The sequence below is a fragment of the Streptomyces sp. NPDC017095 genome (assembly GCF_044332325.1).
Lineage (GTDB): Bacteria > Actinomycetota > Actinomycetes > Streptomycetales > Streptomycetaceae > Streptomyces.
This window is the reverse complement of the sequence record NZ_JBIROU010000015.1, coordinates 115,344-221,022: the sequence shown is the minus strand read 5'-3', so window position 1 is coordinate 221,022 and position 105,679 is coordinate 115,344. Positions and strand designations below refer to the sequence as shown.

The window sequence follows — 105,679 nt, the reverse complement described above, 5'->3', positions numbered from 1 at the left end:
CGTACAGGGCGCGTTCGCGTTCCACCAGCAGCGGCATCGGATCGGATGCGGTGACCAGCTCCCGCAGCGGATGACGGGCCAGCACCGCCTCCACCTCCGGCGACAGGGCGGCCCGGAGCCGGTGGTGGACCGACAGCGTGTCGTCGCCGAGGGCGTGCGCGGCGGCCAGGACCAGCTCGCGTCCGGACCCCTTGGGCACTCCGGCGGCGGCCCGCGCGTACAGCTCCGCGCCCTCCTCCAGCACCAGCCCGGTGTCGATCCCGGCCGGCACCTTCACGGACGCGGTGTGCCGCCAGGTCGCCAGTGGATGGCTCCACGCCTCCACCCGGAAGGTCCAGCGGCCCGTCACGTCCGGGGTGACCTCCGCTCCCCAGCGGTCGCTTCCCGGGGACAGCTCCCGCATCGGCGTCCAGGGGCCGCGGCGGCCCAGGGGGTCGCGCAGGACCACGTTCGCGCCCACGGCGTCGTGCCCTTCGCGGAACACGGTGGCCGTCACCTCGAAGGTCTCCCCGGCCACCGCTTTCGCCGGGCGCCTGCCGCACTCCACGGCCGGCCGGACGTCACGTACCGGTACACGGCCGATGGCCGGGGTCCTGCGCATGTATCTCACCTCCGCCGTGCGCGGAGCCGGGCGCCCGGCCCGGCTGCGCGATCCGATGACCGGGACCGGCGCGCGCCGGTCCCGGAAGGAACGCCTTGTACGGTGCCAGGTCAGGGGCTTGGCGCCGTGGAACGCCGCTCCGGTGACGGCGCTCTTCTCGCCGTCCGGCGCGGCTGCGGCCGTCCGTCCTGCTCCCGCAGGTAGGTGACCGGGTTCGTGCGGAGATAGCGCTCTGCCGCGTCCGCCGCCTCGCGGGCACAGCGTTCGCCCATCAGTACGCACAGCGTGTACCCCGAGTCCTCGAAGGTGGCCCGGACCGTGCGGTCGTACGGCGAGGCGAGCATCACGCGCTCCCACGCCCGGTAACGCCGCAGCTGCCGGGCCACTTCGGCCTTGGCGGGTAGCAGCATGGCCCTCTTCACCTTCCACGCTCTCGACTGGGCGCGTTCCCGACGGTCGGGTGGTGGCCGCGCACGGGGAGGCACGGCACCGTTACGGCGATCGAGGCTTTCACTTATGGTGCACGCGCGGCGACGCAGCGTCTTGTTGGATCTTCAACGAGTGAGGGTGTCGGTGGCTCGTGTTGCACGAATGGCGTAGTGCCCGCACCGTGGAGATGACTCTGAAGCGATCAACGCTCACGCTGTGTGTCCGGGATCCCTTCCGGACGGGCGAGGGGAGCGAGAGCTTCGCCGGTGAGGAGCAAGCGACGATGAAGACCGCAGTGCCCTGTTACTACCACCTCGACGTGGAAGTCAGCCCCGCACGGGTGGGACAGGTCAGCCGCATCCTGGCCGCTCACCTGCGCTACTGGGACCTCGAGGACCTGGTGCAGCCCGTCCGCCGCGGCGCCGAACTGCTGCTGCGGGCGATCGACGCCCACGCGAGGGACAAGCGCACCTCCATCGAGATGTGGTGGAACGGCCAGCACCTCATCACCGCCCTGGGCGGCGCCGACCCGGATCTGCGCCCGGACCAGGACCTGCGGTCCTGCCTGGCGGACATCGCCGCCATGAGCGACGGCTGGGGCTGCTGCGCCCCCACCACCGGCAGCAAGATCATCTGGTTCTCGCAGCGCGCCCGGGCCGGCCAGCGCGTCCCGCTGGTGCCCCTCGCCCCCGCGCCCACGCTGCGCACCGGCCTGAGGGTGCCGCGCGCCGAGCCGGTCACCGCGCCGGCCGCGCACGCGCCCGCCGGCGACGGCGCCCTGGAGGGCAGCCGGTGACCGCCCGCAAGCGCCGCCAGAAGGTGCCTGTCTGGAGCGGGCAGCCCTATCCGCTGGGCGCCGTGTTCGACGGCCAGGGCACCAACTTCGCCGTGTTCAGCGAGGTCGCCGAGCGCGTCGAACTGATCCTCGTGGACGACGCCGGCACCGAGACGCCCGTCCCGCTGCAGGAGGTCGACGGCTTCGTCTGGCACGCCTATCTGCCCGGCGTCGGCCCGGGCCGGCGCTACGGCTACCGGGTGCACGGCCCCTGGCAGCCCTCGCTCGGCCACCGCTGCAACCCGGCGAAGCTGCTGCTCGACCCGTACGCCCGCGCCGTGGACGGCCAGATCGACAACCACCCCTCGCTGTACGAGCGCGCCCCGGACGGCCCCGACCCATCCGACAGCGCCGGCCACTCCATGCTGGGCGTGGTCACCGACCCGTTCTTCGACTGGGGCGACGACCGCCCGCCCAGGACGCCGTACGCCGACTCGGTCATCTACGAGACGCACGTCCGCGGCCTCACCCGCACCCACCCCGAGGTCCCCGAGCGCCTCCGCGGCACCTACGCCGGCCTCGCGCACCCGGCCGTCACCGAGCACCTCACCTCGCTCGGCGTGACCGCGGTGGAGCTGATGCCGGTGCACCAGTTCGTCCAGGACGGCGTCCTCCAGGACCGCGGGCTGGCCAACTACTGGGGCTACAACACCATCGGCTTCTTCGCCCCGCACAACGCCTACGCCGCCTTCGGCACCCGGGGCCAGCAGGTCGACGAGTTCAAGGCCATGGTGAAGGCGCTGCACGCGGCCGGCCTGGAAGTCATCCTGGACGTGGTCTACAACCACACCGCCGAGGGCAACGAGCTGGGCCCCACGCTCTCCTTCCGGGGCATCGACAACGCCTCCTACTACCGGCTGGTCGACGGCGACTGGGCGCACTACTACGACACCACCGGCACCGGCAACAGCCTGCTGATGCGGCACCCCTACGTGCTCCAGCTGATCATGGACTCGCTGCGGTACTGGGTGACCGAGATGCACGTCGACGGCTTCCGCTTCGACCTCGCGGCCACCCTGGCCCGGCAGTTCCACGAGGTGGACCGGCTCTCGGCGTTCTTCGACCTGATCCAGCAGGACCCGGTGATCAGCCGGGTGAAGCTGATCGCCGAGCCGTGGGACGTGGGCGAGGGCGGCTACCAGGTGGGCAACTTCCCGCCGCTGTGGTCGGAGTGGAACGGCAAGTACCGGGACGCCGTACGGGACTTCTGGCGGGCCGAGCCCGGTTCGCTCGGCGAGTTCGCCTCCCGGCTCACCGGCTCCTCCGACATCTACCAGCACAGCCGGCGCCGGCCGCGCGCGAGCGTCAACTTCGTCACCGCGCACGACGGTTTCACGCTGCGCGACCTCGTGTCGTACAACGACAAGCACAACGAGGCCAACGGCGAGGACAACCGGGACGGCGAGAGCCACAACCGGTCCTGGAACTGCGGGGCCGAAGGTGACACCGAGGACCCGGCCGTCCTGGAACTGCGCGGCCGCCAGCAGCGCAACCTGCTGGCCACCCTGCTGCTCTCGCAGGGCATCCCGATGCTCTGCCACGGTGACGAACTCGGCCGCACCCAGCGCGGCAACAACAACGCCTACTGCCAGGACAGCGAGATCTCCTGGGTGGACTGGGAGACGACCGAGGAGCAGCGCGCGCTCACCGGCTTCACCCGGCGCCTGATCGCCCTGCGCGCCGCGCACCCGGTGCTGCGCCGGCGCCGCTTCTTCCGCGGCGAGACCCCGACCAACGCCCGGCAGCCGCTGCCCGACCTGGTGTGGCTGCGGCCCGACGCCCGCGAGATGACCGACCGGGACTGGCAGCGCGACGACGCCCACTCGGTCGGCGCGTTCCTCAACGGCGACGCCATCGCCGAACGCGACCCCCACGGCCGCCGCATGGTCGACGACTCCTTCCTGCTCCTCGTCAACGGCTACTGGGAGCCGGTCGTCTTCCGCCTGCCCGACGAGTCCTTCGGCGAACGCTGGACCGCGCTGATCGACACCGCCGACCCGGAGGGCGTCCCGGACGAACGCGAACGGAAGGCGGGCACCCGGCTGCGCGTGGAGGCACGCGGTCTTGTCCTGCTGTCCCGCCCCTCCCGCGCCGCGGGCTGACCGGCGCCGGAGCGGGACCTGCTCCGGCCCGCCGCCGGCTCAGTGCGGGCGGGTGCTGCGCGCCGTCACCGTGAACTGCGCGCCGTCGGCGTCCCGCAGGATCGCCTCGTTCTCGTCCTCGCGCAGCACGCTGCCGCCGTGCTTCTCCGCCGCGCGGGCGCAGCCCGGCACGTCGGCCACCGTGAAGTGGATCTGCCAGTGCGGACGCACCGACGGGTCCGGCGCGGCCCCCACCGCGCCCGAGTCGATGTGCGCCACCACGTCGCCCTCGCTGCGCAGCAGCACCTCGTCGCCGTCGTACTCCACCTCGCAGCAGCCCGGCAGCCCGCTCGCCCAGTCCAGGATCTCGCCGTAGAACATCGCCGCGTCGAAGGCGTCCCGGGTGTGCAGCCGGACGAAGGTCGGGGCGGCCCGCCGCCACGCCTCCCAGTTGGTGACCAGTTCGCCCTGCCAGATCCCGAACGTGGCACCGTCCCGGTCGGCGAGCAGCGCCGCCCGGCCGGGCGGGAAGGACAGCGGCCCGACCGCGGCCGTGCCCCCGCGCTCCCGGGCCCGGGACACGGCCAGGTCGGCGTCCGGCACCGCGAAGTACGGCGTCCAGGCGACCGCCATCTGCCACATGGAGGCGACGGCGGCGATCCCGGCGACCGGCACCCCGTCCACCAGGGCGATCCGGAAGTGCTCGCCCAGTTTGGCGCCGCGCCAGCGCCAGCCCAGGACGGCCGTGTAGAAGTCCTGGGTGGCCTGGAGGTCGCGGCTGGTCAGGCTCACCCAGCAGGGCGCTCCGAAGACGGAGTGGGTGGAGACGACGTCTTTTCTGCGGGGTCCGCCGCCGGCGGGGCTGTCGTGGTTCATGGCAGTCGCGTCCTGCTCTCGGGGCCGGGCGGCCACCGGTATGACACCAGTGTCCGGCCGGACCGGGTGGGAATGCCTGTCGGGTACCCCGGGTGGCAGGGGGGCAGGCCCCTGCGCACGATGGAGGGATGGGAGAGAGCGAGCCGGACCGGATCGCCGCGTTGCAGGCGGAGGTCGACCAGATGAAGGAAGCCCTGGCCTCGCACGCGGTCGTGGACCAGGCGATCGGGATGGTGGTGGCCCTCGGCCGGGTCGCCCCGGACCAGGGCTGGCAGATCCTCAAGGAGGTCTCCCAGCACACCAACGTCAAGCTGCGCCACGTCGCGGAGCTGATCCTGGTCTGGGGGCGGCGCGGCGACATCCCGCCGGACATCCGGGCCGCGCTGGAGGACGCCCTGGACCGGTACGGTCCCGCGCAGGTGCCCGGGACCGAGGGCCGGTAGGGCGGAGCACGGCGGCACGGCTCAGCGGATCTCCGCGAGCAGTTCCGCGCGCAGCCGGTCGAAGCAGCCGCTGAGCAGCCGCGAGACGTGCATCTGGGAGATGCCGAGCTGCTCGGCGATCCGGCTCTGCGTCATGCCGCCGAAGAACCGCAGGTAGAGGATGGTGCGCTCGCGTTCGGGCAGCGCCTCCAGACACGGCCGGACCGCGGCACGGTCGACCACGAGGTCGAAGCCCGGGTCCGAGGTGCCCAGCGAGTCCCCGAGGGCGTAGCCGTCCGTGCCGGCCACCTCCGCGTCCAGGGACAGCGCGGAGAAGCACTCCAGTGCCTCCATGCCGGTGCGCACCTCGTCCTCGCCGAGCCGGGTGTACGCGGCGATCTCGGCGACGGTGGGCGCCCGGCCGGACGTGGTCTGCGCCAGGTCCTTCACGGCGGCGCGCACCCGGTTGCGCAGGTCCTGCACCCGGCGGGGCACGTGCAGGGTCCACATGTGGTCCCGGAAGTGGCGCTTGATCTCGCCGGTGATGGTGGGCACCGCGTACGCCTCGAAGGCCCGGCCGCGCTCGGGATCGTAGTGGTCGACGGCCTTGACCAGGCCCAGCGCGGCGACCTGGTACAGGTCCTCCAAGGCCTCGCCACGGCCGCGGAACCGCACCGCGATCCGCTCGGCCATGGGCAGCCAGAGCCGGACCAGCTCGTCCCTCAGCGCCTGGCGCTCGGGGCCGTCGGGCAGGAGGGCGAGCCGTGCGAAGGCCTCGCCGGTGTCCGGGGCGTCGTCGTGGGGATGGGGCTTCGTGCTGCCAGTGACACGCATCGCGCGCACCTCTCTCGGCAGGTGCTGGATGGACAGACACCGCGGGAGGTGCGCTCGGACCATGGAGAGGACACCGGGGCGTCGGCCATGCCGCCTCCCACGGGACGTGCCTCCTGTCCGAAGCACTTGTTCTGCCCATTCCCGTTACCAGGCATTTCAAAACACATACTGACAAACGGGACGAATGGTCGACGGTCTCGGGAGCCGGCCGCCGACGTGATGTGCGGCACGCCCGCCCATCCGCCTGGAACGTGCCACGGACAAGTTCTCGCTGGGCAGCGCTTGATCGTCGATCAGGGAGGGTGAATTCCCAGGCCACAGCGCATTCCGCGCATTTGACAGTGCGCTCGGGCCACCGATAGACAGCAGCTCTCGAAGGTCGAGAGGGGCACTGTGTACGAGCCGAACCTGGTCGGGGACTGGCAGGAGTACGACGAGCATGCCGGTCTGCGGGTCCGCGTCCACCGCCTGGAGGCCGCCGAGCCGCCGCGCGGACGCGACGACGCCGCCGCCGGGCTGACGTATTTCAGTGTCCGGGTGACCGTCGAGAACCGCGGCGCGCGGCACTACGGCATCCACCTGGAGGACGGCCAGGTCGACGTCCGCGTCGGCCCGGACGGCGAGGGCGCCTTCATCGACTGGCGCAACTCCCAGTTCATCGAGGGCTTCGACGTCTACCCGCTGCGCCGGGCCACCGCCGTGCTCTACGCCGCCGCGCCCGAGGCGGCGCTCAGTCACGTGGACGTACAGGTGCAGCTGCGGGTGGACGAGGAGTGGTCCGACCGGCGGCTGTGGACGGGGGGCGCCGGGACCCCGGGGTCCGCCCCGGCCACAGCTCCCGCGGGCACCGCCCAGTGCGGCCTGGCCCACCAGGTTGCCGCCTTCCTGCGGGAGCAGACGGAGCCCGGCTCCGCCTGATCCGGACCGGGCCCGGTGCCGCCGCACGGCCCCGGGCCGGCGGGGCACGCCGTACGCGGCTCAGTGCGGGATGCCGTCGATGATCTCCCGCGCGCCCTGCCGCAGCAGCGCGACCGCCACCGAGGTGCCGAGCGTGGCCGGGTCCAGCCGGCCCGCCCACTCGTGGGCGTTCAGCCGCGTCTTGCCGTCCGGCGTGAAGACACAGGCCCGCAGCGACAGTTCACCGCCGCGGTCCACGCGCGCGTACCCGGAGATCGGGCTGTTGCAGTGGCCTTGCAGCACATGCAGGAACATCCGCTCGGCCGTCGCCTCCCGGTGGGTGTCCGGGTCGCCGAGCCCGCTGACCGCGTCGATCAGGTCGGCGTCGTCCTGACGGCACTGCAAAGCGAGGATGCCCGCGCCGATCGGCGGCATCATCGTCTCCGGCGACAGCACCTCGCTGATCACGTCGGTGCGGCCGATCCGCTCCAGACCGGACACCGCGAGCAGCAGCGCGTCCGCCTCGCCCGCGGCCAGCTTCTCCAGCCGCCGGTTGGCGTTGCCGCGGAACGGCACGCACACCAGGTGCGGATGGGTCGCGGCCAACTGGGCGATCCGGCGGACGGAGGAGGTGCCGATCCGGGTGCCGGCGGGCAGCTCGTCCAGGGTCAGCCCGCCCGGATGCACCAGCGCGTCCCGGATGTCGTCCCGCTTCAGGAACGCGGCGAACACCGTCCCGGCGGGCAGCGGCCGGTCGGCGGGCACGTCCTTCACACAGTGCACCGCGAGGTCCGCCGCACCGGACAGCAGGGCCGCGTCGACCTCCTTGGTGAACGCGCCCTTGCCCTCGACCTCGGACAGATCGCCCAGCCACTTGTCACCGGTGGTCTTCACCGGCACGACCTCGGTCCGCACCCCCGGGTGCAGCACGGCCAGCTCGGCGCGGACCCGCTCGACCTGGGCCAGGGCCATGGGGGAGTCGCGGGAGACGATGCGGATCAGTTCCGGTACAGACATGGGGACACGATAGACCCTGCGACCGGTGCGGTTCCGGTCCGTCCGGACGCACCGGCCGCCGCCCTCACCGCGGTTCGTCCGGCAGGTCCGCCGCGGACTCCTCCGGGGCGAGGTCCGGCCGGCTCCGCAGCCAGGACGGCTGGCGCAGCATGCCGTGCCGGGTCCGGGTGCTGTAGCTGACCTCGCCCACCAGCCGGGGCACCACCCAGTGCGCCCGGGGGACGCGGGGCACCGGGTCGAACGGGCACCGGTCGCTCGCCGTGTCCCGCAGCAGCTCCGCCAGCCGGGCCCGTTCGGCCTCGCTCCATCCGGTGCCCACCCCGCCGACGTACCGCAGCCGGCCCGCCGCGTCCCGCTGGCCGACCAGCACCGCTCCGGGCAGTCCGGCCAGCCGGCCCTTCCCCGGCAGCCAGCCGCCGACGAGCACGTCCTCGGCGCGCATGTTCCGGATCTTGATCCAGGCGCGGGAGCGGACCCCGGGCTCGTACACCGAGTCCAGCCGCTTGCACACCAGGCCCTCCAGCCCGTGCTCCCGGGTGGCGTTGAGCGCCTCGGCGCCGTGTCCGGTCACCGCGCCGGGCGTCGACCAGTACGGCCCGGCCAGGCCCAGCTCCTCCAGCCGGGCCCGCCGCCGCGCGTACGGCAGCCTGACCAGCGGCTCGGCCAGGTACGGCACGTCGAACAGCACCAGGTGCACCGGCACCACGGCGGCCCGGCGCGCCGCCCGCGCGGGAGCGTGCGCGAGCCCCATCCGGCTCTGCAGCAGCTGGAAGTCGGCCCGGCCCCGCTCGTCCAGGGCCAGCACCTCGCCGTCCAGCACGGCGGGCGCGGAACCCAGGGCCGTGCCCAGCGCGCCCAGCTCCGGATAGGCCGCGGTGATGTCCTCGCCGGACCGGGCGCGCAGCAGCAGGCTGCCGTCGCCGGGCAGATAGACCATCACCCGCTGGCCGTCCTGCTTCGTCTCGTACGCCCACCGCCGGTCCTGGGCGGCGGTCGGCAGGCTGCCGGGGGTGGCGAGCATCGGCGGGATGAGCGGCAGGGTCACGGCGGTCACGGCAGAAGGTCTCGACCGGCCCCGGCGCGCTCACGCGCCTTTCCGCCCCGGTTCGCCTGAACGGGTTCCGCGCCACGGGCGGGCGCGGGGCGGCCCGGCGGCCCCTGGTGGCGGCCCGTACCGTCAGGGGCCCGGCGGCCTGACCCAGCCCAGCGACCGTTCGACGGCCCGCTGCCAGTCGTCGTACTCCGCCTCCCGCCGCTCCGGGTCCATGGCGGGCAGCCACTGCGCGGCCCGGTGCCAGTTGCGGCGCAGCACCTCCAGACCGGGCCAGTAGCCGGCGGCGAGCCCGGCCGCGTAGGCGGCGCCGAGCGAGACCGTCTCAGCGACCATGGGCCGCACCACGGGCACGTCCAGCACGTCGGCCACGAACTGCATGAGCAGGTTGTTCGCCGTCATGCCGCCGTCCACCTTCAGCTCGCGCAGCGGGACGGCGGAGTCGGCGTTCATGGCGTCGACGACCTCCCGGGTCTGCCAGCCGGTGGCCTCCAGCACGGCCCGCGCCAGATGTCCCTTGGTGATGTACGAGGTGAGGCCGACGACGACCCCGCGCGCGTCGCTGCGCCAGCGGGGCGCGAACAGGCCCGAGAAGGCGGGGACGATGTAGCAGCCGCCGTTGTCCTCCACCGTCCGCGCCAGCGTCTCGATCTCCGGTGCGCTGCTGATCAGGCCCAGCCGGTCGCGGAACCACTGGACGAGCGAGCCGGTGACCGCGATCGACCCCTCCAGCGCGTAGGCGGGCGGCTCGTCGCCGATCTTGTAGGCGACGGTGGTGAGCAGTCCGTGCCGGGAGCGCACGACGTCGCCGCCGGTGTGGAGCAGCAGGAAGCTGCCCGTGCCGTAGGTGCACTTGGCCTCGCCGGGGGAGAAGCAGGTCTGGCCGAAGAGGGCGGCCTGCTGGTCGCCGAGGGCCGCCGTGATGGCGACGCCTGGCAGCAGCGCGCTCGCCTCGCCGTACCGCTCGGCGGAGGGCCGGATCTCGGGCAGCATCGCTCGGGGCACGCCGAAGAAGTCCAGCAGCTCGTCGTCCCAGGCGAGCGTGTGGATGTTCATCAGCATGGTGCGGCTGGCGTTGGTGGCGTCGGTGAGGTGCAGACCGCCGTCGGCGCCTCCGGTGAGGTTCCAGATCAGCCAGCTCTCCATCGTCCCGAACAGCACCTCGCCCTCCTTGGCGCGCTGCTCGACGCCCTTGACGTGGTCGAACAGCCACCGCAGCCGCAGCGCCGAGAAATAGGTCGAGGGCGGCAGGGCGCAGCGGTGCAGGAAGAACGCCTCCCCGGGGCGCCGGCGCAACTCCTCGACCAGCGGTTCCGTACGGGTGTCCTGCCAGACGATGGCCCGGCCCAGCGGGGCGCCGGTCCGCCGGTCCCAGAGCACCGTCGTCTCGCGCTGGTTGGCCAGCCCGATCGCGGCGACCCGCTCCGGCTCGATCCCGGCCGCGGCCAGCGCCTCGGGCATGACACGGCGCAGGTTCTGCCAGATCTCCACGGCGTCGTGCTCGACCCACCCGGGCCGCGGGAAGTGCTGCTGGTGCTCGCGCTGCGCCACCGAGACCAGCCGCCCACGGTGGTCGAACAGGATGCACCGGGTGGAGTTGGTGCCCTGGTCGACGGCCATCACATACCGTTCCACCATGATCGGTTCTGCCTTCCGACGGATCGAGGGGCGGTGGGCCCGGGCTACCAGCGGGCGGCGCCCAGATCCCTGGAGATCGCCCGCGCGGCCTCACGGAGCAGGCTGAGCAGAGCGGGCCGGGGCCGGCACCGGGCGTCGCAGATCCGCTCGACCGGGCCCGACAGCCCGAGGGCGCCCACGACGAGACCGCCGTGCCCCCGGATCGGTACGGCGAGCCCGGCCTCGCCCATGTTCATCTCCTGGATCTCGGCGGCCCATCCGGTCTCCCGCACGGTGGCGAGCGCCCGGGCGAGCCGGTCCGGATCGACCAGGGTGTGCGGTGTGTACGCCTCCAGTCCGCGTTCCCCGTCCGGCCCGGGCGTGGCGGTCCCGAAGGCCAGCAGCACCTTGCCGAGCGAGGAGGCGTGCAGGGGCAGCAGCGCGCCCACCTCCAGGGTCTGGAAGGTGTCGTCCGGCCGGAACACATGGTGGACGACGAGGACCCTGCCCTCCAGGGGCGTCCCCAGGCGCACCGCCTCCCCGCTGCGGGCGGCCAGGGCGTCGGCCCAGTTCAGGGAGCGTGACCGCAGCTCGTTAACGTCCAGATAGCTGGTGCCCAGGTGCAGCAGGGCGGCCCCGAGCTGGTACTTCCCGGTGGCCGCGTCCTGCTCCACGAAGTCCACGTGCTGGAGGGTGCGCAGGATGCCGTGGGCGGTGCCCTTCGCCAGTCCGAGCGAGGCCGCGACCTCACCGAGCCCCAGCCGGCGGGGCCCGCCGGCGAGCAGCCGCAGGATCGCCGCCGCCCGTTCGATCGACTGGACCGGGCCGGCCATGAAGCGAGCCTATTACCGCCGTGGACGGTTCGCCCCACGGGACGGAGGGACGGCCGGGCAGCCGGTGCGTTCGGTAATGCCGACCTCTGTTCATTGACCCGGCCCGATATGTCTCCCTAACGTGCTTTGAGGCCCGGAAGACGCCGAGACAGCGCGCGAGACCGGCAGCAGATCGGGAGAGAACATGGTGGCACAGCTCAATACCCTGCTTCGGGGGGCACGGGAACATGTGTGTCCGGTGCCGCCCGTCGCCGGTGCGGTCTCCGCCGTACGCCGGCGGGTGGCGGCGCTCCTGGCCGACTGGAGCGTGTCTCCGGAACTGGTCGAGGACTCCCTGCTCGTGGTGTCGGAGCTGGTCACCAACGCGATCGTGCACGCCCGGCCCCCGGCCGAACTCCGGGTGTCCTGGGTGTACGGCGACCACGCGCCCACGCTGCGGGTCGAGGTGACCGACGCGGGGCCCGACTTCGCGGCGGGGCAGTCCCTCGTCGGCGTCGACCCGGACGAGCACGGCCGGGGCGAGGCGATCGTCCGTGCCCTGGCGACCCGCCACGGCATACGGGTTCAGCCCGAGCGGGTCACCCGCTGGGCGGAACTCGCCGCGGCCTGAGGCGCGGTCCCGGAGGACAAGGGCACGGAGACCGGTTCCCGCACCGGCTCGCGGCGGAGCAGCAGCAGGGCGGCGTCGTCGTGCAGCCGGCCGCCCACATGGGCCAGCAGCTCGTCGTGGAGCGCGCCGAGCGTACGCGCCGGCTCCTCGCACACATGGCGGTGCACTCGCTCGGCCAGCGGATAGAAGGCGCCCGTGCGGTCGCGGGCCTCGATGACGCCGTCCGTGTAGAGCAGCAGTTGCTCTCCCGGTGCCAGCGGCAGCCGCCGCAGGTCCGGTACCTGACCCGTCAGGGCGCGCAGGCCCAGGGGCGGCGCGGGACGCTCCGGCTCCACCGCCGTGACCTCGTGTGCGGCGGAGAGCAGCAGCGGCGGCGCGTGCCCGCAGTTGACGATCTCCAGCTCCCCCGGCCGGGGACAGCCGACCACCACGGCGGTGACGAAGTCGTCCGGGCCGAGGTTGCGGGACAGGCTCCGCTCGATCCGGTCCACCACGGTCGGCAGGTCCGGCTCGTCGTGCGCGGCCTCGCGGAACACCCCGAGCACGAGCGCGGCGGTCCCCACGGCCGGGAGCCCCTTGCCGCGCACGTCCCCGACGATCAGCCGGATGCCGTGCGGGGTGGGCACCAGGGCGTACAGATCCCCGCCGATCCTGGCCTCCGCCGCGGCGGCGCTGTAGCGGACGGCCACCTGGAAGGGGCCGACGGTCTCCGGGACGGGCTGGAGCAGCGCCTGCTGGGCGGCCTCGGCGACCGAGCGGACGGCCGCGAGCACCCGTTCCCGGCGGTGGCGCAGCGCGCTGGCCAGGACACTCGCCGCGGTGACGGCCGGCAGCGCGCACAGGACGGCCGCCACCGCGTGCGCGGACATCCCGTGCCCGGCGCCCAGGGCGACGCCCGTCACCGCGGCGAGGAGACCGGCGCCGAGGACGCCGCGCGGGCCGTTGGTGGTGGCCGCCAGCGCGGGCCCGGCGGCCAGCAGCGGCAGCCAGACCGCTCCCGTGCCGCCCGCGAGGTCGACCAGGACGACGGCGGCGATGACGACGGCCGGCAGCAGGGGCCGTCCCGTGGCCGGCTGCCCCGCGGTACGCCGGCGGCCCGGTGCGACGGCGTCCGCCACCCGTTCCCCGAACCGCCGCGTCGGCGTGGGGTCACCGTCAACGTGTCCGACCTGGCTCATACCCTCAAGCAAACGGGCCGGGGGCGGCCGGCCACAAGAAGCCGATTTTCAGATAGTGAACGAGCGGCTGCGGGGCACGCGGACGGCAGTGGGGGAAGCGGCTCCGGAGCACGTGAACGGTCGCGTGGGGAGCGGCCCGCGGGGCATGTGAGCGGTCGCGTGGGGAGCGGCCCGCTGGGCGCGTGAACGGTCGCGTGCTGCACGGCTCCGGGTCATGGTGTGAGCGACAGGCCCCGGGTCACGCGGCTCGCGATCGGGAGCAGCCGGGCCCGCAGTTGCTGGAGCCGGTCCTTGCGGTCCACCGGCAGCGAGATGCCGAGCGAGCCGGGCGTGTTCCCGCGGTAGACGGGCACGGCGACGCACACGGTGCCGAGCGCGTACTCCTCCAGGTCCGTGACGGCCGGTGCCAGGGGCGGGGCGTCGAGCCTGCGCAGCAGCTCCGGGAGGCTGGTGACCGTCCGCGGGGTGAGATCGGCGAGGTGGTGCCGGGTCAGGTACTCCTCGCGGGCGCCCTCGTCCAGCTCGCGCAGCACGGTCTTGCCGAGCGCGGTGGCGTGTCCCGCGTCCTCGAAACCCACCCAGAGATCGACCCGTGGCGTCCGCGGGCCGTCCACGATCTCGGCGATCCTGATCTCGCCGTCCTCGTAGAACGTGAGGTAGGCGGCGGTGGACAGCTCGTCCCGCAGGGCGGCCAGCGCCGGGCGCACCCGGCTGAGCAGCGTCTGCGGGAGGCCCGCCGCGTGCAGGGAGACCAGCCGGTCGCCCAGCACGAAGCCGCCGTCGTCCAGTTTCCGCACGTATCCGTCGTGCAGCAGGGTGCGCAGCAGGTGGTAGGCGGTGGCCAGCGGCAGCCCCGTCTCGCGCGCCAGCTGCTTGGCCGGCGCACCGTTCTCGTGCGCGCCCACCGCCTCCAGCAGGCGGAGCGCCCGCTGCACGGACGTGATGAGGGTGGGGCCTTCCCGAGCGGCCATAGCACCAGGCTGCCGTGGGCACCGGACGGGGGCAAGGCCGGACGGGGGCAGGGCCGGACGGGGGCAGGGCCGGACGGGGGCAGGGCCGCCCCGGCGCCTCGGCCCTGCCCCCGTCGCCCGGTCCGGTGATCCGCCCGGTTCCGGTGATCCGGCCAGTGATCCAGGCCCTCCGCCCGTCGCCCCGCGCCCCTACCGTCCAGTAATATCCGGCGGCAGGCCACCAGAGGAGGAACCGTGTCCCGGTCCGAACGCTCGCCCCTGCTGCTCGCCGGTCTGCTGGCCGTCGCCGGGGTCGCCCACTTCGCCGTACCCCGGCAGTTCGACGCGATCGTCCCGGAACAGCTGCCGGGACCGCCCCGGGCCTGGACCTACGGCAGCGGAGCCGTCGAGCTGGCCCTGGCCGCCGGGATCGCGGCGCCCCGCACCCGCGCGACGGCCGCGAAGGCGGCGGCCGCCTTCTTCGTCGGCGTGTTCCCGGCGAACGTCCAGATGGCCGTGGACTGGCGGCACCGGCCGGCCCCGCTCAGGTCGGCCGCCCTGGCCCGGCTGCCCCTCCAGGTGCCCCTGGTGCTCTGGGCGCGCTCGGTGTCCCGCCGCGCGAAGGCGCGGCCGTGACCCGGCCCCTGGCCGTCGGCGACCGGGCCGAGGACTTCGCCCTGCCCGACGAGACCGGCACCATCCGCCGGCTCACCGGGTTCCTGGCCGACGGCCCCGTCGTCCTGTTCTTCTACCCCGCCGCCCTCACCCCCGGCTGCACCGCCGAGGCCTGCCACTTCCGGGACCTCGCCGCGGAGTTCGCCGCCGCCGGCGCCCGGCCCGTGGGCATCAGCGGGGACCCCGTGGACAAGCAGCAGGAGTTCGCCGGCCGGCACCGCCTCGGCATGCCGCTGCTCTCCGACACCGACGGCACGGTCCGCGAGCGGTTCGGCGTCAGACGCGGCTTCGCCCTGGCCCCGACCAGGCGCGTCACCTTCGTGATCGCCGAGGACCGCACCGTCCTGGAGATCGTCCGCAGCGAACTGCGCATGAACACCCACGCCGACCGGGCCCTCGCCGCGCTGCGCGCCCGCCGGGCGTGAGGCGCGGGGCCCGCCGCTTGATGCGGCGGGCCAATCGGAACATGCTGGTGCATATGGAGTCTGTCGCCGCCGTGGCGGTCGTCGACACACTGGGCCGGGTGACCGGGTGGAGCGAGGGCGCACGGCTGCTCACCGGCCGTCCGGCCGCCGAGGTCGTGGGCCGGCCGGCGGCGGACCTGCTCGCGGACGGCCTGCCCGGCGGCGTACAGGCCGCCGGCTCCGCGACCGTCGCCCTGCGCCACCGCGACGGCCACCGGATCGAGCTGGCCGTCACCGCCTGCCCGCTCGCCGGCCCCGCCGGCGCACCCGCCGGCTATGTCGTCACGGCCGGCCCGTCCGGCCGCGCCTGGGCCGCCGACGCCTTCGAACAGGCCTCCATGTCCATGTCGGTCTTCGACCTCCAGCAACGCTACCTGCGCGTCAACGACGCCGCCTGCAAGGTGCTGGGCGTCCGCGAGACGGAGCTGACCGGCCGGTTCTTCCCGGACACCGTCGAGGACGTCGAGGACAACCGGGGCTTCCTGCGCCACCTCCGCCAGGTCGCCCGGACCGCCCGGCCCGTGCGCTACGAGAGCTTCGCCGGTGCGCCCGCCCTGAACCGGGAGCACCTGTGGAGCATCGAGATGTGGCCGCTGCGCGCCGGCGACGGCGCCCCGACGGCGGTCGCCATGGCCGCCTTCGACAACACCGAGCAGTACTGGGCCCGGCGCCGCCTCGCCCTGCTGAACAAGGCCGGCGCCGGCATCGGCACCACCCTGGACGTCGTACGCACCGCCGAGGAGTTCATCGAGACCCTCGTACCTGGCTACGCCGACTTCGCCAGCGTCGACCTGCTCGACTGGGTGCTCGGCGCCGAGGAGCCGCCGGACCTCCCGGACGGCGGCGTCGAGGTGCGCCGCGTCGCCCACGGCTCCACCCGGCCCGGAAACCCCGGGGCGGCCCTCGGGCTCGGCGACACCGAGGTCTACGACCCGGACTCCCCGCCCGCCCGCGCCCTGCACGAGGGCCGGGCCGTGCTCTGCCAGGCCGGCGAACCGGAGTTCGTCCGGTGGCTCGCCGGCCGCGACACCCTCGCCCCCGGGGGAAGCCGCCACCGGCGGGGCGTCCACTCCCTGCTCGCGGTGCCGCTCCGGGCCCGCGGCACCACCCTGGGCGTCGCGGTCTGCGTCCGCCTGGCCCACCCGGACGCCTACGGCCCGGACGACGCCGTCTTCGTGGCCGAACTCGCCAGCCGGGCCGCCGTCTGCCTCGACAACGCCCGCCGCTTCGCCCGCGAACGCTCCACCGCCCTCGCCCTCCAGCACAGCCTGCTCCCGCGCGGCCTGCCCGGACAGGCGGCGGTCGAGGTGGCCCACCGCTATCTGCCGTGCGGCTCGCTGGCCGGCGTCGGCGGCGACTGGTTCGACGTCATCCCGCTCTCCGGCGGCCGGGTCGCCCTGGTCGTGGGCGACGTCGTGGGCCACGGCATCCAGTCCTCGGCCACCATGGGCCGGCTGCGGACCGCCGTGCGCACCCTCGCCGACGTCGACCTGCCGCCGGACGAACTCCTCACCCACCTCGACGACCTGGTCACCCACCTGGCCGGCGACGGCAGCGGCGCGGAGGTCGCCGAACTCGGCGCGACCTGCGTGTACGCCGTCTACGACCCCGTCTCGCGGCGGCTGTCGCTGGCCTCCGCCGGCCATCCGGGCCCGGTCGTCATCCTGCCCGGCGCCGCCGCCCGGTTCCTGCCCGTGACCGCCGGGCCGCCGCTGGGCGTCGGCGGGCTGCCGTTCGAGGCGACGGAGCGGGAACTGCCCGAGGGCTCCGTCGTCGCGCTCTTCACCGACGGTCTGACCGACTACCGCGGCCGGGACCCGCACCACCGCGACGACGCCCTGCTCAAGGCCTTCGACGTGCCCGCCGGCACCCTCGAAGCCCGCTGCGACGAGGTCCTGAAGGCCGTCCTGTCCGACCAGCCCTGCGACGACGTGGCGCTGCTGCTCGCCCGCACCCGGGCCCTCGGCGCCGACCGCGTCGCCACCTGGGACGTCCCGCCGGACCCCGCGCGGGTCGCGGTCGTCCGGCAGGCGGCCACCGAGCAGTTGGCCGCCTGGGGGCTGGCGGAGACCGCGTTCGTCACCGAACTCGTCGTCAGCGAACTCGTCACCAACGCCATCCGCTACGGCGAACCGCCCGTCCAGCTCCGTCTGATCCGTGACCGGGCCCTCATCTGCGAGGTGTCCGACGCCAGTTCCACCTCACCGCACCTGCGCCGGGCGCAGGTCTACGACGAGGGCGGCCGGGGCCTGCTGCTCGTCGCCCAGCTCACCCGGCGCTGGGGCAGCCGGCAGACCAGCGCGGGCAAGACCATCTGGGCCGAACAGCCGCTGCCCGGCGCCTGATCACTCGAACGGGCACCCCGGGTTCGGCGCGTCCTCGGCGAACGGGGACCCGTGCGGCAGCACGTACAGCGCCTCCAGGACGAGCGGTGTGCCGCCCAGGTTGCGGCCGATGTGGACGTAGCCGGGGCCGTCCGGCTCCTGGATCGACGTGCCGGCGCCGTACACCCCGTCCGGGCGGCAGGTGGAGTCGAAGTGGCTGAGGGTGCCCTGCCGTACGACGGCGCGCACCGGACCGTCGTGGTAGTGCCAGCCGGTGCTCTGGCCGGGCGGGACGGTGACCTCCCGCAGGATGTAGTCGGTGCCGCCGACGGTGGTCCGGGCCAGGACGCGGCCCGAGACGCCGGGTCCCGCCGGCGTCGCCCCGGCGGAGCCGCAGGCCAGGAGGGCGGTGGCGGTCACCACGCCGGTGACGACGGTGCGGAGTGCGGTGCGCATGCGGACCTCCGGGGACGCGGGCGGATACCGCCGCGACCCTAGAGGACCGGCGTGTGCGCCGGAGGCGGAATCCGCTGATCCGGATGCGTGGGGGCAGGGGGCCGCGCCACGGCGTCACCGGCGGCCGGGGCCGGCGGCGACCTGGGCCAGCGTGCGCCCGGTGCGCACCGAGCGGGCCCGCCGGGGATCGGCGTGCCCCGCCCGGCCGGCCGCGCCGGTCCCTTGCGCACCAGCAGCCAGGCCTCGTCCTCGTCCGGGCCGCTCCGGAAGCGGGTGAGGGCGTACGCGCCGCGCAGCTTGCTGCCGTGCAGCCGGAAGGTGGCGTGCCCCTGCTCCAGGGACCGCGCGAAGTCCACCGGGCGGCCCCGGCGGTCGTGGCTGAGCGGCTCGTACGTCCCCCGGTCCCGCCGGCTCAGCCCGCGGCACTGCCCGGCCCGGCCGCCGGGGAGCCGTGCCCCGGGCTCACCCGGGCGGGTGTCACCCGGCGGGCCGCCAGCCCAGCGCCGGACCCAGCTTCGTCGCCATGTCCGTCAAAATCTGCACGTAGTCCTCGTGTTCGAAGGCGAACGGCAGCGCGAACGCCACCTCGTCCACCTCGCGGAAGGCGGCGTGCGCGTGCAGCCGTCCGGCCAGTTCCGCCGACGTGCCCACCAGGTCCGGCGCGAACAGCAGCCGGGCCGGGCCCTGCGGAGCGGTCGTGCGGGGCAGCCGGTCGGCCGCGTACCGCGCGTACTTGGCGCGCTGGGCCGGGCTCGCGGAGTCGGTCGGGATCACCACCAGTCCCTGCGATACCCGGGCCGCCTCCCCGTCCGGATGGCGGGCCCGGAACTCCCGGATGTGGGACGCCTGGATCGCGGCGAAGTCCGGCGGTCCGTCCGCGCCGTCACCGTCCTCCACCTTGACCACGCTGCTGGTCAGGAAGTTCATGCCGTGCTCACCCGCCCAGCGCGCCGACCGCAGGCTGCCGCCGCCGTACCACAGCCGCCGGCCGAGCCCGGGGGAGTGCGGCTGCACGACGTCGGAGAAGACCTCGAACCCCCGCGCCCCGCTGAAGCCGGTGGCGGGCTTGCCGCGCACCAGGTCCAGCAGCCGCCGTACCCGCTCGAAGCCGAAGTCCTCGGCGTCGGCCGTGTCCGGGTAGAGCGCGTCCTTGACCTGTTCGTAGTGCATCGGCGGTCCCACGCTGACGCCCGGGTTCAGCCGGCCGCCGGACAGCACGTCGACGGTCGCCCAGTCCTCGGCGAGCCGCAGCGGGTTCTCCCAGCCCCGCGGGGTCACCGCGGTGCCCAGCTGGATGCGGCGGGTGCGCTGCGAGGCGGCGGCCAGGACGGCGACCGGTGAGGAGATGCCGTACTGCAGATGCCGGTGCCGGACCCAGGCGCTGTCGAAGCCCAGCCTCTCGCCCAGTTCGATGATCTCCAGCGTGGTCTCGTGGCCCCGCGCCGGGTCCGCCGCGTCGAACAGGCCGATGGTCAGGAAACCCAGCTTGCGCAGGGGACGGGAGACGGACGGCACGGGTCCTCCAGCGATCGGGTGTCGGCTCCGTCCCGATTCTCGCAGCCGAGTGTGACAACCGTGTGATCGGATACGGCGGGATCGTGCCGCGAGGGCCGCCGGGAAGCGGCGGCCGGCGGCGCCGCGCGTCAGCGGCCCAGGATGCGGCGCACCAGGTCCGGGGTCCACTCGACGTACTCGATCTCCGCTCCGTCGGCGTGGCGGGCGTAGAGGAACCGGCCCGTCGGGCCCGGGGTCAGGGGAGTGGTGACGGTGGCGCCGGCGGACCGCAGGGCCGTCTCCAGGGCGTCGAGGTCGTCGACCACCACCGTGGCGGAGGCGTGCGCGTACGTGGCGCGTTCCGCGGCCGGGCCCGCGATGACCAGGAAGTCGCCGATGGCGGCCAGTTCGACGGCGTGGAACCGCAGCCGCAGATCCGGCTCGCGGCCGGTGAGCCGCCGCAGCAGCGGCAGCGCGCGGTCGAGGTCGTCGCTCCACAGGCGCGCGTAGGTCTTCAGGATGTTCACGAGCAGGTCTCCCTTGTGTTCGGCGGTGCCTCGGAAACCGTAGGCGCATCACGTCTGACCTGGAAGAACGCACTTTTCGGTGACTGGGGAACCTTATGGAAACCGGCCCCGGCCGCCCGCCGTCGCGGCGATAGGGAAAACCCTCGATTGACCAGCCCTTGGGTGACATGGCTCGGTCAATGCTGTCATCCTCCCTGCGCACGCTGATCCACCCCACCGGTTCTCGGATCACGCGGCCCCGCACAGCTCAGCTCATCCGGGCAGCAGACCCCTCTGCCCGTCTGTCACCGGCCGCCGACCCGCGGCCGCAGCAGGAGGAGTACGAGTGAGACCCCACAGACCCCTTCCCCACAAGCGCGCCACGGTCGGCGCCGCCCTGCTCTCCACCGCGGCGTTCCTCGCCGTCGGCCTCCAGGCGGTCCCGGCGACCGCCGCGCCGGCCACTGCCCACCCCAGCCCGCTGCGCACCGGCGGTCTGGAGGCCAGGCTCAGCCCGGCCCAGCACCAGGCGCTGATCAAGAGCGCCCGGCAGCAGACCGCCGGCACGGCCCGCACCCTGGGTCTCGGCGCGCAGGAGAAGCTGGTCGTCAAGGACGTCGTGAAGGACAACGACGGCACCCTGCACACGCGGTACGAGCGGACGTACGCCGGTCTGCCCGTCCTCGGCGGCGACCTTGTCGTGCACACCCCGCCGGCCTCGCTGGCCAAGGGGACCGTGAGCACCACCTTCAACAGCAAGCGCACCATCAAGGTGGCCTCCACCACGGCGACCGTGAGCAAGGCCGCCGCCGCGACCAAGGCGCTCAAGGCCGCCAAGGCGCTGCACTCCGCGAAGTCCACCACGGACAGCGCCCGCAAGGTGATCTGGGCCGGGAACGGCACGCCGAAGCTGGCCTGGGAGACGGTGATCGGCGGCTTCCAGGACGACGGCACGCCCAGCAAGCTGCACGTCGTCACCGACGCCACCACCGGCAAGGAGCTGTACCGGTTCCAGGGCATCCAGACCGGCACCGGCAACACCCAGTACAGCGGCACCGTCAGCCTGAACACCACGCTGTCGGGTTCGACGTACCAGCTCACCGACGGCACGCGCGGCGGTCACAAGACGTACAACCTCAACCGGGCCACCTCCGGCACCGGCACCCTGCTGACCGACGCGGACGACGTCTGGGGTGACGGCACCGGCTCCAACACCCAGACCGCGGGCGCCGACGCCGCCTACGGCGCGCAGGAGACGTGGGACTTCTACAAGAACACCTTCGGGCGCAGCGGCATCCGCAACGACGGCGTCGCCGCCTACAGCCGCGTCCACTACAGCAGCGGGTACGTCAACGCGTTCTGGGACGACAGCTGCTTCTGCATGACCTACGGCGACGGCAGCGGCAACACCCACGCCCTGACCTCGCTGGACGTGGCCGGCCACGAGATGAGCCACGGCGTCACCTCCAACACCGCGGGCCTGGAGTACAGCGGCGAGTCGGGCGGCCTGAACGAGGCCACCTCCGACATCTTCGGCACCGGTGTGGAGTTCTACGCCAACAACTCCTCCGACGTCGGTGACTATCTCATCGGCGAGAAGATCGACATCAACGGCGACGGCTCCCCGCTGCGCTACATGGACAAGCCGAGCAAGGACGGCGGCTCCAAGGACAGCTGGTACTCCGGCCTCGGCGGTCTGGACGTCCACTACTCGTCCGGCCCCGCTAACCACATGTTCTACCTGCTGTCCGAGGGCAGCGGCACCAAGGTCATCAACGGCGTGACGTACAACAGCCCGACCTCCGACGGCGTCGCCGTCGCCGGGATCGGCCGCGACGCCGCGCTGAAGATCTGGTACAAGGCGCTGACGACGTACATGACGTCCAGCACCAACTACGCCGGCGCCCGCACCGCCGCGCTGAACGCCGCCGCCGCGCTGTACGGCACCAACTCCACGCAGTACGCCGGAGTGGGCAACGCCTTCGCGGGCATCGCCGTCGGCAGCCACATCAACCCGCCGAGCAGCGGCGTGACGGTCACCAACCCGGGCAGCCAGTCCGCGACCGTCGGCACCGCGGTCAGCCTCCAGATCCAGGCCAGCAGCACCAACAGCGGCGCGCTGACCTACAGCGCCACCGGCCTGCCGACCGGTCTGTCGGTCAACGGCTCCACCGGCCTGATCTCCGGCACGCCCACCGCGGCGGGCACCTACAACACCACCGTCACGGTGAAGGACTCCACCGGCGCGACCGGCACCGCCACCTTCGCCTGGACGGTCGGCACCACCGGCGGCGGCTGCTCCGCGACGCAGCTGCTGAGCAACCCCGGCTTCGAGTCCGGCGCCACCGGCTGGACCTCGTCCAGCGGCGTCATCACCACCGACACCGGTGAGGCGTCCCACGGCGGCACCTACAAGGCGTGGCTCAACGGCTACGGCTCCACCCACACCGACACCCTGTCGCAGTCGGTGACGATCCCCGCGGGCTGCAAGGCGACCCTGACCTTCTACCTGCACATCGACACCGCGGAGACCGGCAGCACCGTGTACGACACGCTGACGGTGACCGCCGGTTCGAAGACCCTCGCCAGCTACTCGAACGCCAACGCGGCCTCCGGCTACAGCCAGAAGACCTTCGACCTGTCCTCGCTGGCGGGTTCCACGGTCACGCTGAAGTTCAACGGCGTGGAGGACGCCTCCCTGCAGACCAGCTTCGTCGTGGACGACACCGCCCTGACGACCGGCTGACCCGGCACCCGCCGACCAGCGGTCCCGCATCCCGTGCGCCGGGGTGCGGGACCGTGGCGTGTCAGCTCATCGGGTCGAGCGTCAGGTACGCCTGCTGCGGGCTGCCGTCGTGCACCAGCGACTCCTGGTTGCCGACGTCGTCGAAGGCGAACGCGTACGCCTTCCCGTCGGCCATCTGCTCGTGGACCGCGCGCGCGTACTGGTTGGTCACCGCGTCCTGGTAGAAGCCGGCCGTCGTGGTGTCCGGCTGGTTGGAGTTGACCAGCAGGGTCGACCGGTTGAAACCGGCGCACAGCGTGCGGGAGATGGGCCCGCGGACGGCGTCGTTCGGCGCGTCCAGCAGCTTGTGGCAGCCGAAGACGCTGGACGCGTCCGGCTTCTGGAAGCTGGTGACGACCGCGCCGGCGGAGTTGGTGAAGTTCATGACGTTGCCCGAGACCCGACCGTAGTACTTGGTGCCCGGCTGGTCCGCGAACGGCGTGACGGTGAGCGTCGACGTCGTGTACTTCTGCCAGACCCGGTTGACGTAGTCGTCCAGCACGTTCGACGGCAGGGCCCCGGTCTCCACGCCGTACAGCGGGGACAGCGCGCGCAGCACGGTGCCGTCGGAGCGGGTCTGCACCAGGCCCGCCCAGCCGCCCGGCCGGCCGCGCAGCGCGCTGAAGAACCCGTTCCAGCCGCCGGACTTCAGGTGCCCGGTGGTGCCGACGCTGCCGTCGGCCCGCTGCACCCCGACCGCGTACGGCGCGGAGAACATGTCCACCTGCGTGCTGTTGAGCCACAGCCCGGAGTCGTTGAGCGTGTACTCCGACCAGTTGAAGAGGATGTCCCGGTTGGGGTCGGAGGGATTCTGCACGGCCGGCTGCACCAGGCCGCCGGTGGTGAGCCGGAAGTCCAGCTTCCGGCCGTAGGAGAAGTAGATCCGGCCGGAGAACTTCGGGATGCGGATCGTCTTGGACTGGCCGGCGGCCGGGCCGGGTATCGCCGCGTCCGGCGCGGGAGTCGGCGGGTTGCCGCCGGCCGGCCAGGCGTGGAAGGCGCCGCTCTCGTCGGCCCAGCCCTGGCGTCCCGAGGACAGCTGGGTGCCGAGGTCGTAGACGTAGACCGGCTCGGAGCGGCCCGAGTTGTTGGTGATCTTCAGGGGGATGGTGTCGGGGACGGCGGCGTCGGCCCGGCCCGGCGCGCCGAGCGCGAGCAGTCCGCCGAGCAGCGCCGTGGCGGCGGCCAGGGGCAGCGCGCCCCGGGTGAGTGTGTGCGGCAACTCTCCACCTCCGTGTGGGGTCGGGGTCGTACGGAGTTGGTCCGTACCTGTTGAGAGCGCTCTCAGATTTGCCTCCGGGACGGGTGCATGTCAATGGTGCGGACAGGAATCGGCACGGCTGGGGCTGGGGCTGGGGCTGGGGCTGGGGCTGGGGCTGGGGGGCCGGGTCCGATCCGGGGCCGGGTCTGGTCCGGGGTCTGGTCCGGGGCCGGGCTTGGTCCGGGTTCGGGTCCGGGTCCGGCGCCCGCCGGTCGGCGGGCGCCGGCGCTCCAGTGTCAGAACGTGCGCTGGAGCAAGTCGAGGAGCGCGGTCCAGTGGCGCTCCGCGGCCTGCCGGTCGTAGGCCGGGGTGTCCTCCTGGGTGTAGCCGTGCCCGGCCCCGGCGTAGACCTCGCAGGTGTGCCGCACGCCGGCGTCGGACAGCGCCTCCTCGAAGCGGGCGATCTGCTCCGCGGGCAGCGACGGGTCGGCGTCGGCGTGCCCGAAGTACAGCTCCGCGGTGATGCGCGGGGCCTCCCGGTGCGGGCTGTCCGGGGCGTCGGTGGCCAGGGCCCCGCCGTGGAAGCCGGCCGCCGCCGCGACGCGGTCCGGGTAGGCGCCCGCGGTCCACAGCGCCAGCCGGGCGCCCATGCAGTATCCGGTCAGCGCGACCGGGCCGTCGGCCACCAGCGGGCTGTCGGCGAGCCAGTCCAGATAGGCGCCCGCGTCCCGCTTGGCCAGCTCCGGGGTGAGCCCGGCCAGCATCGGGCCCAGCCGCTCCCAGATGGTCGGGTCGGCGCCCGGGTCGATGAACTCGGGCAGGTCCACGACCGGGGCCGGGCCCAGCCGGTAGAACACGTTCGGCAGCAGCACGGTGTAGCCGGCCGCGGCCAGCCGGTCGGCCATCGCCTTCAAGTGCGGCCGCGGGCCGTAGGCGTCCTGGTAGAACAGCACGCCCGGGCGCGGACGGCCGTCGGCGGGGCGGACGAGATAGGCGTCGGCGACGCCGTCCCCGGTCGGGATCTCGATGTCGTTTCCCTGGACCTCGGTCATGGTGGGCAGGTCCTCCCTCGGCGGAACGGGCGCCGGGAGCCGACGGCCCCCGGCGCCATGACGGCCACCATGCTGTCACGCAAGATCGACGCCGTGCCCGTGGTGTGCCGCCCTCACTCGAAGCGGCTCGGGTCTCCCGCGCCCCGCCGGACGATCTCCGCCTCGCCGCCGGAGAAGTCGACCACCGTCGTCGGCTCGGTGCCGCACTCGCCGGAATCGACCACCGCGTCCACCACGTGGTCGAGCCGGTCCTTGATCTCCCAGCCCTGGGTGAGCGGCTCCGCCTCGTCCGGCAGCAGCAGCGTGCTGGACAGCAGCGGCTCGCCCAGCTCCGCCAGCAGCGCCTGGGTGACCACATGGTCGGGGATGCGCACGCCCACGGTCTTCTTCTTCGGGTGCAGCAGCTTGCGCGGCACCTCGCGGGTGGCCGGGAGGATGAAGGTGTAGCTGCCGGGCGTGGACGCCTTCACGGCCCGGAAGACGTCGTTGTCCACCCGGACGAACTGGCCGAGCTGCGCGAAGTCCCGGCACATCAGGGTGAAGTGGTGCCGGTCGTCCAGCCGGCGGATAGCGCGGATCCGGTCCATGCCGTCCCGGCTGCCCAGCCGGCAGCCGAGCGCGTAACAGGAGTCGGTCGGATATGCGATGAGTGCTTCCGAGCGCACCGCGTCAGCGATCTGTGCGATGCTGCGCGGCTGCGGGTTGTCGGGGTGCACGTCGAAGTACTTCGCCACCCGTCGAGCTTATGCCGTCCCGGAGGCCGCTCGCGCACCCGCCCGCCCCGTGCCGCGGAAGCCGGGCCGGATACCTATGAGGCCATACCTGTTTGACGTGGGTATGGAGTCATACCTATCCTGGGGTCATGCCCGGATCCAGTGCTCCCCAGCGGAACGTCGACAGCGTCGCCTCGGCGCTCGCCGGCGCCCTGCCCGCGCTGCACCGGGCCCTGGACCGGCGGGTCGCCCGCGACTTCGCCCACCCCAAGCCGCCCGAGGGACACCTCGGCCTGCTGCGGTACGTCGCCGAGCACGAGGGCGCCACGGTCCGGGAGGCCGCCGGCGCCCTGCTGATGAAGCCCAACAACGTCAGCGCGCTGGTCTCCCAGCTCGCCGGGCAAGGCCTGCTGGAACGCCGGCCCGACAGCGCCGACCGGCGGGTCGTACGGCTGCACCTCATGCCCGTCGCCCGACGGCGCCTCGCCGAGGTGCACGCGCTCCAGGTCTCCCACCTCACCGAGGCCCTGCTGTCGCTGACCGAGGGCGAGCTGGACGCGCTCGGCTCCGCCCTGGGCGCGCTGGAGTCGCTGACGCGCGGGCTGCGCCCGGCCGGGGACTGACCCCGCCGCACTGACCCCGCCGCCCGTACGCCCTGCGCGCCCTGCCGTCCGGGACGCCCGGGCGCGCCCGGTCATGTCGGCACGTCCGCCCATCCGGGCATGCACATGGGTATATCCGGCTATTCGCGCAGGTCCGGCCGTGCGGGTGCGCCCGCCTCCTCCCACCTTCCGCATCCTTTTCCCACCCCGTACCAGACGAGGCTTCGCCATGCCGTCCACCTCCGTGGATCACTCCGCCGCGCCCGCGTCCCCCGCGGTGCCGGCCACCGCCGCCGCCCGGCGGCGCGCCAACCCCTGGCTCACCCTCAGCGCCGTCGCCTTCGGCCTGTTCATGGTGCAGCTCGACGGCTCCGTCGTCGCGATCGCCAACCCCGCGATCGGCCGCGAACTGCACGCTTCCACCGCCCAGTTGCAGTGGGTGACCAACGCCTACCTGCTGGCCCTGGCCGCCACCCTGATCCTCGGCGGCAAGCTGGGCGACCGGTTCGGCCGGCGCACCTTCTACCTCGCCGGTGTCGCCGGGTTCGCGCTGTCCTCCGTCGCCATCGGCCTGTCCGGGTCCATCACGGGCGTCGTCGCCTTCCGCGCGCTCCAGGGGATCTTCGGCGGCCTGCTGATGCCCAACACCCTCGGTCTGCTGCGGGCGGTGTTCCCGCCCCGCAAGTTCGGCATGGCCGTCGGCATCTGGGCGATGGTCTCGGCCGTGTCCACCGCCCTGGGCCCGATCGTCGGCGGCCTGCTGGTGGAGAACGTCAGCTGGGAGTCCGTCTTCTACATCAACCTGCCCATCGGCGTCCTCGCCTGTGCCTTCAGCGCGTTCGTGCTGCCCCGGTCCAGCAACTCGGACGGACGGCACCGGTTCGACATCACCGGCGTGGTCCTGCTGGCGCTGGGCCTGCTGAGCGTCGTCTTCGGCGTCGTCAAGGGCGAGACCTGGGGCTGGACGTCCGCCGGCACCTGGGGCGCGATCCTCGCCGGCCTGCTGCTGCTCGCCCTGTTCGGCCGCCACGAGACCCGCGTGGAGCATCCGCTGCTGCCGATGCGGCTCTTCCGCAGCCGCGCGCTGACGATCGGTACGGTCATCACCGCCCTGAACTTCTTCGTCATGCTGGGCGCGATCTTCTTCATCATGCTCTACCTGCAGAACGTGCGCGGCCTGACGCCGGTCCAGGCGGGCGTGCGCACCCTGCCGCTGAGCCTCGCCTCGCTCGTCGCCTCCCCGCTCGGCGCCGCCCTGACCGCGCGGTTCGGCGCCCGCCTCTGCATGCCGCTCGGGATGCTGCTCCAGGGCGGGGCCTGCTTCGCCCTGCTGTCCTGGTCCGGCGACTCCTCGTACGCCACCATGTGGCCGCCGTTCGTCGCGCTCGGGCTCGGCGTCGGCATGGTGCTCTCCGCCTCGTCCGACGCGATCGTCGGCAACGCGCCGGTACGGGACGGTGGCGTGGCGGGCGGTCTGCAGGCCACCACGCTCCAGATCGGCGGCGCCCTCGGCACGTCGGTGCTGGTCTCCGTCATCAGCGCCCGCGTCGGCGCCACCCTGCGCGGCGAACTGACCGGCGCGGGCGTCCCGCAGGCGCTGGCCGGGAAGCTGGCCGAGGCGAAGGACGCGGTGGCCATGGGGGTCGCGCCGGTGTCCCCGGCCATGCCGGACACGCTCCGGGCGGCCGTGGCCGAGGGCAGCTCCCGGGCCTTCATGAACGGCCTGCACGCCTCCGCGGTGGTTACCGGCGTGCTCTGCCTGCTGGGCGCGGCCCTCGCGGCGGCGGGAATGCGCGCCGGGACGAGCGCCGAGACCGAGTGAACGGGGACGACGGGGGGCGTCGGCCGCGCTGACCGCGCGGGCGCGGCGGTTCGGGTCAGGTGAGCGGGGCGGCCGTACTGCGGCGTGAGACCCGGGAGTGACCGGCTGTTCCCGGCCTCGCCGATGGCCGGCCCGTTCCGGGGGTGTGAGCCATGTCTCCCCGTCGTCCGGAAATCGCCGGTCTACGTCCCGGATTCCGGGGCAAGCGAACACCGAGCCGCCCGGGGCCTCCCCCCGCCCCGGGCGTGGCATCTCCGCCGGCGTCCCATCCCCCCGGGCCGCCGGCGGAGCCATGTCCGCGGCCGGGTGGCTTCCTTCCGGGACACCGCAGGGCCGCCCCCGCTCAGTTCCCCAGGCGGACCGGGATCTCCTGCCAGCCGTGGGCGATGAACGACGGCACATGGCGCAGTTCGCCGGGCGGGAGCGCCAGGCGCAGGGCCGGGAAGCGGGCGAACAGGGCGGGCAGCGCGGTCAGGGCCTCCAGCCGGGCCAGCGGAGCGCCGATGCAGCGGTGCACGCCGACCCCGAACGCCAAGTGGTCCTCGGTCGCCCGCGCCGCGTCGAACACGGCCGCGTCCGGGCCGTAGCGCGCCGGGTCCAGGTTCGCGGCGGCGTACGTCGTGAGGATCGCGTCCCCGGCCGGGATCGTCACGCCCGCGACCGTCAGCTCCTCCACCGCGAACCGCAGCGGCAGCGCGGCGACGGACGGGTGCACCCGCAGCGTCTCGTCGACCACCGCGCTCCAGTCCGTCCTGCCCGCCCGCACCGCCGCGAGTTGCGCCGGGTCCGACAGCAGGGCGACCACCGCGTTGCCGATCAGATTGACGGTGGTCTCGAACCCGGCGCCGACGATCAGCAGCAGCGTGTGCAGCAGCTCTTCGTCCGAGAGCCGGCCGCCGTCCTCGTCGCGCACCCGGATCAGCTCCGTGGTGATGTCGTCGCCCGGCTGGGCCCGCCGGTACGCGATCAGCGCGCCGAGCACCGAGCCGACGCGTGCGCGCACGGAGGCCGCGAACTCGGGGCTCGGATCGGAGGTGTCCATGAAGTCGGCGATGAGGCGGGCGGCGTCGGGCCGCAGCTCCTCCGGGACGCCGAGCAGGTCGCCGATCATCCGCACCGGCAGCGGATGCGCGAGCCCGTCGCGCAGGTCGACGACGCCGCCGTCGGCCCCCGCCGCCTCCAGCGCGTCCAGCAGCCCGGCCGTCAGCGCGGCCACCCGGGGCCGCATCGCCTCGGTGCGCCGGTGGGTGAAGCTGGGCGCCACCAGTCTGCGCAGCCGGGTGTGGTCGGCGCCGTAGGTGGAGAGCATGTTGACCACGCCCACCCAGTTGGCCATCCAGCCCCAGGCCGGATGGTCGCCCAGCCGCGGCCACAGCCGCCAGTGCCGGCGCGCGTCCTTGCTGACGCGGGGATCGAGGATGAGGGCCTTGAGGGTGTCGTAGCGGGTGGGGGCCCAGGCGGGGATGGAGCCGGGCAGTTCCACGGGCACGACGGGGCCGAGGGCGCGCAGCCGGGCGCTCTCCGCCGGGATGTCGGAGCCGAAGGGGTCGAGGGCGATGCGGTCGGTGACGGTCACGACTGTCTCCAGACTGGCCGGCCTTTCCTGAGGCGGTCCCGGCTCCCAGTACACCGCGTGACCGTACGCGTGCATACGGTTGCCGTCCGATCTGGCCGGTAATCGTAGGGATTCGGCTTGTCACCGGGGGGCGGGCCGGCCGGGGTCCGGCGTCAGCACCAGCATGGTGGCGTCGTCGCGGACCCGGTAACCCCGGCGCACCAGGTCCGCCCACACCGCCTCGGGCAGTCCGGCGGACGGGGTGCCGGCCAACGCGGTCAGCCCGGTCACCAGGGGATAGAAGCCGCCGGTGGCGTCCCGCGCCTCCCACACGCCGTCCGAGGCCAGGAACAGCCGGTCGCCGGGCCCGAGCGGTACGACGGTCCGCTGCGGCGGATCGACGCCGACCAGCCCGATGCCCAGCGGCGGGCCGGGCGCGACCGCCACCTCGCGGGCCGGTCCCGCGCCCAGCAGCACGGGCGCCGGGTGCCCGCAGGCCACCACCCGCACCGCGGCCGTACCGGCGGCGAACTCCACCAGCAGGGCCGTGGCGAACAGCTCCGGGTGCCGCACGTCCGCCGAGTCCACCGCCAGCCGGCGGTCCATGCGCGTAGCCACCGACTCCAGGTCCGGCTGGTCCAGGGCAGCCTCCCGGAACGCGCCCAGCAGCGACACCACCGTGGCGACCGCCGCCAGCCCGTGCCCCTGCACGTCCCCCAGCACCGCGCGCACCCCGTACGGCCCCGCCCGCACGTCGAAGAAGTCCCCGCCCACCAGCGTGCCGTCCTGCGCGGCCCGGTAGTACGTCGCGCACCCCACCCGCCCGACCCGGTCCGGCAGCGGCGGCAGCACGGCCCGCTGCACCGCCTCGCCGATCGCCCGCTCCGTGTCCAGCTGGGCGTCCCGGTGGCTGCGCACATAGGACACGAACACGCTCAGGGCGGCCACGAAGACGACGGTGAGCAGATCGGTGTCGCCCGGCCGGTTCAGATGCGTGGCCGGGATGTTCAGCACCACGACCACGCCCGCCCCGAGGACAGCGGTGGTCAGCGGGCCGTACGACAGGACGGCCAGCGGGGGGATCGCGCCCAGCAGGAACCCCAGGTCGCCCGCGTGCGGGGTGATCAGCGAGGCCGCGCCGACGCCCGCCAGCAGCAGGACGGGCAGCACGCGCACCCACCACGGCGGCGGCGCGCCCCGCAGCCAGCCGCGGCCCTCCCGGTCCCCGCGCGTCCACCGGACGCGCACCGATCCCACATGCCCAAGCTACGCCGCGGCCCGGCGCCCCGCGGAAGACCGGCCGCGCCTCGCGGAAGCCCGCGCCTCCCGGAAAACCGGCCGCGTCTCGCGGAGGCCCGCGCCTCCCGGAAAACCGGCCGCACCCCGCGGAGGCCCGCGCCCCGCGTAGAACTCGGTCGCACCCCGCGGAAGCCCGCGCCCCGCGGAAAACCCGGCCGCGCCCCGCGGAAAACCGGTGGACGCCCGCCCGGCCGCCCGCCTAGCGTGGGGCCGTCACGCCCGAGCCGTGCGGAAGAAGGAGGCGAGTGTCATGCGAGCCAGCAGCCGGCGCTCCCCCCTCCCCGTGCCGCGGGCGTGTCACGTCTGAACCCACCGGGAGCGTCATCCACGTACGCACCCCGGAGGAATCCTTGACAGGTCTGGTCATCCGCACGCTCGACGAGAGCAGTGCCCGTCTTTTCCACACCATGCCCGACCCGCTGGCCCTGGGCGAGCGGCACTGGCACACCCGCTACCGCTCCGACTGGCAGCGCGTCGCCCTGCGCGCGGGCCGCACCGTGGCGCGCGCCGCCTGGTGGGGCCGGCCCGAGGACCCCGAACCGCTGCTCGTCAACTGGTTCGACGTCGCCGAGGGCGAGGAGGAGGCGGGCGCCGCACTGCTGCGGACCGCTCCCTGGCAGGTCTCCGAGCTGGAACTCGACCTGCCCGGCGGCTGGCGGGACGACCCGCGCCTGCGGGCCGCGGCCGGCACCCGTGCCGCCGCCGCGGGCCGGGCCGGCTACGCACCCCTGGTGGAGCGCTTCCTCTACCGCTGGACCCCGGACCGGGGCCTGCCCGAGCGGCCCGGACGGCTCGTCTGCACCGCCGAACCCGACGACCGGGTCTTCCACGACATCCTGCGCCGCATCCACTCCGTCACCCTGGACGCGCACGCCCGCCGGGCCATCGAGGAGGGCGGTGTGGACCTGGCGGCCCGGCGGGAACTGGACGTCTTCCACTGGTTCCCGTCACCCCGGGACTGGTGGCGGCTGGCCCGCACCCCGGCGGGCGAGCCGGTCGGCATCCACATCCCGGCCCGCAACCCGGCCGGGCCGTGCGTCGGCTTCATCGGCGTGGTGCCCGAACAGCGTGGTCACGGCTACGCCTACGACCTGCTCGCCGAGTGCACCCACTTCCTGGCCGGCCAGGGCGCCGCATTCATCGCCGCCGCCACCGACCAGGGCAACTTCCCGATGGCCGCGCACTTCGCCAAGGCCGGCTATCCGGTCGTACGCGAACGCGTCGCCTACTGGACCGACGCCGGGGCCGGCGCGGAGTGAGGCGCTGACGGCACCGGCTGCACGGTGACCGGAGCGGGCCGGGGGAGGGGCCGCGCAGCCCGCAGCCCGCAGCCCGCAGCCCGCAGCCCGCAGCCGGGGTCCGGGGGTCCGGGGAAGCGCCGCGCCGCCCGGCGGCGGGGGCCGGCTACTCCCGGGCGTCCGACAGCCGGGCCTCCGCCGCGGCCAGGATTTCCGTGACCCGGAGGCCGAACGCGGCGTCGCAGGCGTGCGGGCGGCCCGTGCGCGCCGCCCGCGCCAGCGCGTCCGCGGCGCGCGCCAGCGCGGGCACCGCCCCCTCGGAACTCCCGGGCATGACCGACACGCCCGCCTCGCCCCGGAGTTCCACCTCGGCCCCGGCCGCCGCCGGCGGAGCCGTCAGGCTCAGCGTGAGCGTGCTGGACGCGCCGGTGGTGTGGTCGAGCACCAGGTGGACGGTGTCCGCCGGACCGTGCGCCGCCGCCGCGACCCGCCGTACGTCGCCGAGGACCGGCAGCAGGACCGACAGGGCGTGCGGTCCCACGTCCCACAGCGCGCCCTTCTCCCGCCGCCACGGCGAGGCCGCGAACGGGCTGTCACTGGTGAACACCGCCCCCAGCCACTGCGCCCGCGCGGTGAACCAGCCCGCCACGGCGGCCTGTTCCCCGATCCAGGCGTCCGGCTCATGCTGGAACCGTGTGGTGAAGAACACCACCGACGCGACCCCGGCCCGCTCCACCGCCTCCGCCACGGCCCGTCCCTCGGCGGCCGTCACCGCCAGCGGCTTGTCCAGCAGCAGATGACGGCCCGCGCCGGCCGCCCGCACCGCCAACTCGGCCTGCACGGAGGGCGGCAGGGCCACCGCGACCGCGTCCACGTCGGCCAGCAGCGCGTCCACGTCCGTGTAAGGCGTGACGTCGTACCGCTCCGCCAGCGCCGTGGCCGCCTCTGGACGGCGCCCCCACACCCCGGCGAACTCCAGGCCGGGGTGCCCGGCGAGCGCGGGGGCGTACGTCTCCCGCGCCCACGGGCCCGTCCCCAGCAGTCCGATCCGCATGTCGTGTTCCTTTCTCCGAGCCGCTCCCCGCACCTTCCCCATGGTGCGCCGCGATCACCCTGCCCACACCTCGCGCCCCGGGTTCCCGGGTCTGGCGAGCCATGCGGCGATGGTCGCGGCGATCGGCTGGCCGGTGTCCATCTCGACGAAGCCGAACTGGCCGGACTGGTTGCACTCCAGGAACCACCAGTCCCCGTCGGCGTCCTCGGCGAAGTCGAAGGCGCCGTACGCCAGTTCCGCCGCCGCCAGGTAGCGCAGCACGCCCTCGGCGACGCGCGGGGGCACGTCCGCGGGCAGCCAGGGAGTGGCCGACGGGGCGAAACGGACGTCCACGTCGTCCGGGTGGGCGTCCGGGTCGGCGGGCTTGCGCGCGGCCAGCAGCGTGCCGCCTACGGCGGTCAGCCGGAGGTCTGCCCGCTTGGCGATGCGCTGCTGCAGCAGGGTCGGGCCGAAGGCCACCGCGGTGAAGTCGGCGTCCGGCGCGACCCGGCTGGTCGGCACGGCCCGCGGCGGCTCCTGCGGATGCGCGCCGGAGACCGGCTTGACCACCAGGTCCGGGAAGCGCGCCGCGAACTCCCGCGCCGCCTGCGGGAACGTCGTGATGAGGGTGGCCGGCACCGCGAGGCTGCAGCGCTGGGCCAGCCCCAGCTGCCAGGGCTTGTGCCGGGCGCGCCGGGCGGCGTCCGGGTGGTTCATCCAGCGGGCGTCGGTGCACCGCAGCATGCCGTACAGCGCCTGCGCGGACTCCTCCGTCAGCCAGGCGGACGGCTGGACGGCGCGGGCGGCCGGGACTCCCGGTCTGCGCACCCAGACGGAGCGCAGACCGTCCATGCTCACCAGGCGTCCGCCGACGGACAGCTGCCCGCGGCGGACGCCCCGCACGTACTCGCCCGACAGCGCGACCCCGTGGGTGAGATCGGCGGGGTCGAGCCGGACGACGGGCACGCCGGCCTCGCCCAGCCGGAGGACCACCATGTCCGCCGTCACGTCTTCCTCGCTGGTCAGGATGAGCACGGTCATCTGTGGAGGTCCGCGCTTCAGTCGTCGAAGTGGGTCTTGGAACCGGCGGTCGAGGTGGTGGTGCCGAGCGCTCTCAGGGTCGCGTGGTCGGTGGCGGCGATCCGCCCGTCCGGGAGGACGTTCAACTGCAGTCCGGAGTCGTACACGTACGGTGTGGTGACGTCCAACTGCACAGCGGGGCGCGCGTAGTTGAGCGTGAACGGTTGCATGGTCTCTCCCTGATTAGGCTTTCACGTCCTTATACGAATCGAACGGGTGATTGGTTTCCTTACTCTCCGTGAGCACGGCTCGGGATGACGCCGCGGTGCCCGTGGAGCCCTACTGTGCGAGCGCGCCCCGCGCCGCCGCCAGCGCCTGTTCGGCGTACCCGCGTCCGAACAGCACCGCGTGCACCAGCAGCGGGAAGAGCTGGTGCAGGCCCACCCGCCGCTGCCAGCCGTCGGCCAGGGGCGCCGTTCGCCGGTAACCGTCGAATACCCGCTCCAGATGAGGACAGCCGAACAGGCTCAGCATCGCCAGGTCGGTCTCCCGGTGTCCGCCGTGCGCGGCCGGGTCGATGAGCCGGACCTCGCCGTCCGCCCCCCACAGCACGTTGCCGTTCCACAGATCGCCGTGCAGCCGGGCGGGCGGCTCCGCCGGGCCCGCCAGCTCCGGCAGCCGCGCGCAGACCCGCTCGAACACGGCCGCCTCGCCCGGGCGGAGCGTGCCCCGGTCGACCGCCCCGCGCACATACGGCAGCACCCGGTGCTCCGCGTACCAGCGGGGCCAGTCGGTGCCCGGCGCGGTGCGCAGGTTGCGCAGGGGAGCGCGGCCGATGAAGGCGTCCTCGGGCCCGCCGGGCGGCGGCGCGCCGAAGTGCGGCGCGCCGGCCGCGTGCAGCGCGGCCAGGGCCTGGCCGAAACGCAGCGCCGCCCCGGGGCTCGGGGACCCGGCCGGCACCCGCTCGGTCACCATCCAGTGCGCGTCGTGCCCGAGCACCGCCGGCACCCGGACCGCCTCCGCGGCGGCCAGCCAGCGCAGCCCGGCCACCTCGGCGCGCACCGCGCCCGGACCGTCGCCGCGCTTGACCATCACCGCGGTGCCGTCGTCCAGCAGGACTTCGGCGGGCGAGCCCGACGCCGGCCGGGCCCCGGTGACAGGACGCCCGGTGAGCCGGGCCGCCACCTGCCCCGCATCCTCTTCTGCGTTGACCACGGCCCCAGGGTACGGCTTCGAACCGGCGCCTCTCGCCGGGTGGTTCAACGAAAGATACGACTGATTCCGGACGAAACCCGGGCCCCGGCCCGGTACGGCCGCGACCCGGCGGGCGCCCTCAGCGCCCGGCGGATTCCGTGTTCCGGCTCAGTCCCACCGGATTCCCGGGCGGCAGCAGACCGGACTCCTCCACCGCGCGGGCCAGCGGCTCCAGCAGCGCGGCCAGACGGCCGGCGCGCTCCGCGCCCAGCACGGCCCACGGCCGCTCGGCCGCCGCGTCGGTCAGCGCCTCGGCCTCCGCGCGCAGCGCCGCGCCCGCCGGCGTGAGCGAACCGTCCGCCGCGAGCCGCCCGTCCGCCCGCAGCCGCGCCACGGCCGCCGCCCAGTCCGGCTCCGGCCACTTCCGGGACTCGCGCAGGAAGTCCTCGTCGGACTCGCCGGCCGCCGCCTTGAGCAGCATCGCCTCGACGGGCCCGATACCCAGGGTGACCAGGGCCGCCATATGGGAGTCGCCCCGGTGCTCGCGCAGGGTCGTCAGCGCCTGCCAGAGCCGGGCGGCCGGGCGGTCCGGACGTGGCAGCGCCTGGTTCGCGGCGCCCAGCACCCTGCCCGTGGTGTCCGCCGCGGCGGCCGCCTCCCAGGCCAGGTCGGCGGCCTCCGTGAACGCGGCGGTGCCGGCGGTGTCCGCCCCGAGCAGCCGGGTCAGCGCCGCGTCCATCGCCTCCAGCCGGGCCGCCACCACGTCCTCGGGGGACGCGTACGACCAGGCGTCCGGCAGCGCCCGGGCCACGCGCGAGGGGTGGAAGACGTAGAAGCAGCTCGTCACCACGGACGGTGGCACCGGGCCGAGCGGGGCGGCGCGCAGCGCGAAGTAGCCCATCCAGTACCCGCGCATCCCGAGCGCGTCCGCCGCCTGGTGCGCCTCCGGTGCGAAGTACACGAGGTCGTGCACCGGCTCGTACCGCTCCCACAGGACCCGGGCCATCGCGTCCGCCACTGTTTCCTCCCGCCGCCTCGTCCTGCCGTGCTGTCGGCACCAGCCTGCTTTATGACGGCGGTCATAACAAGAGGGCCGGGCCGTCCGGCGCTCCGCTCACGGCGCGGGCGTATGGCCGCGGCGGCGACTGGCCCGGACGAGGGGCTCATGAGCGGGCGCGCTGGGGCAGACGGGTGGCGTGCTGACACGGCTGGACGGCCCGGATGGTGGGAGCCGGTGGCCTCGCTGACGGTGGTTCATGTCGAGACCGGGTCCTTCCAGCTGATGCGGTATCCGCTGCCCGGTCACGGCGGAAGGACATCACTATGCGCTCTGCCCGCATGCTCCTGGCGACGGCGGCCGTCACGGCCGCCCTCGGCTTCGCGACGCCCGGGGCCGCGTTCGCCGTTCCGGCCGGTCATGTCAGCGATCGTGACGACTCCTCGTACAGCAAGGAGCACGACAGCGACTCCGGCCGTGACAGCGACGACGGCTCCGGCAGCGACAGCGGCAACAACGACGACAGCGACCGCGGCAACAAGGGCGGTGGCGGCTCCGGTGACGAGGACAGCGACCGCGGCAACAAGGGCGGTGGCGGCTCCGGTGACGAGGACAGCGACCGCGGCAACAAGCGTGGCGGCGGCTCCGGCGACGACGAAGACAGCGACGACGAACAGGGCAACAAGCGCGGCGGCGGTGGCGAGCACGACGGCCCGCGCGGCGGCGTGCACACGGGCGGCGGCGCGCTCGCGGCGGTGCGCGGCGGCTGGGGCTCGGGTGAGGACAGCGGGTCCGACTCCGAGGGCTACCGCGGCAAGGGCGGCGGGGACGACGGCGGCGAGGAGAAGGGGGAGAAGGGCGGCGGCAAGGGCGGCAAGAGCGAGTGGGGCGACGACGAGCACGACAAGCCGCGCGGTGGCATGCACACCGGCGGCGGCGCGCTCGCCTCGCCCGGTGTCACCGCGGGCGGTCTCGCCGTACTGGGCGTAGCCGCCACCGGCGCGTACGCGCTGCGTCGCAAGAAGGCCGCCACACCGGCGTCGTGACGGCCGCAGGGCGCCAGGGGCTGCGGACACCGCCGGCGCACCACAGGTGCCGGCGGCCCGCGCCCCCTGCGCCGCCCCGGCCGCCCGACACCGGCCCCGGGCCGAGACGAGGACTCCCCGTGCCGCGCGCACCCCGCCGCTCCGGGCACGGGGCTCCGGGGGCTCCCGGTTCCGGGTCCTCGCGGACTCCGGTCCGGCTCTGCGGCTTCCCGTGCCATGCCCCGGTTGCCGCCCGGGCTTCGGGCCTGCGGCTTCCGCGCCCCGCTCAGGCCACCGCTGCGGGCTCCGAGCCCAGGCGGCGGCTCCCCGCGCCGCGCTCAGCCTGCGCGTTCCCGGGCCCCGGCCGCGGGCTTCCGGCTCCGGGCTGCCGCTCGGCGTCGCCCGCAGGTTGTCGCCTGCCCGCGCCGCGTCCCGGCTGCCGCTCCGGACGCCGACCCCACCCGGCGCCGTGCTCGGGCCGCTCCTGCCTGGCCGTGCCCAGGCGGCTGTTCCGGGCTTCGGGTTCAGGGTTCGGGGCTCCGGGTTCCGCTGAGTGCCCGGGCCGCCCCGCCCGTGCGCGAGAAGCCGTCGCCCGCCGTGCCACGCCCGGGCCGTCGCGCCGCGCGCCGCGAGAAGGCCGCCGTGCCCGCCGTATCCCGCCCAGGCCATCGATCCCTCTGTCCCGGCACCGGCTTTCCGCCAAGGTCACCCCCGGCCCGGCTCCTCCCTCCTGGTCCCCGCGCCCCCCTTCCGCCACCCGTCTCTCCCACCCGTCCCCTCCCCGCCCCGATCCCCGCGCTGCCGTACCCGAGTGAGGTGGTGTCCGATGGCAGCAGAATCCTCCTCGACCTCCGTGGCGCCGGTACCGGCGCCGGACGACCGGCAGCCCGCTGCCGGCGGGCGGCTGACGCTGTGGGGCGTGGCGGTGGCCTTCTTCGCCGTCAGCCTGTTCGGCGGCCACCACCACCCGGACGACGCGTCCGGGCCGCCCAGGCCGCCGGGCGCAGGCTCCGGCGCCGCCGTGTCGGCCGGTCCCCGGCAGCCCGGCGAGGCACTGCCCCGGTCCGCGCCGACCCGCCTGCGCATCCCGAAGATCTCCGTGGACGCGCCCTTCACCACGCTGACCCTGGCCGACTCGGGCCAGCTCCAGCCCCCGCCCGCGGCCGACACCAACCTCGTCGGCTGGTACTCCGGGGGCGTCTCGCCCGGCGAGAAGGGCACCGCGATCATCGCCGGGCACGTCGACACGGCGACCTCGGCGGCCGTCTTCGCCTACCTGGACCGGCTGGAGCCCGGTGACCGGTTCTCCGTGGAGCGGGCCGACGGGCGCACCGCGGACTTCGTCGTGGACGACGCCGACACCTTCGCGAAGGACGACTTCCCCAGCGAGCGGGTGTACGCGGACGCCGACCGCCCCGAGGTCCGGCTCATCACCTGTGCCGGGGACTACGACCACACGGTGCGGGACTACACCGACAACCTGGTCGTCTTCGCCCACCTGGAGTGAGCCGCCCGCCCGGTCAGCCGACGCGGTCGGCCGGTCCGGTCAGTGGGCGCGGTCAGCCGGCGCGGGCGCGAAGGGGCCACCCGGGGCGAACGCCAGCCGCGCGAACCGTTCGCCGATCCGGCGGTGGCCGGCGGTGTCCGGGTGGAGGCCGTCGGGCAGCGGCAGTTCGGCGAAGTCGGCCTCGCCGTACAGGTCCCGGCCGTCGAGGTAGTGTAGGGCCGGGTCGTAAGCCGCCCGTTCGCGCACGATCCGGGCCAGCTCCTCCCGGACGGCCTCCAGCGTGAGTTTCCCGGCCGCCCGCTCGGCGGGATCGCCGGCGGCCCGGAAGGCCACGCGCCCCTCGCCGAGCGCCGACAGGTCCATGAGGGTCGGCCCGGGGGTGTCCTCGTGCATCGGGCACAGGACCGGCGAGACGACGAGCAGCGGGACGTCGGGGTGGCCCTCGCGGATGGTGTCGAGGAAGCCGTGCACGGCCGGCCCGAAGGCACGCAGTCGCATCAGGTCGGTGTTGACCACGTTGAGGCCCAGCTTGACGCTGACCAGGTCGGCGGGCGTGTCGCGGAGCGCCCGGGCGGTGAACGGGTCGAGCAGTGCGCCGCCGCCCAGCCCGAGGTTGATCAGTTCCGCTCCGCCCAGGGACGCGGCGAGCGCGGGCCAGGTGGCGGTGGGGCTCACCGCGTCGGAGCCGTGGCTGAGCGAACTGCCGTGGTGCAGCCACACCCGGCGGCCCGTCGCCGGTACGGGCTCGACGGGGGCGTCGGCGCGCAGCGCGACCAGTTCGGTCGTCTCGTTGTGCGGCAGCCAGATCTCCACGTCCTTGACGGTGTCCGGCAGCCCGGCGAAGCGCACGGTGCCGACCGGGCCGGGCCGGTGCTCGACGGTGCCGGTGGCCAGGTCGACGGTGAGAGTGTCGCCCTCGGTCAGGCGGGCGCTGCCGGCCGGGCGGCCGTCCACCAGCAGGTCGTACACACCGTCCGGGCGCGGCGGTGTGCCGGGGTAGACGCGCTTGGTCGGCAGGGTGTCCAGCTCGACGGCGGTGGCGCGGGTGCGCAAGGCCAGCCGTACGCCGGAGGGCTGGGACTCCGCCATGCTCAGCTGCGGGTCGGTGTTCTGGGCGCGGGCCCGGGCGGGCAGCCGGTGCGGCAGCAGTCCGCGCGCGGTGCGCTCCAGGTCGAGGGCGCCGCGGAGCAGGTCGGCGGTGAGGGGGATGGTGTGCATGGTGTCTGCCTGCGGTTCTCGGGAGGTCAGGGGCGGGCGGGCCAGGTGCGCAGCAGGGAGTCGAGGGCGTCCAGAATGCGTGTCCACGACTCCTCGGAAGCGGGTGCGCTGTGGCTGAAGCCGCCGGCCGCCTCCAGGCTGAGGTAGCCGTGGAAGACGCTGCCGAGGAGGCGTACGGCGTGGGTCTGGTCCGGCTCGGACAGGTCGTAGCCGCGCAGGACGGCCCGGGTCAACTGCGCGATGCGGACGCCGGCGCTGCCGGCCGCCGTCGCCGAGTCCAGCGGGTGGCGGGCCGCCGCGTAGCGGCCGGGGTGGGCCTGGGCGTACTCCCGGTAGACCTGCGCGAACGCGGCGAGGGCGTCCTTGCCGGACCGGCCCGCGAGCGCCTCGGCGGCCCGGCCGGCCAGCTCCTCCAGCGCGAGCAGCGCGATCCGCGTCTTCAGGTCCTGGGAGTTGCGCAGGTGCGAGTACAGGCTCGCGGCCTTGACGTCGAACCGCCGGGCCAGCGCGGAGACCGTCACCTGGTCGAAGCCGACCTCGTCGGCCAGTTCCGCCCCCGCCTGGACCAGGCGTTCGGTGGTCAGTCCGGCACGCGCCATCGTCGTTTCCCCTCTCGTCCAAGAGGAGTATGCGACTACCTATAGGGTTTAGGCAAATGCCATAGAGGCGTAGGGGCAGTCTGCCGTGGAGGCTCAGGGGCGGCCTCCGGTGGCATCGCCGACGGCCGGCGGGGGTCCGACACCCACTTTTTTGTGGGTACTTGGCAGCCCGCATCCGCCCGGGAGAGGCTGTTTCACGAGGTCAGGGGCTGCCGGAGCACGAACAGGAGGTGACCGCCGCGGCGCGTCAGGACGCCGCTCCGCTCGCGCGGAGCAGGTCCAGACGGCGGTGGCCCCACTCGGCCAGGGGGCCCAGCGCCCCGGCCAGCTCGCGGCCGAACGCGGTCAGCGAGTACACGGTCTTCGGCGGCAGCACCTCGTGCACCTCCCGGTGCACCAGGCCGTCCTGTTCCATCTCGCGCAGCGCCTGGGTCAGCACCTTCTCGCTCAACCCGGCCAGGCTGCGCCGCAGTTCGCCGGGCCGGTGCGGGCCGGACTCCAGCACCCACAACAGGGACGTCTTCCACTTGCCGTCGATCACGGCGATCGCGGCGGTCACTCCGCAGACGTTCGGGTCCTGGGCACGGCTGCGCGTCATCGGCTTCCTCTTCACATCATCACGGCCGATCCGGCCGTCAGCACACTGCACATGTATGGGAGTTGCAACATGTCCACCACCACGGATCTTCCTGCCGTCACCGTGCTCGGACTCGGCCCCATGGGCCGCTCGCTGGCCGGTGCCTTCCTCGGCGCGGGCCTGCGGACCACGGTCTGGAACCGCACGCCCGGCAGGGACCGGGAACTGACCGAGCGCGGCGCGCACGGGGCCGCGACGGCCGAAGAGGCCGTCGCCGCCTCGGACTTGACCGTCGTCTGCGTGGTCAACCACCACGCCGTCGACGCGATCCTGCGCCGTGACGACGTCGCCCGCGCACTGGCGGGCCGTACCGTCGTCAGTCTGACCGCCGACACCCCGGAACGCGCCCGGGACACCGCCCGGTGGGCGGCGGCGCACGGCATCGGCTATCTGGACGGCGCGATCATGACGCCGGCCCCCAGCATCGGCACACCGGAGGCCGTGTTCCTGCACAGCGGTCCGCGCGACCTCTACGACCGGCACCGGCCGGTGCTGGAACTGCTCGGCGGGACACACACCCACCTGGGCGAGGAGATCGGCCGCGCCGCCACCTTCGACCTCGCGCTGCTCGACCTCTTCTGGACCGCGATGGCGGGCTACGCCCACGCCGTGGCGATCGCCCGGGCAGAGGGCGTCACCGCCGGGGAACTGGCACCCTTCGCCCAGGGCATCGCCGCGATCCTGCCGCCGCTGTTCGAGGAGTTCGCGCGGGACACCGACAGCGGCACCTACTCCGGTGAGATCAACCCCATCACCTCGGCCGCCTCCACCATGGCCCATGTCGTCGACGTCTCCGAGTCCCACGGCATCGACGCGGGCGTGATGCGGTCGGTGGAGGGCCTGGCCCGCCGCGTCATCGGCCTCGGCCACGGCACGGACGGGTTCATGCGGGTGGTGGAGGTACTGGGACGCGGCTGAGCCGGGGGTGCGGGGAGCGATGCTGCTCGCTCCCCGCACCCTCCGACCCCGACGCCGTACCGCCCCGCGCCCGGCGCGCAGTCGGCACCGGCCCGCGCCCCGCACGCAGCCGGTCCCGCCCCGCGCACAGCTCGTCCCGCACGCGCCCGGGCACGTCCCTTGCGTCCTTCCGCTCGCTCCACGTTCCCTTCTGCTCGTCCCGCGCGCGCCTCTGCTCGTCTCGCAGCGCGTCCTTCCGCTTGCCCCGCAGCGCCCGTGTGCGTCTCGCAGCGCCCCTCCGCCCGCCCCGCAGCGCCTGCGCGCGTCCCGCACGCCTCTTCGCGCGCCCCCACGCCCCCGCTCGTTCCGCATGCGCCCCCCAGGCCGTGCCCCCCCCGCGCCCACGCCATCGAGACCGGCGCACCGTCCCGCACGCGCCCGGCCGCGCCGTACCCGCGAAGAGCGGGGGCACCGGCACATGGTCCGGTCCCGCACCGGCACATGGTCCGGTCCCGTACGCGCCGTACCCCCGGACAGCGGGGGCACCGACACATGGTCCGGTCCCGCACCCGTCCAGCCGGGCCGTGCCCTGGCGGACCTGCGACTTGTGCCGTGCGGGACGCCGTGGAACGCTTCGGTCCGCCGGTCGCGGCCACGGCCACGGCCGGCGCGGGCGGCGCCCGCCGTACCGGTGGAACCGGCGCCGCGCCGGGCCCGCCCGGCACCGGACCGGGACGCCGGACGCCCCCGGGAACGGGCGACGGCCCGGGAAGGAGCGCGGCCCCGGGGACGAGCGGTGCCGTAGGACCGGGCGGTGCCGTGGGACCAAGTCGGCGCCGCAGGAGCGAGCGGGAGTGGACCGATGGAGCTGGAGCTGCGGCATCTGCGGGTGCTGTGCGCGATCGCCGACGCGGACGGTGTCGGCCGCGCCGCCGCTCAGCTGGGCTACTCGCAGCCGGCCGTGAGCACCCAGCTCCGCCGCATCGAACGCCATTTCGGCGAGCCGCTCTTCGAGCGCGGGCCGAGCGGCGTGCGGCCCACCAGGTACGGCGCCGAGGTCGTCGAGCAGGCCCGGGACGTCCTCGCGCGGGCCGCCGCGATCGGGCACCGCCCGGCCGCCGCGCGCTCGCGACGCACCCTGCGGCTGGCCGCGACCAACTCGCCCGTGCTGTCCGGCACCCTCTCCCGGGTCCGCGCCCGCCTGCCGGAGCTGACAGTGGCGGTCACCAGCGTCTACGCCTCCTCGCGGATCGTGGAACTGCTTCAGGAGGGCGCGGTGGACGCGGCCATCGCCGCCGACTACCCGGGCAAGGAACTGCGGCACTCGGCCGCCGTGCGGCACCGCGGGATCGTGACCGAGCCCACCTTCGTCGCCCTGCCCGCCCGGCACCGGCTGCGGCAGAGCCCGCAGGTGCAGCTCGCCGACCTCGCCGAGGACGCCTGGTTCGTGACCCCGGACGACGGTGCCGGCTGGCCGGGCGTGTTCTACGACGCCTGCGCGGCGGCCGGGTTCGCGCCGCGCACCGTGCACGAGTGGCTCGGCGACCAGACCCAGTTGCAGAGCATGATCGCCGACGGTCTCGGGGTGTCCCTCGTGCAGCCGACGCTGCGGCCGACCCCGCACGTCGTGGTCAAGCCACTGGCGGGCTCCCCGCTGTGGTGCCGCTATGTGCTGGCCTGGCGGCCGGACACCGTCCCCGACGACCTCGTGGAGACGGTGGTGCGGTCCGCCACGGACGCCTACCGGGACCTCGTCGCGCAGGCCCCGCACCTGCGCACCTGGGCCTCGCGGACCTGGAGCGCCGCCGGGACGTAACACGGCCGCCGGACCCGCTCGCGGCGCTGTGTCCGCCGGCCGGCGGACACAGCGCCCCGCGGTGCCGGGCCGTCGCATCCGCGCCACACGGGCGCGGCACCGCCGGGTCCGGTGCGCGCGGACGCCTTTCCGGCGCGGGGTGACACGTGCGGTCGGCGTGGTTCCCGCGGCCCGCACCAGGTGATAGACACGGCGGGGTCACAGTTCCTGTCCGCCAGCAGGAAGGTCACCGTCCCATGTCTGCAACACGCCGTCAGGTCCTGTCCGCAGCGGGTGCCCTGGGAGCGGGCATCGCCTTCACCGGGGCCCTGTCCGAGGTCTTCGCGGGCACCGCCGCCGCCCAGAGCGCGGGCCACACCGGCTATGGCCCGCTCGTTCCCGATCCGCACGGCCTGCTCGACCTGCCGAAAGGTTTCCGCTACACCGTGCTCTCCCGCGAGGGCGACCAGCTCCGCTCGGGCGAGGGCCCGGTGCCCTCCCACCACGACGGCATGGCCGCCTTCGCCGGCCGAGGGGGCCGTACCCACCTGGTCCGCAACCACGAGAACCGGGTGACCGCACAGATCGCGGTCCCGACCGTCGAGGGCCTGACCTACGACCCGGCGGGCAAGGGCGGCTGCACGGCCCTGACGTTCGACCGGCACCACCACGTGCTCTCCGAACGGGTCGCCATCGCCGGTACGGCCGTCAACTGCGCCGGCGGCCCCACTCCCTGGGGCACCTGGCTGACCTGCGAGGAGACCGAGGACACCGCGGGCACCAACGGCTACACCAAGGACCACGGCTTCATCTTCGAGGTCCACCCCACCGATCCGCACCGCACCGGCGCGGTCCCGCTGACCGCGATGGGCCGCTTCCCGCACGAGGCGATCGCGATCGACCCGCGCCACGGCGTCGTCTACGAGACGGAGGACGCCTTCGTCAAGCCCTTCGGCCTCTTCTACCGCTTCCTGCCCGCCAAGCCGCTCGGCGGCGTCGGTTCGCTGCGCGCGGGCGGCCGGCTCCAGGCGATGCGGGTGCCCGGCGTGCCGGACCTGTCGACGATCCAGGAGACCGGGGCCCGGTTCGACGGCGTCGAGTGGGTCGACGTACCCGATCCGCTGGCCGCCGCCACCCCCACCCGGCTGCAGGACTACGGCCCGCGGGGCATCACCCACGCGCAGAAGCTGGAAGGCTGCTACTGGGGCGGCGGCAGCGTGTACTTCGTGTCGTCCTTCGCACGCAGCGCCGACGGCTCCGGGGCCGACCACTACGGCCAGATCTGGCGCTACGACCCGGGACGCCGCCGGCTGACCCTGGTCGTCGTGTTCGGCCCGGACACCGACGTCCGGCTGCCCGGCGAGTCCCCGGACAACATCTGCCTCGCGCCCAGCGGCGGTCTGATGGTCTGCGAGGACGGCGACGGCGCGCAGCACGTCTTCGGGCTGAGCCGCACGGGCGAGGTCTACGCGATGGCCCGGGGCCGGCAGAACATCGGCACGGCGGACAAGCCGGCGTGGGGCGAGTTCGCCGGGGTCACCTTCGCCCCGGACGGGGAGACGATGTTCGTCAACTGCTATACGCCGGGCACCACGTTCGCGGTGACCGGGCCGTGGCGCGGCTAGCCGGCTGACACCCCGGTCCTGCCGGGGCGGGGTACGTGTCACGTCCCTCCGCCCCGGCCGGACCGGACGCACCCGGGCAGCCGGTGTTATGGCCGGCCGGTGTCACACGCGCGCCGGCGCGGACGGCCGCCGGCCGGAACCCCGGCCGGCGGCCCTGCCCGTACCCGGGCGCGCGGTCAGACCGCCGGCTCCGGGAACGTCGGGTACTCCACGCCCGACACGTGCTGGACGACCCGGACCACCTGGCAGGAGTAGCCGAACTCGTTGTCGTACCACAGGTAGAGGATCGCGTTGTCACCGTCGACCTTGAGCGCGCCGGCGTCCACGATCGAGGCGTGGCGCGAGCCGATGAAGTCGCTGGAGACCGCGTCGGGCGCCGTGATGAAGTCGATCTGGCGCTTGAGCGGCGAGGTCAGCGACACCTCGCGCAGGTAGTCGTGGACCTCCTCGCGGGTGGCCTCGCGGGCCAGTTGGAGGTTGAGGATCGCGATCGAGACGTCCGGCACCGGCACCCGGATCGAGCTGCCGCTGATCTTCGCCTTCAGGTCGGGCAGGGCCTTGGCGACCGCGGAGGCGGCACCGGTCTCGGTGATGACCATGTTGAGCGCCGCGGAGCGGCCACGACGGTCGGATTTGTGGTAATTGTCCAGCAGGTTCTGGTCGTTGGTGAACGAGTGGACGGTCTCCACATGGCCGCGCAGCACGCCGTACTGGTCGTCCATCGCCTTCAGCGGCGGGACGATCGCGTTGGTGGTGCAGGAGGCGCAGGACAGGATCCGCTCGTCCGGCTTGATCGTGTCGTGGTTGACGCCGTGCACGATGTTCGGGACGTCGCCCTTGCCCGGCGCGGTCAGCACGACCTTCCCGATGCCGGGGCGCAGGTGCTGGGAGAGGCCCTCGCGGTCGCGCCACCTGCCGGTGTTGTCGATGAGGATGGCGTCCCGGATGCCGTATGCGGTGTAGTCCACGGACGCCGGGTCGTCGGCGTAGATGACCTTGATCGCGTTGCCGTTGGCGACGATCGTGCCGTTGTCCTCGTCCACGGTGATGGTGCCCTGGAACTGGCCGTGGATGGAGTCGCGGCGCAGCAGCGAGGCGCGCTTGACGAGATCCTCGGCGGCCCGCCCGCCGCCGCCGCGCACCACGATGGCGCGCAGCCGCAGGCCGTTGCCGGAGCCGGCCTTCTCGATCAGCAGCCGGGCGACGAGGCGGCCGATGCGGCCGAAGCCGTAGAGGACGACGTCGCGTGGCTCGCGGCACTCGATCCGGTCCGGGCCGGTGGCGCCGGCGACCGCCTCGGCGGTGAACTCCGCCACGCTCAGGCCGCGGTCGTCGGCCTTGTACAGGGTGGCCAGCATGCCGAGGTCGATCTGGGAGGGCCCGAGGTCGAGGGCGGCCAGGGCCTGGAGGAAGGGCATGGTCTCGGTGACGGACAGCTCGGCGCCGGCGATCTGCCGGGCGAAGCGGTGCGTCTTGAGGATGCTGACCACCGACTTGTTCACCAAGGAGCGGCTGTGCAGCAGGACGGTCACGTCCCGCTCGCGGTGCAGCTTCCCGATGAGCGGGATCATCGACTCCGCGATCTCCTCGCGGATCTTCCAGTTGGTGAACGAGTCGTCGTTGACAGTCACAGATCCATCTTTCGAGCTAGGCAGCGCTCATATGATAACCACACTGTTTTGGCGGGGTCGTGGCCCCCCTCCGGCGTACGCGAACGGCCCCCCGCGTTCCTGAATCAGGGTGGAAGCGGGCGCGAAACCCGGGTCGGCGATTGCGTGCCCGTCCGGCCGTGCCCAAGGTCGGGTACGTGCGCATCCGCTCCCTCGCCCGGTCCCGGCCGGCCGCTTCCGCCGGACCCCCGCTGCGCGTCCGGCCGCCCGGCACCGGGGCGCCGCGGGACGCCGTGCCGGCCCTCGCCCTGTTCGCGGCCGTCCGGCTCGCGGGACTCCTCGCGGTCGTCCTCACCAACGCCCTCGCGGACAAGCCGCTGGTGCGCGGCCTCGCCCACTCCTGGGACTCGCGCTGGTACCTGCACATCGCCGCACACGGCTACGGCCACCTCATCTGGATCAGCCCGCAGGGCACCGTCCAGACCGACTGGGCGTTCTTCCCGCTCTACCCGGCACTGATCCGCGTCCTGACCACCGCCCTGCCGCTCACCCCGGGCCAGGCCGCGCTGCTCCTCGCCTGGACGGCCGCGGGCGTCGCCGGGTACGGCGTCCACCGCGTCGGCCGCCACCTGTACGGGCGGGCGGTCGCCACCGCGCTGGTCGCCCTGTGGGCCGCCGTGCCGCAGGCGGTCGAACTCACCGTCGCCTACACCGAGTCGCTGTTCGCCGCGCTCGCCGCCTGGTCCCTGTACTGCGTGCTCACCGGCCGCTGGCTGTGGGCCGGGACGCTGGCCGCGGCGGCGGGCCTGACCCGGCCCACCGGCTGCGCCGTGGCGGCCGCCGTCTGCGCTGCCGCCGGGTACGAGGCGTGGCGCGGGCGCGGCCGGGTCCCGGCGCGGCTGTGGGCCGGCGCCGTCGTGGCCCCGCTGGGCTGGCTCGGCTATGTGCTGTGGGTGGGCGCGCGGACGGGCGACGTCCTCAACGGCTACTTCGCGGTCCAGAGCGCCTGGGACTCCCGCTTCGACCTCGGTGCCGGCTCGCTCCGGTTCCTCAAGGGCCTGCTCCTGCACGGCGGGAACGTCGTCTACCCGGCGGCCCTGCTCATCGTCGCGGCCGGCCTGCTGCTCTTCGCGCTGCTGTGCCTGGAGCGCGTCCCGCTGGCCCTGCTGGTCTTCTCCGGTGTCCTGGTCCTGCTGGTGGTCGGCGGCTCGGGCTCCTTCTCCTCCAAGCCCCGGTTCCTGCTGCCGGCCTTCCCGCTGCTCATCCCGATGGCTCGCGCGCTCGTCCGCGCCTGGCGGCCGCACCGGGCCCGGGCGCTGGTCGTCTACGGCGCCCTCGTCCTCGTCTCGCTGCTGTTCGGCGCCTATGTGACGGCGGTGGCCCACTCCCCGCTGTGAGCCACCGCCCTGCTCACGCGAGCCGGGCCGGACGGCGCGTCCGGCAGCGGGCGATCAGACCCGCGACGGCCATCAGCAGCGCGCTGATCCACACCGGGGAGCGGAGGCCGAACCCGCCGTCGAGCGCCGCACCGCCCAGGAGCGGGCCGAGCGCGGCGCCCACGTTCAGCGCCGCCGTCGCGAACGCGCCGCCGAGAACCGGCGCGTCCACCGCCTCGTACAGCACCCGCATGACCAGCGTCGAGCCGACACCGAAGGCCAGCAGACCCAGCACCGGCACCAGGGCGACGGCCACGGCCGGCTGCCCGGCGGCCAGGGCCAGCGCGGCCCAGCCGGCGAGCAGCGCGGCCCCGGCGGCCGGCAGCACCGACCGCGCCACGCGATCCGCCGGCCGGCCGCGCTCCGGGCCGGCCCGGAGCGCCGTCGCCCGGCCGCGGTCCGCCAGCCGGCCCGCCGCCGTGACCCCGGCGAACGCGCCCGCGCCGAACAGGGCCAGCACGGCCGGCACCCATCCGGCGCTGAGCCCGCCCACCTCCGTGACCAGCGGAGCCAGGTAGGTGAACGTACAGAAGGTGGCGCCGTTGACCAGCGCGGCCAGGCAGAGCACCGACAGCAGCCGGGGGCGGCGCAGCGCCCGCAGTTCCCGGGCGGCGCGCGGCCCCGGACCCTCGGCCGCCGGACCGCCCGGCACCGACCGGGCGATCGCGGCGAGCGCCGGCGCGGACACCAGGGCCACCGCCCAGAACGCCGCGCGCCAGCCGAGCAGGTGCCCCAGGACGGCACCCGCCGGCACGCCCGCCACACAGGCGAGCGTGGTGCCGCCGAGCAGCACGGCGGTGGCCCGGCCCTTGGCGTCCGGCGCCACCATGCCGGCCGCCGCCGACAGGGCGACGGCCAGGAAACCGGCGTTGGCCAGGGCCGCGAGCACCCGGGTCACCAGCAGGACGGCAAAGTCGGCGGTCAGCGCCCCGGCGACATGCACCGCCAGGAACACGCCGAGGAAGACCAGCAGCGACCGCCGGCCCGGCCGGCGCCGGGCGAGCAGCGCCGTCAGCGGCGCGCCCACCACCATGCCGACGGCGAAGGCGGAGGTGAGCGTCCCCGCCGTGGAAACCGGGACCCCGAGGTCCCGGGCGATGTCCGGCACCAGGCCGGCCAGCATGAATTCGGACGTGCCCTGGGCGAAGACCGCCAGCCCGAGCAGATAGAGAGCGAAAGGCATCCAGACTCCACACACCGTGTCGCGGACGGGAAGCGAGCGCACGGGTCCGGCCGGCACCGCCGCCCGGACGGGGGCGGCGCGTCACACGGACAGGGTGGAGGCACGGAAGGGAAGAGGTGCGTGCCGGTCCGGAACCCGCGGGACGGCAGCCCGGTGGTGGCGTACGCACCCGCGTGCGCACGGCGCAGCAGCCACCGGACGGCCAGTGGCTAGCGTCTGGACGCCTCGGGGCTGGACATGCCCGGCACGCTAACGCGCGGACCCGATCGCCCGCCACCCGGTTTTCCCGGGTGGCGGGCGATCGGCGGGTGGGGAACCCGGATCTCGGCCAGGACGGTCAGCGCGGGTTGAAGACCACGCTCGCGAAGCGGGCACCGCTCGGCGCCGACCGGCCGGGAGCCAGCCGCCGCGCCGATCCCTTGCACTTCTTCTTCGTGTAGACGACGAGCGGCTTCTTGGTCCCGTTGCGGGCGCCCCGCGCTTCCTGGGCCATGTCGAGGCACTTGTGGTCCGGCGGGTTCTCCAGGGCGTACGCCTTGCCCTTGGGCCCGATCCAGACGAACGTGCCGTCGGCGGCGTACGCGGAACCCGTGGTGGTGGTCAGGAGAAGAGCGAGGCCGCCGAGCACGGCGGCGAGCGGACGACGCAGGCGCATGGGCTTGTCCTTCGGATACGGAGAGGGGCGGGTGGGGAGGGGACGGATACGGGCACAGGTGGATGCGGAGACGGGTGGATGAGGCGGGTGGCGGACGGGGAGACGGGCGCACAGGGTGACGGCGGACAGGGCTGTGCGGAGCGCCGGCCGGAGCCGGGGGAGCGGGGGACCGGCGCCGCACCCGTAATGTGCCACTTCCGCCCCGTCCGGCTCCGGAGCCGACACGGGCACGTGCGCCGTCCGGGTGACGGCGCACGGTCGTGCGGAGCCGGCGCGAGCCGCGGGACGGCGGCCGTGCCGGGGCGGGGCCGTGCGAAGACCGGGAATCGGGGTAGACGAGGGGACGCCCGAGGAAAGGACCGTCTCATGACGACCTATGTGATCAGCGTGCCCGGCACCTTCACCGGCGGGATCGAGGCCGAGACCCGTACCCGGCTGGCCCGGGCGCTGCGGCCCGCCGATCCGCACGGCACCCGGATGGGCAGCGCCGAGGATCTGGACGCGCTCAGTGTCAACGACGACAACACCTTCACCCTGCGCCTGACCGTCGACGCCGACACCGGGCCGCACGCCGAGGAGGAGGCCCGCAGGCTCGCGGACTCCGCGCTGCGCGACGCGGGACTGGACGACCGGAGCGCGCCGCTGGGGCCCGCGGTGATCACCGGGATCGACTCCGAGATCCGCTGATCACCCTATAAAGGTAAAATCGAGGCGTTTGCTGAACATTCAGGCGACCGGCCCGCCGCGAGCCACCGCCCCGCCGGAAGTGATCGATGCCCCGCAAGCGCCCCACGGACGAAGGCGACGAGCTGCTGGCCCGGCTGGGCTCGCTCACCGCCCAGGCGCGCCAGCGCGCGGAGGTGCAGCGCAGCCAGGTCGAGCTGGCCCTCGCGTTGCAGCGCGGCATGCTCCCGCGGGACCTGCCCAGCGCCCCCGGCCTGCACGTGGCCGTGCGGTACACGCCCGCCAACCTCGGCCTCAACGTGGGCGGCGACTGGTACGACGCCTTCACCATGCCCGACGGCCGGATCGCGCTGTCCATCGGCGACGTACAGGGACACAACATCGAGGCCGCCGCCTTCATGGGCCAGGTCAGGGCCGGACTGCGGGCGCTCGCCTCGGTCACCGGCGACCCGGGCGAGCTGCTCGCCCGCACCAACGACCTGCTGCTCTCCCTGGGCAGCGAGCTGTTCGCCACCTGCACCTTCATGCGGCTCGACCCGGCCACCGGAGTGCTGGAGAGCGCCCGGGCCGGTCACATCCCCTTCGTGTGGGCCACGGCGGACGGCAAGTCCGGGGTCGTCGACGACGAGGGCGGGCCGCCGCTCGGGATCGAACGGGGCTTCGCGTTCCCGGTCACCCGGCACCGGCTCACCACCGGCGGGGTGTTCGTGCTGCTCACCGACGGTGTCGTGGAGGGCCCGTCGCTGAACATCGAGGACGGCCTCGACCAGGTGGTGCGGCTCGCGGGCATCGCCGCCGTCGCCGGACTGGAGGCCCACGCGCTCGCGGCGGCCGTGATCAAGGGCGCGGAGAGCGTCGGCCACGACGACGACGCCGCCGTCCTGGTCGTGGGCCTCGACGGCCCGCCACCCTGACCTCGACCGCCCGACCGCCCGACCGCCCGACCGCCCGACCGCCCGACCGCCCGACCGCCCGACCGCCCGGCCGCCCGACCGGCATCCGCTCCGGCCGGGTATTCAGCCATAGGGCCGGACGAGAGCGTGCCCGCCTCGCCGAGCGGCGGCCACCGGTGTGAGATGGCTGCTGTGGTGGGTATCGAGGACCTGCGCCGGCCGGGCGGCATCATCGTCCAGGTGCCGGCCGTCGCCGCCTGCTACTACGCGGCGGCCCGGCTCGGCCTGCTCCGCGAGCTGTCCGTCGAGGGCGCCGTCGTCACCCCCGTCTGGCCGCCCACCGGCGTCGCCGTCGCCGCGCTGCTGATCCTCGGGCTGCGCTGCTGGCCCGGCATCACGCTCGGCGCCTTCTTCGCCGTGCTGTCCCTCACCTCGCCCGACGTGGAGATCCTCGGCGTCCTGTTCGGCAACACGGCCGCGCCCCTGTGCGCGGCGCTCCTGCTGCGCCGGGCCGGCTTCCGCACCGACCTCAGCCGGCTGCGCGACGGCCTGGCCCTGGTGTTCCTCGCGGCGCTCGCGTCCATGCTGATCAGCGCGACCATCGGCGTCGGCCTCCTCGTCCTCACGGACGGCCTGCCCGCGCGCGGCTTCTGGCCCGTCTGGCTCGCCTGGTGGGTGGGGGACGCGATGGGCGTGCTGATCGTCACCCCGCTGCTGCTGTTGCCGTGCCATGCGCGCCGACCGCTGCCGCTTGGCCGCTGGAAGGAGGCGACCGCGCTCGGCGCCGTCGCGTGTCTGGTCGTACCGCTGGCCGTGTTCAGCTCGATCAGCCTGCTGTTCCTCGTCTATCCGATCGTCATCTGGGCGGCGCTGCGGTTCCAGCTGGTGGGCAGTGCGCTGTGCGCGCTGCCCACCTCGGTGGTGGCCACCATCGCCGCCACGGACGGCGTCGGCGGGTTCACCGGCCTGGACCGGATCGAGGTGATGCTGAAGCTCCAGGCGTTCAACGGCGCGATGGCCCTGACCGCGCTGCTGCTCTCCGCCGTGATCATCGAACAGCGCAACACCCGGCGCTCGGTGGAGAAGGCCTGCCAGGAACTGGTCGAGGTGCTGGAACACCTCACCGCGGGCGAGGCCCCGCCGCCCCGGCCCCGGCCGAGCCCCGCCGCCGACAACGACCGCCCGCGCCCGCCGGGCACCCGGTGACCGCCCTCGCCGCGAGGGCATGAGCTGCGGAGTGCCGGGATGTCGCGGGAGGCGGGTCAGGGCAGCCCGGCCCCGGCCCGCTCCAGCACGGCGGCGGTGCGTCCCGGTGCGGTGTGCGGGAAGGAGTGCGCTCCCGGGACGAGAACGACCTGCCCGCGGCCGGCGAGGCTCGCCAGCCGGTGTGCCCAGTGCGGCGGGCTGAGGGCGTCGTGCTCGCCCACGACGGCGGTGACCGGACAGCGCACCGAGGACATGAGCCGCTCGGGCGCGTCCGACTGGGCCGAGCGGACACAGGAGGCGAGGCGGCGGGGGCCGGCCTTCAGATAGGAGGGCAGCACGGCCGGCAGGACGCCGGGAGACTCGTGGACCGCCGTGCGCGCGAAGGCACGGACGAGCGGGCCCGTTCGTCGCAGGTGAGGCGGGAACGTGGGCGCCAGCAGGACGAGCGAGGCCACCCGGTCGGGCCTGCGGACGGCCGCGTGCAGCGCCACCTGGGCGCCGGTGGAGTGTCCGGCCAGCACCACGGGGCCCGGAGCGACCTCCGCCAGCCAGCGCGCCACCGTGTCGGCGAGCGGTCCCAGCGTCGCGGCGCACGCGGGACCCGGCGGGTCGCCGTATCCGGGAACGTCCAGCACACGCGCCGGTCCCCAGCGGGCGCAGCGGTCGGCCGTGGACAGCAGGTATCCCGGCGCTCCGAGGCCCGGGACGAGGACGACCGGAAGCCGTCGCCCCCGGAGGGGGAGGGTTCCGAAGCTACGCACGCAAGCCAGGCCGGCGCGGTCGTGATGGACGTCCGTGTCCGGACGGGTCAGGCGCATCGCGGGTCTTCCCGGATCGAGGGCGGCCCGCTCGGCCCGCCGGTCGAGGACAGCGGCCGTGGTGGCCCGTGGCAGGGATCGCCGGGCACCCGGCGGCGCGGTGAGAGCGTCACCCGGTACGTGTGCGAGGGGTGCTGTCGGCCGTGGTCTGCGTGCCGCGGGTGTCTACCTGGACGGCGTGTCGCTCAGGGTGGACTCGAACCAGGCGATCTGGTCCCGCACCCAGGAGTCGCACACCGAGGTACGCCCGCTCGCCGGGGGGAAGAACGTCGCCAGCTGGTCCGCGATCCACGGGTCCGCGGCCTGGCGCGCGGTCCGCCGGCCGTCGGTGCCGTGCCCGGTGTCCGCGGCGGCCCGCTGGACCGAGGGGTGCTCGTGGTGCCGGGGGGTGGCCGCCATGGCCGAGCCGCCACCGGCCACGACGGAGCCTCCGGCTATGAGAGCGGTGACGCCTGCGAGAGCGATACGGCGGGTGAGCTTCATGGTTCTTCTCCTTGCTGGTCCGCCGTCCCGTGGTGATCACGCCACCGTGCGTGACGCGCGTGGTGGGGGACGGCGCGGAACCATCCGGTGGGCACGCCTACCCAGCCGTTCCCAAGCCACACCCCAGTCCCTTCCGAGACGCCCCGCCCTCCCGGCCGACGGCCTCCGGCGGACCCTCCGATCCGGTGCGGGCCCGCAACTCGAGCACGCCCACCGTCTGGCCCCCGCTCACCTCCCCGGGTCCGGCGGAAACCCAGGCGGAGGTAGAAGTCCTCCGGGCCGTCCGGGCCGGGGTGCCAGCTCGCGTACAGCTCCGTGCCGCCGCGGCGGCGGATCTCCGCGGCGACGGCATCGACGGCGAACCGGCCGTAACCCCTGCCCTGCTCCCCGGCGGCGATGTTCAGCCGCCACAGGCCGGAGCGGAAGAGGGTGCCGTCCTCGTGCCAGTCGATGTCGAAGAAGGCCATCAGGAAACCGACGGGACGGCCGTCGTCGGTGATCAGGCGGGGCCAGGCGACGCCCTCGGGATGGACGTACGCCTCGGCCAGGGACCGGACCACCGGCGCCACGGCGTGCTCCTGGCCGGGGTGGACGCGGATGCCGGTCGCGGCGTCGAAGGTGCGCGGGGTTATCTCCTCAAGACGGATCATCCCGGCACCGTAGGGGCCCCGCGCGGGCCCGGCCACGGGTTTTCCGCGCGCCGGCCACGGGTTCCGCGCCCCGGCCACGGGTTTTCCGCGCCTCGTGCGGCACGTCGGCGGAAGCATCCTGCGCGCGGTCGGTCCCCGGCCGGCGAGGAGCGTGTCACGGCCCGGCCGACCGTGCCCGGCAGCGGTCCGCACCGTGGTCTCACCCGTACGGCGGTTCAGCCCTTCGAGCGGTTCGTCGGCCCCTCGTCGTCGCTGCCGGGTTCGGCGGCCGGCGTCTGCGTGCCACGGCGGTCGGGTGTGGGCGGGTGGGCGGCACCGGTGGCGCCGGGCTGGCCGCCGCCCGTCGTGCCGTAGCCCCCGGGAATCCCCGGCGGTGTGTCCGCGGCCGCCGCCGCCTCGCTGATGTGGCGCCGGGCCCGGACACCCGCCCGGCGCTCCGGATACGGGTAGTCGAACGGCTCGGCGGCGGCCCGCTCCCGCTCCTCCTCGAGCCGGCGCCGCGCGGCGCGCTCGGCCGCCGTCGCCTGACCGTTCCCGGCCTCCCGGCCGCGGTCGGGCTCGTGCTCGTGGTCGTGTTCCTGGGCATGGTCGTGGTTCCTCATGCGGCGCCGAGTACCCGGGTGACGGCCACCGTCACCGGGTGACCCGGCGTGCCGGGCGCCCCGGAGACGATGGGCGGACGAGGGCGCAGGGGCGCGTCGCTGCCGCGCGGGGGAGTGGAACGGGCGGACGGGAATCGAGCAGTTGAGCGGTCAGTCGGCCGTTCGGGTCAGTCGTGCCGGCACCGTCGCCCGCGGTGTCCCGCGCCCGATTGCCTTGTTACCGAACACGGACAGAACCGAGCGAACGACGCCGGTGCCGGCGTCGTCTCATGGGGTGCAGCGAACAGCCGATGCGGCCGGTCGCCCCGCGAGAGCGGGGGAGGTGCCGCGTCCTGAAGACCAAAAGGGAGCCTTCAACATGACCACGCACCGTGCCCGCCGTACCGCCCGTTCCGCCGCCCTCGCCACCGTCACCGCCGCGCTGGCGCTGGGCCTCGCCGCCTGCGGCAGCTCCGGCGACGACTCGAAGGCGTCGGGCGCCGCCCCCGCCCCGGGTGCCGCGCAGAGCCGGTCCGCGTCCGACGCGGACGGCAAGGGCGGCACGGAGCGGGCCACCAGCGGTGGTGACCTCAAGAAGACGGTGCGCACGGCGACCGCGCAGGGCGGGGCGGTGGAGATCGCGACCAAGGCCGCGACGGCGAGTGTCCAGCCGTGTCGTGGGGACGAGCTGCTGGTCACCGCGGTGCACCGGTTCGCCGGTCAGCAGGGCGACCACCTGCTGCTCACCGCGGTGAACGAGGGCACCAAGTCCTGCTGGGTCACCTCGTACCCAAGTGTGGTGCTCGACTGGAACGCCGACAACGGCGAGAACGCCGCGCTGCCGCACTCGAAGAAGGACAACCCGGGCGGAGACAAGCACCTCACGCTCCAGCCCGGAGGCAAGGTGTACAGCGCCGTGAACCTCTTCGACTACGGCTCGAAGCACCACACGGCGCAGACGCTCGCCATCGCCCTGCGCGGCGCGAACGGTCACACCGGCCCCTTCTACTCCGTCGTCATGAAGGGCCAGAACCAGAAGTTCAGCTGGAACGAGGCCGACGTGCTGAACTGGAACACCGAGAAGCCGTACGACTTCTGACGGGGTATCAGCCGAGCCCTGGCTGGCCGCATGAAGTCAGCGGCATACACGGCGTGTTCTCACTGAACCGGCTCCACCTGCGGCCAGAGCACAGGTTGGGAAACGAAGTTGCCCCAGCCTGTGCTGGTCACTAAAGTCGGTCAGGTGACTGCCGGGTCGGCCATGGGCCATGCACGAGTGAGGCTCCCGGCCTCGGCGTGAGCGCGAGGCGGGCAAGAGGCCCGCCCCTGTCTCCGCGTCTTCGCTTCCCGCGCCCGTATGCGGCGCTTCACCACAGCGGATCCCAAGACCGGAGACCCACCACTGATGTCCTCTCCCCAGCAGTACCCGCATGCATCCGAACTGCCTACGGCCGGTGCCCAGTTGAACCACGCGGCCGTCTACGCGAGCGACCGGCACCTGTCCGCCGAGTTCCTCGCCGCGATCCTGGGCCTGAAGGTCGGCGCCCCGTTCGGGCCGTTCCTGCCCGTCGACCTCGGCAACGGTGTGACGCTCGACTACTACGAGAAGAGGGACGAGCCGATCCAGTCACAGCACTACGCCTTCCTCGTGCCCGACGAGCAGTTCGACGCCATGATCGCCCGTCTGGAGGCGGTCGGGGTCACCTACTACGCCGACCCCAGTCACACCCAGGCCGGCCAGACCAACAGCCTGTTCGGTGGTCGTGGCGCCTACTTCGAGGACCCGGACGGCCACAACATGGAGATCATGACTCGGCCTTACATCCGGCCGTAGGGGTGGCGCGTACCGGCCGGTGATCAAGCCGGCCCTGAACCGCCGGCTCGCACCCCTCACCCCCTTCACCCCCTTCACGCCTGAACTGCTGCCGGAAGTCGGTGGAAGTCGGTCACCGTCCCCAACGTGCGTGTGGGGGCGGCGGGTTGCGCTCCTCATGCGATGGGCGTCGACACCATGACGCAGTCGCGTGTCGTCGTCGACGCCGAGGAGGGGTATCGAGGGATGACGAGACGTGCATGGCCGCGGAGTCCGGGCCGTGACGGGCGTGCCACCGGAGTGACGCCCAGTACGACGGGTCGCCGTACCTCACGGTGCCGCCCGGTACGGAAGCGTGGCGGAAGCGGCGTGGAGTGGTGCGGGTCTACGGGGGGACGGGCATGACGACGACCGGGTCATCGGACGGGACCCAGGAGCCACAGCCGGGCGGCGCCGACGGCACCGACGAGGAGTCCACTCCACGACGGGCCGGACAGAGCGGTGACTCCGACGCCGGCCCGGCCGTGGTCGCGCGGCACCCGCGGCGGAACGGCGCCGACGAGGACGGCACACCTCGTGAGAGCGTGGCGTCGATCGTCACCGAGGCACTCGGTCTGGCGCCCGGCGCCACCCGGCGGCGCAGGGCAGTGACCCTGCTGGTGATGCTCGCGATCGCTTGCGTGGCCGTCTTCCGGGACACGCTGACCGGCTACCTCATGATCAGTCCCAGTGTGGCCCGGGAGAACGACTCCAACGCGCAGTACGACGCCGACAAGGCGCCGTTCACGGTGTCCGTGCGGTCCGAGGAGGACGAGCCCGAGACATGGGCGATGGTTTTCGACCGGGTGCTGACGTCCGACGAGAAGCGGAAACTGGTGGCCGCCGGCGACCGCGCGGCCGCCTTCTCGTACCTGAAGAAATGGGGAGGCCGCCTGCTCACCGACCGCGCCATGCTGGAACACGCCCCCGAGCGGTACAGGGACCAACTGGCGTCGAGCACCGTCGGATGGTACGCCGACGTGTTCCAGATGAACGTGATGAGCACCCGGTCCACCGCGGTGGTCATCAACGGCTGGAAGGTCACCGACGTGGCCTGCCGGAAGAGCGCCGGGCGCACCGTCGTCATCCTTCCGGAGCAGGGCGGCGCGTCCTACGAAGGTCTTCAGCTCAACATTCCGCCCCTCGCCGGCGAACCGGTGCTGACCGACGAGACCGAGGGACAGGGCGAGTCCTACTTCAGCACCCATTACCTCGAGGTCGGAGGCGGCCAGCCCTCGGGCGGTGTCAAGGTGCACGCGATCGCGCCGCCCGGGCAGTCGTGCCGGTGGGGCATCAAGCTCCGCTACACCGACTCCTGCCAGACCACGCGGTGGATGCGGCTGAAGGACGGCAACGGCAAGCCCCTGCGCCTACGCACCGACTCCACGCCCGTGAACACCCGGCAGGAGTGGGTGCTCATCGTCGCTCCGTGGAGACTGTGCAACAGGGCGGAGCCGCACACGTGCGTGCGCGCCACGCCTTGACCGAACCTGCCTTCACCGCCGGGCGAACCGGCTATCTGCCTATGACGCCTCACCACGGGAGCGGATGCGCAACAGCCCTCCCGCGACCCGGCACCCACACCGGGCACGTGTCTGGCCGGCAGGTCTCTCGGCACGGGCAGGGAACGGAGGCGGACGGGAATCGAACCCGCCGGCCCGGGATCCCCGGGCCCCTCGGTTTTGAAGACCGGGAGGGCCACCAGGCACCCACACGCCTCCACCGCTCGTCAGGCTACCGCCCCAGGAGACCACCCCCACGACATCGACACCGGCCAGTCCGCCCACGAGGGCGGCCCACCTGCAATATCCCGCCCGGCGAACCGGAGGAGGTGCCGGCGGGTCCGCTCACTCCGTGAAGGGTGCGGTCAGCACCAGGTCCTCCACGGTGGGCACCGGGAAGCCGGGGAGGTGACGGCGGCCGACCTCGGCGAAGGGATGCATGAGTTCCCCCATGGGCTTGGTGCGGCACAGCGCCAGCATCGTGTCCACCGCCACCTGCTTGAACTGCCGCCGCGGGAACGCGTCGAGCACCTCGGTCACGGCGTCGGACGGGATCCGCTCCAGGCCGTGTCCGGTGAAGTCGACTCCGGAACCGGCGCAGACCAGGGCGATCTCCGGCCTCTTGCGGGCCGCGATCCCGGCGCTGGTGTGCAGCGCGATCGCGTCCCACACCACCTCCACCCGCTCGGCCGGCACCCGCAGCCGCTCCAGGAAACGGCGTGCGGCATCGGCGCCGTCGACCTCGAACCGTTCGGACGGCGTCCGGAACGCTTCCACCAGACCGAGGTCGTGCAGGACGGCGGCCACGAAGCCCAGTTCCCGGTCGTAGCGCACCTCCGGGTGGTCGACCAGCAGTGTGCCGAAGACATAGCTGCGCAGCACATGGTTGAAGAGCGTCTCCGAGCTGACCCGGCGCGCGAACGCCACGGCCCGCCGGGCCACCTCGCCGTCGGGCAGCGGGACCCCGGCCACCTCCGTGGGCAGTCCGGCCGGGCGCCGGCCCGGCCGGGTGCGGGCGGCGGCGGGCGGAGCGGACAGCGCGGTCGTCGCGCCGGCCGCGGCGACCCCGGCTCCGCTGCGGAGCACCGCGCGCCGGGTGACCTCCTGCTGTCCGTCGGTCGTCCTGTCGGTCATCTGCACGTTCCTCTCGCCTGCGGCTTGACACCGCGAGCCTAGGAACGGCGGCACCGCGCCGACAGCGGCGAAAATGACAGACAGTCACCGATTCCCGCCAGCGAGCCCGGCCTGGTCCAGACGGGAGGACTCAGCGGCCCCGTGCCGTCGGGCGCTCCCGGCACGCGGGTTCCCCGGCGGACGCCAGCCCGGCGTGGAACACACCGAAGCACGGGACCGCAGAGCGGCGAACAGCGCGGCCCCGGCCGCCACACCCAGCCGCCGGCCCCGTCCCGCGTAGACGGCGAGGCCCGCGCCGCCCGCCCTCGGCAAGAGCACCGGGCCACCGCCGGCGATCCGCTCGTCCCCGTCCTCCACCGAGGCCCACGCCCTGCCATACCCAGAATGGGCGCGGCCCCGCCGGGCTGCCTGTGGGCCGCAGGGGCCGACCCGGTACACCCGTCTCCGCTCGGGCCGGTGTGCTGGCCGGGCCGCCCGCCGCTAGCCGTGGCTGGCCCCGTCCTGCCGTACGCCGAGTGAACGCGGCCAGCCGCACGCCCGCCACGGCCAGCCGCCGGTCCCGTCCCGCTTACATGGCGAGTCCCGCGCCACCCGCCCTCGGCAAGAGCGCCGGGCCGCTGCCGGTGCTCTGCTCATACCGCCCCCCGCCGAGGCGCCGCGCTGCCGCACGCCGAGTGCGCGCGGCCCCGCCGGGCTGCCCGTGGGCCGCAGCGGTCGGCTCCGGTACGCCGGTCCCGCCCGGGCCGGTGCGTCCGCCGGGCCGCCCACCTCCCGTCGCGACCGGCCCCGGTACGGCGTCTCCATCCAGACTGGTGTGCTGGCCGGGCTGCCCAGCCGGTCGCCGCGGCCGGCCCCCGCCCTACCGCACGCCGAGTGCACACGGCTGGCCGGGCCGCCCACCGCCCGTCGCAACCGGCCCCGGTACGGCGCCTTCACCCGGGCCGGTGTGCTGGCCGGGCCGCCCAGCCGGTCGCCGCATCTGGCGCCACCCTGCCGTACGCCGAATGGTCACAGCCCGCCGGGCCGTCCGCCGACCGCCGGGACCGGCCCCGGTACGACCTCTCTGCCCTGGCCAGTCCACCCGTCTCCATCCGAGCAGGTGCGCTCGCCGGGCTGCTCGCTGGCCGCCGCGACCGGCCTCGGTACGGCCGTCTCGTCTGGGCCGGTGTGCTGGTCGGGCTGCCCGGCCGGTCGCCGCAGCCGGCCTCGCACTGCCGTACGCCGAGTGGTCACGGCCCGTCGCGCCGCCCGTCGCGACCGGCCCCGGTACGGCGCCTTCACCCGGGCCGGTGCGCTGGCCGGGCTGCCCGCCGGTCACCGCAGCCGGCCCCGCGCTGCCGGACGTCGAGTGAGCCCGCCAGCCGCACCGCCCGCCAGCCGCCGCGACCGGCCCCGGTACGGCGCCTCCGCCCAGGCCGGTGCCCCCGCCAGCCGCCGCAGCCAGCCCCGATAAGCCCGTCTCCGCCCGAGCCGGTGCGCCCGCCGGACGACACGGGCCGGTGCGCCCGCCGGGCCCGGGCCGGTGCACCCGCCGCCCCAACCCGCTGCCCCCGCAGTTCCCGGTGGACCCCGACGCACCCTCGGACCGGATGGCCGCCGGGCGGTCGCGGGCGTGGGGACTACCGGCGCCGCCCCGCTGCCGGGGATACTGACAAAACCCCATCGGATACCCCGGTAGAGCTGTCTCACACCTGTCATCCGGCAATAATTGCCATGGTCCTCAGGGTTGGCCGACGGCTTTGTCCGAGCCTGCGGAGGTGGGTTAACCTGCGGCGTATTTTCTCATCATGCAAATCCGTGAACTGCGGAAATGCACACACCAACGGCTGGGCGGCGGCCCGCTCCCGGCCGCGGTTCCGAGTCCTCGCTGGGAGGGCTCCTGGGGAGTGGATCGAGGGTGCGCATGGCCGGCAAGGCGACCGGGACGACCGAGGCTGTCCCGGGTGACCACGAACTCAGAAGACTGCTCGCGGGCCTGACCGCGGTGCGGGACGGTGATTTCGGCACGCGGTTGCCGGACGACTCCACCGGGCTCATGGGCGACATCGCCACCGTCTTCAACGGCATGGTCGACCAGTTGTCCGTGTTCACCAGCGAGGTCACCCGGGTGGCCCGCGAGGTGGGCACGGAGGGCACCCTCGGCGGGCAGGCGCAGGTGCCGGGCGTCTCCGGGACCTGGGCCGACCTGACCGACTCCGTCAACGCGATGGCGGGCAACCTCACCACGCAGGTCCGGGACATCGCGCAGGTCGCCACCGCCGTGGCCAAGGGCGACCTGTCCCAGAAGATCGACGTGCCCGCGCGCGGCGAGATCCTCCAGCTGAAGGAAACCGTCAACACGATGGTGGACCAGCTCTCGGCGTTCGCCGACGAGGTGACGCGCGTAGCGCGGGAGGTGGGCACCGAGGGCCGGCTGGGGGGTCAGGCGCAGGTGCCCGGGGTCGCCGGGGTCTGGCGGGACCTGACGGACTCGGTCAATTTCATGGCCGGGAACCTGACGGCGCAGGTGCGCAACGTGGCGCAGGTGACGACCGCGGTGGCGCAGGGTGATCTGTCGCAGAAGATCACGGTGGACGCGCGGGGCGAGATCCTGGAGCTGAAGAGCACCATCAACACGATGGTGGACCAGCTCTCGGCGTTCGCCGACGAGGTGACCCGGGTGGCCCGGGAGGTGGGCACCGAGGGCCGGCTCGGCGGGCAGGCGGACGTCAAGGGGGTCAAGGGCACCTGGCGGGACCTGACGGACTCGGTCAACTTCATGGGCGGGAACCTGACGGCGCAGGTGCGCAACGTGGCACAGGTGGCCACCGCGGTGGCGCAGGGTGATCTGTCGCAGAAGATCACGGTGGACGCGCGGGGCGAGATCCTGGAGCTGAAGAACACCATCAACACGATGGTCGACCAGCTCTCCGCGTTCGCCGACGAGGTGACGCGCGTGGCCCGCGAGGTCGGCACCGAGGGCCGGCTCGGCGGGCAGGCCCAGGTCCGCGGTGTCGCGGGCACCTGGAAGGACCTCACCGACAACGTCAACGTGATGGCCTCCAACCTCACCGGCCAGGTCCGCTCCATCGCCCAGGTGGCGACCGCCGTAGCCAAGGGCGACCTCTCGCAGAAGATCACCGTGGAGGCCAAGGGCGAGGTCGCGGCCCTCGCCGACGTCATCAACACCATGGTCGACACCCTTTCGGCGTTCGCCGACGAGGTGACCCGGGTGGCCCGCGAGGTGGGCACCGAGGGCCGGCTCGGCGGCCAGGCGCACGTGCCCAACGTGGCCGGCACCTGGAAGGACCTCACCGACAACGTCAACTCCATGGCCAACAACCTCACCGGCCAGGTCCGCAACATCGCGCTGGTGACCACCGCCGTGGCCAAGGGCGACCTGTCGAAGAAGATCGACGTGGACGCCCGCGGCGAGATCCTGGAGCTGAAGACGACCATCAACACGATGGTCGACCAGCTCTCCGCGTTCGCCGACGAGGTCACCCGGGTCGCCCGCGAGGTCGGCACCGAGGGCCGGCTCGGCGGGCAGGCCGAGGTCGAGGGCGTCTCCGGCACCTGGAAGCGGCTCACCGAGAACGTCAACGAACTCGCCGGCAACCTCACCCGGCAGGTCCGCGCCATCGCCGACGTCGCCAGCGCGGTCGCCGAGGGCGACCTCACCCGGTCCATCACCGTCGACGCCTCCGGCGAGGTCGCCGACCTCAAGGACAACATCAACTCCATGGTGGAGTCGCTGCGCGAGACCACCCGGGCCAACCAGGAACAGGACTGGCTCAAGACCAACCTGGCCCGGATCTCCGGCCTGATGCAGGGCCACCGCGACCTGCCCGTGGTCGCCGAACTCATCATGGACGAGCTGGCACCGCAGGTCTCCGCCCAGTACGGCGCCTTCTACCTCGCCGAGGAGGGCGAGGCCGGTCCCGAACTGCGGCTCGTCGGCTCCTACGGCCGGCCCGAGGCGGACACCCGGCCCGTCCGCATCCCGTTCGGCCGGTCCCTGGTCGGCCAGGCCGCGCGCAGCCGCCGTACCATCGCAGTGGACAAACTGCCGCCCGGGTACGTCACCATCTCCTCCGGTCTCGGACAGATCGAGCCCACCGCGCTGCTGCTGCTCCCCATCGTCTTCGAGGAGCAGGTCCTCGGCGTGATCGAGCTGGCCTCCGTCACCCTGTTCACCCCGGTGCAGCGGGACTTCCTCCAGCAGCTGGTGGACACCATCGGTGTGAACGTCAACACCATCGTCGCCAACGCGCGCACCGACGAACTGCTGGAGGAGTCGCAGCGGCTGACCAGCGAACTCCAGTCGCGCTCCGCCGAGTTGCAGGCCCGGCAGGAAGAACTCCAGAGCTCCAACGCCGAACTGGAGGAGAAGGCCTCGCTGCTCGCCGACCAGAACCGGGACATCGAGGCGAAGAACCTCCAGATCGAACAGGCCCGGCAGGAACTGGAGGCGCGCGCCCAGCAGTTGTCGCTCGCCTCCAAGTACAAGTCCGAGTTCCTCGCCAACATGAGCCACGAGCTGCGCACCCCGCTCAACAGCCTGCTCATCCTCGCCCAGCTGCTGGCCCAGAACCCCTCGCGCAACCTCACCCCGAAGCAGGTCGAGTACGCGGGCATCATCCACTCGGCCGGCTCCGACCTGCTCCAGCTCATCAACGACATCCTGGACCTGTCCAAGGTCGAGGCCGGCAAGATGGACGTGACACCCGAACGCGTCCCGCTGCGCCAGCTGATCGAGTACGTCGAGGCCACCTTCCGGCCCATGACCTCGCAGAAGAGCCTGGACTTCACCGTCACCACGGCCCCCGGCGCCCCCGCCGACCTGCTCACCGACGACTCCCGGCTCCGCCAGATCCTGCGCAACCTGCTGTCCAACGCGGTGAAGTTCACCGAGCAGGGCGGCGTGGAACTGCGCGTCGAACCCGCCCCGGACGACCAGGTGCCCCGGGGCCTGGTGCGCGGCGGCACCGTCGTCGCCTTCCGGGTCAAGGACACCGGCATCGGCATCCCCGAGCAGCAGCTGGAGACCATCTTCGGCGCGTTCCAGCAGGCCGACGGCACCACCAGCCGCAAGTACGGCGGCACCGGACTCGGCCTGTCCATCACCCGGGAGATCGCCCATCTGCTCGGCGGCGCCGTCACCGTGGACAGCACGCCCGGCAAGGGCAGCACCTTCACCCTCTTCCTGCCGGTGGCCCGGCGGGACTTCGAGGAGGCTCTGAGCACGCGTCCGGTGCCGAAGCCGGCCGAGCAGCAACGCCCGGAAGACTCAGCCGGGACCATCGTCGTCCAGGACGGGTCGGCGGCCGTCGCGCGGCGGGAGCGCCCACGCCGCCTCCTCGTCGTGGAGGAACGCCCGCGCGGGCTGCTGACGCTGGTCGCCGAGAGCGTGGTCCGGGACCTGGAGCACAGCCGCCCGGACGGCGGCGGCACGCCCGTGGACATCATCACCGCGGTCGGCGCCCAGGAGGCGGCCGGTGCCCTGGCCGCCGAGCCCTGCCACTGCGTCGTGGTCGAACTCGGCATGCCCGACGGCGAGTCGGCCCGCTTCCTCGAAGCCCTGCGCGGCGACTCGGCGCTCATGAGCGTGCCGGTGCTGGTGCACGGCTCGCACCGCACCGAGCCCCTCGCCGAGGACGCCCCGGGCGGTTCGCCGGAGTACCTGTACAGCCTGGACGAGCTGCGCGAGCGGATCGCGCTGCACCTGTCGGCCGAGGAGCCCGGCGAGGTGCTCACCCTGGTCCGCGGCGAGGAGCCCCAGCGCACCGCGCCCCATCTGGTCGACGAGCACACCCACGGCCGTACCGTCCTCGTGGTCGACGACGACGCCCGGAACCTGTTCGCGCTCAGCGGCATCCTCGAACTGCACGGCTTCCGGGTCCTGCACGCCGAGAACGGCCGCAAGGGCATCGAGACGCTGCTGAACAACCCGGACGTCGAACTCGTCCTGATGGACGTGATGATGCCCGAGATGGACGGCTACACGGCCACGGCCGAGATCCGCAGGATGCCGCAGTACGCCGACCTGCCGGTGATCGCCGTGACCGCCAAGGCCATGCAGGGCGACCGGGAGAAGAGCCTCGCCTCCGGAGCCAGCGACTACGTCACGAAACCGGTGGACACCCATGACCTCATCGCCTGTGTCCGGCGCTGGCTCCCCGCATGAGCACGGCGCAGCCCGTCCGCCCGTCGTCAGGCCGAGGAGCACGGATCCGGTGAACAATCATGAACCGGGCACGCCGGCCGGTGTGCCCGCCCGGCTTCCCGCCGCCGACCAGGTGCCGGCCGACGCGTCCGCCGCCACCTCGGTGGGCCGGCTCGCCGCCACCGTGGAACGGCTGCGCCGGGAGGTGCGGGCGGCGCAGGCCGAGGCGGAGGGCCGGGCGCTGATCGAAGTCGCCAAGGGCATCCTGGTCGAGCGCCTGAGCTGCGGTCCCGCCCAGGCGGCCCGGCAGCTCGCCGAACTCGCCGAGCAGGCGCAGGTGACGCCGCTGGAGTTCGCGGTGGACGTCATCAACCAGGCGGCCCGGGACCGCGTCGCGGAGGTCACCGAGGCGTTCCTCTCCGTCGCCGCGGACCCGTCCGGGCCGGTCGAGGAGTCCGCCGCCGTCCGGCTGCGCGCCGCCGAGAGCGGTGTGCTGGCCGCGCCCGACACCCAGGCGATGGCGGACTCGCTGCTGGAACACGCCCTGCGCCCGCTGGGCGCGGTCGCCGTGGCCATCTGGTCGGCCGGCCCCGACGGCTCGCTGACCCTCGCGGGCAGCGGCGGCTTCCCGCCGGGCGAGGCCGCCCGCTGGCGCTATGTCCCGCCGGACGTGGTGACCGTGGCCCGGCGCGGCCTGACCGAACCCGACGGCCAGTGGCTGACCTCGCTCGCGGACTCCGGGCTGCCCACGATCGGCCGGCGCGAGTACGGCGACGGCGCGCGGATCGCCGTACCCGCCGGGACGGGCGGCCGTATCCACGGCGTCCTGGAGATCGCCTGGCCCAAGCCGGAGGCCCCGCTGCCCCGCCCGGTCCTGCGGCAGGTGGAGGCCCTCGCCGAGCTGTGCGCGCACACCCTGGAGACCCTGGCGCCACCGCCCGGCACCGACCCCGAACCGGCGCTCCTGCCCGACGTGGTGGAGCTGATGGACCTGGCCGACGGGCTGCACGACCCGGCCCTGGTGCTGGTGCCGCACCTGGACGACGACGGTCGGCTGGTCGACTTCCGCATCGAGCACGTCAACAGCCGCTTCCTGGACCCGGCGGGCCGGCCGCGGGCCGTCGTGGGCGGCGCGCTGCTGCTGGAGGCCTACCCCATGGCCGCGGGCACCGGCGAACTGTTCCAGCGGGTGGAGCGGGTCTACGCCACCGGCGAGCCGTTCCGCGCCCGCCGGATGCGGCTGACGGCGCTGGTCGACGAGGTGCCGCTGTCCGCCGTGGCCGACATCAGCGTCAGCCGGCACGGCTCAGCGGTCCTGCTGATCTGGCGGATCGAGGACGAGACGGCACGCCTGGCCAGTCTGCTCCAGCACGCCCAGCGGCTCGGCCGGATCGGCGGTTTCGAGGAGAACCTGCTCACCGGCGAGATCACCTGGAACGGCCAGCTCTTCAGTCTCTACGGCCATGCGCCCACCAGCCCTCCGGTGGCGCTCCAGGACCTGCCGGCCCACGCCCACCCGGACGACGCCGTCACCCTGCGCCGCTTCCTGCGCACCGTGCTGCACCAGCGCCGGCCCGGCTCCGCCGCGTTCCGGCTCCAGCGCCCGGACGGGGTGACCCGGCACATCCGGGTGGTCGCCGAACCCGTCCTCGACACCGACGGCCAGCTCCTGGGCGTCCGCGGTGCCTACCAGGACATCTCCGCCCAGCACTGGACCGAGGTCGCGCTCGCCGTCACCCGAGACCAGCTCGCGCACACCGAGCAGCAGGCCCTGGAGCGCAACCGGCTGACCCTCCAGCTCCAGCACGCGATCATGCCCCCGGCGCAGGCCCCGCTGCGGATGCCCGGTCTCCAGGTGGCGGTGCGCTACCGGCCCGCCGAGACCGAGCACCTGGTCGGCGGCGACTGGTACGACGCCGTCGTGCTGCCGTCCGGGCTGGTGCTGCTGTGCGTCGGGGATGTCGCCGGGCACGGCATCGAGGCGGCGACCAGCATGGTCGTCCTGCGCAACGCGCTGCGCGGCCTCGCCGTGACCGGGGCCGGACCGGCCCAGCTGCTGTCCTGGCTGAACATCGTCGCCCACCATCTGACGGGCGCCGTCACCGCCACCGCCGTGTGCGGCCTGTACGACAGCGAGCGGCGGACCCTGCGCTGGGCGCGGGCGGGCCATCTGCCGCCGGTGCTGGTGCGGGAGGCGGACGCCACCGCGCTGCCCACGGTCCGGGGACTGCTGCTGGGCGCCGTGCCGGAGGCGGGCTACGAGGAGACCGAGATGCAGCTGGCCGAGGGGGACACGCTGCTGATGTACACCGACGGCCTGATCGAGCGCCGGGACCGCTCCGTGGAGGAGTCGCTGACCCATCTGCTGGACACGGCGAGCGCGGCGCCGAGCACGCTGGACCAGCAACTGGACCGGTTGCTCACCTACAGCAAGTCGGACACCGACGACGACACCTGCATCGTCGGCATCAGGGTCGTCTGAGCGGCCGGTCCCGGCCTGCCGGGACCGGCGGTGCGGGGGTTCAGCCGGCGGTGAGCGGCACGGTCGCCGTGACCCGCTTGCCGCCGGACAGCCAGGTCACCTCCAGGTCCCCGGCCAGCATCGCCACGAGATGCAGACCGTGACCGCCGACCCGCCGGGGATCGGGAGGACGCCGGTGCGGCGGCCGCCGCGAGGTGTCCGTGACGGTGACGCGCAGCGCCCTCGCCTCCGGCAGCAGCTCCAGCCGCAGCGCGCACGGGCCGGGGGCGTGCTTGGCCGCGTTGGTGACGAGTTCGCTGACGACGAGCTGGGCATCCTGCACCGCACGCCGTCCGGGCGCCGGCCGCGCCCGCGCCAGCAGGGCGGCGACGGCGTCTCTCGCCTCGCCGATACTGGTGACGCCGGTGTCCCAGGTGCGGCTGTAGCGCAGGTCCGCAGGGCGGTCCTGCGTCGTCGCGTGGGTCCTGAGCGGGATGTCCATACCTCGTTGGCCTTTTCCTCTGGGGTCAGGGGCCCTTCCTGTGCACAGGGGGGTGCCGTCCCTGCCCGGTTACCCACTGGCGGCCGGGTCAAGGGGAGCCGGGCCGGGAATCCTCCGGATGCGCGCGAAATGCCTGCCGGGGAAGGGCGCGGTCCGGGCCGGGGGAGGGGGAGGGGGCCGACGGCGCCGGGAAGGGCGGGCGGACACGCCGGCGGGCCCGGGAAATCCGCTGTACCGGATTTCCCGGGCCCGCCGCAGGGCCGAATCGGCGCGCTCAGTGCTTGAACACGTCCTTCGCCTTCTCCTTGCTCTGCCGCGCGTCTCCCTCGGCGCCCTTCATGCGGCCTTCGGCCTCCAGGCGCTCGTTTCCGACGGCACGGCCCGCGGCTTCCTTGACCTTGCCCTTGACCTGCTCCGTCTTGGCCTTTGCCTTCTGGTTGCCGGCCATCGCGCGTCACTTCCCCACATGTACGGGATCTTCGGTCCCCTTCCGGATTGCCGTTCACCCGCCATCCAAACCCGAATGACCCGTTCCGCTATTGACCGGCAATTCGGAGGGGTGATCGCGGAATTGGCGGGCACACGCCGCTGCGGAGGTAGATAAACATGGTTCCTTTGCTTCTGGTTCTTCTGCTGGCCCTGGTTCTTTTCGGCGCGGGCTTCGCCCTGAAGGCGCTGTGGTGGCTCGCGGTGATCGTGCTCGTGGTGTGGGTGATCGGCTTCGTCGTCCGTCCGGCCGGGTCCGGGGGCCGGCGCGGACGCTGGTACCGCTGGTAGGCCGCCGGCCCTGACAGTGGCGGCACTCCCAGGGCGAGCGGGCCCCGGCTTCGGCCGGGGCCCGCTCGGCGTGTGTCAGCGTTCGCGGCGCCGGCGCGCGAGGTGCCGTACGACGCATCCCGCGACCACCACGGCGGCGGCCGCGAGGACGTACGGCTGGTAGCGCCGGATGTCGGCGTAGACCGTGGTGATGTGGCTGCCGGCGAGGTAGGCCAGCGTCGTCCACAGGCCGACCCACAGGGCCGCGCCCAGGGCGTTGAAGGCGAGGAAGCGGCGCCAGCGCATGCCGGTGGTGCCCGCGATAATGCCGTTGGCCTGGCGCAGGCCCTCCACGAACCGGGCCACCGTCACGATCTTGCCGCCGTGCCGGGCGAAGAATCCCTCGGCGGCCTCGAAGCGCTTCGGGGTCAGCAGGACGTACCGGCCCCAGCGGTGCACGAGGGCGCGCCCGCCGGCCCGGCCGATCAGATAGCCGAGGTTGTCCCCGGCGACGGCCGCGGCGAACGCGATCAGCGCCACGGCGACGATGTCCAGCCGTCCCGCGCCCGCGTACACGCCGGCGGCGAGCAGGATCGTCTCGCCGGGCGCCGGGACCCCGAAGTCCTCCACGAAGACCACGGCACCCACGGCCCAGTAGCCGTAGTGCCCGAGCAGCGGCTCCAGAGGGGCCAGCGGTCCCGGCAGCGGAGGCGACATGCCTCCACGGTACGACGGCGCTGCCGCGGCCCGGTCAGGAGCGGGTGGCCGGGGCCTGCCGGTCCGGTGCGACGGCGTCCGGGCCGCTCTCGGGCGCCGTCGGCGCGGGCCGGCCCGGGCGGCCGGTCAGCAGCCGGGCGAGCGGCTCGGTGTACCGGGCGGTGAGCGGGCCGGCCACGACCAGGATCAGGACGTACGCGGTGGCCAGCGGGCCGAGGTCGGAGTCGATGCCGGAGGTGACGGCCAGCCCCGCGATGACGATGGAGAACTCGCCGCGGGCCACCAGGGTGCCGCCGGCCCGCCACCGGCCGCCCGCGGAGATGCCCGCGCGGCGGGCCGCCCACCAGCCGGTGGCGATCTTCGTGAGGGTGGTGACGGCGGCCAGGGCGAGCGCGGGCAGCAGCACGGGCGGGATGCTCGCGGGATCGGTGTGCAGGCCGAAGAAGACGAAGAACACCGCCGCGAACAGGTCTCGCAGCGGCGCCAGCAGGTTGTGGGCGCCCTCGGCGACCTCCCCGGACAGGGCGATGCCCACCAGGAACGCGCCGACCGCCGCCGAGACCTGGAGCTGCTGGGCGACCCCGGCCACCACCAGCGTCAGGCCGAGCACCACGAGCAACAGCTTCTCCGGGTCGTCGGTGGAGACGAAACGGGAGATGTGCCGGCCGTAGCGCACCGCCACCACCAGCACCAGGCCCGCCACCCCGAGCGCGATGGCCAGCGTGACGCTGCCGGCGGCGAACCCGGTGCCGGCCAGCAGGGCCGTGACGACGGGCAGGTAGACCGCCATCGACAGGTCCTCCAGCACCAGGATGCTGAGGATCACCGGTGTCTCCCGGTTGCCGATCCGGCCCAGGTCGCCGAGGACCTTGGCGATGACGCCGGAGGAGGAGATCCAGGTGATGCCGGCCAGCGCGACGGCGGCGATCGGGCCCCAGCCCAGCAGGAGGGCCATGGCGGCGCCGGGCAGGGCGTTGAAGGTGGCGTCGACGATCCCGGCCCGGTACTGGGTCTTGAGGTTGGAGACCAGATCGCCGGCCGTGTATTCGAGGCCCAGCATGAGCAGCAGCAGGACCACGCCTATCTCGGCGCCGATGGCCACGAACTCCTCGCTGGTGCCGAGCGGCAGCAGCCCGCCCTCGCCGAAGGCCAGTCCGGCCAGCAGATACAGCGGGATGGGCGAGAACCGCAGGCGGGCGGCGAGCCTGCCGAGCAGCCCGAGGCCCAGGATGATCGCGCCGAACTCGATCAGGAAGACCGCGGAGGAGTGCATCCGCCTCACTCCCGCCCGAGGACGGCGGCGGCGGCGTCCACGCCCTCGCGGGTGCCGATGACGATGAGCGTGTCCCCGCCGGCCAGCCGGAAGCCGGGACCGGGGGAGGGGATCGCCTCGGCGCGGCGCAGGACGGCCACGATCGACACGCCGGTCTCGGTGCGCATCCGGGTCTCGCCGAGCAGCCGTCCGTTCCAGTACGAGGTCCCGGACAGCGCGATGCGCTCGGCCACCAGGCCCAGCTCCGTCGTGGACAGCAGGGTGGGGCTGTGGTGGGTCGGCTTCAAGGCGTCCACCAGCGCCTCCGCCTCCTGTCCGGTGAGGCGGACCGACAGCCCGCAGGCGTCGGGATCGTCCTGCCGGTAGGCGCTGAGCGTGCGGGAGCCGTCCCGGTGGGCGACCACCGACAGCCGGCCCTGCCCGCGGGTCGTCAGGTCGTACCGGACACCGATGCCCGGCAGCGGTGTCCTGCTGGTGCGTGCGCTGCTCACGTCTGCCCCCCTGCCCGGCTTGAACAATCCTTGGTGAAAGCGTTACCGGCAGCTTACCCGAGGTCTGATCACGTCCGGGGAGGGGTCAGTGCGGGCGGGTGGGCTGGGAGGCGGCGTCCTCGCTCTCCGTGGTGCCGCGGGGTTCCTGCTGGCACGCGGGGCACAGCTCGTGGTGGCCGTCCCGGGTGACGACCGTGCCCCAGCCGAGGCACTGCTCGCAGTCGCGGGCGGGATCCAGATCGGGGCGGGGCGGCAGCTGAGGGCTGCGGTGGGCTCCGTACACCATGCGGTGAGCGGCTCCTTGACGTCGCGGGCTCGCAAGGGAAGAGGTGACAACGCTGTCCCCACGACCTCTATTATGTCCTACTTTTTGCTTATGTCTGTGATGCAGATCACATTCGTTTCCGTCCGGGCCACCCGGGCACGCGGTGATCAACGGAGCGAGAGGAAGGAGCGCCCGTGAGTGGTGCGACGTCGGACGGACAGCAGCGGGCGCCGGGCGGGCCGCGGGTGCCGGCGGCCGTGGCGCGGCTGCCGCGCCAGGTCCGCGAGGAGCTGACCCGCAGGCTCCGCCGCAACCGGGGGGCCTACCAGGCGGAGGACGTCCAGGTCGTCGAGCCCCCGCTGCTGCGCCGCGCCGTCGGCGCCTCGGCGCTCGGCAACTGCATGGAGTGGTTCGACTTCGGTGTCTACAGCTACCTCGCCGCCACCATCGGCAAGGTGTTCTTCCCGGGCGCCTCGCCGGCCGCCCAGGTCATCTCCTCGTTCGCGACCTTCGCCGCCGCCTTCGTCGTACGGCCCCTCGGCGGGCTCGTCTTCGGGCCGCTGGGCGACCGGATCGGCCGGCAGAAGGTGCTCGCCACCACCATGATCATGATGGCCGCCGGCACCTTCGCCATCGGGCTCATCCCCGGCTACGCCACCCTCGGCATCGCCGCGCCGGTCCTGCTCCTGCTGGCCCGCATGGTCCAGGGCTTCTCCACCGGCGGCGAGTACGGCGGCGCCACCACCTTCGTCGCCGAGTACTCCCCGGACCGCCGGCGCGGCTTCCTGTCCAGCTGGCTCGACTTCGGCACCTTCACCGGCTACGCCCTCGGCTCGGCCCTGGTCACCGCGCTGAACCTGGCGCTGACGGACGAGCAGATGCTCTCCTGGGGCTGGCGCGTGCCGTTCCTGATCGCCGGGCCGCTCGGCGTGATCGGCCTCTACATGCGGATGAAGCTGGAGGAGTCCCCGGCCTTCCAGCAGCAGTTGGACGACCACGAGAAGGCCCTGGCGCAGGAGTCGGCGGGCAGCGAGTTCAAGGACATCGTGCTCGGCCACTGGCGGGGCCTGCTGGTCTGCATGGGCCTGGTGCTGCTCTACAACGTCACCAACTACATGGTCACCGGCTACCTGCCGACCTACCAGACCGAGACCCTGCACCGCTCCAGCGGCTCCGCCGACCTCCTGGTGCTCGTCGGCATGGTGTGGATCGTCCTCCTGATCACCTTCCTCGGCCGGCTCAGCGACCGGGTGGGCCGGCGGCCGCTCTACGCCGTCGGGGCCGCCGCGATGATCGTGCTCGCCGTGCCGGCCTTCCTGCTGATCAAGGCGGATGGCACCTGGCCGCCGATCCTCGGGGTGCTGCTCCTGTCCACGCTGCTGGCCTGCTTCGCCGCGCCCAGCGCGGCCACCCTGCCCGCGCTCTTCCCGACCGCCGTGCGCTACGCGGCGATGGGCATCGGCTTCAACATCGCGGTCGCCGCGTTCGGCGGCACCACCCCGCTGGTCACCGCCGCCCTGGTCGGCCTGAGCGGCGACGACCTCATGCCCGCCTATTACCTGATGCTGGCCGGCGCCATCGGCCTGCTCACCGTGCGGTTCCTGCCCGAGAGCGCCCAGGTGCCGCTCAAGGGCTCGCAGCCCATGGTCGGCTCGCGCGAGGAGCGCCGCGAACTCATCGTCGCGTCGAAGGAGTTGTACGCCTTCGACCGGGAGCGGGAACGCGACGGCGCGCGGCACGGCTGAGGCACCGGGAAGCGGGGCGAGAAACGCGAGGTTGTCCGATCGTACGAACTTCTCGCGGGCCGGGTTACCGGGCTCCCCTGGGCTTGATAGGAAACTTTCCTACCAGTGCCGGTCCCGACCGGCACCCCGCCCCCCACACCCCTCTTGGAGCCACCGTGGCGCATCCGTCCCGCCCAGCAGCGTCCGCCGCCCGTCTCTCCCGCCGCGCCGTCGTCACCGGGCTCGGCGCCGCCGCCCTCGGCGGCGCCCTGCTCGCGGTCACCCGGCCCGGCACCGCCTCGGCCGCGGCGCCGGACCTGGACGACCCGGCGAAGAAGGAGATCGCCATGAAGCTGGTGTCCAGCGCGGAGAACTCCTCCCTCGACTGGAAGGCGCAGTACCGGTACATCGAGGACATCGGCGACGGCCGCGGCTACACCGCCGGCATCATCGGCTTCTGCTCCGGCACCGGCGACATGCTCGACCTCGTCCGTCTCTACACCGACCGCAAGCCCGGCAACGTGCTCGCGCCGTACCTGCCCGCCCTGCGGAAGGTGAACGGCACCGACTCGCACGCCGGTCTCGACCCCGACTACCCGCGCACCTGGCGCAAGGCCGCCCAGGACACCGCCTTCCAGCGGGCCCAGGACGACGAACGCGACCGCGTCTACTTCAACCCGGCCGTCGCCCGGGGCAAGGCCGACGGACTGCGCGCCCTCGGCCAGTTCGTCTACTACGACGCCCTCGTCATGCACGGCGACGGCGACGACCCGACCGGCTTCCGCGCCCTGCGGACCCGCGCCCTGCGCACCGCCAAGCCGCCGGCCCAGGGCGGCGACGAGACGGCGTACCTCGACGCCTTCCTGGACGCCCGGGTGTGGGCGATGCGGCAGGAGGAGGCGCACAGCGACACCAGCCGGGTCGACACCGCGCAGCGGGTCTTCCTGCGCGCGGGCAACCTCGACCTGGACACCCCGCTGGACTGGAAGGTGTACGGGGACGGCTACCACATCGGCTGAACCGCGGCGGGCGGCGTCCCACCAGGTGGGGCGCACTCGCATGGTATGCCCCTGACGAGGAAAGATGGGCGGTGAGCGATCGACCCCACCGATGCGGAGGAATGGAACTCATGCCGCACGAGCGCGCCGGCCGGCCGGCCGGTCCCGAGGACCTCGTCGACGTGGCCCGACTGGTCACGGCGTACTACACGCTGCACCCCGACCCGGCGGACCCGGGACAGCGGGTGGCGTTCGGCACCTCGGGACACCGCGGTTCGTCCCTGGCGAGCGCCTTCAACGAGGACCACATCGCCGCCACCAGCCAGGCCATCTGCGAATACCGAGCCGCCCAGGGCACGGACGGCCCGCTCTTCCTGGGCGTCGACACCCATGCCCTGTCGGAACCGGCGAAGGCCACCGCGCTGGAGGTCTTCGCCGCCAACGAGGTGACCGTGCTCATCGACAGCGCGGACGGCTACACGCCCACTCCCGCCGTCTCGCACGCGATCCTGACGTACAACCGGGGCCGTGCCTCCGGACTCGCCGACGGCGTGGTGGTCACGCCCTCGCACAACCCGCCCGCCGACGGCGGCTTCAAGTACAACCCGCCGAGCGGCGGCCCGGCCGCCTCCGGCGCCACCTCCTGGATCCAGGACCGCGCCAACCAGCTCATCGCGGGCGGCCTGAAGGACGTACGCCGGCTGCCCTACGCCCGCGCGCTCGCCGCGGACACCACGCGGCGCTACGACTTCCTCGGCGCCTACGCCGGTGATCTGCCCAGCGTGCTCGACCTGGACGCGGTCCGTGCGGCCGGCGTGCGCATCGGCGCCGACCCGCTCGGCGGCGCCTCCGTCGCCTACTGGGGCCGGATCGCCGAGCAGCACGGCCTCGACCTGACGGTGGTCAACCCGCACACCGACCCCACCTGGCGGTTCATGACGCTGGACTGGGACGGCCAGATCCGCATGGACTGCTCCTCGCCGTACGCGATGGCCTCCCTCATCGAGCAGCGCGACCGCTTCGACATCGCCACCGGCAACGACGCCGACGCCGACCGGCACGGCATCGTCACCCCGGACGCCGGCCTGATGAACCCCAACCACTACCTCGCGGTCGCCATCTCCTACCTCTACCGGCACCGCGAGCAGTGGCCGGCCGCCGCCGGCATCGGCAAGACCCTGGTCTCCTCCACCATGATCGACCGGGTCGCCGCCGACCTCGGCCGCCGGCTGGTCGAAGTGCCGGTCGGGTTCAAGTGGTTCGTGGACGGACTGGTCGGCGGCGACCTCGGGTTCGGCGGCGAGGAGTCGGCCGGCGCCTCCTTCCTGCGCCGGGACGGCTCGGTGTGGACCACCGACAAGGACGGCATCATCCTGGCCCTGCTCGCCTCGGAGATCACCGCCGTCACCGGCAAGACGCCCTCGCAGCACTACGCCGAACTGACCGACCGCTTCGGCGCGCCCGCCTACGCCCGCATCGACGCGCCCGCCACCCGCGAACAGAAGGCGCTGCTCGGCAAGTTGTCCCCGGCCCAGGTCACCGCGGACACGCTGGCCGGGGAGGCGGTCACGGCCGTCCTCACCGAGGCGCCCGGCAACGGCGCGGCGATCGGCGGCATCAAGGTCACCACCGAGAACGCCTGGTTCGCCGCCCGGCCCTCGGGCACCGAGGACGTCTACAAGGTGTACGCCGAGTCCTTCCTCGGCGCCGACCACCTCGCCCGGGTGCAGGAGGAGGCCCAGGCGGTGGTGCTGGGCGCGCTCGGCGGCTGACGCGCAGCGCGCGGGCGGTCCTCCGCGCGGAGGACCGCCCGCGGGTTCAGCGCCCGTGGGGCAGCCGGTCGAGGACGGCCCGGGCCATGGCCGCCTCGCCCAGGGCGTTGGGGTGCGCGGGCGCCGCGGGCGAGTCGGGCCGCAGCGGCTCGATCCAGCGGACCTCGGGGGACCGGCACATGTCGTGGCCGGCCGTGGGCCGGTAGGTGTCGACGTACTCGGCCCGGTTCACGGCCGCGACCAGCCGCAGCATCAGGTTCAGCCGCTTCTCGGTGTCCCGCAGATAGGCGAAGTCCTGCTGGGCGAAGGGGACCTGGGGGAAGCAGCCGCTGCCGTCCTCGGGCAGCAGATCGGGGTAGCCGACGACGAGGACCCGGGCGTGCGGCGCGCGGGCGCGGACGGCGCGCAGCACCCGGTCGATCTTCGGCGCGGTCTGGACGACGGCGAGGGCCAGCCGGTCCCGGCCGCCGGCCGTGTAGGAGCGTTGACAGGGGTTGCCCGCGGGGTCCTGGGCGGCGAGCCGGGCGCAGGTGGCGATGATGGGACCGAACCCGACGTCGTTGCCGCCGATCTGCACCGTCACCAGGCCGGTGCGCCGGCCGAGCGCGTCGAGCTGGGGCGGGTTGGCGCCCTGGGCCCGCCACATCTCGGCGGTGGTGGCGCCGCCGCAGCTCACGTCCGTGAACGCGGCCGGCTTCAGCCGGGCCGCCACGAGCGAGGGGTAGTTGTGGTCCGAGCGGGCGCAGCCGGGGTCCACCTGCGCCGGGATGCCGGGCCCGGAGGTGTAGGAGTCGCCGAGCGCGGCGTAGCCGGTGCCGCCGGGCCCGGCGGGGTGCGCCGCGGCCGGCGGGGTGGCGGCGGCGACGAGCGCGCAGCCGCCCAGCACCGTGCCGAGCACCGCGCGCCGGCGCCGGACCCTCGTCCCGCCCGCCGTCCGCGTGCCGTAGCCCATGCGTCCTCCCGGAAGACCGCCACCGCGCGCGGTGGCGGCACCTCGCGGCGGCCCTCGCGCGTTCGTCCGCCTTGTATACCGTCCGGTCCGTCCCGTCGGCCAGAAGCGGGAGACGGCGAGTTGCGGGGCGGAGGCGGTGGGTTCGCGCGGTCGCGGCGGCGGGTTCCCGGGCGGAGGCGGCGCGGACGGCGGGACGGCGGGCGGGCCGGGCTCACACGGCGGAGGCCTGCTCCGCCGGTACGGCCTGGTGCGGCACGGCCGCCTGGAGCAGGGAGTCGTCCTCCGGACGAGCCCCCGAGAGTCGGTGGCGGGCGGCGATCAGGGCCATGTCGACATCCCGGGTGCCGGTGGCCACGCAGAGCGTGTAGGAGATGTCCGCGAGCCGCTGCCGGGCCTCGGGAGTGCTCTCCTCGGCCCCGAGCAGGGTGAGGGCCTCGTACTGGGCGATGAGGTCCTGCAGTACGGCGGGGTGGGCCATGAGCATGGGGTCTGCCTCCGTGGGTGATCGCCGATGTGCGAATTCGCAGCGCGAATACCCCCGTGACGGCCGCGCATGCCCGCCCGGCCCGGACCGGTGCGTCACCCGGTCGGGTGCTTCCCGGGCGGTATCCGCCGGATCGGAGCGTGTCGCCGTGGTCCTTCCCCGATCATGCCCCTGTGACTGTGCAACGTCGAAGTGCCGTGAGCCGCCGGGTCGTTCCGGCCGCGCTCGGCGCCCTCAGTGTCCTCAGTGTCCTCAGCGTCGTGTCCGTGCTCCCCGCCCCGCCCGCCGCCGCGCGGCCGGCCCGCCTGGACGGCCGTCCCGCGGCGCCCCCGCCCCGCGAGGTCACGGCGGCGGAGGCGCGCACGGACGCCCACCTCCGCGGCCTGCGGAACCGGCCCGCCGCCCTGCGCGACTTCTTCCGGGACCTGCCCAAGGGCGGCGACCTGCACAACCACCTCTCCGGGGCGGTCTCCACGGAGTACCTGATCGAGCTGGCCGCCGAGGACGGGCTGTGCATCGACACCGCGACGCTGACCGCCGTCGTCCCGCCCTGCGGACCCGGCACCCGCCCCGCCGCCGACGCCCGCACCGACCGGGCCTTCCGGGACGCGGTGATCCGGGCCTGGTCCATGCAGGACTTCCCGTCCGGCGGGAACGGACACGACCACTTCTTCGACGCCTTCGGCAAGTTCGGCGAGGTGACCTGGCGGCACCGGGGCAAGCTGCTCGCCGACGTCGCCGACACGGCCGTGCGCGCCAACCAGTTCTACCTGGAGACGATGGTCACACCCGCCTCCGAGGGCGCGAGGAAGCTGGCCGCCGAGGCCGGCTGGGACGACGACCTGGCCGTCCTGCACCGCCGGCTCACCGCCGGCGGCGGACTGGACAAGCTGGTCGCCGAGGCCCGCGCGGAAGCCGACGAGGGCGACGCCGAGTTCCGCGCCGCCGAACACTGCGACACCCCGCGGGCCCGGCCCGCCTGCGCCCTCACCGTCCGCTGGATCTCGCAGGCGTCCCGGGGCGGCGCGCCGGAGCGGGTCTTCACCCAGCTCGCCCTCGGCATGCGGCTGGCCGAGGCGGACCCGCGGTTCGTCGCCGTCAACCTCGTCCAGCCCGAGGACGGCGAGCGCTCCCTGCGCGACTACGCCCTGCAGATGCGCATGGTCGGCTATCTGCGCACCCGGTACCCGAAGGCCCATGTCACCCTGCACGCGGGCGAGCTGTGGCCCGGACTGGTCAAGCCGGAGGACCTCAGGTTCCACATCCGCCAGGCCGTGAACGTGGCCCGCACCGAGCGGATCGGACACGGCGTCGACCTCGTCCACGAGGACGACTGGCGGCGCACCGCCCGCACGATGGCGGACCGCGGGGTGGCCGTGGAGGTGCCCTTCACCAGCAACGCCCAGATCCTCGGCGTCAAGGGTGCGGACCACCCCTTCGCCACCTACCGCCGCTACGGCGTCCCGGTCGTCCTCGCCACCGACGACCCCGGAGTGTCCCGGACCGGCATCAGCCACGAGTACCAGTACGCCGCCGCCACCTACGGCCTGGGCTATCCCGAGCTGAAGGACTTGGCCCGCGCCTCCCTGGAGTACGGCTTCCTGCCCGGCGCGAGCCTGTGGCAGGACAGGCCCGCCGCCGGCGGCTACCGCCCGGTCCGGGCGTGCCGCGCCGAACACCCCGGTCTGCCGGTGCGCGGTGCCACGTGCCGGCACCTGCTCGCGCAGAGTGCCAAGGCCCGTCTGGAGTGGCGCCAGGAGGCCGCCTTCGCCGCCTTCGAACGGACCCACAGGGGCTGACGCTCTCCGGCCGGCGCCCCGCCCCGCCGGGGCGCCGGCTCCGTCCCGGTCCGCGCACACCGGTGCCCCGGCGGGGCGGTGCCGCGGCCCCGGACGGCCGGCCCGGGCCGGAAAGCGTTTTTTGGCCGGGAACAGCCCTGCCACACAAGCGGCGTTCCGCGTTCCGCCGTGGCACGTACGTCGTGTCCACGCCAATACCGTCCCGTGCGCCACGGTTCTGCCGCACCCGGCGGCCCTCCGCCGTCCACCGCGCCCGGCGTGCGCGTATACGACGCGTGACCCTTCGTCACGACATCCCCGCGGGTTCTTCACACGGCGATCACTTCAAGCCGATCCGGATACGGCCCCGTGCACGGGTGCAGACGCCGCACCCGGCGCGTACCTAGCCTCCCGGGCCATGCGATCACCTCTGCCGAGACGCCTCGGTCTCACCGCCGTCCTCGCCCTCCTCCTCGCCCTCTTCGGCCTGGCCCCGAGCGCGAGCGCCGACCCCGCGCCCGCCACCCTCACCTTCGCCGCCAACGCCGCCACCGCCAAGCCCGGCGGCACCGTGAACCTGTCGATGACGATCACCAACAACAAGACCTACGACATCTGGTTCGTGTACCAGACCATCGACCCGACCTGGCTGACCACCCAGCGCCCGGACCTGAAGTACAGCTTCAGCGGGTGCAGCCTGGCCACGGCGAGCGGCAGCACGCCCTGTTCCGGGACCGGCCCGAGCAACCTCGGCGGCAACTACGGCGCCACCATCCCGCCCGGCCAGAGCCGCACCGTCACGCTGACCCTCCAGGTCGCCGCCGACTCCGGCTGCAACGGCAACATCGGCTTCTACTCGTACTTCTACGCCGAGTTCAGCGACAGCACCAACGTCAACGGCGGACCCGTCTACACGCCCGAGACCCGGGTGCTCTGCGCCTGACAGACGCCTCGCTCCCGGTGGCCCCGATGACCGGAAACGGCCTGCGGGCGCGGGCCCGCACCGCAGGGGCCGCGACACCTCGCCGGCGGGCCGCCACGGCCCGCCGGCGTGTCACGGAACCGCCGGACCAGCCAGCCGGACCCCGCCCCGCACCGGACCCTCACGCGGCGGCGACGGGAAAACAGTCCGACAGGTTGTCTCCACAAGTCGATCAGTAGCCGCACTTTTCCGTCAGGTTTCGTAACTCGACCACAAAAACTCCACAGAGACATCACCATGTGACGCGACGGATGCGTCGACGACCGGCTTCTGAGGGGGCGCCGGGGTCACGCGAGGGGGTGCGTCCGCTCCATGGGAGCCGTGCTCGCCCCTGCCCGGGGAGGGAACAACACCGCATGAAGCGGACCATACGCACCACCGCGCTGACGGTGGGCGCGCTCATCGCCGCGCTCGGCCTGCCGGCCGGTCCGGCCCAGGCCGGCACCACCGCGCCACGCGTCGACCTCAGAGTCCTGGTGGTGACTGACGGTGGTCCGGCCACCGACGCCATCGCCGCCGAACTCGACGCCGCCGGAACGCCCTACACGAAGGTCGACCTCACCCGCACCGTCCGGCCCGTCATCGACGCGGGATTCCTCGCCGACACGGTCGACGGCCGGCCGCGCGCCAAGTTCCAGGCCGTCGTCCTGCCCAACGACAACCCGTTCCCGGCCGGCAGCGCCGAGATGAGCGCGCTCGCCTCCTACGAACAGACCTACGCCGTCCCGCAGGTCGACGCCTACACCTACGCCCGGCCCCAGGTCGGCCTCCAGGTTCCCACCCTCGGCGGCTACTCGGGCAGCGTCGACGGCATCCGCGCCCAGGTCACCGCCGCCGGGAAGGGCGGCCCCTTCGGCTACCTCGACGGCACGGTGCCCTTCGAGGACAACGCCCCGGACGTCGGCGAGAGTTACGCCTACCTCTCCGCGCCCGCCGCCGGCGCCGACTTCACCCCGTACGTCCAGGCGCCCGTGCCCGGCACCACCCGACAGGGCTCCCTGGTCGGCGAGTACCGGCACGACGGCCGGCGGGAACTGGTCGTCACCTTCGTCTACAACCAGTACCAGCAGCAGTTCCGGCTGCTCGCCCGCGGGATCGTGGAGTGGATGACCGGCGGCGTGCACCTGGGCGCCGCCCGCAACTACTTCGCGGTGCACGTGGACGACGTCTTCGCCGCCGACGACCGCTGGGACACCCAGCTCAACTGCACGCCCGGCGACGTCGACTGCGCGAACGGGGCGGGCACCCCCCACCCGATCCGCATGGAGCCGGCCGACGTCGACTACGCCGCCGCCTGGCAGAACAGCCACCACATCACCCTCGACATGGTCTACAACGGCGCCGGCAGCGTCGACCAGCGCGAGGACAACGACGGCGTCGACCAGCTCGCCGACAAGCTGATCGCCGATCGCGGCACGTTCCGCTGGGTCAACCACACCTACACGCACGCCTTCCTCGGCTGCGAGCAGAACGTCACCGTCGTGCCGTGGACCTGCGCCACCGACTTCGACGGCAGCACCAAGTGGGTCGGCCTCACCACGATCGACTCCGAGATCGCCACCAACCGCGTCTGGGGCCAGACCGCCGGACTCCCGCTGGAGAACGACGAACTCGTCACCGGCGAGCACTCCGGACTGCGGATCCTGCCGCAGCAGCCCCAGGACAACCCCAACCTGGCTTTCGCGCTCACCGTCGAGGGCGTCAAGTGGCTCGCCTCCGACAACTCCCGCGACCCCGAACAGCGCCAGGTCGGACCGGCCACCACCGTCTCCCGCTACCCGATGAACGTCTTCTACAACGCGGGCCGGGCCGCCGAGCAGGTCGACGAGTACAACTGGCTCTACACCAGCCGCGCCCAGGGCGGCAGCGGCATCTGCGAGGACAACCCGGCCACCACCACCTGCCTGCCGGCCCCGCTGGACACCACCACCGGCTACACCGGGTACATCGTCCCGCTGGAGACCCGGATCGCCCTCGGACACGTGCTGTCCAACGACCCCAAGCCGCACTTCATCCACCAGTCCAACCTCGCCGAGGACCGCATCGCCTACGCCGTCCTGAACGGCGTACTCGACGGCTACGACGCGCTGTTCGCGGACAACACCCCGGTGGTCAACCTGCGGATGAAGGCCATCGGCGGCGAACTCCAGCGCCGCGCCGCCTGGAAGAGCGCCGTCCAGGCCGGCCGCGTCACCGCCTACCGCATCGGCACCGCCGTCACCGTGCAGGCGCCCGGCGGCACCGCCGTCCCGGCCACCCTCCCCACCGGCACCACCGTGAACGGCGCCGCCTTCGGCACCGCCTACGCGGGCGCGGTCTCCGGCTGGACGAACTCGTCCGGCACCGCGCTCGGTTACACCCTGCCGTCCACCCCCGCGGCGCCCGCCGCGCGCCCGGACGGCACCTCCGCCGCCACCGCCCCGGCCCCGCGCACCAGGGTCCCGGCAGGCGTGCGCGAACAGGTCGCGTCCCACCCGGACAGCTGAACGGCGCACCGGTCCGCGGGCCCGTCCGGCGCTCCCCACCGGGACGGGCCCCGGTCCCGGCCGTCCACCGACGCCCCGGGACTCGCACGTCCACCCCACACCTCGGCCGTGGAGCGCCATCGATGCACGTTCAGCACGGCGCGCGCCGCCCCGGCGCGGCGCACGTCACCCTGCTCACCGAAGGCACCTACCCGCACAGTCACGGCGGCGTCAGTGTCTGGTGCGACCAACTCGTCCAGGGCATGCCCGACCTGGACTTCGACGTCATCGCCGTCACCGGCACCGGACGCGAGCCCGTCGTGTGGGACCTGCCCGCCCACGTCCGCAGCGTGCTGTCGGTGCCCATGTGGGGAACGCCGCCCGAGGGCCGCCCGCCCCGGGGCCGGGCCCTGGCCCGGCTCGCCGACGCCTACGAACGCCTCCTGACCGCCCTGCTCGACCCGCACGCCGAGGACCGGTTCCCGGCCGCCCTGTACAGCCTGGCGCGGGCCGCCGCCGAGGGCACGCTCAGCCCGTTCCTGCGCGGCGACCGGGCCGTCGCGGTCCTGGCCGCGGTGTGGAACCGCCCGGGACTGGCCGTCCGGGAGGCCCGGCCCACCCTGCACGACGCGGTCACCGCCACCGCCCTGCTGGAGCACGCCCTCCGCCCGCTCGCCGCGCCCCCGCCCCGGCACGGCGTGGCCCACGCGGTCAGCGGCGGCGTCGCCGTGCTGCCCGGCCTGGCCGGCCTGGAGCGGTACGAGGTGCCGCTGCTGCTCACCGAACACGGTGTCTACCTGCGCGAGCGCTACCTCGGCTACCGCACCGCCCCCTACCGCTGGCCGGTGAAGGCCGTCGTCCTCGGCTTCTTCCGGCTGCTGGCCGAGGAGAGCTACCGCCGGGCCGCCCTGATCACACCCGGCAACCGCTACAACCGGCTGTGGGAGGAAGAGGGCGGCGCCGACCCGCGGTCCATCCGCACCGTCTACAACGGCGTGGACCCGGAGGCCTTCCCGCCCGCCGGCCCCGAACCCGCCGTCCCCACGCTCAGCTGGGCCGGCCGCGTCGACCCCATCAAGGACCTGGAGACCCTGATCCGCGCCTTCGCCCTGGTCCGCGACGAGATACCCGGCGCCCGGCTGCGGCTCTTCGGCGGGACACCCCGCGGCGGAGAGGCGTACCGGGAACGCTGCGAGGCGCTGGCCGCCACCCTGGGGCACGCGGACGCCGTCACCTTCGAGGGCCGGGTCGACGACATCAAGGACGCCTACGCGGCCGGGAACATCGTGATGCTCTCCAGCATCAGCGAGGGCTTCCCGTTCACCCTCATCGAGGCCATGTCCTGCGGCCGGGCCACCGTCTCCACCGACGTCGGCGGCGTCCGCGAGGCCGTCGGCGACACCGGCCTCGTGGTGCCGCCCCGCGACCCGGCCCGGATGGCGGCGGCCGCCCTCGAACTGCTCGCCGACGCCGAACGGCGCCGGACGATGGGGGAGGCCGCCCGGCTCCGCGTGATCGAACAGTTCACGCTGCGCCAGACCATCGACACCTTCCGCTCCGTCTACCTCGAACTTCCCGCCCCCGAGCGGCAGTTCACCGCCCCGGCCGCGCCGGGGCGGGACCTGCGCGTCGCCGCGGGGAGCCTGGCCGGATGAGCGGGCCCATGGCGCTCGAACCGGGCGGCGCCGAACAGGACACCCTCGCCCTGCGGCTCGCCGGCACACCCGCACGGGGCGACGACCACACCCTCACCCTGCGGCTGCCCGGCCACGGACCCGACCCGGAGGCGGTGAGCCGGCTCGCCGCCGCCCTCGCCGACCGCGTCGGCCCCGCCGTCCACCCCTACGAGGTGGCGGCCCTGCTGGAGGCCGAGGGCCTGACCGCCGAGCAGATCAAGCAGCGGTACGGCCACCCGAACCTCTTCTCCCTCGCCACCGCGCTCTACGAACAGGTGCCCCGCACCTACCCGGAACCCGCGCCGGCGGCCGACCCCTGGCGCCCGGACACCGTCCGCTGCCTGCTGCGCGGCGTGCTGTTCGCCCTGCCCGGCCTCGCCTATCCGCTGACCGCGCCCCTGTGGCACCCGGGCCGGCACGCCGCCGCGCCGATCGTCGCCGGACTGGTCTCCTGGGCCTGGGGCCAGGCCCTCGGCCACCGCGCCCACCTGCGGATGGTCACCGGCCGCCGCGAGGCCGCCCGCACCCTGCTGGCCGGCGCCCCGGCCGGCGCGGCCCTCGCCACGGCCGCCGCCGCCCCGCTCGCCGGCGGCGGCCCGGTCCTGGCCGCGGCGGCGGCCCAGTCGCTGTACCTGGCCGCGGCCGGCGTCCTGCTCGTCCTGGCCCGCGAGCGGCTGCTGCTGGCCGCGCTCACCCCGCTGATCGCGGGCGCCGCCGTACTGCCCTGGTGGGAGCCCGGCCCGGCGGTGCGCGCCGCGCTGCCGCTGCTCGCCCTGCTGGCCACCCTCGCCGGCACCGGCCACGTCCTGCGCGGCGCCCTCGCCGCGCCGGCCGCCCCCGCCGGCAGCAGCCCCCGCCCGCTGTGGTCCCTGCCGTACGGGCTGTTCGGGCTGGCCGCCGGGACGCTGGTGCTGCTGGAAGGGCGGCACGAGCCGTACGCGGTGATCGTGCTGACGGTCAGCATGGGCCCCGCCGAATGGCTGCTGTACCGCTACCGGGGACTGTCCGTGGCCGCGCTGCGCGCCACCGCCACACCCGCAGGCTTCCTGCTGCGCTCCGCCGCCGTCCTCGCCGGCTGCCTCGGCGTCTACCTGCTGCCGCTGCTGCCCGCCGCCTACCTCACCGGCGCCGCGCCGGCCACCCTGCTGCTCCTGGCCGCCACCCTGTGGACCGCGCTGCTCCTCCAGGCGTTCGGCGCCGCCTGGCCGCCGGCGGTCATCTGTCTGGCCGCCGCCGCGGTGGCCGGCGCGCTGCCCCGGCTCGGCCTGCCGGCCGGCCCCGCCGCCCTGCCGCTGTGCTGCGGCGCCGCCGTCCTCGGCCTGGTGGCGTACGCGCTGCTGCTGCTCGGCCGGCCCGCCCGGCACGCCTGACCGCTCGTCCCCGCCCCAGCAGACCCACCGGAAGGACACCTGAGTTGACCGCAGCACCGCTCGCCGCCGTCACCGGAGCCGAGGGCTTCATCGGCTCCCACCTCACCGAGGCACTGGTCGCCTCCGGACACCGGGTCAGAGCCATGGCCCAGTACAACTCCTTCTCCTCCTACGGCTGGCTGGAGACCCTCGCCCCGGACGTCCTGGACGAGGTGGAGATCGTCCTCGGCGACGTCCGCGACCCCGGCTCCGTGCGCGCCCTGCTCGACGGCGCCGACACCGCCTACCACCTGGCCGCCCTCATCGCGATCCCGTACTCCTACCAGGCGCCGCACAGTTACGTGGAGACCAACGTCACCGGCACCCTCAACGTGCTGGAGGCGGTGCGCGCCCTCGGCACGCCCCGGCTGGTGCACACCTCCACCAGCGAGACCTACGGCACCGCGCAGACCGTGCCCATCACCGAGGACCACCCCATCAACACCCAGTCCCCGTACGCCGCTTCGAAGGCCGGCGGGGACCGGCTCGCCGAGAGCTACCACGCCAGCTTCAACACGCCCGTCGTCACCCTGCGGCCGTTCAACACCTTCGGTCCGCGCCAGTCCATGCGCGCGGTCATCCCCACCGTCATCGGCCAGGTCGCGGCGGGGGAGCGGACCATCACCCTCGGCGATCTGCGGCCCACCCGGGACTTCACCTTCGCCAAGGACACCGCGCGGGCGTTCCTCGCCGTCGGCACCGCGCCCGCCGAGAACGTCGTCGGCCGCACCTTCAACGCCGGCACCGGCGGCGAGATCTCGGTCGGCGACCTGGTCGCGCTGATCGGCAAGGTCATGGACACCGCCCTCGACGTGCGCGCCGACCCGGCCCGCATCCGGCCCGCCGACTCCGAGGTCATGCGGCTCGTCGCCGACGCCGGCCGGCTCACCGCGGCCACCGGCTGGAGCCCCGCCCACAGCCTGGAGCAGGGCCTCGTCCAGACCGTGGAGTTCTTCCGCGACCCGGCCAACCTGGCCCGCTACAAGACCGGCATCTACAACATCTGACCCGGCCCGCCACACCCCGGGCCCATACGGCACGACTCAACGAAGGAGGAGCCCCATGCACGCAGTGATCCTGGCGGGAGGCAAGGGCGTAAGGCTGCGGCCGTACACCACCGCACTGCCCAAGCCGCTCGTCCCGATCGGCGACCAGCACGCGATCCTGGAGATCGTGCTGCGTCAGCTGTCGGCCGCGGGCTTCACCCGCTGCACCCTCGCGATCGGCCATCTCGGCGAGATCATCCGCGCCTATGTCGGCGACGGCTCCCAGTGGGGCATGACCGTCGACTACGCCACCGAGGAGAGCCCCCTCGGCACCATGGGCCCGCTGCTGGGCCTCAAGGACCGGCTGCCGGAGACGTTCCTGGTGATGAACGGGGACATCCTCACCGACCTCGACTACGCCGACGTGCTGTGCCGCCACCGGGACTCGGGGGCGCCGCTCACCATCGCCACCTACGCCCGGAAGGTGCACATCGACTTCGGCGTGCTCACCACCGACGCGAGCAGGGTCGTCGCCTTCACCGAGAAACCCAGCATGGACTACCGCGTCTCCATGGGCGTCTACGGCCTCAGCCGTGCCACCCTGGACGGGTACACCCCGGGCCTGCCGCTGGGCTTCGACGAACTCGTCCTCGACCTGCTGAAGACCGGGAACCCGCCGCACGCCTACGCGTTCGACGGCTACTGGCTGGACATCGGCCGCCCGGACGACTACGACCGGGCCAACGCCGAGTTCACCAGCCGCAAGTCCCTGCTGCTCAAGGGAGCCTGAGGAGCACATGCGCATTCTCGTCCTGGGCGGCACCGGATATCTGGGCCGCCATGTGGCGGAGCGGCTGCGCGCCCTGCCGGGCGCGCACCTGCTCGCCGCCGGCCGCGACGGCGCCGCGGAGTTCGGCGCCGACCTCGCCCGCGACCGGCCGGAGCGGCTCGCCGAGACCCTGGCGGCGGCGGCTCCGGACGCCGTGGTGAACTGCGCGGGCGCCACCGGCGGCGACGCCGTGACGCTGGCCGAGACCAACGCCCGCGGGCCCGCGGTGCTCTGCGCGGCCCTGCGCGCGGCGGCGCCCACGGCCCGGCTGGTGCACCTCGGTTCGGCCGCCGAGTACGGGCCGGGCACGCCGGGCGAGCCGGTCGCCGAGTCCTCGCCCGCCTGCCCGGTCACGCCGTACGGCGCGACCAAGCTGGCGGGCACGCTCGCGGTGACCTCCGCCGCGCTGGACGCGGTGGTGCTGCGGGTCGGCAACCCGGTCGGGCCGGGCGCGCCACCGGCCAGCCTGCCCGGCCGGCTGGCCGCCCTGCTGGGCCCGGCCGCCCGGGACCCGGACGCGGTGCTGCGGCTGGGGGACCTGTCCGCCCACCGCGACTTCGTCGACGTACGCGATGTGGCCCGGGCCGTCGAGTCCGCCGTCACGGCGCCCGCCCCGCTGCCGCCGGTGCTCAACATCGGCGGCGGTCAGGCCCTGCCGGTACGGCGGGTGGCGCACGGTCTGGCCCGGCTCGCGGGTTTCCGGGGCAGACTGGAAGAGGGCGCCGGGGGCGCGGCAGGCTCGGCCCGGTCGGCCGCGGTGTCCTGGCAGTGCTCCGACATCTCCGCCGCGGCGGACGCCCTCGGCTGGCGGCCGGTGCACAGTCTCGACGACTCCCTCGCCGCGCTGTGGGCGGCCACCCTGGAGCGGGTGCCGTGAGCCTGCTGGTGCCGCTGTACGTACATCCCGTCGACGATCCCGCCGCCTGGCACCGGCTCATCGCCTCGGCGGACCGCACCTGGGCGGTGATCCTCAATCCGGCGAGCGGGCCCGGCGCCGCTCCCGACCCGGCGTTCCTGGCGGCCGCCCGGGCCCTGCGCGCGGCCGGGGCCCGTCTGCTCGGCTACGTCGACACCGACTACGGCGTCCGCGACCCGGCCCGGATCACCGAGGAGGCACGCCGGCACCGGGACTGGTACGGGGCCGACGGCTGCTTCCTGGACCGGGTGACCGCCGGCCCGGACGGCGTGCCGGCCTGCCGCCGGCTGGTGCGGGACCTGCGGCGGTCCGGCACCGGGACCGTCGTCCTCAACCCGGGCGTCCACCCGGCTCCGGGCTACGTCCGGCTCGCCGACCTGACCGTCACCTTCGAGGGGCACTGGAGCACCTACGTCTCCGCGTTCACCCGGCCCGCCTGGACCGTCCGGCAGCCGCCCGGCCGGCTGTGCCACCTCGTCTACGGCGTGCCCGAGGTCCTGGTGCCGCTCGCGGTCCGCACCGCGCACGAGCGGGGCGCGGCGGTGTGCGGGCCGGTGACGGGCGAACCACCCAATCCCTGGGCCGCGTTGACCCCGGCGCTGACCGGCGGCGAGGGTGTGGCAGGCTGACCGGACCAGCATCCGCACCAGGGGAGGCAGCGACCGTCATGGCCGTCATCCACCACACCACACTCCGACCGGCCAAGACCGAACTGCTCGCCGGCTGGCTGCCCACCCGCCCCTGGTACCGCGGCGGCCCGGCCCCGGTGCTGGAGCGGTCCGGCGGCTTCCGGCTGGACGACCCCGAGGGCGAGGTCGGCATCGAGTTCATCGTGGCCACCGACACCACGAGCCCGAGCCGGACGGCGTACCTGGTGCCGCTCACCTACCGCGGGGCGCCCCTGGACGGCGCCGGACACGCCCTCCTCGGCACCATGGAGCACGGCGTGCTCGGCACCCGCTGGGCCTACGACGGCTGCCACGACCCGGTGCTGGTCGGCGAACTGCTCGCGCTGATCGAGGGCCGGGCCCCGGCGATGGCCCAGAGCATCAGCGACACACCGGACCACGAGGTGACGCGCTCCTACACCGGTGCCCCTCTCGGCCGGGCCGGGTCCACGCCCGAGCCGGTGGACGACGAGGACGGCACCCGGCTGGCCGCGCCGCACGGCACGGTCCTGCACGTCCACCGGGTCCTCGCACCGGTCGAGGAGAACCCGCCGCTGCCGCCGCGGGGCGCGCTCGGCCATGTGGCCACCGGCTGGGCGGGCCCGGACGACAGCCGGCTGCGGGCCGTCCTCATGACCCTGCGCCCCGCCTGACCCCGCCACCGCCCCGCGCCCGGTGTGCGCCCACCGCCGCGCGCGGTGCCGGGCGGGACCGGTCTCCTTCCGGCCCGGCACCGCGGTGACGACGGCCACCCGCATGGGCTAGACACCGGCCGCGAACGGCTTCGTTGGGCGGAACCCGGCGTGCGCGCGGAGCCGGCCCCGGGTCAGATGGACTCGTGCGAACCCCCATACACCGCTTCCGCGGCCGGTCCCGCCTGTGCCTCACCGGCGCCCTCACCGGCCTGGCCCTGTTCCTCTCCAGCACCCCGGCCCTGCCCGGGCCGGCCGACCCGCTCGCGCGCGGCAGCGCCTACATGGGCATCGGCGTCCCCGCCCACGACGGCGTCACCGGCACCCCGCCCCCGGACTCCCGCGCCTCCCAGACCGAGGGCGTGGACGTCTCCAGCCACCAGGGCGACGTCGCCTGGCAGTCGCTGTGGGACAGCGGCGTCCGGTGGGCGTACACCAAGGCCACGGAGGGGACGTACTACACGAACCCCTACTTCGCCCAGCAGTACGACGGCTCCTACGGCGTCGGCATGGTGCGCGGCGCCTATCACTTCGCCACCCCGGACACGGCCGGCGGCGCGACCCAGGCCGACTACTTCGTGGACCACGGCGGCAGCTGGTCGAAGGACGGCAAGACCCTCCCGGGCGTCCTCGACATCGAGTGGAACCCGTACGGCGACGCCTGCTACGGCAAGTCCGCCTCCGGCATGGTGAGTTGGATCCGCGACTTCCTCGACCGCTACAAAGCCCGCACCGGCCGCGCCGCGGTCCTCTACACGGCCACCAGTTGGTGGTCGGAGTGCACCGGCGGCTACTCCGGCTTCGGCGCGGTCAACCCGCTGTGGGTCGCGCGCTACGCCTCCACGGTGGGCTCGCTGCCGGCCGGCTGGTCGTCGTACACCATGTGGCAGTACACCTCCACGGGACCGACGGTCGGCGACCACGACCGGTTCAACGGTTCCCAGGACGCGCTGCGGGAGTTCGCCACCGGCTGAGCGCCGCGCCCGGGCTCAGTCCACGTCCACGTCGTCGAACAGGGCGTGCATCGCGCCGAGCACCCGCAGGCAGGCGTCCACGTCCGCCGTGGTCAGCTCGCCGTCCACCCGGCGCAGCAGTGCGTGCTCGCGGGCCCGGACGGCACCGATCGCCGCCCGGCCCGGCCCGGTCAGCCGGATCAGCGGCGAACGGCGGTGCGCGGGGTTCGGCACGCTCTCCACCAGTTCCTGGCGTGCCGCGTCGTTCACCATGCGCTGCACGAACTGCCGGCTGAGCGCCTGGGCCCGGCCCATCTGCGGCACCGTCATGGGCCCCCGGGCGCGCAGCAGATCGAGTACCGCGCGGACGCCGACCGACAGGCCTTCGACCGGTGCCGCCTCCTCCACCTTGCGGTGCACCCGCCGGTAGAGCGGGCCGACCAGGTCGAACACTTCCGTGAGGCGTTCCGCCAACCGGTCCTGCGCGGCGGAAGAGGGGATGCGGTCGTCGTTCATACGACCAGGATGACACTTTGGTTGCCAACCCGCGAGAAGAATGACACCTTGGTTGTCATGACTGTGGAGCTGACATCCCTGCCCGTCCACTTCCTGCCGACCGCCGACGGCCGTCTCGCCTACCGCGAGGCCGGCTCCGGCACCCCTCTCGTCCTCCTGCACGGCGGCTTCGTCGACCACCGCATGTGGCAGGAGCAGATCCGGGCCTTCGCGCCGAGCCACCGGGTCATCGCCTGGGACACCCGCGGGCACGGCGCCTCCGACAACGCGACCGGCCCGTTCCGGCAGGTCGACGATCTCGCCGCGCTGCTCCGGGGGCTCGACGCCGCCCCGGCCGTCCTGGTCGGACTGTCGATGGGCGGAGGCATCGCGGTGGACTGCGCACTGGAGTACCCCGAGCTGGTCCGTGCCGTCGTCGTCAGCGGGTCCGGCACCAGCGAGGCCGCCTTCGCGCATCCCTGGGTGCTGGAGACCCTCGCCGCGCAGAACGGGTGCCTGGCCGCCGGCGACCTGGAGGGCTGGGCCGACGCGTTCGCGCTGTGGGCGGTCGGCCCGCACCGCGAGCCGGCCGACACCGATCCCGGACTGCTGCGCCGGATACGGCGGATGGGCCTGGACACACTCGGCAAGCACACGCCCGGCGAACCCGACCACCGCGTTCCCGTCACCCGCACCTGGGAGCGTGTGCCGGACATCAAGGTGCCCCTGATCGCGATCAACGGCGCCCTGGAATCCCCGGACCACCAGGCCCTGGCTACCCGTCTCACGGACCTCGTCCCGGGCGGTCGTACCGTCACCGTCCCGGGCGCCGCCCACTACCCGAACATGGAGAACCCGGCCGGCTTCAACGCCGAACTGGCCGCCTTCCTGGAGCGGTTGCCGTAACCGGGGCCCGCTCGGCCCTCCCCGGGAGGGCGTACCGGGACCGCGGTCAGGTGCCCGAGGCGAGCAGCTGGCCGGCCAGCCGCTGGGCCTGGGCGAGCAGCGCGCCGTAGGTGGCGACCTCGTCGGGATCGTCCGTCGCGGAGCGGGCCAGGTCCCGGCGCAGGTCCGCGAGCGCGCCGCGCAGGCCGGCCACGGACTCGCGCAGCTCCTCCTCGCACGCGTCGCCGAACCGGCTGTGGCTGTAGAGCCGCAGCGCGCGGGCGGTCCGGCACAGGAACTCCGCGTACCGCCGGGCGGCCCCGGGGCGCGGCCGGGCCGCAGGGCGGTCCCCGGCGGTGGCCTCCAGCACCGTGCGGGTCACCTCCGCGGTGTGCACGGCCGCGTAGTCCAGCACCACCACCGCGTCGTCGTACCCCTTGCCCGGCGACGCCGGCACACCGCCGCGGCGGCGGCGCAGATTGACCCGCAGGCTCTCCCGGCTCCACTCGGCCGTCGACCGGGCATGCTCCACCTGCCGGTGCAGCCGCAGCGCGCGCTGGTGCCAGCCGTCGGCCTCCTCCGGGTCCCAGCGTCCCGCGGCCAGCCCGTCCGCCACGTCCCGGAGGATGTCGTGCGCCTCCTCGGTCGCGTCCCGCAGCACCGCCTGGGTGTCGCGCAGATACAGCGGTGGCCGGACCAGCGCGTTGACCGTGATCCCGACCACCGCGCCGAACAGGGCCTCGGTGAGCCGGGCCGCCGAGGTGGCGACGCTGACCGAGCCGTTCGTCAGCACGAACAGGGCGCCGGTGGCCGCGTAGATGCCCTGGCTGCCCAGGCGCCGCCACTGGCCCAGCAGCATCGCGAGGGGCAGCACCACCGCCATCGCGCCCACCGTGCTGTGCAGCAGCAGCCCGACGGCGGTGGCGGCGACCGTGCCGGCCGCGATCGCCCCGAGCTGCTGGAGGCCGCGGGTGATCGACCGGTACACGGTCGACTCGACCAGCACCACCGCCACCCACGGCGCGACGAACGCCACCGGCGCCTTCAGCCACCAGCCCGCCACCGCCCAGGCCAGCCACGCGGCCAGCGCCGCCTTCCCGGCCTGGACGGCCAGGTCCCGTTCCCGCCCGGGTCCGGCCAGGGCCCGCCGCGCCGCGTCCACCGCGGCGGACAGATCACGCCGTACGGCCTGCCAGGTCACTCGTAGTCCACGCACACCTCCCCGGGTGCCACCTTGGGCACGGGTCATGCCCGTGCCCGTGGGTGTTCCGGGTGCTCCCGGGTGTGTCGTGCCGCGTCCCGCCGCCCGGCTCAGCCCAGGCTCGGCGGTGTCCAGTCGGCGTGCCGCAGGATGGCGCGGATCGACGTCCGGGACGGGGCGAGCCGCAGGCCGGTGTTGCGCAGGGCGACGGCCACGGGGTGGGACAGCCGCTGGCCCAGCCGGCCCGCCTGCCGGGCGGCGCGGGCGACCGACTGGGCCCGGGGGCGGCGCTCGGCGTCGTACCGGGCCAGCGCCGCGCCGACCGAGGGCTCCGCGGCGAGCGCGGCGGCCAGCGTCGCCGCGTCCTCCAGGGCCTGGCAGGCGCCCTGGCCGAGATGCGGGCTCATGGCGTGCGCCGCGTCGCCCAGGAGCGCCACCCGTCCCGCCGTGAAGGAGGGCAGCGGGGTGACGAGTTCGTCTATGTCGTGGTGCAGCACGGCCTCGGGCCGGGTCGCGGCCAGCAGCGCCGGGACCGGGTGGTGCCAGTCGCGGAAGCGGTCGCGCAGCATGCCGAGCGGGTCGGTGTGGCGCACCCCGGCCGGCGCGGTGAGCACCGCGTGCCACTCGGCGCGGCCGTCGGCGAAGGCGATGTGCCCGAACTCCGCGCCCTGGCCCCAGGTCAGCTCGAAGTCGGTCGCGAGGTCCACCGGGCCCTCGGTGACGGCGCGCAGCACCGTCGAGCCGGCGTAGACCGGGCCGGGATGGTCCGGGAAGAGCAGTCCGCGCAGCCTGCTGTGCACCCCGTCCGCCGCGACGACCAGGTCCGCGTCCAGGAAGTCGTTCCCGGCGGGCACCCGCACCCGGCCGGGAGCCGACAGGTCGAGCGTCCGCGCGGTGACGCCGGTGAGCAGGCACTCGGCGGGCAGCGCCGCGCGCAGCAGCCGGTGCAGGGCGGCGCGCGGGATGCCGACGATGGGCGCGCCGAGCTCGCGTTCCAGCACGGTGCCGTCCATGCGGGCCAGCCACCGGCCGGTGGGCGTACGCGTGCCGCCGGTGTACTGCGGCCGGGCCGCCGCCCGGACCGCCGCGCCGACGCCCACCACGTCCAGCGCGCGCAGCCCGTTGGCGTGCAGGGAGATGCCCGCGCCCGCGTCGGCGAGGACGGTGGCCCGCTCCACCACTCGGACGTCCCAGCCGACGCGCCGCAGCCCGAGGGCCGCCGCCAGTCCGCCGATGCCGCCGCCGACCACCACCGCCGTACCGCCCATGCCGACCCCTCCGTACCTGATCCTTCTACATCTGTAGAAGCACTCTAGCGTGGCTTTCTACAGATGTAGAAGCGGGTTCGGAAACCGGTGTAGAAAGGGGAGGTGGCCTCAGACCGACGAACCCTGCTCGCCGACACGGCGATCACCGTGCTCGCCGACACCGGCATGCGCGGGCTGACGCACCGTGCCGTGGACCGGGCGGCCGGCCTGCCGCCCGGCACCACGTCCGCCTACTTCCGCACCCGGCAGGCCCTGCTCACCGCCCTGGTCCGCCGGCTGGTCGCGCTCGACCAGGCGGAGCTGGAGGAGACCGGCGCCCGCACACCCGTGCCGCGCACGGTGGGTGACCTGACGGCGGGCATCGCCGCGCTCGTCGAGGCACGGCTCACCGGGGACGGCCGGCGCCGGTCGCTCGCCCGTTACGCCTGCGCCGTCGAGAGCGCGCACCATCCCGAACTGCGCGAGATCCTCGTGCCGCACGAGAACCAGGGCCGGCGGACCGTGCGGGACTTCCTCGCCGCACACGGGGTGACGGACCCCGAGGACCGCACGGTGACCCTGCTGACCTGCGTGGACGGTCTCGTCTTCGACCGCCTGGTGCACGGCGGGAGCGTCCGGGCGCAGGAGATCCACGGACTCGTCACCGCCGCGCTGCGCTGAGCCGCATGACGCCTGCCGGAGCGGCGGGACCGGTTCAGCGTGGGCCGGGGCGTGGGTCAAGGGGGCACGGCGCGGAGCGCGGTCAGGACCGCCCAGACGACCGAGACCAGCGGCACCGCCACGACCGCGCCGATCACCCCGGCGACGATGCTGCCCGCGATCACCGACACGGCCACGACCAGCGGGTGCAGCCGCACCGCCCAGCTCATCACCAGCGGATGCAGCACATGTCCCTCCAGCTGGCCGATCACCACGATCAGCACCAGCACGGCCAGCGCCGTCAGCGGACCCCGTCCGGCCAGCGCGACGACGGTGGCCACGCCCAGCGCCACCGGCGAGCCCACCAGCGGCACGAACGCGGCGAAGAACTCCAGCAGGGTCAGCGGCAGCGCGAGCGGCACCCGCAGCACGAACAGGGCCACGCCCACGAGCACCGCGTTGGTGGCCGCGATGATGATGATGCCGCGGGTGTACCCGGAGAACGTCCGCCAGGCCGCCCGCCCCGCCCGGTCCCACGCCGGGCGGGCCCCGCCCGGCACCAGCCGGTCCCGCGCCCAGCCCCACAGGCGCTCGCCGGAATGCAGGAAGAACACCGAGGCGAACAGCGCCAGCGCCCCGCCCGTGATCAGCTCCACCACCCGGCCCAGCTCGTCCACCGCGCTGCTGAGCAGCGCCGACCGGTGCGCGGTGACGTACTGCGTCACCTGCCGTTGCAGCGTGGACAACGCGCCGGGACCGAGCCGGAACGGCGGCCGGCGCAGCCAGCCCTCGATACGGTCGACCCCGCCGCGGAACTCGTCCGTCAGCCGGCCCGACTCGCCCGCCACCGAGCTGCCCACCAGCGCGAACAGCCCGAGCACCAGCACCACACTGCCCACCAGCGCCACGGCCACGCCCAGCGGCCTCGGCAGGAACCGGCTGAGCAGATCGGTCGGCGGGCGCAGCACGGACGTCACGACCAGGGCGAGGAACAGCGCGACGGCCACGAGCTGGAAGCTGCCGAGGACGCTGAACACGCCGTAGACGACCGCACCGACGAGGATCAGCCGCCAGGCGTAGGAGGCGGCCACCCACAGCCAGGGCACCGTCCGGCCGTCCGCCGCCGGGGCGGACCCCGGGCGAGGCGGGGCGGGCAGCCGCACGGAGTACGCGGGCCGGCTGCCCAGCACCGCGCCCCGGGCCCGGCGCCGCCCGGCCCGTCCGGCCGTCCGCCGGCGCGCATCGCCCACCACCGCTCCCGTCCGCTCGCCCCGCCGGCCCGGCTGACGGCCGGTCACCTGTACGACACGGTAAGCGCGTCCCGGGCCGGCGGCGCGCGGAGAACACCCGGGTGGCGGCGGAGCGCCGAGGCGGCCCGGGGGAGACGGCGGCCCGTGCGCCGTCGGGGAGCGCGGCGGCGACGGCGGGGGAGGCGTCGCTCCACCGGCCGGGACCGAGGGGGTGACGGCCGGTGGGTCGACGGATGGATGCCGCGACGGCCGGGTCCGCTACGGCTCCGTGGTGCCCGTGTCACCGGCGGACGCGGGCAGGCCCTCGGTGAGGCCCGTGGGCCGCTCGTCGCACCGGCGGTAGCGGGCGACCGCCCGGCCGAGTTCGCGCCGCTCGGACTCGGGCAGGCTGCCGCCCTGGACGTAGGCCAGCACGTGCTCGGCGACCGTGCGCAGCTTGACGTTGGTGCGCTGGGAGACGTCCCGCAGCGCCCGCCAGGCCTCTTCCGGAGCGAGCTGCCCGAGGACGACGACGGCGCCGATGGCCTGGTCGATCACGGCGTGCGAGGTCACGGCGCGGCGCAGTTGCCGGTTCTCCTCCTGCAACCGGTCGTACTCCGACGCCAGGTCGGTGGCCGAGAGCAGGGTGAGGGGCTGGTTCCGGGAGAGGGCGAAGAAGGCCATCGAGCACCTTTTCGGGGTGGAGGGGGCGTCCACGCTACGCCTGCCCTCAGCGGGCGCACGCACACGAACCGAACCGGACCGCGACCGCCCACGGACACCCGCCCGTCTCCCGGCTACGACCCTCAGGCCGCTGTCTCCCGTCGCCGGTCCCGGCCGGCGGACGGCCGTCAGCCGGACAGCCCGGTGTCCTGGACCGCGCGCTCCACCGGCAGCAGCTCCCGGATGTCCGCGGGCAGCGCCCCGGCCATCCGCTCGGTCAGCTCCGGCGCGAGAGCGGCGTCCAGCACCTCCAGCACGGCGGCGGCGTCCCGCAGCGCCTTGTCCTCGTCGGTGCCGGCCCGGGCGGCGACCCGCCCGGCGAAGGCGGTCAGCCCGAACCGTTCGCCCGCGGAGCCGGAGTCCCGCCCGGCCGAGGCGTCGGCCGCCTCCCGCATGGCCGCCGCCAGGTCCGGCGGGAGCTGCGCGGCCACATGCCGGGCGAGCCCGGACGGCAGCCGTTCCGCCAGCGTGCTGACGACCGCGTGCGCGGCCCGCTCGGCCGTTCCCCGGTCGGGCAACTGGGCCAGCGCCTGCACCTTCCCGATCATCTCGTCGTGCCGCATGAGACCGGTCCCTTCCGCGCGATGCGCCCCCGGCGCGCCCGCCCGGCGGACGTGGCGCCGCCGGCCGGGTACCCCGGCCGGCCCCGGATCACCGGCGCCGGGACCGCCGTCCGGGTTGCGTCGGTCCCCGGTGGCGGGGTACGTGTCGGCAGCGGGACACCGGCGGAGCGACGTGCGAGTGCGAGGTGCGCATGGCAGGCACGATGCTGACGGCCCCGTTGTGGGACCTCCACAACGGGCAGGGACCACGGCAGCTGGCCGAACTCGGGCTCGCGCTGCTGCTGTCGAGCCTGATCGGCTGGGAGCGCGCGGCCCAGCAGAAGAGCGCGGGCATGCGCACCCACAGCCTGGTCGGCATCGCGAGCGCCCTGATGATGGAGGTCTCCCAGCACGGGTTCAGCGCGGTGCTCGGCCTGGACCACGTGTCCTTCGACCCCTCCCGGGTCGCGGCGCAGATCGTCTCCGGCATCGGCTTCATCGGCGGCGGGCTGATCTTCGTACGACGGGATGCCGTGCGCGGTCTGACCACGGCCGCCACCATATGGCTGACCTGCGCCGTCGGCATGGCCTGCGGCGGCGGGCTGCCCGTGCTCGCGCTGGTGGTGACGGCGCTGCACTTCCTGGTGGTCCGGGGATACCCGCGGCTGTCGTCCCGGCTGGTCTCCGGCACGGCCGCCACCACGTTCGAGGCGCGCCTGACCTACCGGACCGGGACCGCGCTGCTGCCGCGCCTGATGCAGATCTGCACCGGGCGCGGCTTCCGGATCGTGCAGGTCAAGGTGGAACGGCTGCCCGGCCGCACCGACGAGGCGGCACGGGTGCTGCTGCACCTGGAGGGCACCGCGGACCCCTCCGCGCTGGCCTCGGAACTGTTCGTGGACGAGGGCGTACTGGACGTCGAACTGTCCACCACGGCGGACGAGGAATAACCCCGGCGGCCGGACCGGGGCCGTCGCCGGATCAGCCCTCGGCCTTCGCCTGCGTCGCCGTCCAGGCGTACTGGAGCCAGTCCGACACGGTCACCGCGCCGAGGCCGCCGCACACCAGCCGGGTGAGCCGGGGCGCCGCCGCGTAGGAGCACACCAGGGCACCGGCCGTCCAGGCCGCGGTGCAGAACGGACAGGACACCAGGTCGCCGACGGCCCGCCGCAGCCCGGTGCCGCGCGGCTCGTCCAGCACCTCGGCGGCCTCGCCGTCGTCCCCGCGCCGGGTGAACGGCGCCCGGACGAAACTGGTGATCTTGTCCCTGGTCAGCAGCCGCGACGTCTTGTAGGTCGCCACGCCCAGCAGCGCCACGTCCCAGGGCGGCACCTCCTGCGGCAGCCGTACCCCCCGGCGCCGGGCCACCAGCGCGAAGGTGCCGACGCTCGCCGCGAACACGGAGGCGAGGACGGCGTACCCGCCCAGTGGCGTCTCGCCCCGCTCGTCGTAGCGTGCGGCGTCCGTCGTCATGAGACCTCCCAGAAGTCCACCGGTGTGCACCGTCCCGTGTGCCGGGCGCCGGACGAGTGCCCTCCCGGCCGGACGCGACACGTGACCTTGTGGGCCCGGACCAGGCGGAGTAAATTATTCATCGTCCGATGAATTACATCGTACGGTGCGTCACTGCTCCCGGGAAGGGCGGAACGGCCATGGAGAAGACCACCTGCTGTGTCGTGGGCGGCGGACCCGCGGGCATGGTGCTCGGCCTGCTGCTGGCACGCGCCGGGGTTGCGGTGACGGTGCTGGAAAAGCACGCCGACTTCCTGCGTGACTTCCGCGGCGACACGGTCCACCCGTCCACCCTGGCGCTGCTGGACGAACTGGGCCTGGCCGAGCGCTTCGCCCGGCTTCCGCAGCGCCGGGTCCGCACCGTCCAGTTGCCGGTCGGCGCCGGCCGCGCGCCGGTCACCGTCGCCGACCTCTCGGTCCTGCGCGGCCCCTACGACTACGTGGCGATGGTGCCCCAGTGGGATCTGCTGGACCTGCTCGCCGCGGAGGCCCGCCGCGAACCCTGCTTCGACCTGCGGATGAACACCGAGGCGACCTCCTTCCTGACCGAGTCCGGACGGATCACCGGAGTGCGCTACCGCACCGCCGACGGCCGCACCGGAGACCTGCGCGCCGTGCTCACCGTCGCCTGCGACGGCCGCGGCTCGCTCGCCCGCTCCCGGCCGGAGCTGCGGCTGCGCCGCTTCGCCTGCCCGATGGACGCCTGGTGGTTCCGGCTGCCCCGGCGGGAGGGTGATCCGTCCGGGCTCGTCGGCGCCGCCGGCGACGGCCTGCTGACCGCGATGATCGACCGCGGTGACTACTGGCAGTGCGCCGCGCTCATCGCCAAGGGCACCGACCCCGAGCGCCGTGCCGCCGGCCTGGACCGCTTCCTGGCCGGATACGCCGCCGCCGTCCCCTGGATCGCCGACCACACACACACCCTGCGGTCGTGGGACGACGTCAAACTCCTCGACGTGCGGCTGGACCGGCTGCGCCGCTGGCACCGGCCCGGTCTGCTGTGCATCGGCGACGCGGCGCACGCCATGTCCCCGGTCTTCGGCATCGGCATCAACCTCGCCGTGCAGGACGCCGTGGCGACCGCGCGCCACCTGGCCGGACCCCTGCGCCGTGGCAGGGTGCGCCTGCGTGACGTACGGGCCGTGCAGCGCCGCCGCCGTCCCACCACGGTCGTCACCCAGGCACTCCAGCGGACGGCCCACGCCCGTGTCGTCGCCCCGGTGCTGAGCGGCCGGCCGCCGCTGGGCGGCGCACGACGGGCCCGGCGCGTCGCGGGCCTGGTCGCGGGCTCGCCCTGGCTGCGCCGGCTGCCCGCGTACTTCGTCGCCTACGGCGCCCGCCGGGAACGGCCCCCCGCGGCAGCGGTCCGCCCGCCGGAACCGGACACGGAAAGCCCCACCCCCACCCCCACCCCCGCACCCGGCCCGTGACCGGGAGCCGCCACAGCCGATCATCGGCCCGTCCGGCCCCGCGCCGGGCCGCCCTGCCGGAACGCCGGCGTCCGGCCCGGCGCAGGTGAGACCCCGGACGGGGACAGCGAGGAACTGCCTTTGGCCATAAGCGTTCTGATACGGCATCAGTCCGCATTCTTTCGCGTAACCACCGTTGTCCGAACAGAAGGCTCTATGTTCCACTGATCTCCTCCGCCACATCGATCACCCGCTCCCGGGCGGGGAGAGCAGCCAGAGGGATCCGTGTGTGATGACCTGGGGTTCGAAAGACTCCTCGGCGAGGACGGTTTCTTCGCCCGTATGCTCGGGCGGTCGCCGTCGGGGGCCACTCGTGAACCCCTGTACGGTCCGGACCTGCCCGTCGTACTGCTCACCGGCGGCCCGGGCATGGGCAAAGGCCGGCTGCTTCGCGCCGCCCGGGACCGGTTCGCCACCAAGGTGCCGGTGATCTACCTGGACTGCGGCTCACCGGTCCATGCGGAACGGGCCGAGCCGGAGCCGGGCGCCCGCTCGGCCGCCACCGAGGTGCTGGTCGAGGCCGCCCGGCGGCTGTGCACCTGGCAGGGAACAGGCGGTTCGTTCACCTTCCCGCGGCTCTTCGCGGGCCTCGCGGTGATCGCGACCGGAGTGGCGGAGGGAACGCCCGACGCGGTCGCGGCGGAGGTCGAACGGTACGCGGAGTTGCCCCAGCGCCAGCGCTTCCGCGGCGTCGCGGCAGGCGACTTCTGGCGCGGCGCGCTCCTCGGCGCCATCCGGAACCTGCTGAACACCCTGTCCGCGCAGGCGCTCGGCCCCTACTCGGCCGCGGTCAGCGGCGCACTGGTGGACGCCCTCATCTCCAGCCTGGCACCCCGAGGCCGGACGGAGATGGCCCGGCTCTACGGCGCGTACCCCGGCGCGGCCGGCCAGCCCGAGCACGGACTGCGCGACCTCGCCGCCGACTTCCGGGCCGGCGGCGAGGGACGCGAGGTGGCGGAGCGCTTTCTCTTCCGGGCCCTGCGCGAGGACCTGGAAGCGGCCTACGGGGGAGCGGTGGGCTGGCTGCGCCGGGTCGGCCGCCCGGCGATGCTGCTGGACCACGCCGAGACACCACTCGGAGAACAGCTGCTGCGCGCCGTGCTCACCGACCGCCGCGGCGGCCAGCGCGACCGCGTGGTGATCGTGGGCACCGCGCGCCGGGCGGACGGCGGCGCCTTCCTGTACGAGGGACTGCCCGCCCGGGAGGTGCCGTCCCCGGCGGAGTTCCGGCCGGCCGACGGCGCACCGCCCGCCTGGACCCGGCGCACCGCCTCGGGCGAGGGCCGGGCACCACTGGCCGACGGGGTGCTCCTGCTGCGGATGCCGCTGCTGACCGGCGACCAGCTCCGCGAGGAGACGGTCCGCAGACAGCGGCGCGCCGGAGAACTGGGCGGCACCAACCGCCGCCGTATCGACGCCGCCGTGGCCCGGCTGAGCGGCGGACGGCCGCACACGGTGATCCGGCTGGCCGCCGCCGCCGCGACCTACCACATGCCGGAGGACGCCAACGACCGGGACATCCTCGCCGCCACGCTGCCGCTCCCGGCCGACGGCACCACCACCGAGCGGCCCGTGGCGGACGTCCTGCTGGAGGAACTGGTCCTGGCGCAACTGCCGGTACGGCTGCCCGCCGAACACCACGACCAGTGGCTCGACCTGCTCACCCATCTGTCGGTGGCCCACGACACGGAGTGCGCGGACGTCCTGCTCCGTCACCACCAGCGCCGCCGCGTCCACCGGCTGACGGCCCATCATGTCGCCCAGTTCCTCGCCGACACCGGATGGCCCGGCTGCGAACGGCACTTCATCGGGGACTTCGGTCTGCGTCAGCTACTGGTGCACCGGTTGTACGGGCTGGAGCCCGACGGCGCCGCCTGGTACGCCGACCACCACCTGCTGCGCGACCACTACACCGGACGCGTGGCGCAGGACGCGGCGCCGGGCGGCGCGTTCCGGTCGGTCATGACGCACCGGATGAACCACCACCTGGTCTCCGGCGGGGTCGACGACGTCGTCCGCCATCTGGCCGCCACGCTGCCGGGCCGGCCAGGGGAGTGGTGCGCCGAGCTGCTGGAGATCGCGCAGGCGCCGTATCCGGGCGGCGCGGACACCCGCCGGCGGCGCGCCCAGGGCCTGGTCGCGGTGGACGGACCGGCGCTGCGCCGCACCGTCGACCAGCTGCTGCACGCGGTGTGGCTGTGCGAGGAGCGGACCAGGCCGACCGGACCGGAGACGGCCCGCACACTGGCCAAGCTGCTGGACCTGCTCTCGATCATGGAGTTCGAAGGGGCCGGGCAGCTCGGCAGGACGGCCACCGAATGGAGCGGCCTCGCGGAGAACGACCAGCCGCTGCTGCGCTGCGCGTGCACCGATCAGCTCGGGCGAAGGAGATAACCGCGATGCCCAGGTGGAAGAAGATCCTCTACACGCTGCTGGCCACGGTGGTGGTCGTGGCGGGCGGCGTGTTCGGCTGGTCCTTCCTGCACCGGCCGGACACCTGCGCCGAGGGTGTCGAGCGGATCGGCGGCGAGTGCGTCGGCGTCAACGGCTCGGGCTACGACTTCGGCACCGAGGAGATCAGCGCCGTGGCCAAGGCCATCGCCCGGGAGAACGACCGGATCGACAAGGAGCCCCATGTCACGGTGGCCATGATGCTGCCGCTGCACTCCGACAAGCCGGCCCTGCGCCGGCAGATCCGCAGCGACCTCCAGGGCGCGTACCTGGGACAGCTGGCGGCCAACGCGGGCACGGGCGAGCCGCCGAAGATCCGGCTGGTGCTGGCCGACCCCGGACGGGACTACAGACACCAGTCGACGGTCGTGGACACCCTGCTGCGCATGGCCGACTCCTCCGCGGACCGGCTGCGCGCCGTCACCGGGTTCAACCTGAGCCTCGGTGCCACCGAGGCGGCCGTCCGACGGCTGACCGCCCACCACGTCCCGGTGCTCGCCTCCCGGATCACCGGAAACGGGATAGCCAACAAGGAGGGCCTCGCGGCGGTGGCCAAGCCGGACTTCCCCGGCCTGGCCCGGATCATCCCCACCAACGACGACGTGGCCCGGGCCCTGGCCGGCTTCAACGGTGACTGGAACCGGGAGAACAGCAGGACGGTGCTGGTCCACGACACGCGCCCCGACAGCTACAACGAGTCGCTGGCGAAGGCGTTCGACG

The 105,679-nt window shown here is 74.1% G+C and carries 95 protein-coding genes, 1 tRNA gene and 2 pseudogenes (1 of these 98 running past the window's edge); 47 read left to right on the top strand and 51 right to left on the bottom strand.

What is annotated here, in order from left to right; genetic code table 11:
- Positions 1–601, bottom strand: a 601-nt coding sequence (locus ACH4OA_RS27500) for a maltotransferase domain-containing protein (protein ID WP_397971668.1), incomplete at its 3' end; no start/stop codon positions are given.
- Positions 602–711: 110 nt separating this feature from the next.
- A complete protein-coding gene (locus tag ACH4OA_RS27495) occupies positions 712–1,011 on the bottom strand; it encodes a DUF5133 domain-containing protein (RefSeq protein ID WP_365884399.1) in 300 nt (99 codons plus the stop codon).
- A gap of 302 nt (positions 1,012–1,313) precedes the next feature.
- Between ACH4OA_RS27495 and ACH4OA_RS27490 the strand changes: the two genes are divergently transcribed.
- Positions 1,314–1,826 carry a pep a2 gene (locus tag ACH4OA_RS27490; RefSeq protein ID WP_397942233.1) on the top strand — a complete coding sequence of 171 codons (513 nt, stop codon included), beginning with the start codon at positions 1,314–1,316 and terminating at the stop codon, positions 1,824–1,826.
- A 23-nt stretch (positions 1,827–1,849) separates the two neighbouring features.
- Positions 1,850–3,967, top strand: a complete 2,118-nt coding sequence (glgX, locus tag ACH4OA_RS27485) for a glycogen debranching protein GlgX (RefSeq protein ID WP_397971685.1) — start codon at positions 1,850–1,852, stop codon at positions 3,965–3,967.
- Between the two features lie 39 nt (positions 3,968–4,006).
- On the opposite strand, the gene ACH4OA_RS27480 is transcribed toward glgX, so the two are convergent.
- Entirely contained in the window at positions 4,007–4,822 is an 816-nt protein-coding gene (locus ACH4OA_RS27480) for a VOC family protein (protein WP_365883847.1), read from the bottom strand.
- Positions 4,823–4,950: 128 nt separating this feature from the next.
- Here ACH4OA_RS27480 and ACH4OA_RS27475 point away from each other — a divergent pair, with 128 nt between their 5' ends.
- A complete protein-coding gene (locus tag ACH4OA_RS27475; protein ID WP_365883846.1) occupies positions 4,951–5,265 on the top strand; it encodes an ANTAR domain-containing protein in 315 nt (104 codons plus the stop codon).
- A 21-nt stretch (positions 5,266–5,286) separates the two neighbouring features.
- Here the strand turns inward: ACH4OA_RS27475 and ACH4OA_RS27470 are convergent, their stop codons facing one another.
- Positions 5,287–6,078 (bottom strand): RNA polymerase sigma factor SigF, encoded by a 792-nt coding sequence (locus tag ACH4OA_RS27470; protein ID WP_397942229.1) that lies wholly within the window; start codon positions 6,076–6,078, stop codon positions 5,287–5,289.
- Positions 6,079–6,471: 393 nt separating this feature from the next.
- On the opposite strand from ACH4OA_RS27470, the gene ACH4OA_RS27465 reads away from it, so the two are divergent.
- The gene (locus ACH4OA_RS27465) at positions 6,472–6,996 is read left to right on the top strand and encodes a hypothetical protein (protein ID WP_365942044.1); all 525 of its coding nucleotides are present in this window, start codon (positions 6,472–6,474) and stop codon (positions 6,994–6,996) included.
- Positions 6,997–7,056: 60 nt separating this feature from the next.
- Here the strand turns inward: ACH4OA_RS27465 and hemC are convergent, their stop codons facing one another.
- The 4 genes from hemC to ACH4OA_RS27445 form a co-directional block, all read right to left on the bottom strand.
- The gene (gene hemC / locus ACH4OA_RS27460; protein ID WP_365942045.1) at positions 7,057–7,992 is read right to left on the bottom strand and encodes a hydroxymethylbilane synthase; all 936 of its coding nucleotides are present in this window, start codon (positions 7,990–7,992) and stop codon (positions 7,057–7,059) included.
- Positions 7,993–8,056: 64 nt separating this feature from the next.
- Positions 8,057–9,013 carry an ATP-dependent DNA ligase gene (locus ACH4OA_RS27455; protein WP_397971682.1) on the bottom strand — a complete coding sequence of 319 codons (957 nt, stop codon included), beginning with the start codon at positions 9,011–9,013 and terminating at the stop codon, positions 8,057–8,059.
- Between the two features lie 156 nt (positions 9,014–9,169).
- A complete protein-coding gene (gene glpK / locus ACH4OA_RS27450) occupies positions 9,170–10,681 on the bottom strand; it encodes a glycerol kinase GlpK (RefSeq protein WP_397971664.1) in 1,512 nt (503 codons plus the stop codon).
- Positions 10,682–10,725: 44 nt separating this feature from the next.
- On the bottom strand, positions 10,726–11,493 hold the full coding sequence (locus ACH4OA_RS27445; protein ID WP_397971661.1) for an IclR family transcriptional regulator: 768 nt from the start codon (positions 11,491–11,493) through the stop codon (positions 10,726–10,728).
- Positions 11,494–11,731: 238 nt separating this feature from the next.
- Between ACH4OA_RS27445 and ACH4OA_RS27440 the strand changes: the two genes are divergently transcribed.
- Positions 11,732–12,103, top strand: a complete 372-nt coding sequence (locus ACH4OA_RS27440) for an ATP-binding protein (protein ID WP_365883470.1) — start codon at positions 11,732–11,734, stop codon at positions 12,101–12,103.
- On the opposite strand, the gene ACH4OA_RS27435 is transcribed toward ACH4OA_RS27440, so the two are convergent.
- Entirely contained in the window at positions 12,058–13,281 is a 1,224-nt protein-coding gene (locus tag ACH4OA_RS27435; RefSeq protein WP_397942222.1) for a PP2C family protein-serine/threonine phosphatase, read from the bottom strand. The two genes, ACH4OA_RS27440 and ACH4OA_RS27435, sit on opposite strands and share 46 nt — an antisense overlap.
- 212 nt (positions 13,282–13,493) lie before the next feature.
- Positions 13,494–14,252: an IclR family transcriptional regulator gene (locus ACH4OA_RS27430; RefSeq protein ID WP_397942220.1), complete on the bottom strand. Its 759-nt coding sequence runs from the start codon at positions 14,250–14,252 to the stop codon at positions 13,494–13,496.
- Positions 14,253–14,486: 234 nt separating this feature from the next.
- Between ACH4OA_RS27430 and ACH4OA_RS27425 the strand changes: the two genes are divergently transcribed.
- The 3 genes from ACH4OA_RS27425 to ACH4OA_RS27415 are packed head-to-tail and all read left to right on the top strand — an operon-like array spanning position 14,487 to position 17,715.
- Complete coding sequence (locus ACH4OA_RS27425; RefSeq protein ID WP_365878331.1) at positions 14,487–14,867, top strand: hypothetical protein; 381 nt, start codon at positions 14,487–14,489, stop codon at positions 14,865–14,867.
- Positions 14,864–15,331: a peroxiredoxin gene (locus ACH4OA_RS27420; protein ID WP_397971658.1), complete on the top strand. Its 468-nt coding sequence runs from the start codon at positions 14,864–14,866 to the stop codon at positions 15,329–15,331. Before ACH4OA_RS27425 ends, ACH4OA_RS27420 begins: the two co-directional genes overlap by 4 nt.
- A gap of 53 nt (positions 15,332–15,384) precedes the next feature.
- Positions 15,385–17,715 carry a SpoIIE family protein phosphatase gene (locus ACH4OA_RS27415; RefSeq protein WP_397971656.1) on the top strand — a complete coding sequence of 777 codons (2,331 nt, stop codon included), beginning with the start codon at positions 15,385–15,387 and terminating at the stop codon, positions 17,713–17,715.
- On the opposite strand, the gene ACH4OA_RS27410 is transcribed toward ACH4OA_RS27415, so the two are convergent.
- The 4 genes and pseudogenes from ACH4OA_RS27410 to ACH4OA_RS27395 all read right to left on the bottom strand — a co-directional run bounded on the left by ACH4OA_RS27410 (position 17,716) and on the right by ACH4OA_RS27395 (position 20,171).
- Positions 17,716–18,150: a cupin domain-containing protein gene (locus tag ACH4OA_RS27410; RefSeq protein WP_397942214.1), complete on the bottom strand. Its 435-nt coding sequence runs from the start codon at positions 18,148–18,150 to the stop codon at positions 17,716–17,718.
- Positions 18,151–18,264: 114 nt separating this feature from the next.
- Positions 18,265–18,554: pseudogene (locus tag ACH4OA_RS27405) on the bottom strand (3'-phosphoesterase); the annotation flags it as partial.
- Positions 18,555–18,627: 73 nt separating this feature from the next.
- Complete coding sequence (locus ACH4OA_RS27400; RefSeq protein ID WP_397971654.1) at positions 18,628–19,665, bottom strand: LLM class flavin-dependent oxidoreductase; 1,038 nt, start codon at positions 19,663–19,665, stop codon at positions 18,628–18,630.
- A 128-nt stretch (positions 19,666–19,793) separates the two neighbouring features.
- Positions 19,794–20,171, bottom strand: coding sequence for a VOC family protein (locus ACH4OA_RS27395; RefSeq protein ID WP_365878343.1), 378 nt, complete (start codon positions 20,169–20,171; stop codon positions 19,794–19,796).
- A gap of 325 nt (positions 20,172–20,496) precedes the next feature.
- On the opposite strand from ACH4OA_RS27395, the gene ACH4OA_RS27390 reads away from it, so the two are divergent.
- Positions 20,497–22,896 carry a M4 family metallopeptidase gene (locus ACH4OA_RS27390; RefSeq protein WP_397942211.1) on the top strand — a complete coding sequence of 800 codons (2,400 nt, stop codon included), beginning with the start codon at positions 20,497–20,499 and terminating at the stop codon, positions 22,894–22,896.
- Positions 22,897–22,957: 61 nt separating this feature from the next.
- Here the strand turns inward: ACH4OA_RS27390 and ACH4OA_RS27385 are convergent, their stop codons facing one another.
- From ACH4OA_RS27385 to ACH4OA_RS27375, 3 genes are all read right to left on the bottom strand, one after another.
- Positions 22,958–24,157 carry a glycoside hydrolase family 64 protein gene (locus tag ACH4OA_RS27385; RefSeq protein ID WP_397942209.1) on the bottom strand — a complete coding sequence of 400 codons (1,200 nt, stop codon included), beginning with the start codon at positions 24,155–24,157 and terminating at the stop codon, positions 22,958–22,960.
- A gap of 275 nt (positions 24,158–24,432) precedes the next feature.
- Positions 24,433–25,188, bottom strand: coding sequence for a dienelactone hydrolase family protein (locus ACH4OA_RS27380; RefSeq protein WP_397971651.1), 756 nt, complete (start codon positions 25,186–25,188; stop codon positions 24,433–24,435).
- 113 nt (positions 25,189–25,301) lie between these two features.
- Positions 25,302–25,922 (bottom strand): L-threonylcarbamoyladenylate synthase, encoded by a 621-nt coding sequence (locus tag ACH4OA_RS27375; RefSeq protein ID WP_397942206.1) that lies wholly within the window; start codon positions 25,920–25,922, stop codon positions 25,302–25,304.
- Positions 25,923–26,050: 128 nt separating this feature from the next.
- Between ACH4OA_RS27375 and ACH4OA_RS27370 the strand changes: the two genes are divergently transcribed.
- Together ACH4OA_RS27370 and ACH4OA_RS27365 are read left to right on the top strand one after the other, a co-directional pair.
- Entirely contained in the window at positions 26,051–26,524 is a 474-nt protein-coding gene (locus ACH4OA_RS27370; RefSeq protein ID WP_397971648.1) for a MarR family winged helix-turn-helix transcriptional regulator, read from the top strand.
- A gap of 208 nt (positions 26,525–26,732) precedes the next feature.
- The gene (locus tag ACH4OA_RS27365; protein ID WP_397942203.1) at positions 26,733–28,325 is read left to right on the top strand and encodes an MFS transporter; all 1,593 of its coding nucleotides are present in this window, start codon (positions 26,733–26,735) and stop codon (positions 28,323–28,325) included.
- 343 nt (positions 28,326–28,668) lie between these two features.
- Here the strand turns inward: ACH4OA_RS27365 and ACH4OA_RS27360 are convergent, their stop codons facing one another.
- Both ACH4OA_RS27360 and ACH4OA_RS27355 read right to left on the bottom strand, forming a co-directional pair.
- Positions 28,669–29,901, bottom strand: a complete 1,233-nt coding sequence (locus tag ACH4OA_RS27360; RefSeq protein ID WP_397946971.1) for a cytochrome P450 — start codon at positions 29,899–29,901, stop codon at positions 28,669–28,671.
- A gap of 120 nt (positions 29,902–30,021) precedes the next feature.
- Positions 30,022–31,137, bottom strand: coding sequence for a PP2C family protein-serine/threonine phosphatase (locus tag ACH4OA_RS27355; protein ID WP_397971645.1), 1,116 nt, complete (start codon positions 31,135–31,137; stop codon positions 30,022–30,024).
- A 392-nt stretch (positions 31,138–31,529) separates the two neighbouring features.
- Between ACH4OA_RS27355 and ACH4OA_RS27350 the strand changes: the two genes are divergently transcribed.
- Positions 31,530–32,438, top strand: a complete 909-nt coding sequence (locus ACH4OA_RS27350) for a GNAT family N-acetyltransferase (RefSeq protein WP_397971642.1) — start codon at positions 31,530–31,532, stop codon at positions 32,436–32,438.
- Between the two features lie 145 nt (positions 32,439–32,583).
- Here the strand turns inward: ACH4OA_RS27350 and ACH4OA_RS27345 are convergent, their stop codons facing one another.
- From ACH4OA_RS27345 to ACH4OA_RS27325, 5 genes are all read right to left on the bottom strand, one after another.
- Positions 32,584–33,471 (bottom strand): Gfo/Idh/MocA family protein, encoded by an 888-nt coding sequence (locus ACH4OA_RS27345; protein ID WP_397971639.1) that lies wholly within the window; start codon positions 33,469–33,471, stop codon positions 32,584–32,586.
- A gap of 54 nt (positions 33,472–33,525) precedes the next feature.
- Positions 33,526–34,491 (bottom strand): ATP-grasp ribosomal peptide maturase, encoded by a 966-nt coding sequence (gene tgmB, locus ACH4OA_RS27340; RefSeq protein WP_397971636.1) that lies wholly within the window; start codon positions 34,489–34,491, stop codon positions 33,526–33,528.
- A gap of 17 nt (positions 34,492–34,508) precedes the next feature.
- Entirely contained in the window at positions 34,509–34,700 is a 192-nt protein-coding gene (gene tgmA / locus ACH4OA_RS27335) for a putative ATP-grasp-modified RiPP (protein WP_365883620.1), read from the bottom strand.
- Positions 34,701–34,809: 109 nt separating this feature from the next.
- Positions 34,810–35,685, bottom strand: a complete 876-nt coding sequence (locus tag ACH4OA_RS27330) for a fructosamine kinase family protein (RefSeq protein ID WP_397971633.1) — start codon at positions 35,683–35,685, stop codon at positions 34,810–34,812.
- Positions 35,686–35,803: 118 nt separating this feature from the next.
- A complete protein-coding gene (locus tag ACH4OA_RS27325) occupies positions 35,804–36,682 on the bottom strand; it encodes a hypothetical protein (protein WP_397942192.1) in 879 nt (292 codons plus the stop codon).
- A gap of 305 nt (positions 36,683–36,987) precedes the next feature.
- On the opposite strand from ACH4OA_RS27325, the gene ACH4OA_RS27320 reads away from it, so the two are divergent.
- Together ACH4OA_RS27320 and ACH4OA_RS27315 are read left to right on the top strand one after the other, a co-directional pair.
- Entirely contained in the window at positions 36,988–37,707 is a 720-nt protein-coding gene (locus tag ACH4OA_RS27320) for a hypothetical protein (RefSeq protein WP_397971630.1), read from the top strand.
- Between the two features lie 805 nt (positions 37,708–38,512).
- On the top strand, positions 38,513–39,193 hold the full coding sequence (locus ACH4OA_RS27315) for a class F sortase (RefSeq protein WP_397942189.1): 681 nt from the start codon (positions 38,513–38,515) through the stop codon (positions 39,191–39,193).
- Positions 39,194–39,232: 39 nt separating this feature from the next.
- Here the strand turns inward: ACH4OA_RS27315 and ACH4OA_RS27310 are convergent, their stop codons facing one another.
- The 3 genes from ACH4OA_RS27310 to ACH4OA_RS27300 form a co-directional block, all read right to left on the bottom strand.
- Positions 39,233–40,411, bottom strand: a complete 1,179-nt coding sequence (locus ACH4OA_RS27310; protein ID WP_397946965.1) for a GDSL-type esterase/lipase family protein — start codon at positions 40,409–40,411, stop codon at positions 39,233–39,235.
- A gap of 26 nt (positions 40,412–40,437) precedes the next feature.
- Positions 40,438–41,010, bottom strand: a complete 573-nt coding sequence (locus ACH4OA_RS27305) for a TetR/AcrR family transcriptional regulator (protein ID WP_397942185.1) — start codon at positions 41,008–41,010, stop codon at positions 40,438–40,440.
- A 247-nt stretch (positions 41,011–41,257) separates the two neighbouring features.
- On the bottom strand, positions 41,258–41,608 hold the full coding sequence (locus ACH4OA_RS27300) for a winged helix-turn-helix transcriptional regulator (RefSeq protein ID WP_397942183.1): 351 nt from the start codon (positions 41,606–41,608) through the stop codon (positions 41,258–41,260).
- A gap of 69 nt (positions 41,609–41,677) precedes the next feature.
- On the opposite strand from ACH4OA_RS27300, the gene ACH4OA_RS27295 reads away from it, so the two are divergent.
- From ACH4OA_RS27295 to ACH4OA_RS27285, 3 genes are all read left to right on the top strand, one after another.
- Positions 41,678–42,565, top strand: a complete 888-nt coding sequence (locus tag ACH4OA_RS27295) for an NAD(P)-dependent oxidoreductase (RefSeq protein WP_397971628.1) — start codon at positions 41,678–41,680, stop codon at positions 42,563–42,565.
- A gap of 841 nt (positions 42,566–43,406) precedes the next feature.
- The gene (locus ACH4OA_RS27290) at positions 43,407–44,360 is read left to right on the top strand and encodes a LysR family transcriptional regulator (RefSeq protein ID WP_397971625.1); all 954 of its coding nucleotides are present in this window, start codon (positions 43,407–43,409) and stop codon (positions 44,358–44,360) included.
- Between the two features lie 236 nt (positions 44,361–44,596).
- Positions 44,597–45,964: an alkaline phosphatase PhoX gene (locus tag ACH4OA_RS27285; RefSeq protein WP_397971622.1), complete on the top strand. Its 1,368-nt coding sequence runs from the start codon at positions 44,597–44,599 to the stop codon at positions 45,962–45,964.
- Positions 45,965–46,140: 176 nt separating this feature from the next.
- Here the strand turns inward: ACH4OA_RS27285 and ACH4OA_RS27280 are convergent, their stop codons facing one another.
- A complete protein-coding gene (locus ACH4OA_RS27280) occupies positions 46,141–47,595 on the bottom strand; it encodes a glyceraldehyde-3-phosphate dehydrogenase (protein WP_397971619.1) in 1,455 nt (484 codons plus the stop codon).
- A 176-nt stretch (positions 47,596–47,771) separates the two neighbouring features.
- On the opposite strand from ACH4OA_RS27280, the gene ACH4OA_RS27275 reads away from it, so the two are divergent.
- Entirely contained in the window at positions 47,772–48,971 is a 1,200-nt protein-coding gene (locus ACH4OA_RS27275; protein ID WP_397971616.1) for a hypothetical protein, read from the top strand.
- 13 nt (positions 48,972–48,984) lie between these two features.
- Here the strand turns inward: ACH4OA_RS27275 and ACH4OA_RS27270 are convergent, their stop codons facing one another.
- The gene (locus ACH4OA_RS27270) at positions 48,985–50,193 is read right to left on the bottom strand and encodes an MFS transporter (protein WP_397971613.1); all 1,209 of its coding nucleotides are present in this window, start codon (positions 50,191–50,193) and stop codon (positions 48,985–48,987) included.
- Positions 50,194–50,530: 337 nt separating this feature from the next.
- Positions 50,531–50,848 (bottom strand): hypothetical protein, encoded by a 318-nt coding sequence (locus ACH4OA_RS27265; protein ID WP_365883888.1) that lies wholly within the window; start codon positions 50,846–50,848, stop codon positions 50,531–50,533.
- A 366-nt stretch (positions 50,849–51,214) separates the two neighbouring features.
- On the opposite strand from ACH4OA_RS27265, the gene ACH4OA_RS27260 reads away from it, so the two are divergent.
- From ACH4OA_RS27260 to ACH4OA_RS27250, 3 genes are all read left to right on the top strand, one after another.
- Positions 51,215–51,535: a hypothetical protein gene (locus ACH4OA_RS27260; RefSeq protein WP_397971610.1), complete on the top strand. Its 321-nt coding sequence runs from the start codon at positions 51,215–51,217 to the stop codon at positions 51,533–51,535.
- An 86-nt stretch (positions 51,536–51,621) separates the two neighbouring features.
- The gene (locus tag ACH4OA_RS27255) at positions 51,622–52,446 is read left to right on the top strand and encodes a PP2C family protein-serine/threonine phosphatase (RefSeq protein WP_397942170.1); all 825 of its coding nucleotides are present in this window, start codon (positions 51,622–51,624) and stop codon (positions 52,444–52,446) included.
- Between the two features lie 171 nt (positions 52,447–52,617).
- Positions 52,618–53,631 carry an MASE1 domain-containing protein gene (locus tag ACH4OA_RS27250; RefSeq protein ID WP_397971680.1) on the top strand — a complete coding sequence of 338 codons (1,014 nt, stop codon included), beginning with the start codon at positions 52,618–52,620 and terminating at the stop codon, positions 53,629–53,631.
- A 56-nt stretch (positions 53,632–53,687) separates the two neighbouring features.
- On the opposite strand, the gene ACH4OA_RS27245 is transcribed toward ACH4OA_RS27250, so the two are convergent.
- From ACH4OA_RS27245 to ACH4OA_RS27230, 4 genes and pseudogenes are all read right to left on the bottom strand, one after another.
- Positions 53,688–54,449, bottom strand: coding sequence for an alpha/beta fold hydrolase (locus ACH4OA_RS27245; protein ID WP_397971607.1), 762 nt, complete (start codon positions 54,447–54,449; stop codon positions 53,688–53,690).
- Positions 54,450–54,614: 165 nt separating this feature from the next.
- Complete coding sequence (locus ACH4OA_RS27240; protein WP_397942167.1) at positions 54,615–54,932, bottom strand: hypothetical protein; 318 nt, start codon at positions 54,930–54,932, stop codon at positions 54,615–54,617.
- Positions 54,933–55,128: 196 nt separating this feature from the next.
- Positions 55,129–55,582: pseudogene (locus tag ACH4OA_RS27235) on the bottom strand (GNAT family N-acetyltransferase); the annotation flags it as partial.
- Positions 55,583–55,797: 215 nt separating this feature from the next.
- Positions 55,798–56,184, bottom strand: a complete 387-nt coding sequence (locus ACH4OA_RS27230) for a hypothetical protein (RefSeq protein ID WP_397942164.1) — start codon at positions 56,182–56,184, stop codon at positions 55,798–55,800.
- A 358-nt stretch (positions 56,185–56,542) separates the two neighbouring features.
- Between ACH4OA_RS27230 and ACH4OA_RS27225 the strand changes: the two genes are divergently transcribed.
- The 3 genes from ACH4OA_RS27225 to ACH4OA_RS27215 all read left to right on the top strand — a co-directional run bounded on the left by ACH4OA_RS27225 (position 56,543) and on the right by ACH4OA_RS27215 (position 59,499).
- The gene (locus tag ACH4OA_RS27225; protein ID WP_397971605.1) at positions 56,543–57,262 is read left to right on the top strand and encodes a DUF4232 domain-containing protein; all 720 of its coding nucleotides are present in this window, start codon (positions 56,543–56,545) and stop codon (positions 57,260–57,262) included.
- A gap of 306 nt (positions 57,263–57,568) precedes the next feature.
- Entirely contained in the window at positions 57,569–57,997 is a 429-nt protein-coding gene (locus tag ACH4OA_RS27220; protein WP_397971603.1) for a VOC family protein, read from the top strand.
- Between the two features lie 380 nt (positions 57,998–58,377).
- On the top strand, positions 58,378–59,499 hold the full coding sequence (locus tag ACH4OA_RS27215) for a hypothetical protein (RefSeq protein ID WP_397971600.1): 1,122 nt from the start codon (positions 58,378–58,380) through the stop codon (positions 59,497–59,499).
- A gap of 144 nt (positions 59,500–59,643) precedes the next feature.
- On the opposite strand, the gene ACH4OA_RS27210 is transcribed toward ACH4OA_RS27215, so the two are convergent.
- Positions 59,644–59,736: transfer RNA gene (locus tag ACH4OA_RS27210), tRNA-Sec, on the bottom strand.
- Between the two features lie 126 nt (positions 59,737–59,862).
- On the bottom strand, positions 59,863–60,651 hold the full coding sequence (locus ACH4OA_RS27205; protein ID WP_397971597.1) for an HD domain-containing protein: 789 nt from the start codon (positions 60,649–60,651) through the stop codon (positions 59,863–59,865).
- A gap of 1,903 nt (positions 60,652–62,554) precedes the next feature.
- Between ACH4OA_RS27205 and ACH4OA_RS27200 the strand changes: the two genes are divergently transcribed.
- Both ACH4OA_RS27200 and ACH4OA_RS27195 read left to right on the top strand, forming a co-directional pair.
- Positions 62,555–66,817 carry a HAMP domain-containing protein gene (locus tag ACH4OA_RS27200; RefSeq protein ID WP_397971595.1) on the top strand — a complete coding sequence of 1,421 codons (4,263 nt, stop codon included), beginning with the start codon at positions 62,555–62,557 and terminating at the stop codon, positions 66,815–66,817.
- Between the two features lie 49 nt (positions 66,818–66,866).
- The gene (locus ACH4OA_RS27195) at positions 66,867–69,278 is read left to right on the top strand and encodes a SpoIIE family protein phosphatase (RefSeq protein WP_397971593.1); all 2,412 of its coding nucleotides are present in this window, start codon (positions 66,867–66,869) and stop codon (positions 69,276–69,278) included.
- Between the two features lie 40 nt (positions 69,279–69,318).
- Here the strand turns inward: ACH4OA_RS27195 and ACH4OA_RS27190 are convergent, their stop codons facing one another.
- Together ACH4OA_RS27190 and ACH4OA_RS27185 are read right to left on the bottom strand one after the other, a co-directional pair.
- Positions 69,319–69,759: an ATP-binding protein gene (locus ACH4OA_RS27190; protein ID WP_397942152.1), complete on the bottom strand. Its 441-nt coding sequence runs from the start codon at positions 69,757–69,759 to the stop codon at positions 69,319–69,321.
- 274 nt (positions 69,760–70,033) lie between these two features.
- A complete protein-coding gene (locus ACH4OA_RS27185; RefSeq protein ID WP_397946950.1) occupies positions 70,034–70,207 on the bottom strand; it encodes a CsbD family protein in 174 nt (57 codons plus the stop codon).
- Between the two features lie 158 nt (positions 70,208–70,365).
- On the opposite strand from ACH4OA_RS27185, the gene ACH4OA_RS27180 reads away from it, so the two are divergent.
- Positions 70,366–70,536 (top strand): hydrophobic protein, encoded by a 171-nt coding sequence (locus ACH4OA_RS27180; RefSeq protein WP_365883454.1) that lies wholly within the window; start codon positions 70,366–70,368, stop codon positions 70,534–70,536.
- Between the two features lie 75 nt (positions 70,537–70,611).
- Here ACH4OA_RS27180 and ACH4OA_RS27175 read toward each other — a convergent pair whose 3' ends face one another.
- The 4 genes from ACH4OA_RS27175 to ACH4OA_RS27160 form a co-directional block, all read right to left on the bottom strand.
- A complete protein-coding gene (locus tag ACH4OA_RS27175) occupies positions 70,612–71,232 on the bottom strand; it encodes a DedA family protein (protein WP_365883453.1) in 621 nt (206 codons plus the stop codon).
- 34 nt (positions 71,233–71,266) lie between these two features.
- Positions 71,267–72,505, bottom strand: a complete 1,239-nt coding sequence (locus ACH4OA_RS27170) for a cation:proton antiporter (RefSeq protein WP_397946948.1) — start codon at positions 72,503–72,505, stop codon at positions 71,267–71,269.
- Positions 72,506–72,510: 5 nt separating this feature from the next.
- Positions 72,511–72,996, bottom strand: a complete 486-nt coding sequence (locus ACH4OA_RS27165) for a cation:proton antiporter regulatory subunit (RefSeq protein ID WP_397942146.1) — start codon at positions 72,994–72,996, stop codon at positions 72,511–72,513.
- 85 nt (positions 72,997–73,081) lie between these two features.
- Positions 73,082–73,282, bottom strand: coding sequence for a hypothetical protein (locus tag ACH4OA_RS27160; protein ID WP_397971590.1), 201 nt, complete (start codon positions 73,280–73,282; stop codon positions 73,082–73,084).
- A gap of 173 nt (positions 73,283–73,455) precedes the next feature.
- Between ACH4OA_RS27160 and ACH4OA_RS27155 the strand changes: the two genes are divergently transcribed.
- The 3 genes from ACH4OA_RS27155 (at position 73,456) to pgm (ending at position 77,755) form a co-directional block, all read left to right on the top strand.
- Complete coding sequence (locus tag ACH4OA_RS27155) at positions 73,456–75,006, top strand: MFS transporter (protein ID WP_397942144.1); 1,551 nt, start codon at positions 73,456–73,458, stop codon at positions 75,004–75,006.
- A gap of 155 nt (positions 75,007–75,161) precedes the next feature.
- Positions 75,162–76,004, top strand: a complete 843-nt coding sequence (locus tag ACH4OA_RS27150) for a chitosanase (RefSeq protein ID WP_365942201.1) — start codon at positions 75,162–75,164, stop codon at positions 76,002–76,004.
- Between the two features lie 110 nt (positions 76,005–76,114).
- Positions 76,115–77,755 carry a phosphoglucomutase (alpha-D-glucose-1,6-bisphosphate-dependent) gene (gene pgm / locus ACH4OA_RS27145; RefSeq protein ID WP_397971587.1) on the top strand — a complete coding sequence of 547 codons (1,641 nt, stop codon included), beginning with the start codon at positions 76,115–76,117 and terminating at the stop codon, positions 77,753–77,755.
- 46 nt (positions 77,756–77,801) lie between these two features.
- Here pgm and ACH4OA_RS27140 read toward each other — a convergent pair whose 3' ends face one another.
- Complete coding sequence (locus ACH4OA_RS27140) at positions 77,802–78,707, bottom strand: SGNH/GDSL hydrolase family protein (RefSeq protein WP_397971585.1); 906 nt, start codon at positions 78,705–78,707, stop codon at positions 77,802–77,804.
- Between the two features lie 211 nt (positions 78,708–78,918).
- Complete coding sequence (locus ACH4OA_RS27135; RefSeq protein ID WP_365883935.1) at positions 78,919–79,191, bottom strand: DUF5133 domain-containing protein; 273 nt, start codon at positions 79,189–79,191, stop codon at positions 78,919–78,921.
- A 173-nt stretch (positions 79,192–79,364) separates the two neighbouring features.
- On the opposite strand from ACH4OA_RS27135, the gene ACH4OA_RS27130 reads away from it, so the two are divergent.
- From ACH4OA_RS27130 to ACH4OA_RS27080, 11 genes are all read left to right on the top strand, one after another.
- Entirely contained in the window at positions 79,365–80,990 is a 1,626-nt protein-coding gene (locus ACH4OA_RS27130; protein ID WP_397942138.1) for an adenosine deaminase, read from the top strand.
- 397 nt (positions 80,991–81,387) lie between these two features.
- Complete coding sequence (locus tag ACH4OA_RS27125) at positions 81,388–81,912, top strand: hypothetical protein (protein WP_397942137.1); 525 nt, start codon at positions 81,388–81,390, stop codon at positions 81,910–81,912.
- A 395-nt stretch (positions 81,913–82,307) separates the two neighbouring features.
- Positions 82,308–84,437: a hypothetical protein gene (locus tag ACH4OA_RS27120; RefSeq protein WP_397971583.1), complete on the top strand. Its 2,130-nt coding sequence runs from the start codon at positions 82,308–82,310 to the stop codon at positions 84,435–84,437.
- 122 nt (positions 84,438–84,559) lie between these two features.
- Positions 84,560–86,071 (top strand): GT4 family glycosyltransferase PelF, encoded by a 1,512-nt coding sequence (pelF, locus tag ACH4OA_RS27115; RefSeq protein ID WP_397946945.1) that lies wholly within the window; start codon positions 84,560–84,562, stop codon positions 86,069–86,071.
- Positions 86,068–87,462, top strand: a complete 1,395-nt coding sequence (locus ACH4OA_RS27110) for a hypothetical protein (RefSeq protein ID WP_397971580.1) — start codon at positions 86,068–86,070, stop codon at positions 87,460–87,462. The genes pelF and ACH4OA_RS27110 overlap by 4 nt, the downstream gene beginning before the upstream one ends.
- A gap of 44 nt (positions 87,463–87,506) precedes the next feature.
- Complete coding sequence (locus ACH4OA_RS27105; protein ID WP_397942132.1) at positions 87,507–88,508, top strand: GDP-mannose 4,6-dehydratase; 1,002 nt, start codon at positions 87,507–87,509, stop codon at positions 88,506–88,508.
- A 55-nt stretch (positions 88,509–88,563) separates the two neighbouring features.
- On the top strand, positions 88,564–89,277 hold the full coding sequence (locus ACH4OA_RS27100; RefSeq protein WP_397942131.1) for a sugar phosphate nucleotidyltransferase: 714 nt from the start codon (positions 88,564–88,566) through the stop codon (positions 89,275–89,277).
- A gap of 7 nt (positions 89,278–89,284) precedes the next feature.
- Complete coding sequence (locus ACH4OA_RS27095) at positions 89,285–90,193, top strand: NAD-dependent epimerase/dehydratase family protein (RefSeq protein ID WP_397971578.1); 909 nt, start codon at positions 89,285–89,287, stop codon at positions 90,191–90,193.
- Complete coding sequence (locus tag ACH4OA_RS27090) at positions 90,190–90,861, top strand: spherulation-specific family 4 protein (RefSeq protein ID WP_397971575.1); 672 nt, start codon at positions 90,190–90,192, stop codon at positions 90,859–90,861. Before ACH4OA_RS27095 ends, ACH4OA_RS27090 begins: the two co-directional genes overlap by 4 nt.
- 38 nt (positions 90,862–90,899) lie before the next feature.
- Complete coding sequence (locus ACH4OA_RS27085; RefSeq protein ID WP_397971573.1) at positions 90,900–91,553, top strand: 1,4-alpha-glucan branching protein; 654 nt, start codon at positions 90,900–90,902, stop codon at positions 91,551–91,553.
- A gap of 185 nt (positions 91,554–91,738) precedes the next feature.
- Complete coding sequence (locus tag ACH4OA_RS27080; protein ID WP_397971570.1) at positions 91,739–92,566, top strand: lysozyme; 828 nt, start codon at positions 91,739–91,741, stop codon at positions 92,564–92,566.
- Positions 92,567–92,581: 15 nt separating this feature from the next.
- On the opposite strand, the gene ACH4OA_RS27075 is transcribed toward ACH4OA_RS27080, so the two are convergent.
- Positions 92,582–93,061, bottom strand: coding sequence for a MarR family winged helix-turn-helix transcriptional regulator (locus ACH4OA_RS27075; protein WP_397942122.1), 480 nt, complete (start codon positions 93,059–93,061; stop codon positions 92,582–92,584).
- Positions 93,062–93,118: 57 nt separating this feature from the next.
- Here ACH4OA_RS27075 and ACH4OA_RS27070 point away from each other — a divergent pair, with 57 nt between their 5' ends.
- A complete protein-coding gene (locus tag ACH4OA_RS27070; RefSeq protein ID WP_397971567.1) occupies positions 93,119–93,946 on the top strand; it encodes an alpha/beta fold hydrolase in 828 nt (275 codons plus the stop codon).
- A 46-nt stretch (positions 93,947–93,992) separates the two neighbouring features.
- Here ACH4OA_RS27070 and ACH4OA_RS27065 read toward each other — a convergent pair whose 3' ends face one another.
- The gene (locus ACH4OA_RS27065; protein WP_397942242.1) at positions 93,993–95,099 is read right to left on the bottom strand and encodes an aromatic acid exporter family protein; all 1,107 of its coding nucleotides are present in this window, start codon (positions 95,097–95,099) and stop codon (positions 93,993–93,995) included.
- 137 nt (positions 95,100–95,236) lie between these two features.
- Positions 95,237–96,394, bottom strand: coding sequence for an FAD-dependent monooxygenase (locus ACH4OA_RS27060; protein ID WP_397942118.1), 1,158 nt, complete (start codon positions 96,392–96,394; stop codon positions 95,237–95,239).
- A 102-nt stretch (positions 96,395–96,496) separates the two neighbouring features.
- Here ACH4OA_RS27060 and ACH4OA_RS27055 point away from each other — a divergent pair, with 102 nt between their 5' ends.
- The gene (locus ACH4OA_RS27055; RefSeq protein ID WP_397946939.1) at positions 96,497–97,054 is read left to right on the top strand and encodes a TetR/AcrR family transcriptional regulator; all 558 of its coding nucleotides are present in this window, start codon (positions 96,497–96,499) and stop codon (positions 97,052–97,054) included.
- Positions 97,055–97,110: 56 nt separating this feature from the next.
- On the opposite strand, the gene ACH4OA_RS27050 is transcribed toward ACH4OA_RS27055, so the two are convergent.
- From ACH4OA_RS27050 to ACH4OA_RS27040, 3 genes are all read right to left on the bottom strand, one after another.
- Positions 97,111–98,283, bottom strand: coding sequence for an AI-2E family transporter (locus ACH4OA_RS27050; protein WP_397946985.1), 1,173 nt, complete (start codon positions 98,281–98,283; stop codon positions 97,111–97,113).
- A 258-nt stretch (positions 98,284–98,541) separates the two neighbouring features.
- Positions 98,542–98,946, bottom strand: a complete 405-nt coding sequence (locus ACH4OA_RS27045; protein WP_397942114.1) for an ANTAR domain-containing protein — start codon at positions 98,944–98,946, stop codon at positions 98,542–98,544.
- A gap of 167 nt (positions 98,947–99,113) precedes the next feature.
- The gene (locus ACH4OA_RS27040) at positions 99,114–99,548 is read right to left on the bottom strand and encodes a DUF2267 domain-containing protein (RefSeq protein WP_365941879.1); all 435 of its coding nucleotides are present in this window, start codon (positions 99,546–99,548) and stop codon (positions 99,114–99,116) included.
- A gap of 191 nt (positions 99,549–99,739) precedes the next feature.
- On the opposite strand from ACH4OA_RS27040, the gene ACH4OA_RS27035 reads away from it, so the two are divergent.
- On the top strand, positions 99,740–100,477 hold the full coding sequence (locus ACH4OA_RS27035; RefSeq protein WP_365884178.1) for an MgtC/SapB family protein: 738 nt from the start codon (positions 99,740–99,742) through the stop codon (positions 100,475–100,477).
- A gap of 31 nt (positions 100,478–100,508) precedes the next feature.
- Here the strand turns inward: ACH4OA_RS27035 and ACH4OA_RS27030 are convergent, their stop codons facing one another.
- The gene (locus ACH4OA_RS27030; RefSeq protein WP_397942110.1) at positions 100,509–101,000 is read right to left on the bottom strand and encodes a DUF1360 domain-containing protein; all 492 of its coding nucleotides are present in this window, start codon (positions 100,998–101,000) and stop codon (positions 100,509–100,511) included.
- Positions 101,001–101,179: 179 nt separating this feature from the next.
- Between ACH4OA_RS27030 and ACH4OA_RS27025 the strand changes: the two genes are divergently transcribed.
- From ACH4OA_RS27025 to ACH4OA_RS27015, 3 genes are all read left to right on the top strand, one after another.
- On the top strand, positions 101,180–102,469 hold the full coding sequence (locus ACH4OA_RS27025) for an FAD-dependent oxidoreductase (RefSeq protein ID WP_397971564.1): 1,290 nt from the start codon (positions 101,180–101,182) through the stop codon (positions 102,467–102,469).
- A gap of 264 nt (positions 102,470–102,733) precedes the next feature.
- Positions 102,734–104,902 (top strand): hypothetical protein, encoded by a 2,169-nt coding sequence (locus ACH4OA_RS27020; RefSeq protein ID WP_397971561.1) that lies wholly within the window; start codon positions 102,734–102,736, stop codon positions 104,900–104,902.
- Positions 104,903–104,907: 5 nt separating this feature from the next.
- Positions 104,908–105,679: the 5' end (the start) of an amino acid ABC transporter substrate-binding protein gene (locus ACH4OA_RS27015; RefSeq protein WP_397942104.1), read on the top strand. It continues 845 nt past the right edge of the window; 772 of the gene's 1,617 nt are visible here — the first part of the coding sequence; its start codon is at positions 104,908–104,910; the stop codon falls past the right edge of the window.

Bases quoted from the DNA above. Each gene is read 5' to 3' on its own strand.
- ACH4OA_RS27495 (WP_365884399.1), bottom strand. From the start codon at position 1,011: ATGCTGCTACCCGCCAAGGCCGAAGTGGCCCGGCAGCTGCGGCGTTAC.
- ACH4OA_RS27490 (WP_397942233.1), top strand. From the start codon at position 1,314: ATGAAGACCGCAGTGCCCTGTTACTACCACCTCGACGTGGAAGTCAGC.
- ACH4OA_RS27480 (WP_365883847.1), bottom strand. From the start codon at position 4,822: ATGAACCACGACAGCCCCGCCGGCGGCGGACCCCGCAGAAAAGACGTC.
- ACH4OA_RS27475 (WP_365883846.1), top strand. From the start codon at position 4,951: ATGGGAGAGAGCGAGCCGGACCGGATCGCCGCGTTGCAGGCGGAGGTC.
- ACH4OA_RS27470 (WP_397942229.1), bottom strand. From the start codon at position 6,078: ATGCGTGTCACTGGCAGCACGAAGCCCCATCCCCACGACGACGCCCCG.
- hemC (WP_365942045.1), bottom strand. From the start codon at position 7,992: ATGTCTGTACCGGAACTGATCCGCATCGTCTCCCGCGACTCCCCCATG.
- ACH4OA_RS27455 (WP_397971682.1), bottom strand. From the start codon at position 9,013: ATGCTCGCCACCCCCGGCAGCCTGCCGACCGCCGCCCAGGACCGGCGG.
- glpK (WP_397971664.1), bottom strand. From the start codon at position 10,681: ATGGTGGAACGGTATGTGATGGCCGTCGACCAGGGCACCAACTCCACC.
- ACH4OA_RS27445 (WP_397971661.1), bottom strand. From the start codon at position 11,493: ATGGCCGGCCCGGTCCAGTCGATCGAACGGGCGGCGGCGATCCTGCGG.
- ACH4OA_RS27435 (WP_397942222.1), bottom strand. From the start codon at position 13,281: ATGAGCCAGGTCGGACACGTTGACGGTGACCCCACGCCGACGCGGCGG.
- ACH4OA_RS27430 (WP_397942220.1), bottom strand. From the start codon at position 14,252: ATGGCCGCTCGGGAAGGCCCCACCCTCATCACGTCCGTGCAGCGGGCG.
- ACH4OA_RS27415 (WP_397971656.1), top strand. From the start codon at position 15,385: ATGGAGTCTGTCGCCGCCGTGGCGGTCGTCGACACACTGGGCCGGGTG.
- ACH4OA_RS27410 (WP_397942214.1), bottom strand. From the start codon at position 18,150: ATGCGCACCGCACTCCGCACCGTCGTCACCGGCGTGGTGACCGCCACC.
- ACH4OA_RS27380 (WP_397971651.1), bottom strand. From the start codon at position 25,188: ATGACCGAGGTCCAGGGAAACGACATCGAGATCCCGACCGGGGACGGC.
- ACH4OA_RS27370 (WP_397971648.1), top strand. From the start codon at position 26,051: ATGCCCGGATCCAGTGCTCCCCAGCGGAACGTCGACAGCGTCGCCTCG.
- ACH4OA_RS27365 (WP_397942203.1), top strand. From the start codon at position 26,733: ATGCCGTCCACCTCCGTGGATCACTCCGCCGCGCCCGCGTCCCCCGCG.
- ACH4OA_RS27345 (WP_397971639.1), bottom strand. From the start codon at position 33,471: ATGCGGATCGGACTGCTGGGGACGGGCCCGTGGGCGCGGGAGACGTAC.
- tgmB (WP_397971636.1), bottom strand. From the start codon at position 34,491: ATGACCGTGCTCATCCTGACCAGCGAGGAAGACGTGACGGCGGACATG.
- tgmA (WP_365883620.1), bottom strand. From the start codon at position 34,700: ATGCAACCGTTCACGCTCAACTACGCGCGCCCCGCTGTGCAGTTGGAC.
- ACH4OA_RS27320 (WP_397971630.1), top strand. From the start codon at position 36,988: ATGCGCTCTGCCCGCATGCTCCTGGCGACGGCGGCCGTCACGGCCGCC.
- ACH4OA_RS27315 (WP_397942189.1), top strand. From the start codon at position 38,513: ATGGCAGCAGAATCCTCCTCGACCTCCGTGGCGCCGGTACCGGCGCCG.
- ACH4OA_RS27310 (WP_397946965.1), bottom strand. From the start codon at position 40,411: ATGCACACCATCCCCCTCACCGCCGACCTGCTCCGCGGCGCCCTCGAC.
- ACH4OA_RS27305 (WP_397942185.1), bottom strand. From the start codon at position 41,010: ATGGCGCGTGCCGGACTGACCACCGAACGCCTGGTCCAGGCGGGGGCG.
- ACH4OA_RS27300 (WP_397942183.1), bottom strand. From the start codon at position 41,608: ATGACGCGCAGCCGTGCCCAGGACCCGAACGTCTGCGGAGTGACCGCC.
- ACH4OA_RS27295 (WP_397971628.1), top strand. From the start codon at position 41,678: ATGTCCACCACCACGGATCTTCCTGCCGTCACCGTGCTCGGACTCGGC.
- ACH4OA_RS27290 (WP_397971625.1), top strand. From the start codon at position 43,407: ATGGAGCTGGAGCTGCGGCATCTGCGGGTGCTGTGCGCGATCGCCGAC.
- ACH4OA_RS27285 (WP_397971622.1), top strand. From the start codon at position 44,597: ATGTCTGCAACACGCCGTCAGGTCCTGTCCGCAGCGGGTGCCCTGGGA.
- ACH4OA_RS27270 (WP_397971613.1), bottom strand. From the start codon at position 50,193: ATGCCTTTCGCTCTCTATCTGCTCGGGCTGGCGGTCTTCGCCCAGGGC.
- ACH4OA_RS27265 (WP_365883888.1), bottom strand. From the start codon at position 50,848: ATGCGCCTGCGTCGTCCGCTCGCCGCCGTGCTCGGCGGCCTCGCTCTT.
- ACH4OA_RS27260 (WP_397971610.1), top strand. From the start codon at position 51,215: ATGACGACCTATGTGATCAGCGTGCCCGGCACCTTCACCGGCGGGATC.
- ACH4OA_RS27255 (WP_397942170.1), top strand. From the start codon at position 51,622: ATGCCCCGCAAGCGCCCCACGGACGAAGGCGACGAGCTGCTGGCCCGG.
- ACH4OA_RS27245 (WP_397971607.1), bottom strand. From the start codon at position 54,449: ATGCGCCTGACCCGTCCGGACACGGACGTCCATCACGACCGCGCCGGC.
- ACH4OA_RS27240 (WP_397942167.1), bottom strand. From the start codon at position 54,932: ATGAAGCTCACCCGCCGTATCGCTCTCGCAGGCGTCACCGCTCTCATA.
- ACH4OA_RS27230 (WP_397942164.1), bottom strand. From the start codon at position 56,184: ATGAGGAACCACGACCATGCCCAGGAACACGACCACGAGCACGAGCCC.
- ACH4OA_RS27225 (WP_397971605.1), top strand. From the start codon at position 56,543: ATGACCACGCACCGTGCCCGCCGTACCGCCCGTTCCGCCGCCCTCGCC.
- ACH4OA_RS27220 (WP_397971603.1), top strand. From the start codon at position 57,569: ATGTCCTCTCCCCAGCAGTACCCGCATGCATCCGAACTGCCTACGGCC.
- ACH4OA_RS27215 (WP_397971600.1), top strand. From the start codon at position 58,378: ATGACGACGACCGGGTCATCGGACGGGACCCAGGAGCCACAGCCGGGC.
- ACH4OA_RS27205 (WP_397971597.1), bottom strand. From the start codon at position 60,651: ATGACCGACAGGACGACCGACGGACAGCAGGAGGTCACCCGGCGCGCG.
- ACH4OA_RS27200 (WP_397971595.1), top strand. From the start codon at position 62,555: ATGGCCGGCAAGGCGACCGGGACGACCGAGGCTGTCCCGGGTGACCAC.
- ACH4OA_RS27190 (WP_397942152.1), bottom strand. From the start codon at position 69,759: ATGGACATCCCGCTCAGGACCCACGCGACGACGCAGGACCGCCCTGCG.
- ACH4OA_RS27185 (WP_397946950.1), bottom strand. From the start codon at position 70,207: ATGGCCGGCAACCAGAAGGCAAAGGCCAAGACGGAGCAGGTCAAGGGC.
- ACH4OA_RS27180 (WP_365883454.1), top strand. From the start codon at position 70,366: ATGGTTCCTTTGCTTCTGGTTCTTCTGCTGGCCCTGGTTCTTTTCGGC.
- ACH4OA_RS27175 (WP_365883453.1), bottom strand. From the start codon at position 71,232: ATGTCGCCTCCGCTGCCGGGACCGCTGGCCCCTCTGGAGCCGCTGCTC.
- ACH4OA_RS27170 (WP_397946948.1), bottom strand. From the start codon at position 72,505: ATGCACTCCTCCGCGGTCTTCCTGATCGAGTTCGGCGCGATCATCCTG.
- ACH4OA_RS27160 (WP_397971590.1), bottom strand. From the start codon at position 73,282: ATGGTGTACGGAGCCCACCGCAGCCCTCAGCTGCCGCCCCGCCCCGAT.
- pgm (WP_397971587.1), top strand. From the start codon at position 76,115: ATGCCGCACGAGCGCGCCGGCCGGCCGGCCGGTCCCGAGGACCTCGTC.
- ACH4OA_RS27140 (WP_397971585.1), bottom strand. From the start codon at position 78,707: ATGGGCTACGGCACGCGGACGGCGGGCGGGACGAGGGTCCGGCGCCGG.
- ACH4OA_RS27135 (WP_365883935.1), bottom strand. From the start codon at position 79,191: ATGCTCATGGCCCACCCCGCCGTACTGCAGGACCTCATCGCCCAGTAC.
- ACH4OA_RS27125 (WP_397942137.1), top strand. From the start codon at position 81,388: ATGCGATCACCTCTGCCGAGACGCCTCGGTCTCACCGCCGTCCTCGCC.
- ACH4OA_RS27120 (WP_397971583.1), top strand. From the start codon at position 82,308: ATGAAGCGGACCATACGCACCACCGCGCTGACGGTGGGCGCGCTCATC.
- pelF (WP_397946945.1), top strand. From the start codon at position 84,560: ATGCACGTTCAGCACGGCGCGCGCCGCCCCGGCGCGGCGCACGTCACC.
- ACH4OA_RS27110 (WP_397971580.1), top strand. From the start codon at position 86,068: ATGAGCGGGCCCATGGCGCTCGAACCGGGCGGCGCCGAACAGGACACC.
- ACH4OA_RS27100 (WP_397942131.1), top strand. From the start codon at position 88,564: ATGCACGCAGTGATCCTGGCGGGAGGCAAGGGCGTAAGGCTGCGGCCG.
- ACH4OA_RS27095 (WP_397971578.1), top strand. From the start codon at position 89,285: ATGCGCATTCTCGTCCTGGGCGGCACCGGATATCTGGGCCGCCATGTG.
- ACH4OA_RS27085 (WP_397971573.1), top strand. From the start codon at position 90,900: ATGGCCGTCATCCACCACACCACACTCCGACCGGCCAAGACCGAACTG.
- ACH4OA_RS27075 (WP_397942122.1), bottom strand. From the start codon at position 93,061: ATGAACGACGACCGCATCCCCTCTTCCGCCGCGCAGGACCGGTTGGCG.
- ACH4OA_RS27070 (WP_397971567.1), top strand. From the start codon at position 93,119: ATGACTGTGGAGCTGACATCCCTGCCCGTCCACTTCCTGCCGACCGCC.
- ACH4OA_RS27060 (WP_397942118.1), bottom strand. From the start codon at position 96,394: ATGGGCGGTACGGCGGTGGTGGTCGGCGGCGGCATCGGCGGACTGGCG.
- ACH4OA_RS27045 (WP_397942114.1), bottom strand. From the start codon at position 98,946: ATGGCCTTCTTCGCCCTCTCCCGGAACCAGCCCCTCACCCTGCTCTCG.
- ACH4OA_RS27040 (WP_365941879.1), bottom strand. From the start codon at position 99,548: ATGCGGCACGACGAGATGATCGGGAAGGTGCAGGCGCTGGCCCAGTTG.
- ACH4OA_RS27035 (WP_365884178.1), top strand. From the start codon at position 99,740: ATGGCAGGCACGATGCTGACGGCCCCGTTGTGGGACCTCCACAACGGG.
- ACH4OA_RS27030 (WP_397942110.1), bottom strand. From the start codon at position 101,000: ATGACGACGGACGCCGCACGCTACGACGAGCGGGGCGAGACGCCACTG.
- ACH4OA_RS27025 (WP_397971564.1), top strand. From the start codon at position 101,180: ATGGAGAAGACCACCTGCTGTGTCGTGGGCGGCGGACCCGCGGGCATG.